Below are 115,343 nucleotides of genomic sequence, written 5' to 3' on the forward strand. Positions count from 1 at the left end.
CAAACGATCCAAACAAACCTCCGCGGGGTGGAGCAGCCCGGTAGCTCGTCAGGCTCATAACCTGAAGGTCGTAGGTTCAAATCCTACCCCCGCAACCAGCTTAATTTGCATGAGGTCGTCCGGCGAAAGCCCGGCGGCCTTTTTGCTTGTCTGGCAGAGGCTTAGAATACCTGCCAGATCACCCTCGATATCGGTCCTGTGTCAAGTGGGCTCGACATGAGGCGGAAACCAAAACTCAACGCCCCGGTTCCGCGAAAGGCGCCGGCGCATGGAACCTGGAGGTCACGCGTCTGGAGCACGCAGAGCCAGGGGTTCACCAAGCCCGAAAGGTTATGGCTACCTTGAACCCGAAACGGTTCAGGGTTCTTCCACGTCCAGAACGAAGGTTCCAGGGTCCAGGCTGTTCTCGATAAGCGAGAGTATCTCGGATCGTATCAACCCGTCCTTCGGATCGTAGAGGCCGGTGCGTTTCAGTGCCTCGCGCACATTGATGTCGCGACCAAGGTATTCCAGTGCAACCTTCGAGGCGCCGGGCTTGCGGCCGCGTCGTGTCGGGCCGCCCGTTTGAATGCCAAGTAGAACCCCGATCCTGCTACGATGGCTGGGGTACAGCGTCGCTTGCGTGATGGTGTTCACTTCGATCGTTTCGTATTCGATGACGTGGAGACGGTCGGCAAGATAGAACAGCACGCCTTCGTACTTGTTCAACCCGCTGGTGCGCCCGGTCATGGGATCGCGCAGGATTTCGATGTTCTTCCAATAGTACTTGTCATCTTCCTTGTAGACGACCGCGAGCGAACGGATGACCTTTCCCCGGTTTCCAAACGAATAGAAGTATCGAAAATAGTAACCAACGTATTTCTCAAGCTCCTGACTGCGTTGATACAGCTTTTCGAGATGACGCAAGGGTTTGCTGAGGGCTTGTTGTTGCGGGGGTTTGCGCTTGAGTGCGACGATTTCTTCGAACTGTTGCGGCTCCATCAAAAGCTCGGATTCGGAGACGCCGAAAAAATCGCAGATACGGCGCATGTTGTGCCGCGATGGATGCGCATTGCCCGCAAGATACTTGTTGAATTGCTGCCTGTTGATGTCGAGCTTGCGACAAACCTCGGCAATGGACGGAAAGTAGCTGCATAGCAGCGTGAGGTTTTGGCGCAGTTCTTCAGACATGTTCTTACGTACAATGAAGCGAAAATCGCATCAATTAGCGAAGCTGCGCGAAGTTGCGCGCCGCGCTGAGTGACGTAGGCTTTCGGGACAGCAAATACCCGCGATTACAAGCAGCCCGGAGGCAAGCGTATGAAGCACGTGGACGAATTCCCACATGAGATAATGGAAATTCACCACGCCGAAATTCCAATGCCCGACGGTTGCACGCTCGCCGCCCGTATCTGGATGCCGAAAGATGCAAGGGGCGCGCCGGTTCCCGCGATTCTCGAATACCTGCCCTATAGGAAGAATGATTTCACCACGGGGCGCGATGCCTCTATGCAGCCTTACCTTGCCGGTCATGGGTATGCGGTCATCCGGCTTGACCTGCGCGGTGCCGGGGATTCCGAAGGTTTGATGGTAGATGAGTACCTGCCGCAGGAATTGCAGGACGGGTGCGACGCCATTGCCTGGATCGCTGAACAGCCATGGTGCGATGGTAATGTCGGGATGATCGGCATTTCCTGGGGCGGGTTCAACGGGTTGCAAATTGCGGCGATGCAGCCGCCCGCACTCAAGGCGGTTGTGACGCTGTGTTCCACCGATGATCGCTATGCCGATGATATTCATTACATGGGCGGCTGCCTGCTGGGCGAACAGCTTAGCTGGGCCTCCATCATGTTTGGCCGCAACACCTTGCCGCCAGACCCGGCGAACGTGGGGGACAAATGGCGTGACATGTGGCTGGAGCGGCTGGAGGGCAGTGGTTTGTGGTTGAAGAACTGGCTGCAACATCAACGGCGCGACGCGTTCTGGCAACATGGTTCCATCTGCGAAGATTGGTCGAGTGTTAAGGTGCCCGTTTACGCGGTTTCCGGCTGGGCTGATGGATATTGCCGAAGCGTCTTTCGCCTGATGGAGAACCTTGAAGGGCCCAGGAAAGGCCTGGTGGGCCCCTGGGCCCATCGCTATCCCCACATGGGTGAACCCGGTCCGGCAATTGGGTTTCTCCAGGACGAGCTACGCTGGTGGGACCACTGGCTCAAAGGACGCGATACAGGCATCATGGATGAGCCGATGTTGCGCCTTTACATGCAGGACAGCGTTGCGCCCAAGGGCCACTACCAGAACCGCCCCGGTCACTGGATCGCCGAGCCGGGCTGGCCGTCGCCGCAGGTGACGCGAACGCTGTTTCACCTGACGTCCGAGGGGGAATTGAGCCGGGAGAAACCCGGTTCAGGCGCCGAACTTGTCCATCAAAGCCCGGCCGATGTTGGCATGGCTTCGGGCAAGTGGTGCGGATACAGCAAACCGGGCGATGCCCCGGTTGATCAACGTCGCGATGATGCCGGCAGCCTGTGTTTCGAGATCGCCATACCAGAGGGTGGCCTGGCTTTTGCTGGTGACGCCAATGTGCATCTGCGCCTGAGCGTGGATCGGCCAGTGGCACAGATTGCCGCGCGGCTGGTAGACGTGCACCCCGATGGCCGCGCAACGCGTGTTTCTTTCGGCGTATTCAACCTGAACCACCGCAAGGGCCATGACAAACCCGAGATGTTGCAACCGGGTGAGCTGTATGACGTGACCATCCCGATGAAACATGTCGCGCAATCCTTGCCCGCCGGACATCGGCTGCGACTGGCCCTGTCGAGCAGCTATTTTCCCATGATCTGGCCAACGCCCGAGCCTGTTACCCTGACCGTCCATACCGAGGGCAGCGCGCTGGAATTGCCGTTGCGCCCGCCTTCGCCGCTGGACGATACTCTGGCCGCGTTCGGTCCTCCGACGGCAGGCCCGCCACCGCCAACCGAGCAGATCGCCGGGCCGGATACATGGTTCCGCATCACCGAGCATGCCGCGACTGATGAGATCGAGATGCAGATTGCCGATGGCATCGGTGTCATGCGGTTGCTCACCAATGACATCACGCTGCACAAGCAGGGATACGAGACATACGGCGTCAAACTGGACGACGTGACATCGGCCTGGGGGCGCGCAGAATGGCATTACGCGCTCAGCCGTGGCGATTGGGCCGTACGGTCCGAAACCTGGACCGAGCTGCGCACCGATGACCGCGATTTCATCATCACGGCTGAATTGCGCGCCTGGGAAGATAACGCGTTGGTTGCTGAAAAACGGTGGGAGGAGCGCATTCCGCGCGACCACATGTAACCCGAAAAAGGTGGTCTGCGCGTCACGTCGCAAGGGAAATCAAGTTTGACCGATGCCATCGCCAAGCAATGCCGCGGTCAGGAAACATCCACAGAGGAGAGAATCATGAAACAGACAGGACTAAGCCGCCGAGGCTTTCTCGGCACGACCGCCGCACTGGGTGCCCTGGGGCTGACCCCGGGTTGGACAACTGCGGCTTTCGCCCAGACGGGTGGCACGCTGCGCCTTCGGATCGACGGCGACAACGACGTGCTTGACCCGGGGTTCATGACCGGCGGCACCGAGATCGAGGCGCAGAAGCAATGCCTTCCATTTCTAGCGCAATACGCGCGGGATGGTGAGACCTTCACCTGGGAGCCGAGCTATTTCGTGACCAAGCTGGAACAGCGCGACGCAACCCATATCGATTTCGAACTGGCCGAGGGGCTGGTGTGGTCGAACGGCTATGGCCCGGTTTTGGCCTCGGATGTCAAGTTTTCCTATGAACGGATGAAAGACAGCGACTGGTCGGGGTATTTCGAGGCGCTGGACCATGTCGAGGTGACGGGCGATCGCACCGGGACGATTGTTCTTGGCAAGCCGTTTGCGCCCTTCATCATGATCACTCTTTGCCACGGTCCGGGCGCGGTGTTGAGCGAAAAGGCCATGGCCGATGTGGGTGATCGGTTCACCACGCAGTTTCCGGCGGTCTGCGGCCCCTACACCTACGAGGCGACGCCAGGCCAGCGCGCGGTTTTCACCGCCAACCCCGAATGGACAGGGCCGAAACCGGCGTTCGACCGGGTGGAATGCAATGTCATCACCGAGGTGAAGGCGGCCGAACTTGCCTTTGAAGCCGGCGAACTGGATTGCACCGAGGTTGGCGCCGACACGCTAGCCCGGTACACCAAGAACATGCCCGATGGCACGGCAATCGCCGTGGCGGGTGAACTGCAGTACATGTGGATGGGCATGAATACCGAACATCCCAAGCTGCAGGACATCCGTGTGCGCAAGGCGATCCAGCATGCCGTGGATGTTGATACGATCCTGCAAGGCGCCTATTCCGGCACCACGGCGAAATCTCACGGCATCATCTGCCCGGGCCTGACCGGACAGCGCGACAGCGCGGGCTACGGCTATGACCCGGCCAAGGCCCGCGACCTGCTGGCCGAGGCGGGGGTGTCGGGGCTGCAATTGACCCTGCGCACGCTGAACAACCAAGAGCGCATGCTGGCCGCACAGATCATCCAGGCCAACCTGATGCAGGTGGGGATCACCGTGAAGGTGCTGCCGCTGGACAGCGGGCCCTTCTGGGAAATGGGACAGGAAAGCAAGGGCGACACATGGCAGGACCTGGAGCTTTGGCTTATGCGGTTCGGCACCACGCCCGACCCTTATGAAGCGACCCAGTGGTTCACGTCAGACCAGGTCGGCGTCTGGAACTGGGAGCGCTGGACGGACGAGGAGTACGACCGCCTGTATGAAGAGGGCATCAATGAAACCGATCCCCAGAAGCGCCACGACATCTACGTGCGCATGCAGGAAATCATGGAAAACACCGGCGCTTATGTCTGGATCAACCATGAACCGGAAGCCTTTGTTCACAGCACCGAAATCGGCGTGAATGCCGCGCCGTCCGGCGAACTGAACTACCGGCGCTTTACCAAGGCATAAAACCGCCTGTGCGCAAACCGGCCGGACCGTTTCGCTTGATATGCAAACGGTCCGGTCCTCGATGCGGCGCTGCAAAGGAGGAAGGCACCCTTGCTATACTATCTCACGAAACGGCTCGGCCTCTCTGCGGTGGTGGTCTGCCTCGTCGTACTTGTCCTGTTTTCGTTGCTGCATCTCATTCCCGGTGACCCGGCGACGATCGCACTTGGGCCGCGCGCCACGCCCGAGGCCATCGCACGCTATGCCGAGAAAATGCACCTGGATGAACCGGTCTGGCGGCAATTCATGATCTATGTCGCCAACGCGGCGACAGGCGACCTTGGGCTTGACGTGTTCTCTGATCGGCCGGTCACCGCGATCATCATGGAGCGGATCGGCTTTACCCTTGCGCTTGTCGGTACGGGTATGGGCTGGGCCATGTTGCTGGGTATTCCGCTGGGCTGCCTTGCGGCGGTCAAACCCAACAGCTGGCTCGACCGCATCACCGGGGTGTTTTCAGTGGGCACCATTGCGGTTCCGTCGTTCCTCGTGTCGATCTGGGCGCTGTTGATATTCGCCGTGCATCTGCGCTGGCTTCCAGCCATTGGCGCGGGCGAGCCTGGCGATCTTGGCGACCAGGTCAGCCACCTGATCCTTCCGGCTTTTGCCATCGGGTTGAGCTGGGTTGGATATCTTGCGCGCATGGTGCGGGCTTCGATGCTCGAAGTGATGGGCGAGAACTATATCCGGTCCGCCCGGGCCTTCGGCCTTCGGCCAAGGCGGGTGATATTCGGTTACGCGCTGCGCGTTGCCATCCTTCCGACCATCACGCTGATCGGCATGGGGTTTGGGGGCATGATCTCGTCGACCGTATTTGCCGAGATCATCTTTGCCCGCCCCGGTATCGGCAAACTGATTTTCGACGCCGTAACGGCGCGCAACTTCCCGATCGTACAGGGCGCGGTTCTGGTGGCCACTGGCCTCTATATCCTTGTCGTCCTGATATCTGACATCCTCATAGCCTGGTTTGATCCCCGTGTCCGAGAATCCCTCTGAATCCGAAACCGGTGAACCGGCAGTCGATGCATCGGGACTTCCCGACCATGTCACAGATGCCGATATCCGTGAATCCGCCGCGCGCGAGCGCCGCGAAAAGCTGCGCATGTTCCTGACCAATTGGCAGGGAGTGACCGGGCTGATCCTTGTTACCCTGTTCTTTGCCAGCGCCATATTTGCGCCTTGGCTTGCGCCCTATGACCCGAACGCGCTGGACGTGCCGGCGCGCCTGTCTGGCCCGACATGGGATCATTTGGCAGGCACTGACCAATTGGGCCGCGATACGCTGTCGCGCATCTTGTATGGGGGGCGCGTGGCCCTGAAAATCGCGGCGATCGGCGTATCCGTTGCGCTGGTCGTGGGGCTGATCCTGGGCATGATTGCCGGGTTCGGGCCGCGCTGGCTGGACAATCTGCTGCTTTTGGCCTTTGACACTGTCCGCTCGTTTCCGACCATCGTCCTGGCGCTGGCCATGGTGGCGCTGACCGGGCCGAGCCTTGGCATGGTGCTGGCCATCGTTATCATCACGTCCATTCCCCAATATGCGCGCGTGGCACGCACCGCCACGCTGACGCTGAAAAACACCGATTTCATTCTCGCTGAGCGGTCGTTGGGCGCCAGCATGGCACGCATCTTGCTGCACCATGTCATGCCCAATGTTGTTGGCCCGCTGCTGATCCTGGCGGCGATGGACGTGCCGGTTGTCGTTACGGTCGAAGCCGGGCTTAGCTTCCTGGGGCTTGGCGTTTTGCCGCCCACCGCAAGCTGGGGAACGATCCTGAACGAGGGCTACCTGGTGATCCGCGATGCGCCCTGGATGGTCATCGCCGGGGGAATTCCGCTGATCCTGACCACGCTGGGCTTTACCTTTCTCGGCGAGGCGCTGCGCGATATTTTCGATCCACGCATGGGGAAAGGACGCTGACATGCCGAAGGATGCAACACATGCCCCCGACACGCTGTTGGACGTTCGAAACCTGTCGGTCGACTTCCGCACGCCCCGCGGCCGGGTGAAGGCGCTGCGCGATATTTCCTTTCCGATCCGCAAGAACCGGATCATCGGTATCGTGGGTGAAAGCGGATCGGGAAAATCAACGGTTCTTTGGGCGCTACTCGGTCTTCTGGCCAAGAACGCCGAGGTGACGAGCGGTGAAGTTCGCTTTGGCGACCGTGACCTGCTGCACGCAAGCGAGGCGCAGCTGCGCGCCACGCGCGGCGAAGAAATATCGGTGGTGTTCCAGGATCCGATGACCAGCCAAATTCCGGTGCTGACCTATGGCCGGCAGATGCGCGACATTCTCTATCGGCGGCCCAATGTGACGACCGTCGAGAAACGTCGTATGGCTGTTGAAATGCTGGGCAAGGTCGGCATCCCCGACCCCGACAAGCGGATCGACCAGTATCCGCACCACTTTTCGGGCGGGATGCGCCAGCGTGCCGGTATTGCCATGGCGCTGCTAACCGGGCCGCAGCTTTTGCTGGCGGATGAGCCGACCACCGCGCTGGACGTGACGATGGAGGCGCAGATCATCCACCTGTTGCAGGACCTTCAGAAAGAGCTTGATGCCACGGTGGTCGTGGTTTCGCACAATCTCGGGCTCATCGCCGAGCTGTGCGACGATGTCGTTGTCATGTACGCGGGCGAGGTTATCGAGGCGGGCGAGGTGCACGAGATTTTCCACAACGCGCAGCACCCCTATACCCGGGCCCTGCTGGAATGCGATCCGGCCCGGATCGACGATGTTTCGCGCAAGCTGCCCGTCATACCCGGTGATATCCCCGACCTCACGAAACCGCTTTCGGGCTGTATCTATGCATCGCGCTGCCAGCGGGCCATGCCGATCTGTCGCCAACAGACGCCCCCCACCATAACCCGCGGCGAGATGAGCCTGGCGCGCTGTCACCTGCTGGATGGGCCGCACCACGATCCTGACTGGCCGCCGCCACTGGATGTCATGACCGTGGGAAAGGGAGAGGCCGGTGCCCGCAAACCCGCGCGCGTCAAGCGCGACGATCCGCTGCTGGAGGTATCCGACCTGAACGTGCAGTTCGAAACCGTCGGCCCCCTGCGCGCGCGGCTGAAAGGCATCACCCAACGGCATGTGGACGCGGTGCTGGATGTCAGCCTGTCGGTTGCTCCTGGCGAAACCGTGGGGCTGGTTGGTGAAAGCGGCTCGGGCAAGACGACGCTGGGCCGCACGGTGCTGAACCTCGTCCCCGCACGGAGCGGCAGCGTGAAATTCGAGGGGCGGGAAATTCGCAACATGCCGGAAGGCCGGTTCAAACCGTTGCGCCGTGACATGGCAATGATGTTCCAGGATCCGGTCGGGTCGCTTTCCCCGCGCAAGTCGGTGCGTGCCCTGATTACCGAACCGTTCCAGATTCATGGCATTTCCGGGGTAAACTTGGATGACGAGGCAGAGCGGCTGGCCGACATGGTGCGGTTGCCCAAACCCTTCCTGTCGCGCTATCCGCACGAACTGTCTGGCGGTCAGGCCCGGCGTGTCGGCGTGGCCCGCGCGCTGGCGCTGAACCCCAAGCTGATCATCGCGGACGAACCTACTGCTGGGCTCGATGTGTCGGTGCAGGGAGAGATTCTGAACCTGATGACCGACCTGCAAGCCGAACACGGGTTGGGCTATCTGGTGATCACGCACAACCTGCCCGTGGTGCGCCATATCGCCGATCGGCTGGCGATCATGTATCTTGGCCGTATCGTCGAGGAGGGCAGAACAGCCGAGGTGTTCAACCGCCCGGTGCATCCCTACACGCAGGCCCTGGTCGAAGGGGTGCCGCAACCCGACCCTGACCGCCGCCGGGTGCATGTATCGATTTCCGGCGAGGTTCCCAGCCTTCTCAATCGTCCGAAAGGCTGTGATTTCGCAACGCGCTGCCCTTATGCGCAAGATCGCTGCCGGGCCGAAAAACCACCTCATGTGACCATGGCGGATGGCCGGCGCCACGCCTGTCATTTCCCGCTCGGTCAATAACTGCGGACATCACGTAAAGAGAAAAAGAATGAGCTACGGTATATATATTGGGCGTAACCTGACTGCGGACGGGGTCGCCTACATGGCCGGCTATGGCGATGAGCCCAGCAGCCACTGGCTTGAAATCAACCCGCGCGCAATCCATCGCGACGGATCGACCGTCACCGTTGGCGTGACCCCGCAGGCGGATATGCCCGGCCATCTCAGCGAGATTCCGCAGGCGCCGCAAACGTTGCGCAACATGCGCGTGAACTACAGCTACTACCTTGGTGTGCCTGCACCGCTGACCAATGGCGGGTTGAATGAATGTGGGGTTGCGGTGCGCGACATCTGGTCCACCTCGCGGGACGATGTGATCGCGATGACACCGAAAGACCAGAGTGGTCCGAACTATTCCGACCTGGCACGTCTCGTCGTGGAGCGGGCCCACAGTGCCCGCGAAGGCGTAGAATTGATCGGTCGTCTGATCGCGGAACATGGCTATTCCACATATGGTGGCAATTCCCACATGATCGCCGACCCCGACGAGGCATGGGTGGTAATCGAATTTGCCGGCGGTCGCGGGCTGTGGTGCGCCGAACGGCTGGGCCCGGATGATATTCGCGCTTCGCGCCCCGGATATATCGGCGAGATCCCGGAGGCGCCGAACGAGGATTTCCTTTTTCCAGCACATTTTTTTGACACCGCCCGCGAAATGGGCTGGTGGTCGCCGGAAGACGGGCCGTTTCACGTCAACCATATCTATGGCGATGGAAAGCACCGCTGGGATGGCGTGGCGTGGATCGAGGATGAGATGCGCAAACGCGCCCAGCGACCCGGCAAGATCGCGCTTGAAGATGTGTTCTGGTCAATCAGCACCGACCGTCTGACGGGTGATACCGCCGGATACGGGCAGGTCGTGCCCCTGACCCACCCCGCGCATGACGCGCTGCGCATGATGTGGCACGCGGCCGTCGGCCCGGTCACGGCGCCACTGATGCCGGTCTTTCTGGGCCAGTCTTCGGTGCCGCCCGCATGGCAGCAGCATCGCTATCTGACAACTGGCGAAAGCCACCGCTTTCTTGATTGCCGCAAGAAGGACAAGGACCCGGATACGGTATCCCTAGTTCCCCAGGGAATCGAGAGCGGCATTTCTGCCTTTCACGAATTCAAGCGCCTGATGCACCTGGCCTTTCAGAAACCCGACCCGATCCTGGCCGAAGTCTGGACGCATTGGCGGGCCATCGAGGCGCGTACAAATGCCGAAGTGCCCGATGTGTTACGTGCGGCATCGCTGTTGTTGGATGCGAATGAACAGGCGCTTGCGTCGCAGGTGCTAACCGAGTTCAGCCATGCCCGTTTCGCCGGCGCGTTGGCCGAGTGCAGGGCGCTGGCGGATGCGGCCCATGCCAGGCTCAGCGCATTGAATGCCTTGAACATGACAGCAACGCCACTGTCACCGGATCAGATCTGGTAATGTCGCACGGCCGGTCAGGCCAATGATCTGCTTGACTCAATAACGCGGCGGACACCCGTATTTCACGATGTTCGCCGCCGACGTAATGCCCGTACCTGTGCGTTGAACGATGTGTCCAATGGTCCCCCAAGGGGCCGGTCATGCGTTCTGGGGGCGATAAACGCAGTCGGCAAGCGTGCTGGTGTTCAGGTCGTCGATAAAGGCCGCTTGGGCATGGGCCAACCGGGCTTTCAGGCGGCAACGGGGCGCCAAGGTACACGAGTGCCCGCCAGCCGCAAAACATTCGACCAGCGCTTGGCCCTCCTCAAGCGCGGCCACCACGTCGCCCAGGCGCACATCTTCGGGCGCGCGGGCCAACATCGAACCACCGCCACCACCGCGCCGGGTGACCAAAAGCTCGGCCGCTGCGAGCGCGGATATCACCTTGGCCAAGTGATTGCGCGAAACCGTGAATTCCGAGGCAAGCTCTGCCGTGGTGAAGGGCCGCTCAGGCTCTCCAGCCATGCGCATCAATACGCGCATGCCGTAGTCGGTGAAATAGGTGAGACGCATGGTTGCGCTCCTGATTTGGAATTTGCACTGAATGTCGGTGAAATTTATTTGGCAATTGAAATGCCAATTTGCTTGCCGGAAGGCAATGTGATCGACAGGACATACTTGAAAGATGACAACGCGCTGGATGTTGTTCAAGACGCCACGCCGGGGGATCGTTAATGAAACAAGCCGCGACCGATACGCCGACATCTGCTTGGATCGAACACATCCGGGCGCGGGTTCTTGCCGCAAATTGCCTGGCGGCACCCGAATTGGACGCACTTGCCTATAAGATCGGGCTTGCGCTGGGCAAGCCGGGTGCATGTTTGCCCTTTCTGCTCGGGATGCGCCGATGAAGGGCCGGCGCACATACGCCTCGCCGCCCTGCCTGGCGGCCGAGATCGATCCGGCCTATTTCGACCCGCTGGCCAGGGACCCGGAACAGGCGCGCGATGTTGCCCGCTGGCGCCGGGCCGAAAGAGCACGTTTGGCCGACCTGCGAAAGGCGCTTGGCCAGGAAGGGCGCGCACGCGCCAGCCGCGCCATTGCCGACCACCTGGAGCAAGCCCTGTCGGCGTGCAATACGGGGCACGGCACAATCCTGGCTGGCTATTGGCCGATCAAGGGAGAGCCTGACCTGCGCCCGTTGCTGGAAAAGCTGCACGAGGCAGGCGTGACAATCGCCCTGCCGGTGGTCGAAACCCGCGCCGCCCCGCTGGTGTTTCGCCGCTGGGCGCCGGGTACGAAAATGGTGCGCGGCGACTGGAATATTCCGGTGCCGCCACACGATGCACAGGAGTTGACACCCGATGTGACGCTGGCCCCTTGTCTGGGCTGGGATGGCGATTGTTATCGGCTCGGCTGGGGCGGCGGGTATTTCGACCGGACGCTGGCAGCGCTGAGAGCACGGCCCCTTGCCATCGGCATCGCGCTGGCCGACGCACGGCTGAAAACGATCTATCCGCAGCCCCATGACATACCGCTCGACCTTATCGTGACCGAGGCCGGGGTGCTTGCAAGGCGCAGCGGCTGAGCGGAAGCGGCCGGTCTGTTTTGCGCGTGGGTTGCTCGAACCCCGGGAGCGATGGCGGCAATGCCCTTTTCCACGCGGTCTGGTGCGACGGTTGGCCGTGTGATCACCAATACCCGCCCTTGCACGATACCGACTGCCGAAACAGACATCGCCCCACCCGCATGTGGGCGAGGGGCGATGCGCAAACCAATGGACGTTTGAGGTTTCTTGCCTATCGCATGATCAGAACGGGAACGCGGCAGGACCGGATCATTTCTGTCGTGGTCGACCCGATAAGCAGCGATCTGATGCGGCTGTGCCCATAGGCGCCCATTACCAGCAGTTCGTGACCGTCCTTGGCTGTCAGTTGCGACAGAACTTTTTCGGGCTCGCCGCTTTGCACCATCGTTTCCGCCTCGATCCCGCCGGCCTTTAGGGTCGATACGGCGTTTTCCAGCGATTTCGTGATCTCGGCTGTTTCCTTGCCCGCAAAGACCAGCGCAACCTTCAGCCCTGCGAAAAGGGGGCTGCGTGCGATGAAGTCAACCGCCTTGAGCGATGAAGCCGCGCCGTCAAAGGCAACCAGCACCTTTTGAATCGGCTTGAAAGCCCGATTGGCGATGAAAACCGGCTTGTGGCTGGCACGCACGATCCGTTCGAGGTTTGACCCCAGGTGTTCCGAGGCAAGGCCCGCGGCCTCGCCCCGTTTGCCGATGACGATCATGTCGCCGTTTTCCTCTTTGGCGGTCACCGTTTCGACAAGGTCGCCCTGCCGCAGGCGGGTTTCCACCTCGATATCGCCGTCACCCCTGATCAGCGCCTTTGCGTCGTCAAGAATCGCGCGCCCATGCGCATGGGCCAGTTTCGAACGCTCGGCATCCAGCTCGGACAGTTGTTCAAGCAGTTCGCTGCGCGCGCCCAGCCGGATCGCCCCGGACAGATCCTGTGCCTCTCCGGCATCGCGGCGCCCCATGACGTGGTAAAGCTTGACCTTCCACTTGTTTTTTTGCGCGATCCAGGCCGCGTGGTGGCACACGCTTTCCGAATAGCCAGAGCCATCGACAAGGGCGATAAGTGTGTCAGTTGTCATGTCCGGTCCTCCCTCAGTGGCCCATCAATTGATCCATCGCGCCGGGCTTGTCATGGATGGCAAGCCTGTCAACGATGGTTTCCGAGGCTTCATTGAGCCCGATAATCTCGACCTCGGCGCCTTCACGACGGAATTTGAGCACGGCCATATCAAGGGCCGCAACAGACGAAATATCCCAGATATGGGCGCGGCTGACATCGATCGTGACCTTTTCCGGCGCTTCCTTGAAGTCGAATGCCTTCATGAAATCCTCGGAGGAGGCAAAGAACAACTGCCCCTCGATGATATAGGTGCGGTGGCTGCCCGATGGCGTGATCTCCGAGCGGACGCGGAAAAGCTGCGCAATCTTCCAGGCAAAGAAGATGCCCGACAGCAGAACGCCGACCAGAACGCCGATGGCGAGGTTGTGGGTGTAGACCACGAAAAACACCGTTGCCAGCATCACGATTGACGAGGATTTCGGGTGCTCGCGCAGGTTCTTGATGGACGACCAGGAGAACGTGCCGATGGAAACCATGATCATGATGGCAACCAGCGCAGCCATCGGGATCATTGCCACGATATCGCCCAGTGCCACAACCATGATCAGAAGGTAGACGCCCGCGGCAAGCGAAGACAGGCGTCCACGGCCACCGGATTTCACGTTGATGATGGACTGGCCGATCATCGCGCAGCCCGCCATGCCACCGATAAAGCCGGTCGCGGTATTCGCGATGCCTTGGCCGACGCATTCCTGGTTTCTGTCCGAGGTTGTATCGGTCAGGTCGTCAACGATCTGCTGGGTCATCAGGCTTTCCAGCAGGCCCACCACGGCGACCGCCACGGAGTAGGGAAAAATGATCGCCAGCGTTTCGAAATTCAACGGGATGTCGGGGATCAGGAATACCGGGAGCGTATCGGGCAACTGGCCCATATCGCCCACTGTACGCACGTCCCACCCCATGAAAACGGTCAGCACCGTCAGCACGACGATCGTGACCAGCGGAGATGGCACCGCCTTGGTAAGGCGTGGGAAAAGATAGATGATCGCCAGGCCGCCCGCGACCAGCGCGTAGGTCAGCATGGGCACCTTCGACGGATCAAGCTCGGGTAGCTGCGCCATGAAGATCAGGATGGCCAGGGCGTTTACAAAGCCGGTCATCACCGATTTTGAAACGAACCGCATGACATAGCCCAGCCCAAGCAGGCCCGCGCCGATTTGCAGCAGGCCGGCCAGCACCGTTGCCGCCAGCAGATATTCCAGCCCGTGATCGCGCACCAGCGTAACCATCAAGACGGCTGTCGCCGCCGTGGCCGCCGAAATCATGCCCGGCCGTCCACCCGTGATCGCGACGATCACCGCGATAGAGAAAGAGGCATAAAGCCCTACCTTGGGGTCCACCCCCGCAATGATGGAAAAGGCAATCGCCTCGGGAATGAGGGCAAGAGCCACCACCAACCCCGCGAGCAGGTCGCCACGAATGTTGTGCGTCCATTGACGCCGATATTGAGAAAGAGAGATCATGAACAGTTCGGTATCCATAGGCCGCCAGCGAAAGCGTGCGGTCTTGTTGATGTCATCTGCTGATGGGTTATCCGGCGGATAGGCGGCCGGAGGAGCCAGCCGGGAATTTCACCCGACTCCATGTTCGCTGACCGTGCCTTTAGCCGGTGTTGCCGAGAATGCCAACATTGTTGACGCAAATAATGATGCTTGGAGGTGAAAGGGTTAATAAACAGGCACACCACAGGGGGTCCAGGGCAAGGTAGGGTCAGAAATGCCCTTACGCAAAACAGGCTTGAACCTGGATCTGATCATACATATCGTCAAACGACGATATTCGATATGGCGAGAGGCTCCGAATGAAAGACACCGAAGAGGATCAGGCGGACAAGAAGATGGCAGCCGTGGCCAAGGCCTTGGGGCACCCGGCGCGGTTGCGGATCCTACGGCTGGTGGCGCGCACGCCGGGCTGCATCGGTGGCGACATAGTCGATGTGATCGGATTGGCGCAATCCACGGTGTCCGAGCATCTGCGCATCCTCAAGGACGCGGGCGTGATCGAAGGGCAGATTGATCCACCCCGGGTCTGTTATTCGCTCAGCCCCGGTGCCCTTTTGCCCCTGTCGTCATTGATCGACGAACTGGACGTGGCCCACCGCGAAAACATGTGCTGTGTGCCCCCGTCCGCAGCTGAAAGATGATCCATGTCACTTTTCGAACGCTATCTTTCCATCTGGGTTCTCCTGTGCATCGTCGCGGGGATCGTGCTGGCAACCCTGCTGCCGGGGTTGTTCGGGGCTCTTGCCGCGCTTGAATACGCGTCGGTGAACCTGGTCGTGGCCGTGCTGATCTGGGCCATGGTCTATCCGATGATGGTCGCGGTGGACCTTGGCGCATTGAAAGGGGTGGGGCAGCGGCCAAGGGGCCTTGTCATCACCGTTATCGTGAATTGGCTGATCAAGCCCTTCACCATGGCGGCCCTTGGCGTTTTGTTCTTCGAACATGTCTTTGCCGGGTTGATCGACCCGGATGACGCGGGCCAATACATCGCGGGGTTGATCCTGCTGGGCGCCGCACCCTGCACGGCGATGGTGTTCGTCTGGTCGCAACTGACGAAGGGTGACCCGAATTACACGCTGGTGCAGGTGTCGTTGAACGATGTGATCATGGTCTTTGCCTTTGCGCCCATCGTCGCATTGCTGCTGGGCGTGACTGACATCACCGTTCCGTGGGAAACGCTGGTGCTTTCCGTGGGTCTTTATGTCGTGCTGCCACTGGCGGCAGGCGTCATAACCCGTGCGCGGCTGATCCGGCAGGGGGGCGAGGCGGCCGTGACGGCCTTCACCGCGCGGGTCAAGCCTGCTTCGGTTCTGGGGTTGCTGTTGACCGTGGTGCTGCTGTTCGGATTCCAGGGCGGTGTCATCCTGGAAAACCCGTTCCTGATCGTTCTGCTGGCCACACCGATCCTGATCCAGTCTTACGGGATCTTTGCCATTGCATATGCCTGGGCGTGGGCGTGGCGCGTTCCGCACAAGGTTGCGGCCCCCTGTGCCCTTATCGGCACGTCGAATTTCTTTGAACTCGCGGTGGCAGTGGCAATCGGCCTGTTCGGCCTGAACTCCGGTGCGGCCTTGGCAACGGTCGTCGGCGTTCTGGTGGAGGTGCCGGTGATGCTTTCGCTTGTGTGGTTCGCCAACCGCACCCGGGCGCGCTTTCCGGCATGAATGTTGGCGCCTGTCCAGTGGCTGACCCTGTCCCGGTTCGCCAGCCATGAACAAACAAGGAAACTGAATTGACTGATACACTGACCAACCTGTCCACCCCGCAAATTGACGAGGCGCGCTTTGCCGAGATCGACCGGGACCGCCTGTTGTCGCCCGCTATTGCCCCGCATCCACCCCGGATCCTTATCCTTTACGGGTCGCTCAGGCCCCGGTCATTCAGCCGGCTGTCGGCCGAAGAGGCCGGGCGCATCCTGGCAAGGTTCGGGGCCGATGTCCGGTTTTTCAAACCGTCCGGGCTGCCGCTGGTCGATGACGGGGTGGATGCCACGCATCCGAAGGTGCGCGAGCTGCGCGACCTGGTGGCGTGGTGCGAGGGCATGGTCTGGTCAAGCCCCGAAAGGCACGGTGCCATGACCGGGTTGATGAAGACGCAGGTTGACTGGATACCGCTGACCGAGGGTGCCGTGCGCCCGACGCAGGGCAAGACCCTGGCGGTAATGCAGGTTTCGGGTGGCTCTCAAAGCTTCAATGCCGTCAACCAGATGCGCATCCTCGGGCGCTGGATGCGGATGCTGACCATCCCAAACCAATCGTCTGTCGCACGGGCATACCAGGAATTTGACGAGGCCGGCCGCATGAAGCCGTCGGCCTATTACGACCGCATCGTCGATGTGATGGAGGAACTGGTGAAATTCACGCTGCTGACCCGTGACCGAGCCGAGTACCTTGTCGATCGCTACTCCGAACGCAAGCAAGGCAGTGCCCAATTGACCGCGCGGGGCAATCAATCAGCCATTTGATTTTCGCGGACGGTCTGGATCGTGGCCAGGGGAGGGCCAGGGATCATGGAACATCTCATCAAGCGGCGCACTCTGGTCCAGGCAGGGATTGCCGCGTTGGTCATGGGGCAGGCACGGGCGCAGCCGGTGTTTCGTCTTGGGCTGACGCCGGTGTTTCTGGACAACGACGCCGTCGTGATCGACGGTTTGCGCCGCGTGTTATCGCGCGGGATGGGGCGCGAGATCGAGCTGGTGCAACGGCGCACCTACCAGGAAATCACCGGACTGCTGCTGGAGCGCGGCGTCGATGCGGCCTGGCTTTGCGGATATCCCTTTCTGCAACATGCCGACCTTCTGGATCTTGTCGCCGTGCCGGTTTGGCGGGGCGGCCCGCGATACCAATCCTACCTGATTGTTGCGGCCGAAGACCCGGCTGCGGGTTTGGCCGACCTGCGCGGTGGAACGCATGCCTTTTCCGACCCGGATTCGAACTCGGGCTATCTTGTCACCGCAACCGACCTGCGGCGCATGGGCGAACGGGCCGAAACCTTTTTCAGCAGGTCGATCTTTACCTTTGGGCATCGCAACGTGGTGCGCGCCGTGGCGGATGGCCTTGTTCGGTCGGGCAGCGTCGACGGGTACGTGTGGGAGGCGCTTGCCGAGATCGAGCCAGACCTGACCGCGCGGACGCAGGTGATTGCCCGGTCGGAATGGCTGGGTTTCCCGCCGGTCTGTGCGCGGCGTGACAGTGTCGGGGCCGAGCCGGTTCAGGGCCTGCAACGGGCCTTGATGGGGCTGGAAGCGACCGAGGAAGGCCGGCGTGCGCTTGCGTCGCTGCAACTTGACGGGTTTCAGCGCGCGACGCCCGACCTGTTCGACGGGATCGCAGACCGTATGCGCGATCTGGAGGAATAGCGCATGAAGCCGTTCGCCCCGATGCCTTTGTCGATCAAACTGCCGCTTCTCGCTGCGGCAATGATGATCCTTGTGGGCGCGGTGGCATCTCATCAGGTATTGCGGTCGTTGGCCCGGGTTCAGGACGCGCGGATTCAGGAATTGGCGCAGATGCATGTCGAGGGGTTGTCGGTTGCCCTCGGGCCGCTCGTGCTGCGGCATGACGTGTGGGAAGTATACGACACGCTCGACCGGGCGGCGCAGGGTGGCGAGGGGCGGCGGATGATATTGACCGCCGTGGCGGATGACCGCGGCCGGGTGCTGGCCGCGACCGACCCCCGACGGGTACCCATGGACAGCGATATCGCCGAACTTGCAGGTGATGCCGTGGCGCTTGAGAACCTGTCGGTGGACGGGTCGCGCCCCGTTCTCAGCCTACTGGCGCCCTTGATCTACCAGGGGCGCATGGTGGGGCAGATCGCAACCGAACTGGATGTATCCGACCTGCTGACCGAGCGACGCCGGGCCGTTCTTATCCTTATCTTTGGCAATGCGGTTGCCATCGGTCTGCTGTCGCTGGCGGGATTTGTGGCCATGAGAACCATGCTTCGCCCCGTCACGACGCTGGCACGACAGATGACCGAGACACAGGGCGAGCCGCATCAGATACCGATCGCGGAAATCCCGCGGGGCGATGGTGAACTGGCCAGACTGGCGCATACCTATAATTCGATGGTCGATGCCGTGGCCGCCAAGGCCGAGGCCGAGCGGCGCCTGGCCGAGCGCGAGCGGTTCGTGGCCCTGGGTCGATTGTCTTCGTCGCTGGCGCACGAGATCAACAACCCGTTGGGCGGGCTGTTGAACGCAACGGACACCATCCGCGCTTTCGCGGATCGGCCAGATGTGGTGCGGCGGTCTGCCGACCTTGTGGAACGGGGCCTGCGCCATCTGCGCGATGTGACGCGCGTGACACTCGACCAGAACCGGATCGACACTACAGACCGTGACCTGGGGCCGGATGATTTCGAGGATCTGAAGCTTTTGATCCAGCCCGAGGTGTCACGCCATGGGCTTGATCTTGAGTGGTCCGTTGACCTGACAGGGGGGGCTGAGTGCAAGATGCCCGCCGGGCCGGTGCGACAGATCGTGCTGAACCTCTTGCTGAACGCCTGCGCCGCCTCCGGTCAATCCGGGCGCGTCGGGTTGCGCGCCCGTTCAGGTGTTGAGCAGCTGACCCTGCAAGTCACGAATACCGGGCCGGACATGCCGCAATCCGCGCTGGACCGATTGCTTGATGATGGCCCTCTGTTGCCAGGTGGGGGCGTCGGGCTGCGCCTGGTGCGCGAGCTTGTAAAAGGCCTTGGCGGCTGGATCGCGCATGCCCATGAGAATGGCGTGACCCGTATCACCGTCGGCTTGCCGATAGTGCGAGAGGCTGCAAATGCTCAGGAATAGGCACATCGTACTTGTCGAAGATGACGAGATCATGGGTGGGTCGCTGCTGCAGCGGCTGGAGCTGGAAGGCGCGCAGGTTCTTTGGCTGAAGCAGATGGTACGGGCGCTTGGTGCGATCCGAACACCGCAAAAACCCATCGACGCCGTGATCTGTGATATCGGTCTGCCCGATGGATCAGGCGAAGAGCTGTTTTCAACCCTGGTCCGCACCGGAACGCCGCCGCCCTTCCTGTTCATCACGGGGCAGGGCGGGATCGGTCAAGCGGTGCGGTTGATCAAATCGGGCGCGGCGGATTACGTCACCAAGCCCTTTGACATGTCCGTTTTTCTTGAAAGGCTCAGCCTTTTGGTGAGCGATCGGGACAAACCGTTTGCCGATGATGACTTTCCCCCGTTGCTGGGTGTCTCGCCCGCGGCCCGAAAGATCGAGGGGCTGATTGCCAAAGCAGCGGGTGAAAGTCATGCGGCACTCATCCGTGGAGGGCCGGGGACCGGCAAGGATCTTGTCGCCCGTCGCATCCACGATTTGTCCGACCGCTCTGCGGCGCCATTCGTTGCCGTGAATCTCGCGCGGGAAGCCGACGCTGAAATGGCGTTGTTCGGTTCCGATGGCGCGTTCGAGGTGGTGAGCGAAGGCACGCTTTTCATCAACGCGGTCAGCAAGATGGGCGCAAAAGCGCAATCACGTCTATTGGAGCGGCTGGATGGCCGGTTCGAAGGGCGGCTGATCGCGGCCTGTGGCAATGATCTGGAAGATCTGATCGCGCAGGGGCGGATCACGTCTGAACTGTTTTACCGTTTGGCACAAACCGAGATTCCCATTCCCCCGCTGAACACGCGGCCGGATGATGCGATCTGGCTCATGCAACAATTGTTTCGCAAATTGGCAGCGCGGCACGGACCGGGCATCGAAGGGATCAGCGTGCTTTGCGAAGATGCGGTTCGGGCCCATGACTGGCCGGGTGGCGGGCGCGAGCTTCGCGCACGGTTGCTGCGTGGCCTGACCATGGCGACAGGGCCGCTGTTGCAGCCATCCGACCTGTTTCCCGAACGCCTTGCCGATCCGGATGAAATCATGTCTCTCGTCGAGGCGCGCGAAGCAGCCGAAAAAGCGCAGATCATCGCGGCCTTGGACCGGACAGGTGGCCAGATTGGCGAAGCTGCAAGGTTGCTGCGCATCGCCCGCACGACGCTGTGGGAAAAGATGCAAAAACTCGGTCTGTCCGGCCCTTGATAGATCGGCCCGCATGTTCGGATTTCCGAACATCAAGATTTTATATTCAAAAACAAGGCGTAGCTGCGGCGCGGCACACGCGTTGAGCCCATCGCACGCGCCCGCCTGCGATGGCTAAGCTGTTGGCGATTTTCCATCACTTGATGAGCCAGGGAGGAGTTCAGCCAATGAAGTGCAACCGATTGGTCGACGCGGGGCGTCGGCAGTTTCTGAGGGGCGGCATGATGGCCACGGCGGGTGCCGTTGCATCGACGGTCATGACGCCGGAGCAAGCCAAGGCGCAGGCTCAAGGGCTGGCCAGGGTCGACTACCCGGCGAACCGCCTTGCCAATGTCGCCGATCTGGAGGTGAACGAACCGCTCGACGTTTCCTACCCCGACCCGGACAGCCCCGGTGTCCTGCTCAAGCTTGGGCAGGCGGTCGAAGGGGGTGTCGGGCCGGATGGTGACATCGTGGCGTTCTCGGTGCTCTGCCCGCACAAGGGGTGGATGATGAGCTATTCGGCCGACGACAAGACGCTCAACTGCCCCGGCCACCATTCCCGCTTCGATTGCGAAAGCGGCGGCCAGCAGATCTGGGGTCATGCCACCAGCAATCTGGCCCAGTTCCAGCTGAGCGTGGACGATGACGGCGAAATCTTTGCGAACGGGGTCGATGAGTTGATCTACGGCCGCCTGTCCAACGTGCTGTAAGGGGAAAAGACACATGGCTTACAAAAGACAAATCGACCGTCTTCCGATCATCCCTGCCGATGCGGACGAGTTCAACGTTTCCTGCCACTATTGCATCGTCGGGTGCGGCTACAAGGCTTACACTTGGCCGATGAACAAGCAGGGCGGCACGGCGCCGAGCGAAAACAAGTTCGGCGTGGACCTGAGCGAACAGCAGTTCATGGAAAGCGAGGCGTGGTACGCGCCTTCGATGTACAACATCGTCAAACAGAACGGCCGGGATGTGCACCTGGTGGTCAAGCCTGACGCGAATTGCGTGGTCAACTCGGGCCTCGGCTCGATCCGCGGCGCGCGGATGGCCGAAAACCGGCCCTCTCGTGTGACTGGCACACAGCAACAGCGCCTGTCCGATCCGATGGTCTGGCGCAACGGTGTCTGGCAGCCCACCTCGTGGGACGATGCGCTGGATCTGGTGGCACGGGTGACAGCCAAGGTCGTGATGCAGGGCTCGGAAGATGACATCGTGGTGTCGATGTTCGACCACGGCGGTTCCGCAGGCGGCTACGAGAATACCTGGGGCACCGGCAAGCTGTACTTCGACAGCATGAAGATCAAGAATTGCCGAATCCATAACCGCCCCGCCTATAACTCGGAGGTTCATTCGTCGCGCGACATGGGTGTGGATGAATTGAACTATGCCTACGAAGATTACACGCTGACCGATACGATTTTCATGGTCGGCGCAAACTCGATGGAGACGCAGACAAACCTCTATCTCAATCATATGGTTCCCGGCCTTCAGAACGGTGCGAAGATGATCGTGGTCGATCCCCGGCGCACGCTGACCATTGCATCGTCCGAGCAATATGCCGGGCCGGAAAACGTGCTGCACCTGGCGATCAAGGAAGGCACCGATATGGCGCTTTTCAACGCCCTTATGACCCACATCGTCGATCAGGGCTGGGTCGATTCAGACTTCATCACCAAGTCGACCTTTCAAGGTGGCGAGGCCGTGGAACAGGATGCCGCGCACCCGGCGGGCCTGGGCAGCCTGGACTACGCGATGCAGACCTGCCGCACATCGTTGGACGAGGCCGCAGAGATATGCGGCGTGCCGGCCGCCGACATCCGACAGGCTGCTGAATGGATCGCCCAGCCTCATGATGATGGCAGTCGCCGCAAATGCGTGACCTGTTATGAGAAGGGCATCATCTGGGGCAACGACAACTACCGCACCATCGGCGCCTTGGTGAACATCGCGCTGGCGACGGGCAATGTGGGCCGCGAAGGCGGCGGCGTTTGCCGTCTGGGCGGCCACCAGGAAGGGTATTTCCGTCCCTCCGAAGCCCATGTGGGCCGACCGGCGGAATATATCGACCAGTTTCTCATCCGTGGTCTGGGCGGCGTTCACCACATCTGGGCCTGCGACCATTACAAGACCACGCTGAATGCCTCCGAGTTCAAGCGGGTGCACAAGCGGCGTTCGGACATGGTGAAAGACGCGATCGACATGGCCGCGGGTGGCACACGTGAACAGGTGGTCGATGCCATCGTATCGGCGATCAACGCGGGTGGTCTGTTCGTGGTCGACGTGGATATCATCCACAGCCAGATCGGGCAGAACGCCCATGTCATCCTGCCCGCCTGTGAGTCGAACGAAATGAACCTTACCTCGATGAACGGTGAGCGCCGGTTGCGGCTGTCCGAGAAATACATGGACCCGTTTGGAAACTCGAAACCCGACGCCCTGATCGCGGCGGGCATCGCCCAGCACATGGAGCGTGTTCTGCGCGAGATGGGCGAGGATGCCTATGCCGATCAGTTCAAGGGCTATGATTGGGAAACCGAGGAAGATGCTTTCATGGACGGCTATGGCTCTGCCCATACGGACGTGACGTACGAGCGTTTGCGCGCCGCTGGCAACAACGGGGTGCAAGAGCCTGTCTTGGGCTACGAGGACGGCCAGCTTGTCGGCACGCCGCGGCTTTATACCGATGGCGTCTTCACCCGCCACGGGCGCGAGGACGGCAAGGCGCTGTTCTGTGCCGCGGGCTGGCGCGGCTGGCAGGCCCCCGGAAAGGCCCGGGAACAGGCCGCACACCGGTTCTGGATCAACAACGTCCGGGCCAATATCTTCTGGCAGAACCAGTTCCTGGACCAGGACAACGATTTCGTCCAGGACCGCTATCCGCATCCCTTCGTCGAGATGCATCCCGATGACATGGTCGACCTGGGCCTGAACCCCGGCGATCTGCTTGAGATCATCAACGACAACGGTGTCACACAGGGCATGGCCTATCCGATGCCCACGCTCAAGCAGAACACCGTGGCAATGGTCTTTGGTTCGCCTGCGGGCAGCCAGGGCAATGTCGTGAACCCGGGCGTGAACGAGTTGGTCCTGCCGGACTACAAGCACTGCTGGGGCGATATCCGCAAGATATCGGACGCGACAGAGCAGACGCGTAACATCTCGTTCAAATCGCACGAGATCATGCTTTGATCCAACAAGGTCGACCCGCCCCCAGTACCGGGGCGGGTCTTTTCAAAGGGGGCAACATGGCCGGTCTTGCAGCCTGTTCCACGGGCAAACCCGGGCCGATCCTGTCGGTCGACGCCGCGCGGTTGCGCGCGGTCACTGCCGCGTGCCCTGTAACGGGGCTCGAAACGCTTTCGCTTGATGCTGCGGTTGGCCGCGTGACAGCAGGTTCGACTACGGCGGCATCTGCATTGCCGCCTTTCGACAATTCCGCCATGGATGGTTATGCCCTGTGCATGTCCGACCTTGCCGGCGATGGCCCGTGGCGCCTGCCAGTGTCGGCACGTATCACGGCTGGGGATGGGCGAGCCTTGACTCTTTCAGCAGGGTCGGTCGCGCGTATCTTTACCGGCGCGCCGGTGCCCCTTGGGGCAGATGCCGTCGTGATGCAGGAGCATGTCACGCGCTCGGGCAACATGATTACGGTGTCGCGGCCCCCACGATGCGGGCAAAACATACGCCGCCGGGGCGAAGACGTGGCGCAGGGTGCGCTTGCCCTGGGCGCTGGCCGCGCGCTCACCCCACAGCGTCTTGCCTTGTTGGCGGGGTGTGGTGTGGCATCGGTTGCCGTGCGTGCCCGTGTGCGCGTGGCCATCCTCTCGACCGGAAATGAACTGGCCGAACCGGGCCAGCCACGCGGGCCGGGACAGATCTACAATTCAAACCGCGTATTGTTGCGCGCGACGTTGTCACGCCTTCCCTGGGTTGATCTTGCCGATCTTGGTATTCTGCCGGATGACCCCGGCAGCATCCGTGGCGCGATCCGCTTGGCCGCGAAATCGAATGACGTGATAATTTCCTCGGGTGGGGTATCGGCGGGTGAAGAAGATCACATTCTTGATGCGCTGCGCGCCGAGGCGGCCGAGCTTGACGTGCTCAAGGTTGCGATCCGCCCGGGCAAGCCCCTGACGGTGGGCCGGCTTGGGCAGGCGCTCTATTTCGGACTGCCCGGCAATCCCTATGCCGCCGCCATCACCCTTTCCCAGATCGCGCGGCCTGCCCTGAACCGTGTGGCCGGGCTGACGGAAGGAACCGACGCGTGGCTACCGGCCGTGGCTGGCTTTACCTACAGTCGCAGAACGGGGCGGCGAGAATATGTGCCGGTCACCTGGTCCGGCCGTGATCCGCTGGGGCGGCCGATCATCGCGCGCCTGGGACAGGGTGCCTCGGCCTCGCTGTCGCCCATTGCCCAGGCCATGGGAATTGCCGTGATACCCCAGGACATGGATGTGGTCAGACCGGGGCAGCCCTTGTCGGTCGAGCCGCTTTCCGAGTCTGCGTTGTTCTGACAGTCGCCGGCGTCTGTTGCGCGGCGCGATTGCGAAAGAAAAGCGAGACTTTGTCACGTGGGCGTCTTGCGATTCTTGCACCATTGGGTCATCGCCGCCCGCATCCGCGCAAGCCGTGCCTTCGACATGCGGGTGAATGTAACGGTCAGACTGCGCCTTGTCGGATGAGCGTGGTCTGTTGTCGCGTTCCGCCCAGGTCAGGGCGCGCGACCGGCAAGGCGCGGTCAAGAAGATCCGCAGAGGCCCGAAGGCGGCGGTTGTTACATAAGTGTCATATAATTTTTGCATAAGCATCACAGAATCTCTTTAGCGACGCGTCTGAGGCCGACTGCTCTGGCCCGAATTGAAACAGGAGATACCATGTCTTTCACCAAGCTTTCCGTGTCGGCACTGGCGCTCGCCGCCGTGTCCGCCACCGCCGCCGCCGCACGTGACGAAATCCGTATCGTCGGTTCGTCGACCGTGTTCCCCTACACGCAAGCTGTCGCCGAGCAGTTCGCCAACAACACCGGCGCGCCTTCGCCGATCGTCGAATCCACCGGCACCGGCGGTGGCATGAAGATTTTCTGCGGTGGCATCGGTGAGCAGCACCCCGACATCACCGGCGCGTCGCGCGCGATGAAGGCATCTGAATATCAGCTGTGCCAGGAAAATGGCGTCACCGAGGTATCCGAAGCCCTGATCGGCTTTGACGGTCTGTCGCTGGCCATTTCGCGCAGCAACGATTTCGCATGGGACTTGACCCTGACGGAAATCTACCTCGCGCTGGGCGCGCAGGTTCCCGTCGATGGCGAATGGGCCGACAACCCTTACACGACCTGGGACCAGATCAACCCCGATCTGCCGGCCGTTGAAATCCTGGCCTATGGCCCGCCGCCGACTTCGGGCACCCGTGATGCCTTTGTCGAACTGGCGATGCACGCCGGTTGTGAAGAGCTTGACTATGTCAAGGATGGCGGTTTCGACGGTGACTGGGTCAAGGAAAACTGCTCGCGCATGCGCACCGACGGGCCTTTCGTCGAAGCCGGTGAGAATGACAACCTGATCGTTCAGCGCCTTGAAGCAGACTCCAACGCCATGGGCATCTTTGGCTACTCGTTCCTTTACGAGAACCTGGACAACCTTAAGGGCGTGATGATCAACGGCGTCGAGCCGTCGACCGACACGATCGCCGACAAATCCTACCCGGTGTCGCGTCCGTTGTATTTCTACGTCAAGAACGCGCACCGCGGCGTTATCCCCAACCTCAACGAGTTCATCGAAGAGTACATGTCGGACGACGCGCTGGAAGCCGGCGGCTACCTGTCAGAGCGTGGCCTGGTTGCGCTGGCCGATGATCGTCGCGCAGCCCTTCAGGACGCTGTCCTGAACGGTGAGCCGATGAGCGCCCCGGAATAAGATCTGCACCTGGATCAATTGCCCGGGGCGCTTGACTGCGCCCCGGGTGTTTCTTTGGAAAGAACAGGCCGATGACAGCACTCCCCTTTCTCTTGCTCATTCTTGCGGTCGTCGCTGGATACGTGGTCAACCGTCGCGCGGCGCGCCTGATCCGTGACGGAGGCAACAGGCTGCACTCGATGACATCCTATCACGGGATATTTTCTGCTTTGCTGATCCTTGTTCCGGTTCTGACCTTCACGTTGCTGTGGCTGGTTTTCCAAGGTCCGATCATAGACCGGATCACCATGGCCAGCTTGCCCGAAGGTGTTCTGGATGGGCTTGATTCCGGGGGCGTTCAGCTTGTGCTGGCTGAAATCAAATCGGTTTCCCGCGGGCAGGTATTCGGAACGCCGGAAGATTGGAAGATAGCCGCAGCCGACCGTTTTGTCATGCTGCACGACCGCGCGGACTGGTGGCTGGTAGTTGCGGTTTGCATCTTGTCGCTTGGCTTGCTTGCTTTCGCGCGATCCCGGGTCGCCGCCGATTTCCGGGCCCGTCAGGGTGTTGAGGGTATCGTGTCGGGGCTGATGATCTTTTGCTCGACCGTTGCGATCTTTACCACGGTCGGGATCATCGTGTCCCTTTCTTACGAGACCATGCGCTTTTTCGATCGCGTGCCGGTGGCCGATTTCCTGTTTGGCCTGAACTGGGAGCCGCAAATTCCGCTGCGCGAGGACCAGATCGCCGCCGAAGGCGCTTTTGGTTGGCTTCCTGTCATCCTCGGGACGATTGTCATCACCGTCGTTGCTTTGATCGTGGCAGTCCCGGTCGGGCTGTTCTCGGCAATCTACCTGAACGAGTTCGCGCCCAAACGGTTGCGCTCTGTCGTGAAGCCGGTGCTTGAGATCCTGGCCGGCGTGCCGACCGTCGTATATGGCTTCTTCGCCATTCTTGTTGTCGCACCGGCCATTCGCAATTTCGGACAATCCCTGGGTCTTGATGTCGCCCCGAACACCGCGCTGGCCGCCGGTGGGGTCATGGGCATCATGTTGATCCCGTTCATTTCATCTTTCGCAGATGACGCCCTGTCTGCCGTTCCGCAAGCAATGCGCGATGGTGCGCTTGGCCTTGGATCGACGCGTGGTGAAATGATGACGACGGTTCTGTTTCCCGCGGCACTTCCCGGTATTGTCGGCGGTGTTCTTCTGGCGGTCAGCCGGGCGATCGGTGAAACCATGATCGTGGTCATGGCGGCCGGTCTTATGGCCAAGATGACGATCAACCCGCTGGACAGCGTGACAACGGTTACGGTCCAGATCGTGACCTTGCTGATTGGCGACACTTCTTTCGACAACCCCAAGACACTGGCAGCCTTCGCCTTGGGCATGATGCTGTTCCTTGTCACCCTTATCATCAACATTTTCGCGCTGCGCATCGTGCGCAAGTACCGCGAAGCCTACGATTGAGGCCGAGGACATGACAGATATCACGAACGCGCCTGCCGGCCCCCGCAAGGCCACGTCAACAGAATTGGTGGCGGCATCGCTCAAGCGCCGCCGCCGCAAGCAGATGCGCCTGCAATGGATCGGCCTTGGGGCAATTTCGATTGCCTTCCTGATGCTCTTCATTCTCGTTGCCTCGCTCGTGTCGACAGGTTGGCAGGCCTTTACCCAGACGCATTTGACGCTTGAGGTTTATGTCGATCCCGAGGAAATCCCGGAGGAGCGCTTGCCGCGCGGTGGTTTCGACGATGCGTTGGCGGCATCGCTTGGTCAGATGCTGCCCGGTGTCGATATGAGCGACCGGGCAACAGCCCGCGCTGTCGAGGGCATTTTGTCTAATGGCGCGCAGTTCGAACTGCGTGATCGCGTGGTGTCGGATCCTTCGCTGATTGGCCAGTCGGTCACCATGACGGTTCCCGTGTCCGACCCTTACGACCAGCTGAACAAGGGCCTGATCGAGCGTGCGACACCGGAAGTGAACCGCCGCGTGAAAGACAATGAAATCGCTTGGTTCGACACCTTGGCGGAAAACGGTGCGATCTCGAAGCCGTTCAACTTTGGGCTTTTCGCCAATGCCGATTCGCGTTTTCCGGAGTTGGCGGGGCTCAAGGGGGCCCTCGTCGGGTCGTTCTGGGCCCTGTTGACCTGTTTCGTCATTTCGTTCCCACTTGGGATCGGCGCTGCGATCTATCTTGAAGAGTTCGCCCCGAAGAACAAGCTGAGCGACTTTATCGAGGTGAACATCAACAACCTTGCTGCCGTTCCCTCGGTGGTGTTCGGCCTGTTGGCCTTGGCGGTTTTCATAGGTTGGTTCGGCCTGCCACGATCGGCCCCGTTCGTTGGCGGCCTGACATTGGCATTGATGACGATGCCGACGATCATCATCGCGACGCGGGCCGCGTTGAAGGCCGTGCCACCTTCGATCCGCGAAGCGGCGCTAGGGCTTGGCGCATCGAAGCAGCAGGTCGTGTTTCAGCACGTGCTTCCGCTGGCGATGCCCGGGATTCTTACCGGCACGATCATCGGGCTGGCGCAGGCGCTGGGCGAAACCGCGCCGTTGCTTCTGATTGGGATGAACGCGTTCATCACCTCGGCCGCGAGCAGCCCTTTCGACAGCTCGACCGCCTTGCCCACCCAGATCTTCATCTGGGCCGACAGCCCCGAGCGTGGCTTTGTTTCGCGGACTTCGGCTGCGATCCTCGTCCTGCTCGGGTTCCTCGTCATGATGAATGCCGTCGCGATCTACCTTCGGCAGAAGTTTGAACGCAAATGGTAAATGTCCCGACAAAAGGAACCGAGAAATGAACGACATGCGAAAGATCGAGCGGGACGCAAACATGACCGACACCAAGATCACGGCACGCGGCGTCAATGTTTATTACGGCGATACTCATGCGATCAAGGACGTGAATATCGAGATCACGGACAAGACCGTAACCGCGTTCATCGGGCCGTCGGGATGTGGCAAATCGACATTCCTGCGCTGCCTGAATCGCATGAACGACACCATCGACATTTGCCGTGTCACGGGCGAGATCAGGATCGACGACCAGGACATCAACCACAAATCGGTTGATCCCGTCCAGTTGCGCGCGCAGGTGGGCATGGTGTTCCAGAAGCCCAACCCGTTTCCCAAGTCGATCTACGACAACATCGCTTATGGTCCGCGCATTCACGGTTTGGCAAAGTCCAAGGTGGAGTTGGACGAGATCGTAGAGAAATCCCTGCGCCGCGGTGCCATCTGGGACGAGGTCAAGGACCGGCTTGACGAGCCTGGCACCGGGCTTTCGGGTGGGCAGCAGCAACGCCTGTGCATCGCTCGGGCCATCGCAACAGAGCCCGAAGTGCTGTTGATGGATGAGCCGTGTTCGGCGCTCGACCCAATCGCCACCGCGCAGGTCGAAGAATTGATCGACGAGCTGCACCGGGATTACTCGGTGGTTATCGTGACCCACTCGATGCAGCAGGCGGCGCGTGTCAGTCAGAAAACCGCCTTCTTCCACTTGGGTAATCTTGTCGAGTTCAACGACACCAGTGAGATTTTCACCAACCCCACCGATACCCGCACCGAAAGCTATATCACCGGCCGGATCGGATAAGGACAAGACCATGAACGACAAACACATCGTGTCCTCGTTTGACCGCGATCTGGAAAGCATCCAGGCGACGGTCATGAAAATGGGCGGGCTTGTTGAAACGGCGCTTTTCGACGCGGCCAAGGCGTTGAAAACCAGGGATGTCGAGTTGGCCGAGGCGGTCCGCAAGGGCGACAAGATCGTTGATGACCTCGACCTGACGATAAAGACAGATGCCGCCAGGCTTCTGGCTCTCCGCTCGCCCACCGCCGGCGATCTGCGTACGGTCTTGTCCGTGATGGAAATATCGTCGCATCTCGAACGCTGCGGGGACTATGCCAAGAACATTGCCAAACGCACCATCGCCATGGCCGGAAGCGGCGAAATCAACGGGTCCCTGACTGCGTTGGGCCGCATGTCGAAATTTGTCGAGTCGATGGTGCGGGACTCGCTGGATGCCTACATCCATCGCGACACTGAAAAGGCCGGCGAAATCATCGAGCGGGATCTGGAGGCAGACCAGATCTACAACACGCTGTTCCGGTCGCTTCTGACCCACATGATGGAAGATCACCGCAATATCGCGGTCGGCATGCATTTGCATTTCGTCGCCAAGAACATCGAGCGCGTCGGCGACCATGCCACGGGCATTGCCGAGCAGACCATCTACCTGGTGACTGGTGAGTTGCCCGACGATGACCGCCCGAAGAAGGATAGAACGTCACTGGATTTTCAAGAAAGTGAAGATTGATGTCCGAGATGCAGCCATCCGTTCTGGTGGTCGAGGATGAACCTGCACAAAGGGAAATCCTGACCTATAACCTCGAACACGAAGGTTTTCGTGTGATCAAGGCTGAAGACGGCAACGAAGCGTTGCTGTTGATCGAGGAGGAAGAACCCGACCTGATCCTGCTGGACTGGATGCTGCCGGGCATATCGGGCATCGAGATTTGTCGCCGGATAAAGCTGAGGCCCTCGTTGCGTTCCATACCGTTGATCATGATTTCGGCGCGCTCAGAAGAAGTTGACAGGGTGCGCGGCCTTGAGACGGGGGCGGACGATTATATTTGCAAGCCTTACTCGGTCGTCGAAATGATTGCCCGCGTGAAGGCGCATTTGCGGCGGTCCAGGCCGGCGTCTGTCGGCGTAAGACTGACCTTCGATGACATCTTGCTGGATGCCGAAACGTACAAGGTGTTCCGGGGCGACCACGAAGTGAAGCTGGGGCCAACCGAATTTCGCCTTCTGACGACATTCATGGAAAAACCCGGACGTGTATGGAGCCGTGAACAATTGCTGGACCGGGTTTGGGGGCGCGAGATCTACGTCGACACGAGAACGGTGGATGTGCATATCGGTCGTCTGCGAAAGGCGTTGAGCCGCCATGGCGGCGATGACCCGATCCGAACGGTTCGCGGTGCAGGATATGCTTTGGGATAAGGCAGGTCTTGAACCGGTTGAGCAGGTACCAGGCAACCGCGGACTGGCTTTGGCGCTGACATCCTGTGGCGTGCTGATAGGCAGGCTGAACCGCGCCATGGAGCTAGCCGGTCTGACCCTTGTCACGATCGAGGATGTCGAAAGATGCATCCGGGCGGTGGCATCGCAAAAGCCTGACGTCGTGTTTCTGGATGAGCGCATCACGGCAGGGTCGCCCGAATTTCGACGCAAGCTGAGGCAAGCGCGCGTTACCGAGACTTTACCGATCCTTCCAATTCTCCTTAAAGAAACCTTATCGGTGTCGATCGGTTCGAAAAGTCCCGAGAGCGAGATATTCATGAAAACGCGCGCATTACTGCGGCGAGAGCGGCCTTTCGCCTTGCGCGGCAAAAGGCACAGCGGCGCGTTTGTCCTGGATGAATCACGGTTCAAACTGTATTTCGCTGACCGGGTTGCAGATCTCAACAAGACCGAGCTGTGCCTGCTTGGCCCGTTTTTCGACATGGTCGATGTCGTGCTGGGGCGGCAAACCCTGGAACAGCTTGCCTTGCCCGAGGGTGGCAGGAAGGTTGGCAGCCGTACGGTGGATTTTCAAGTCAGCCGAATGCGGCGACGCGTAAAGGCCCAGCTTGGCGTTGATCCGTTTCGCGCGGTGCGTGGAATTGGGTACGCCCTCGCCAGGGTCTGAAACAGGCTTGTCACCCCATCTTTTCCAAAGCGGCAGATGCCGATGTTCTTTCTCAGCATGTCCTGAACAGGCACCGCTTATCGGGCGGCGTGGTTCATGGTGTGCTTTTGCTTGCGCATCGGTGACGTGGGCGTGTTACGCCTCAACTCCGTTTTAGCATCATCAGCGCACCCAGCGAGGCCAGCCCGATACCGGCCGTCAGCCAGATAGCCGACAGCCCCCAGGCCGTAAGCGCCGCGCCGAATATAAGGGGCGCCGCCGCCTGAAGGATACGTGCCGGCGCATTGAGCCACCCTATGCGCCGACCGTACCCTGCGGCGCCGAATAGCGCCAGGGGCAGGGTGCCCTTGGCGATGGTCAGAATGCCGTTTCCGGCCCCGTGCAAGAGGGCGAATGCATAAGCCGCCGGCCCCCCGAACGTCACCAGCGCCACGGCGGCCATGGGATGCGCTGCCGCGGCCGCGCGTGTTGAAATCAACGGGTGAAACCGGCGCAGCAGCCCAAACTCCAACACCCGAGCGGCGACCTGTGCCGGGCCGATCAGGGCGCCGGCGGCGATGGCGACGGCGGTGCTGGCGCCAGCAGCCTGCAGCAGCCCCGGCAGATGGGCTGCCATGGCCGTCGAGTTGAACCAGGTTGCCGCGAAAACGAAGGCCAGCAGCCCAAGCGCCATGCGCGATGGTGGCGGGCCATCTTCAACCGGCGCGCTTTGCCTGACCTGTGTTTCGGTCCCTTTTGGCAGCCACGCGTTCAGCGGCAGTGCCACGAACAGGTGGATCAGCGCCCAGCCGATACACGCCTCGCGCCAGCCCCAGGTGGCCAGCATCAGGCCCGAAAGCGGCCAGCCCACGGTGCTGGCAAATCCTGCGATCAGGGTGATGCCGGTGATCGGGCCGCGCGCGTCTTTGCCATAAATCCCCGCCAGCGTGGCGAACCCCGCCTCGTAAAGCCCGATTCCCATACCCAGGCCGATGATTGCCCATCCCGCGAACAGGGCCAGCGGTGACTGGGCCATTGCAAGCAGCGCAAGACCCGACGCGAAAATGAGGTTTGAGAGCATCAGCACGCCGCGCCCACCTGCGCCATCGATCCTTGCCCCGGCCCATGGCCCGACCATTGCCGAGACCACCATCGCCATGGAAAAAGCGCCGAAAACCCAGACCGGCGACAGGCCGAGATCTTCGGCCATGGGTACGGCCAGAACCGCAGGAATATAGTAGCTGGAGGCCCAACTGACCGTCAGGGAAGAGCCAAGGGCGGTCACGATCAGCCCGCGCCGCGCCGGGGATAGTCTTGGAAGCATGATGATGTTTCGACCCGAAAAGAATGCGGCGAGGCGACAAAGCCCCGCCGCGATGGCTCATAAAACCGAAGACCAGAGCTGGAACAACAGCCCCGATGCGAAAGCGCCTGTCAATGATAGCCCGATATAGAGTGCGAAAACCTGGGGCCTGGCCAGCGCCCAGACAGCCATCGCCGCCGGGATGGACGTGACACCGCCCGCCACCAGAAAGGCCAAGCCCGCCCCCGGCGCCATGCCTTGTTCGATCAGCCCGCCCACCAGCGGCAGCGCTGCATAGCCGTTCAGATAGGCAGGCACGCCGACCAGCGTTGCGGTCACGATGGGCATCAGCCCTTCGCCCCCCAGCGCCGCGGTCACGGTTTCCGCCGGGATCCAGGCCAGCATCAGGCTTTCGAGGATAAAGGCCAGCGTTAGCCATTTGGCCAGGAACAGAGTCGTGCTCAGGGCCGTTTTTCCGAATTTCGCGCGGCGTTCGGCCTCGGCCCAAAAGCGCCAGGCAACGGGCTTGGGCGCGCGGACCTTGGCACCCCCGCAGCCGCCATTGCCAATACCTTCGCGCAGCGGGTCGGCGAAGGCGCCGCCCTTCATCATCAGGTGCACCACCATCCCGCCGAACGCGCCCAGCCCGATGGCGGCCAACGTCTTGGCGATTGCGAATTCCAGGTCAAGAACACCCGCCGTCAGCACGAACATCGACGGGTCCATGATTGGCGAGGCCAGCCAGAAGGCCATGACGGCGGACAGCGGCACACCCATCGCCAGAAGCGCCGCGATTAGCGGGATCACCCCGCAAGAGCAGAACGGAGAGATGCCGCCCGCCAGCGCACCCAGCCCGATCATCAGGAGAGGCGCACCGGTGAACGCACGGGCGATCAGGTTGTCGGCCCCTGTCGCCCCGGCCCAGGCGGCAATCGCGATGGAAAGGATCAAGAACGGGGCCGTTTGCAGCAGCGCATTGGCTGAAAAAACGGCACTGTCGATAGCCTGGGGCATGTCGAACACCGCAAGCGTGACAAGGATCACCGCAGAGGTCAGCCAAACGCGCTGATCCCGCCAGATGTGGCGCAAGCTGGACCGAAGGCCCGTCGTTGGAAGCGTTGTTTCAGTCATGACCAAACCTCTGGAAATGTGGTTGTTTTTGGGAAATGAAAAGTGCACGTGGGCATCATGCAGCATCCTCTGGCGACTGGATCGAAACACCAGCGCAACATTCTGATGTCAGAAAGCTGACCAGGCGATGCATTTCGGGAAAATCGACCCGGTTGAATACCTCGCGGCCCTGTTTCTCTTGCAGCACCAGCCCGGCGTCTACCAGCGCAGACAAGTGATGTGCCAGCGTAGAGGGGGCAAGCCCCAAATGCCCGCCGATATCGCTGACCCGAAGTCCATCATCCCCGGCCCTTACCAGCAGGCGAAATATCGACAGGCGGGCATCGTGGCCGAGAGCGGCAAGGGCGCGGGCGTTGGGGCTGGTCGTAGTCATGGGGTAAAAATAACTAAAAAACTAGTTTTGTAAATGATTCATTTATGCAGCCAAGGAAAGAAAGTGTTCCGGGTCTGCCGTGTGACATCGAGGCGCTGAGCGGGATGCCCGGAACCTGCCTGGACCCTTGGACGAAATAGTGCAACACCGCGCGGCCATCTTGCGCCCCAAGGCCGTGGCGGTGCGGTGTCGCTGCAATCCGGCGTTACTCCCATTCCATTTCTTCGAAAGTGGCTTGCGCGTTTCGGCCCGCAAGACTGTCGAACTGTTCCAGATAGTCCCAGGCCGACTGGTCTATGCTTGGCGCGTCGATGATGCCGCCGCCCTCGTCGATCAGCGCGCCGATCTGGGTGCGCAGGTTCGCGAGATAGTCGTAGGTGTCACGCCGTGCCGTAGCCAGATCGGTCGCGCGGCCGTGGCCGGGCACGATGTGGGCGGGATCAAACGCCGCCATCTCGTCGAATACCGCGATCCAGCTATCGGTATCACGCGCCGGCCCGTTGCCCAGCAGGCGGTCGACATACACGATGTCGCCGGTGAACATCACGTCGCGCTCATCCAGCCAGACAAAACTGTCGCCCTGGGTGTGCGCCGGGCCACGATGCATGATTTCGAAACTGAACCCTCCGAAATCTAGGGTGTAATCGGACGTGAAGGTGATATCGGCATAGGCAGGTTCCGTTCCGTCCAGCCCGTCACCCAGAAACTGCGAAAGCGCGATCATGTGATCCTCGGCGCGGGCATGATGATCGTCGTTCGCGGCCTCGGACGCGATCACTGTTGCATCCTGCGCCTGCCAGTACCCGTTGCCAAGCCAGCGGTGATCCTGCCCGCCGGTATTGATGACGTATTTAACGGGCTCATCCGTGACGGTGCGAATGGCACCGTGCAGTATTTCAGCGCCCTTGAAAGAACCGCCTGGATCAATCAGCAGGGCACCATCTTCGGTCACGACCAGTCCGAAGGTCGCGTTATTGGCAAGGTTCTCGGGGCTGCGCTGCTCGGTCTGGCCCACGATGGCCCAGACATCTTCGGCGACGGGTTGAATTTCAAGCACGTCGGCAAGGGCGGCGGTCGGGGCAGCAAGGGCGGCTGCGGTGATGAGGGTACGGATCATGCGCTGAGCCACCCCTCCAGCTTGGCCGCATCGGGCAGGCCGCCCGTATGCACCAGTTTCCCGTCGACCGCTATGCCCGGCGTCGACATGACTCCTGCCATGGCGATGGATTTCTGATCGGTGATTTTTTCGACCTCTACTTGCAAGCCCAGCTTCTGGGCCGCGTCCTTGACCATTTGTTCGGCCGTTTCGCAGCGTTTGCAGCCGGGGCCGTAGACCTTGACGGTTTTCATGGATTTTCCCTTTCAGTGGTTTGTTTGGATTGGCAGATGATCGCGTGCTGTTCACATGATGACGTTGAACAGGAACCCGGTGGCGAGAATCCCCGCCGAAACGACCGCGATGAAAATTGCGATCAGGCGATAGGTCAGAACCTGCTTTAATATGATCATCTCGGGCAGGCTGAGCGCGATGACGCTCATCATGAAGGCCAGGGTGGTGCCCAGTGCCGCGCCCTTGCCCAGCAGCGCCTCGACGATGGGGATGACACCCGCCGCGTTCGTGTACATCGGCACGCCCACCACGACGGCGGCCGGGACCGACCACCATGCCTCGCCGCCCATGATGCGCAGCATCATTTCTTCGGGAACATAGCCGTGGATCGCCGCACCGATACCGATGCCGACCAGCACCCAGATCCAGACCTTGCCGACGATTTCGCGCACCTGAAGGGCGCCGATCTTCAGCCGATCTGCCAGTGTCAGCCGCTCCTCGGGCAGATCGCCCACGGGGCCGGTGTTCAGCTCGCGCACCCAGTCTTGCAAGTATCGCTCCAAACCCATCCGGCCCAGCACAAGGCCGGCCACGGTGGCGATGGTGAAGCCGAAAACCAGGTAGATCGTGGCGATCTTCCACCCGACAAGCCCATAGAGCAGCCCAAGCCCCACAGGCCCCACCATTGGTCCCGCGATCAGGAAGGAAAAGGTAACGCCCAAGGGAATGCCGGCGGATACGAACCCGATGAATAGCGGTACCGAAGAGCAGGAGCAGAACGGTGTGAACACGCCCAACATTGCGCCCAGCGGGTAGCCCCAGATCTGGCGCTTGCCTGCAAGGATCACGCGGGTCTTTTCCGGGCTGAACCAACTGCGCAGCACGCCGGTGACAAAAACGATGCCCGTCAACAACAACAGCACCTTCGGCACATCGTACACGAAAAAGGCGATCGCTTCGCCGGTATGGCTGTTGCGGTCAACCGGAAACAGGGCAGTGACCCATTCCGAAAACGGGATCAGTTGGCTGTAAAGCGCCCACCAGATGATGGCGGCCAGCGGCAGGCCCGCATACCACACCCAGTCCGGCAAGCCGCGTGGCGTGGCATTTTCATGTGTTTCGGCGGTCATGCGATTTCCTTTTCTAAACTGTGTTCCGCCATCAGAACGGCGTCGATCACCGCGGCAAGTTCGGGCGCGAGTTCGATGTTGCGCTTGTAGCGCACCCATTGCGCATCGCGCCGGCCAGTGACGAGTCCGGCTTGCGCGAGGATTTTCATGTGCCGTGACATTCGGCTCTGGCTGGCATCGAGCCGGGCCATCAATTCACAAACGCAGTGCTCGCCCCCATCCCATAGAATGGCGAGCGCAGCGCGGCGGGTGGGGTCGCATATGGCGGTCAAGATCTCTTGCATGCGTCTTTTCATATGCGGCCAAACGCATATGCGCTTTGATTTATATCAAAGGAGCCTTGTTGATTGAGGCAGCATCTTGAAATTGGCCGTCAGAACGGTTCGGCCTTGTACAGTCATTTCATGGCCAGATCACCAAGTGCCTCAGCCATGTTACGACCCGGCGAAGGCCCGCGTTGTGTGCAACATCAAGTCGGCATCTCCGGTCACATTGACGGTGAAGCGAAAGTTGTAGTTCAGCGTCATTGTCCGCGACCGGGCTCCAGCGCCGGGTGAGACATCGACGTTCAACAAGGAAGGGTCGCCCCTGGTCATGATGGAGCGCGCATAATGGGTCATCTGTGCTTCTAGGCTGGCTTCGTCCGTGGTCGGATCGAACTCGGATATGTAGATCTGGCGGATGGTCCGATCGGCCAGGTCGTCAAGCGTGGCACGAAAGTGAAGGGCGCGCCCGACCTCGAAGGTTCCAAGCAAGATCAGGAAGAACGGAAGTGCGACAAGGGCAAACTCGACGGCCGTTACCCCTTGGTCCTTTTTCAGGAACCGCCAGATCCTGACAATTGCCCGGGTGCTGCGCGCCATGATCATTTCACCTGAATCGTAAGGGAGCTTGTGAGCGTGAACAGTTGCACGCCGGGCGTTGCAAACCCGCTATAGGGAAGCTGCGCCGACAAGGCATAGGCCACACCGAGCGTGGAACCGTCCGGACAGGTCGTGTTGCAATCTTGCCCGGCGTTGGGCGCCACCGCGGGCGCCGCGGCGCACAGGCAATAGCGCTGCGGCGTGGCGATTTCGATGTCTTGCAGAGAGTCATCGGCCAAAGCGAGTTCTTCCATGACGGCAAGTATCTCGGCAGAACCGGGGTCGTCCTTGGCCGCCTCGCTCGCCGCGCGCAGGATATGGTCAAGCTTGAACTTTTTCTGCAGGGCAAACGAGCCATCTAGCATGGACAGAAGGATCATGAGAAGGATCGGCGCAATCAACGCGAATTCGACTGCGGCTGCACCGCTTTCCCTGCGGATAAAGCGTCGCCGCACAGGTGTGGTCAGGCGGCAAGCGCGCCGGATGTTATGCCTTACCACCATTTTTTGAGAGTCCGCCACAAACGAGCTCCAAGCGGCTCTGGCATCGCGACCCCGCCGCCAAGCTGCTGAGCGATCCCATTGAAAACGCGCCGATACACGGCTTTCTTGCTGGTCTCGAATAGCGGGCTGCCCTTTGTGATGGCGTCGCTGAAGCCGCGGGGGTCGAACGGAAGAGAAAAGAAACGGGTTTCGCCGACCGCTTTGACAAACTCGGAAACGGGCACCTCGGCACGCCCCTTCATGCCTTTTTCGTTGAGGATGAGCAGTGGTGGGTGATTTTTCCCCCGGATGTCCGAAAGGTGTTCAAGCGCCAGCCGAAAATTCCGCAGGCCCACAAGGTCAGGCGGTACGGTCAGGACAACGTCATCGGCCAGTCGCAGGATATTTCTGATCTGCGGAGAAAGATGGCGCGGCAGATCCAGAACAAGGTGATAGTGAGAATGCATGGCTAGCCCCAACAGATGATCAACCACCGCTTCGGGCAGATCGCGGTCAAACTCTAGGTGCGGCTCACAGGTCAGAAGATGCAAGGTATCGCTGCGGCGGAAGGCAAGCCGCTCAATCAGGGTCGCATCGACATGATCCGCCCGATCCGCCCGCCGGATCAGTTCGTTGATTCCGGCGGTGCCTTGATGATCGAAATTCAGCTTTACGGTTCCACCTTGTAGATCACAATCCGCGAGCATCACGGTTTTTGTGCTCTTCTCGCCAAGCGCGACGGCGACATTCTGGGCCATGCTAGAGGAGCCGCAACCGCCCGAGAGGCCGATGAACGCGCTGATCCGCGCCTTACGCTGGTGCTCCAGGTCGCTGAAATTCGCCCGGATCGCATCAGCTACCAGGCCCGCATCCAGCGGACGCGTCAGGTAATCGCTGACTCCGGATTGCTGAAGCATTCGGAAAAGCCCGACGTCGTTCTCCCGGCCGATCACGATGGCCCGGGTCTGGTTGTCACTGACCTGCGCCAGGGCCGCGACATGCTGCTGCAAATTCTCGCGGTCGTCATCGCTTTGGAAAATGATCAGGTCGGGTGAGGGATGGGACTTGTAGCGGTTCACTGCCTCTGGCAGCCCGCCCTTCACGAAAGTCCATTTTTGCCGTGCGGCCACCCGATCGCGCCGCAGGGTTTCAAGCGTGTCGATCGTTCCTGAATCGCTGGCGATCACATCGATCCTGATCGACGGAAGCTGCGTCTCGGCAAGGGCCTTTGTTTCTTGAGAAGTCAATTGCCGGGCTCCACCAGTTCAATTCCATCTTGACGGATGACCCGGATTGTTCGGGAACGATCCTCGACGACGGCGGGCGACGCAGCATCGCCGCGCGCGCGCAAAGCTACGGCCACCCGTCCCGTGGCCGAGGCCTGGCCGACCGATATCACGTCGTCGCGGCCCAGCTCCAAGGTCAGAATCCTGATGTTGGCGGGATTCTGGTTGCCGATCTTTGTCGTACTCTGGTCAACGGCCAGAACTTTCACGCCCTTGGCCAGAAATCGGGGAGCTTCTGTTACGCCGTCGACGCCGGACGCACCCAAAAAGATGACATCCACCCGGTCGCCCGGGCGGATCAGGCCGCCGGCCGCGGTTTCGGCGTTCACGGCGATGGCCATGGCGCTGTTTCCCTCAGACAGGGCAAGGGAAAGATCGGTCTCAGGTGCGGGGTCACGCAGGGCGGACCATGTCAGCGGATCTCCGGCGGCGATAGGGACCGCCGAAACAAACCCGGCGCTATCTGTGATCGCATCGGGTTGAATATCCTCGCGGATCATGCCCGGTGCGAGCGCATCCTCCGTGATTTCTGTCCACTCGAAATCATCAGGCTGAAGCGGTGTATCGGCAGCAATGTCGCGCGCGGCAGTCAATATGCGCACCCTTGCGACCTCGGGTTCAGGCTCGGGTTGGGGCGTTGGCTCAGGCTCCGGTTCAAGCTCTGGTTCCGGCGGCACGACAAGGCCTGGCGCCTCTTCTTCGGGGAGTACGGGCGAAACCTCTTCATCCATTTGCCAAATGGACAAGCCCACCCATATGGCGGTCGTCAGGCCGATCACGATAAGCAGAAACCTAATCATCCAAAATTGCCCCGTGAATCGCCCCGTGTGTCGTCAGGAAAGGGACTTGATGTTTGAATGACCCTATGGGCATCATCGCGATACAGTGCGAAAGCCCCTTACGCCATGCCGATACCGTGGTCTGTCCCTTGAGTTCGTTGCCCCTACGAACCGATTGTAAGTCATTCAAATGAATATGGTAAGTAGATTCATCAAGGACCAGGACGGCGTTGTCGCGGTTATCTTTGCCTTGCTTCTGCCGGTCATAATCGGCGCCATCGTGCTTGGTGTCGAAACCGGGTTGTGGTTGATGCACCGGGCCAAGCTTCAGCACATCGCGGACACTGCCGCCTATTCGGCCGCAATTCGGTATTCCAGTGGCGCGACAGAGGCGCAGGCTCTGGCAACCGCCAATGCGGTCGCCGATCAGGCCGGCTTTGACGCAGTCCTTGGCGATGTTGTCATGACGCTGCCCGATACCGACCGGCTGTCGGTGACGGTGACGCGCAACCAGGGGCGAATGTTCTCGGCGATCTTTCTTGACGAGGATGTTGTCATCAGGGCGCAGGCCACCGCGCAGTTCGGCGAGGCCGGCCCGCCTCTTCGGGCGACCTGCATGCAAAGCCTCAACAACGGCTGGTTCTCTTCCGAGGCCTTCGAACTGGGGGCGCAGTCCAGCCTGACGTTGCCCGATTTTTGCGATGTTCGCGTCAACTCTACAGACCGTCGTGCCTTTTCGATGGTCGGTGGCACCACGTTGACGGCCGGTTGCCTGCAAGTGGCAGGCGGGGCCCGGATCAACGGTACGCTCAACCTTGCGCAATGCGCCGCGGAAGAGACTGAAACCGGCGTCGACTACCCCGACCCTTTCGTTTCGTTGCCCGAGCCGGCCGCCGTTGGCACCTGCCAACCCCGCGACGTGGGAACCCGGAATGGCGTGACCCGGCTTACCCCGACGGAGCCGCACCCCAGTGGCGAGCGGGTCATGCGGTTCTGCAACGGACTTGAATTGTCTGGAACCGTTATCTTTGACCCTGGGCTCTACATCATCGAAGGCGGCGTGATGGAGGCCTCGCGCTTCGGGGCCCAGGTCAGCACGCCCGGTGGGGCCACCTTCTTTTTCCGCGACTTCGGTGCGCCCGATTTCCGCGATGATTTCGACGGCACGTTGACACCATCGCAAAGTGGGCCGTGGGCCGATGTCCTGATTTTCGGAACGGGTCGGCTTTTCGGGCTCATCAACCAGAATTTCTACTTCGAAGACGATGACCTGACCGGGGTCGTCTACGCCCCTGATGCCACCGTGAATTTCGAGCGCCGTAGTGATAATCGCGGCTGCTTCCAGGTCGTATCTGACCGGCTGCTTCTTGAAAACGGGGCCAGCGTGACGATGGATTGCGAAGGGTCGTCCTTTACCCCTGGTGGTGGAACACCCGGCGGGGGCGGCGGCGCCGGAGACGTAATGCTGGTTGAGTGACATGGATCACTCTCCACCAAATACCGAGATCAGGCTGGGCGCGAGGATGATCGCGAACAGGCTTGGCATCAGGAACACCACCATAGGAACCGTAAGAAGCGGCGGCAGTGCGGCGGCGCGCTGTTCGGCGGCAGAAATCCGAAGTTGCCGCGTCTCGCGCGCCTGAACCCGCAACGTTGAAGAAATCTCGCCGCCATATTCTTCGACCTGGATCAGCGCATCAATGACCCTGCGGATCATGACAAGGTCAGTACGGCTTGCAAAGTTCTCATACGCTTCGCGCCGAACTGGCAAGATAAGCATCTCGGCAATCGTGATCTTCAGTTCATGTGCAAGAATAGGCGCCGCCTTTCCGATTTCAGAGGCCACGCGCGATAGCGCGGCGTCCAGCGGCAGACCGGCCTCGACGGTCAGCACAAGCAGGTCCAGCGCGTCTGGCCACGCGCGTTGTATGGCCTTGCGGCGCTTTTCGATCCGGTTCTTGAGATAAAGGAAAGGCAGCAGGTACCCGGCGATTCCCGCGATAGAGGCCACCAGCAGGATGATGGCCCCGTTGCCGTCACCAATTATCAAGCGGCCATAAAGCCAGACCACCACGAAAAGAATTATTGGCAACAGCAACCGGCTGACCACGAATATCTCCACGGCCGCATTGGTATCGAAACCGGCCATGCGCATACGCAGTTTGAGATCCGGGTCAGCAACCGATGCGCGGAGCCCCAAGGTTGGCACCAGCGAACTGGCCAACCGCATGAAGCGGTCGCGCAGGGGTTCTCGCCGTGCTGAAAGCTCTTGGCGTTGGGCAAGCCGGTTTATTCGTTGCTGTATCGGACTTTCCCGGAGCGTCAGCGCCGCAACGAATGCAAGGGCCGATACCGCGATGCCAGCCCATATCGTTGGGGGAAACGATGCGATCAGATTTAACCAGTCAGACATCGAAGTTCACCATACGCCACATGATAAAGATGCCCAACAGCATCCACAGGCCGGACACGACAAGAACGGTCAGGCCCACGCCCGTTTCGACAAGAGGACGCAGATAGCCCGGGTTTACGAGATAAAGGCCACCGGCAACAACGAACGGCATTGCGCCCACGATCATCCCCGATGCACGCGCTTCCTGGCTGCTTGTCCGGACCTTTTGCGACAGCTCCCAGCGTCCGCGCAGGGTGATTGCCAGATTGGAAAGAGATTCCACAAGGCTGCCACCTGTCTGTTGCTGTATCGTGATGATAAGGGCGAAAAGCCGAACTTCGGTCAGCGGGACGCGCTCGGCAAGTTGTTCAACCGCCATCGGCAAGGGGGTGCCCAACACGTTGGCCTCCACCAGCCTGCGAAATTCCGATTGCGTCGGTTCCGATGCACTGGCGGCAACAGCGTCAAAGCATCGCTGCAAGGGCAGGCCCGATCTCAGGCCCCTTATCACGATGTCGAGAACACTGGCGAATTCAGCCTCGAAAGCGGCAAGGCGTTTCGCCTGTTTGCGCTTGGCGTAAAGAAACAACAGCACGGTGGCGAGGACAAACCCTACCAACAAGGCCAGGCCGAACGACATGCCCCAAAGCACCGATAAAACTGTCGCAACTACCGTGAGGGGAACAAGCCGAAGCAAGATACCCGCCCGCGTCCAATGCAGGCCGCTGTCTTCCATCAGGTTGCGAATTGCGAATAGGCGCGGCGCGGCGCGCAGCGCCTTCCTGGTTCGCTCGGCAGACCCAAAGCTGCCGCCAAATGCGCCATCTTGGTTGCCAAGGGCACCAAGGTCGGGGTGGGTGATCTGTTTTGGAAGGGTGCCGATCCTGCGATGCATCGCTCTTTTGACGGCGAGCCGCGGGAACAGCCACCAAAGTATCGCACTCAGGATGACCGCAACAATGAACGGAACGATCAGGGGGTGGGAAGAGACTGACTCGAGGATAACATCCAACATCAATGTCCCTTTGCTGGTGTTCCCGACCAAACTGGACGTGGCTTTAAACCCCCGGCGCAGTCTGTGGCGCGTCGGGGGCTTTTGGTGATGTCGAGTTAGATGACTGTTTCATCATCAAGACGGCTTCGAGGTCTCGGCAATACGTTGAGCGCCTTACGCCGTCAGAGTGAGTTATTCAGGTGTTGCACTCTCAAGTTCCGTGCTGATGCCGCCGAACAGTTCAGTAAGGTCGGTGCCAAGAGCTGTAAGTGCGGCAATGATCGCAACAGCGACAAGTGCCGCGATCAGGCCATATTCGATGGCGGTTGCGCCGGACGTGTCCCGGATGAATTTGTCGAACTGTGTTTTCAAAATCTTAAGCATGTCTTTCTCCGATACTGATATGCGTTTCAGTGGGTGATGTAAGATTTATAAAGATTTTAACAACCATCTGCCTTGATTTGAATCAATCTCTGCGGCATTACTTTCCGCGCCAAAAAATTTGACTGTCAGCGCATGGGTTTAGCTTTGCTTTCCCCTTTGCAATGTCCTGATTTTTCTGCACTCCCCGGTTTCGCGGGCCGGGTCAGGCCACATGCCCTTAGGTTTGGGCTTCCTTCAGGGCGGCCAGGAAATTATCCTGCTCTTCGAAAAAGATGAGTTTTTGCCAGAACTCGGGCTTGCGCTGCGTGGCGGCCTTGGCGCTTTTGAAAGTTCCGACGACTTCGCCGGTTTCGGCGCCTTTTTCCACCTCGAAGCGGAACAGGTCGATCAATTCGATTTCTTCGCCCGTTTGGTATACCAACTCGGAAATCGCCATTATCTTGCGCGACCCGTCGCGAAGGCGTGAAACGTGCACGACCACATCGACGGCCGTGCCGATCATCTCGCGAATGGTCCGGCGGTTCAGCCCCTCATAGCCCATCGTGATCATGGCTTCGAGGCGCGACAGGGCCTCTTGGGCCGAATTGGCATGCAGCGTCCCCATCGAGCCGTCATGGCCGGTGTTCATCGCCTGAAGCAGGTCGAACGCTTCAGGTCCACGCACCTCGCCTACGATGATCCTGTCTGGCCGCATCCGCAGGCAGTTCTTAACCAGGTCGCGCATCTTGACCTCGCCTTCGCCTTCGATGTTCGGCGGGCGCGTTTCAAGGCGAACGAGGTTGCTGTGACCCAATTGCAGCTCGGCGGTATCCTCGCAGGACACGATGCGTTCGTCATCCTCGATCTGGTTGGCGATCACGTTCAGCAAGGTCGTTTTGCCAGACCCCGTCCCCCCCACAACAAGCAAATTGCATCGGCTGCGTGAGAGTATCCGAAGAACTTCAGCCCCCGCAGGCGAGATCGTGCCGATGCGGGAAAAGTCATCAAGCGTAAATTTCTGCTTCCGAAAGCGCCGAATGGTCAACGAAGGCGCATCCACCGCAAGCGGCGGTATGATCACGTTCACGCGCGAACCATCCTTCAGGCGTGCATCGCAAATCGGGCTGCTTTGATCCACGCGGCGCCCGACCAGGCTGACTATGCGCTGGCAGACGTTCAAAAGCTGTTCGTTGTCGCGGAAGGTGATGTCAGAACGCTCGATGCGGCCATCAACCTCGATAAAGATGTCTTCGGCCCCGTTCACCATGATGTCCGAAATATCGTCACGGACCAGGAACCGCTCTAGCGGGCCAAAGCCCAGTATCTGGTCATTGATCTCTTCGATCATGCGGGCTTCTTCGCTGCCGGAAATGTGCATGCGTTCGTCCGCAAGGATCTGCCGGACCTGCTTGGACAATTCTGCGGCGCTGTCCTTTAGGCTCATCCGTAACAGCGCCGGGGCATCAATCGTGGCGATCACCTTGCGCAGGGTCCGGTCCTTCGCCTTTTCAAAGACACTGTCCGTGTCTTGCGAGAAAGGATCTTCCACAAGCGTTCCCGGCTCGTTTTCGCCAAGTTGTGGTTGTGTATCCTTTCGCCCGAACATGACTTGTTCCCCTCCAACCATTTTCCAGGCCCGGACCACCATGGACGGGGGCATCTGGGCTGCCAGGCTGTTTAGCGCCGATCAAGCAAGGCATCAACGGCTGCTTGCGTGTGGCATATAGCACAATAACCGGTATGGTGCTTGCACCAACTTGTAAGTAAACACGCTGTCCCATAAGGTTTCGAAAAGGCCAGATGAATGGATATGGATTGCGACCCTTGCCCGGATTTCTGACGAAGTTGATGGTCCTGGTTGGCGTCGTGCTTTCGCTATCGGGCTGTGTCACCGATATATCCCGTCAGGCAACGCAGCAGACCCAGGCAGAGGTTGTCAGCCAAAGCATCACCCTACTGTCACAGATGCGTTTTTCCGAGGCACTTTCAACCATCAAGAAAGTCCGCCCTCTCTCCGGCACGGATGCGCGGGCAATCATGACATTTGCAATCGCCTCGGACATGACGGGCCAGTTCGGCGCTGCATCGAAGGCCTATGACAAACTTGCCGATAGCCATGCAAAGCGCGCTGATTTTCTGAATAATATGGGCTACTCCATGATGTTGCAGGGCAAGCTGGATAAGGCGCTGGTCTATTTGCGCGAAGCGAAACGGCTGGACCCTGACAATGCGACGGTCGCCAATAACCTGAAGATGCTGACAAGCGTGGTGCCAACACGATGAAACGGGTTGCATCGGTCATACGCCTACAGCTTTTCGTGGTCCTGTGTACCGCTCTTGCCGCGCTTGCCCTTGTGGTCACATCCTCTGCGGCTACCGCGCAGGAAAGGCGGGAATTGAACTTGTCGCTCGGAGACACGCAGGTCATCGACGTGGATTTCGATATTGGCGATGTTATCGTCGGGGCCGAGGCTATCGCCAATGCCGTGCCACTGTCCAACCGCAGCATCACCTTGCAAACGCGGGCCGCAGGTTCAACACAGATCATCCTGCGCGAGAAAGACGGGACGCGCGCCACCATGCTTTCAGTTCTCGTTACCGAGAATTTCGGCCAGCTCGAGGCAGTATTTGACGAACTTTTCTCGGGGAATGCGGTGTCGGTGCGTAATGTGAACGGTCGCGTTCTGGTATCCGGCACGGTGCCCGACGAGGCGCAAAGAACCCGGATGATCGAAATTGCCTCGGCCTACAGCTCGGGCGAGGTGGTTGATGCGCTTAAAGTCTCTCAACCCCGGCAGATCATGCTGAAAGTCAATATCCTTGAGCTGAGCCGAAGCGGTGGCAAGGATCTGAACATCAACCTGTTCCGCGACCCGCCGTCGGCTGACAGCCCGAACGGTGCGCCCTTTGGCATTATCCAGGGGAATACCACCATATCGGGCCAAAGCATCGACTACTTGATCCAGGCGCTCGAATCCAAGGGGCTTGCGCGGCGGCTCGCAAATCCGACACTCGTTTCGGTGAACGGCGCAACCGCGAGCTTCGTGGTAGGTGGCGAGGTGCCGATTACCGTTTTCAGCACGGATGCCGAAACCGGCGCTTCGACCGGGGTGGCCACTGCCGAGTTCCGCGAATTCGGCGTAAAGCTCGACTTCACCCCTCAAATTCTCGAGGATAACAGGCTACGTCTGGAAATATCGCCCGAAGTGAGCGAGGTGGATTGGAACCGCAGGGTAGACAGCAACCCGGCGTTCCTGACCCGGAAGGTCACGACAACCGTCGAACTTCAAAGCGGGAACAGTTTCGCGATCGCAGGCCTCTTGCAGTCCGACAGTGTGCGATCTGTTCGCCAATTCCCCGGCCTTGGAAATATTCCGATCCTGGGCGCCCTGTTCCGGTCGGCATCCTACCAGAACAATCAGACAGAGTTGGTGGTTGTCGTGACGCCCTATCTGGTCAACAAGCATTCCCCCCAAGCAATCAAGGGCGACCCGACAGCACAATCCGGCCAAACGAACGAGGCTGACCTTTTCCTGCTCGGGACGGTCGAAGCCTCGGATGACATGATTCAGAGATTCCGCATGGGCTTCGGGGTCGATGGCCCCTTTGGACACATCCTGCCCCAGCGGTGATCTTATTTGGTCATATCGCGGCAATCCGTACCGAGGCTATCGCCTGAGATATCGTTTCGAACAAGGCTACAATCTCATCCCCGGCGGCGCCATAGGCAGCGGCCGCGGCAGCCGACATAAGGCCCACAACTACCAAATTATCCATGGTTTCAATCTCCGGCCCTGCGATTCATCTATAGATTGTTTTATTGGAATGTGTCGCTTCCTCGAAACTCTGGCGGCCACGGGTATCTTGGTCCCGGTTTTCCGAACCAGCTGGCGAGTGGATGCAAAATGCTTCAAGACGCTCTCCAACAGAAGGTCGAGGGACGGATACTTATCCAACTATCTGGGAACTCGTTAAAACTTCGTGAGCACATGATGTCGCTTTTCGCGTCGACTTGTGCCTTTCCGCTTGAAGCGGAGAGCTGCAACAGTGCTCAAAGTTCAATGCGTAAAGCCTTTATGAAGGAAGGCTCGCGTGGCGTTGAGTACAACTCACAGTGTGCATGGGGCTTTGTTGCGTCAACATTTTTGTACCGACACTATCCTTTTGAGGTGTGCCGGGTGTCGATTCCTGCAACAGCTTTTTCATCCGTCAAAGCAAGACGTCGCAAAGGAATCTATCAAGGCTCCCAGGTGTCGATCGCGCAATTTGCTAAGCCGGCCCCTGCTGCCTTTGGAAGTACGAAAGAGCGTTGCGACGCTTCGGGCCGGCGCGGTATGGCAATGTGTTTAATATTGCTTGCCGGTTGCAGATGTAAGGCCACATGTAAAGCTGGCTGCGGCGCTTGCGGCCAAGGGAAATGCGGTCGTGCTCAAGGCACACGAAGGTGACACTGGCCAGATGCCTGACTTTGCGGGCTTTGCCATCGCGTTGGGGGATGCTATCGCGGATCCGTTCGCATGGCTGCCTGGTCGGGTGCGCCGTTTGTGAAAACCTTACAGTGCCGCGCGGGCGTCGCGTATGGTGCGGGCCGTGGCCGAGCCCCTGATCGACAAGATGTGCCGCTATTTGAACTGGGATGGCAGACGACATGAAAACGGAATTTCTGCAAGGCATGGCAAAGGCGGCGCAATCGGTTTGCGTGGTCACGACCGATGGGATTGGTGGCAAGGGGGGTGTGACCGTATCGGCGATGGCGTCGGTTTCGGTGGACACGCCCGCGCCATCGCTTCTGGTGTGCATCCATGGCGACTCCAACACTTGTGACCGCATCCGCACCAACCGGGCCTTTTGCGCCAATTTGCTGGCCGAGGGGCAGACGGACATCTCGGACGCCTTCGCCGGGCGCAAGGGCCTGTCGGGCGAAGAAAAGTTCAGCGTCGGCCAATGGCATTCGGGGGAAACCGGCTGCCCTATGCTGGTCGATCCGATCGCGGCTTTCGACTGCAAGCTGGTGCATGACATCCTGGTGGGGTCGCACCGTGTCTTCGTGGGCGAGGTCGAGGCCGTGCGGCTGGTGCGCGACGAAAAGCCGTTGATCTATTTCGACAGGGGGTACGCTCGGGCCGTGCGCGCCTGATGCATTCGGCAGGGCTGCGATCGTCATAAACAGGCGCCATGCCACGTCCAACGGCAGTGGCGCCAGCGGCGGCGGAATTTGATCAGATTTTTCTAGCGTCAGGTTCGGTCAGGCCGTAAGGATTGGGGTAAATCGCCCAAACCGTTACGGAGATGCGCCATGACCACACCCTTGTCGAACTCGCTGCATATAGCCGATATCAGCACCACGCTGCACCCCTACACCGATGCCCGCAAGCATGAAGAGCAGGGTCCGTTGGTGATCGAAAGGGGCGAGGGCATCCATGTTTATGACTCGACCGGCAAAAAGTATATCGAGGCCCTGTCGGGCCTGTGGTCGGTGGCCGTAGGGTTCAACGAGCAGCGCCTTTGCGACGCCGCCACGGCGCAAATGCAGAAACTGCCTTACTACCACACCTTCGCGCACAAATCGCACGAACCGTCGATCCGACTGGCGGAAAAGCTGGTGGAAATGACGCCCGAGCATTTGACGCGGGTATTCTACACCTCCTCGGGTTCCGAGGCGAACGATACCGTTGTCAAGATGGTCTGGTTCTACAACAACGCGCTGGGCCGGCCCGAGAAGAAGAAATTCCTCGCCCGTGAAAAGGCCTATCACGGGATCACCGTTGCCTCGGGAAGCCTGACCGGCCTGCCTTACAATCACAAGCATTTCGACCTGCCGGCCATTCCCGTGGTGCACCTGACCTGCCCGCATCACTACCGCTTTGGCAAGGATGGCGAAACCGAGGCCGAGTTCACGCAGCGCTTGCTGGCCGAGGCCGAGGAGACGATCCTGCGGGAAGGCCCCGAAACCATCGCCGCCTTCATTGGCGAACCGGTGATGGGTGCAGGTGGTGTGATGGTCCCGCCCGAAGGCTATTGGCCGGGGATCGAGGCGCTGTGCCGCAAGTACGACATCCTGCTGGTCTCGGACGAGGTGATCAACGGGTTCGGTCGCTTGGGAACGACATTCGGCTGCGAAAAGATGGGCTTTAGCCCCGACATTCTCGTGACGTCGAAACAGTTGACGTCGTCCTACATGCCCCTGGCTGCGGTGGTGTTTTCCGAAGAGGTTTATGACGTCATCGCCGACAACACCCACGCCATCGGCACGTTTGGCCATGGCTACACCGCCACGGGCCACCCCGTGGCGACCGCCGTGGGGCTTGAGAATCTGAAGATCATCGAAGAGCGTGACCTGATAGGCAACGCCGCGCGGTTGTCGGGCCCGTTCCAGGAGGGGCTGCGGAAATATGCCGATCACCCGCTGGTGGGCGAGGTGCGCGGCAGCGGCCTGATCGCGGCGCTGGAAATGGTTGCCGACAAGGATACCAAGCGACAATTCGACCCCGTGGGCAAGTTGGGCGGAAAGGCGTTCGAGATCGGCCATGAAGAGGGGCTGATCTGCCGCAACCTGGGCGACACGCTGGCCCTGTGCCCGCCACTGATCATGACCGAGGACGACGTGAACGAGATCGTGCGCATCATGGGCGTGATACTGGATCGCACGCTGGACTGGGCCAAGGCAGAAGGCATGGTTTGACGCTGGCCGGCAGGTTTGGTGAAAAGGTGGCCCGGTGCATTTGCGCCGGGCCGTTTTTCGCAAAAGCGTCCCGATAAACCCCTGAAGCGGTGCCGTTCAGGCCGCGACAGTTCTTCGTGTGCGTTTCAGCCCTGCCAGCATCCGCTCTGCCGCGCCGCCCGAAAGAAAGGCCATTCGCCCGTTCACGATGGTGCATTCGACCGACCGTGTTGCGGCATCTATGATCGTAAGGTCGGCGCGTTTGCCATAGTCGATCACGCCCCGGTCTGGCAGGCGCAGGATCTCGGCTGGCGTCCGCGAGATCATGTTCCAGGCGCGCGCCAGGTCCATCACCCGTTCCTCGACCAGCTTGAATGCGGCCAGATGAAGCGCCGGATAATAGCTGTCGCTGGCCAGGGCGTGGCACAGGCCACGTTGTATCATCGCTGACGCGTTGTAACTTCGTGCCTTTGATGCGGCGCACACAAGATCTGTTGCCCTGGTCACGACGACATCACCCACCGCGATCGCGGCCGCCGCAGCGGCGGTGCCGGTTGGGAACTGGCAGATCTTGGCGCCAATCATCGAGTAATATTCGCGTGTAGCGGCGTCGGGGTCGTGATGGCTACCATAAAGCACGCCTTGCTCGTCGAACAGGCTGGCAAGACGGCACAGATTGCGGGGCACCTGTGGGCCATCCTCGAACGCGCGCTGCACAAGCTGGCTGTAATCTTGGGGGTGACAGCCTGCACCTTCGGCCCATCGTACTATGTCTGACGACGTGCGATTGGCGAAATCGCGCGCATCGGGTAGCCGGTTGCTGAACATGACAAACGTAACCGCGTGCCGTTTCACGGCGGAAATCAGGTCATCGACGCTGTCTGCTATGTGCGTTTCAACACGCAATTGCATGTGCAGATCGACCAGTTGATGCGGGCGGTAACGATCCAGCGCCACCAGCCGGGCCTTGGCCTGTTCCGGGCTGCGGGCGCCGCCCTCCCAACTCCAGCCTTGTGCAAGAAGGGCGGTCGTTACACCGTTCGACGCGGCCTCGCGGTCGATTGCGGCCAGTGCCCCGGTCAACGCCGCGCCGTGTAGGTGCGGCGCGCCATGGCGATACAGGGCCTCGCTTTGCAGGTCGATGATGCCGGGCAAAACGTAATAGCCGGTCAGGTCGACCTCGGGCAAAGGGCCTTTGGAGATAACCCCATCCTCGATCACGACCGAACGCGCCTGCATTTGGCCATCGCGCAGAGTCTGGGCGCCGGTTAGGCGCAGGTTGAGAGGCGATCCGAACATTCTGATTACTGCTTGATCCAGGTTTTTCGCAACGCTGGCAGTCAATAATGACGTGGGCATGACAGCGCGCACGTTGCGACAAAAAAACCGTGCATGTGCGCATTTAGCGTGGTGACAGGCGGTGAGCTTGCGCCCGGCTGAGCGGCCGCAACCCCAAGACCGTCGGCCCCGATATCGAATGCAGCAGGCCCTAGAACAATACCGCGGGCAGCCAGGTGGCCAGGTTCGGCCAGGCCCAGACAAGCAGCACGCCAAGTGCCTGCAAGCCGATGAAAGGGACGACACCCTTGTAGATCTGTTCGGTTCTTATTTCGGCGGGTGCGGCGGCGCGCAGGTAGAACAGCGAAAAGCCGAAAGGCGGCGTCAGAAAGCTGGTTTGCAGGTTGATGGCCAGCAGGATGCCCAACCAGATCGGATCGTGGCCCATCATGATCATCGTTGGCGCGACCAGCGGGAGAACGATCACCGAGATCTCCACGAAATCGAGGAAAAAACCGAGGACGAAGACAAAGATCATCACGAACATCAGCGCACCTGTTGCCCCGCCTGGCAGGTTTTCCAACAAGTGCGCCACGCGCTCTTCCCCGCCAAGACCGACGAAAACCAGGGAAAAGAACCCGGCGGCCAGGATGGTTGCAAAGATCATGGCCGTCATGGTCAGGGTCGAGTTCAGCGCGTCGTGGATAATTCGTTCACGAATGGCGGCGCGCAGCGCAAGGCCGACTGCCACGAGGCCAACGATCGCCAGCAGGATGTAAAATCCGCCGATCGCCCATTCCGTCGCCCCGATGTCGCTGCGTTGCAGCCGTACCGGCCAGGTGCCGGCCAGCAAGCCCAGAACGATCAGGGCCACCGCGCCCCCAAGGATCAGGCGCGGGTTTATGCCGATCTTGCGCCCGGCCATCAGCAGCGCGCCAATGGCGCCAACCGATGCCGCCTCGGTCGGGGTGGCGATGCCGCCAAGAATGGCGCCCAGCACGGCGATGATAAGTAGAACGGGTGGCACGATCGCGGCCATGATCTCGTGCCGGTCGGGTTTGGCAAGGTCGATATCGGCCGGGGGCATGTCTTGTGGCCGCAACGCGCCACGGATCAGGATATAGAGCAGGTATAGCGTGACCAATAGCAGCCCGGGAATGATCGCCGCGGCAAAGAACTGGCCAACCGACAGCGCCTCGACCGAGAACTTGCCTTGTTCGTATTGCGCCTGCTGATAGGCGTTCGACATCACGTCGGCCAGAATGATCAGAAGCGTCGAGGGCGGAATGATCTGCCCGAGCGTGCCGGCGGTGCAGACGATGCCCGACGCCACCGAGGGGCTGTACCCGGCGCGCAGCATCGAGGGCAGGGCGATCATGCCCATGGCCACCACCGTTGCCCCGACGATACCGGTCGAGGCCGCCAGTAGCGCCCCGACCAGAACCACCGATATGCCCAGCCCGCCGCGCAACTGGCCGAAACTGCGCCCCATGGTATCCAGCAATTCTTCGGCGATCTTGCTCTTTTCCAGAATGGCGCCCATCAGCACGAAAACGGGTATGGCGATCAGCACGGTGTTGCCGATCAACCCGAAGGCCCGCTGCCCCAGGGCCCCCAGCAGCGATACGTCCATCACCCCAAGCATCCAGCCCAGGTAGGCAAAGAACACCGCGACGCCCGCGATACTGAAGGAGACGGGAAAGCCCGACAGAACCGCCACCATCAGGGCGGCGAACATGATCAGGTCAAGATATTCGGTCACGTGTCGCCCCCTTCATGGACTTCATGGAACAGGCGCACCAGCAGCGATAGCGACTGAAGCAGGATGAGGATGCAAAATGCGGGGATCAGTGATTTGAGCAGGAAAACCGCCTCGATCCCGCCGACGGAAATCGGCCCCTCAAGAATCTTCCAGGAACTGCGCACCGACGGCCATGACCAGTAAAGCAGCGCGCTCATCGACGGGATCAGCAGGAACAGGTGGCCGAAAATGTCGATACGGCGGCGGGCGCTTGCGCTGACCTTGGCATAGAACACGTCGACGCGGACATGCTTGTCCACCAGCAGGGTAAAGCCCGCACCCAGCATGAAAAGCGTTGCATGCATGTAAAGCACGCTTTCCTGAGCCGCGATGGAGTTGAAACCAAAGACGTATCGCCCGATGACGATACAGAATTGAACCAGAACCATGACAAGGGCCAGCCAGCGGATCAGATCGGCGACCGCGCGGTTCATCTGGTCGATTGCATTTGCGATGCCAAGCATCATCGGCCCCCTCGTTCGAAAACGATGCGCGGCCCGTGGCCGCGCATCGCGTCAATGTCAGTAGCCGAAGACGCCGGCGCGGGCGTTCATCTGGCCATTGTCTGCATAGGTCATGTATCCGCCGACGAGGTCGCGATAGGCGATGAAGCTTTCGGTGATGCGGCGCACCAGCTCATCGTCGTCAGCGCGGAATTCCTCCATGATCTCCTGTGCGGCCTGGCCCATCGCCGTGATCACGTCATCGGGCAGCTTGCGGACCTGCACGTCGTGCTCTTCGACCAGTGTCTTGAGCGATTGTGCATGCTTGGTCATGTACTCGGTCCAGACCGGGTTGTAGAGACCGTGGCACGCCTGTGTCACGACTTCTTTCAGGTCGTCGGGCAGTTCGGCAAAGACCTCGGCATTGACGCCACATTCCTCGGCTGAGGACGGCTCGCCCACACCGGGCCAGTAGTAATACGGTGCAACCTGGTAATACCCCAGCGCGCTGTCGGTCCACGGCCCGATGAATTCGCCCGCATCCAGTGCGCCGGTTTGCAAGGCCTGGAACATCGCGGGGCCCGACATCGCTTCGGCCGCCATGCCCAGCTTGGCCGCCATTTGCGAGGCGATGCCCGTGGTACGGAATTTCAGGCCCTTGAGGTCTTCGGCCGAATTGATCTCGTTCTTGAACCAGCCGGCCCATTGCGGGCCAGAGTTGCCGCACAGGAACGGTTTGATGCCGAAACGGGCATACATCTCGTCGTAAAGCGCCTGGCCGCCGCCGTGGTACAACCAGCCGAACTGCTCGTCTGCGCGCAGGCCAAAGGGCTGCGAGCCGAATAGCAAAATGCCCTTAGATTTCGAGCCCCAGTAGGCGGGAACCGCGTGATACAGCTCTGCCGTGCCTTCCGCGACCGCGTCGAAAACGCCGTTGCTCGGCACGATTTCACCGGCGGCATAAAGCGTTACGTTGATGCGCCCGCCCGAAAGGGTGGTGATCCGGTCAGCCAGCGTTTGCGCGGCGACACCCGGCCCAGGCAGGTTCTTGGGCCATGCCGATACCAGTTTCCAGTTGCGTACATCCTGCGCGATGGCGGGGGCGGCAAGCGTGCTGGCCGCTGCGCCCACGGCGCCGGTTGTCAGAAATTTCCGTCTATCCATTTCAGGTCTCCTTGTTGGTGGTTGGTGTGGTTGGTTTGCCTTCCAGCCCGTCTTCCGTGGCACTGGATGCACTTGGAATCCGCATCTCGAACGTCTCGGTGATCCGAGCGTAATCGTAATACCCCATGCGCGCGAGGGGCTGGATTCTGGGTATATCGATCTTGCCCGAGGGCAAAATCACGTCGTCGGCCACATGGATGCGCATGACCTGGCCATATACTACGTCGATGGTGCCCGCGGGGCTGTTGCCGGGCAGGCGATGTGTCGACAGGTACTTGCATTCGAAATGGCACGGGCTTTGTGCCACCCGTGCGCCTGGCGCGTCGATGCATGGGGCCCTTTCCACGCCTGCGCGTTCGAACTCGTCTTCCTCCGGGGCCAATTCCATGGCCGAGATATTGACCGCGTCGCGCAGGGCATAGGTGGCCATGTTCCAAACAAACCAGCCCGTTTCCTCGGCGTTGATCACCGTGTCCTTACGCCGACCGTCGGGGTGCTGGTTGGCTGCGAACATGACCATCGGCGGATCGAAGGTCAGGTTCTGCCACTGGCTGTAGGGCGCGAGGTTGTGAACCCCGTCACGGCTGACCGTGGACAGCCAGCCGATGGGGCGCGGCACCGTGCAGCTTTTGAACGGCGAAAACGGCAATGGGCAGTCTTCGGTATCCGGTGCGTAGTGCATGTTCAGTTCCCGAGGATACGCGGCAGGCGCAGCCCGTTTTCGCGGGCACAGGCGATGGCATCCTCGTATCCGGCATCTGCGTGCCGCCAGACACCGCTGGCCGGATCGTTCCACAGAACGCGCTCCAGTCGCTTTGCGGCCTCGGGCGTGCCGTCGGCGCAGATCACGACGCCGGAATGCTGGCTGAAGCCCATGCCGACGCCACCGCCATGATGCAGGCTGACCCAGGTCGCGCCCGAGGCGGTGTTCACCAGCGCGTTCAGCAACGGCCAATCCGACACGGCATCCGAGCCGTCTTTCATTGCCTCGGTTTCGCGGTTGGGCGAGGCGACCGAGCCGCTGTCCAGGTGGTCGCGCCCGATCACGACCGGGGCCTTCAATTCGCCATTGGCGACCATCTCGTTGAAGGCAAGCCCCGCGCGATGGCGATCACCGAGCCCGATCCAGCAGATGCGCGCGGGCAAGCCCTGGAAGGAGATCCGTTCCCGGGCCATGTCCAGCCAGTTGTGCAGGTGGGTGTTGTCGGGGAACAACTCCTTCATCTTCTGGTCGGTCTTGTAGATATCCTCGGGGTCGCCCGACAGCGCGGCCCACCGGAACGGGCCGATCCCGCGGCAAAAGAGCGGGCGGATATACGCCGGCACGAAGCCGGGGAAGGCAAAGGCGTTTTCCAGGCCTTCCTCAAGCGCGACCTGTCGGATGTTGTTGCCGTAATCCAGCGTGGGCACACCGGCATTCCAGAAATCGACCATCGCGGCCACATGCGCCTTCATGCTGGCGCGGGCGGCCTTTTCCACGGCCTTCGGGTCTGTCTCGCGCTTGGCCCGCCATTCGGCCATGTTCCAACCTTGTGGAAGGTAGCCATTGATCGGGTCATGCGCACTGGTCTGGTCGGTGACGATGTCGGGGCGCACGCCGCGTTTGAACAGTTCAGGAAACACATCGGCCGCATTGCCCAGAAGCGCCACGGATTTGGCCTCGCCGGCCTTGGTCCAGCGGTCGATCATTTCCAGCGCCTCGTCGAGGCTTTCTGTCTTTTCGTCCACGTAGCCAGTGCGCAGGCGGAAATCGATGCTGTCGGGGTTGCATTCGACGGCCAGGCAGCATGCTCCGGCCATTACTGCGGCAAGCGGCTGTGCACCGCCCATGCCGCCAAGCCCGCCGGTCAAGATCCACTTGCCCGTCAGGTCGCCGTCGTAATGCTGGCGGCCCGCTTCGGCAAAGGTTTCATATGTGCCCTGAACGATACCCTGAGAGCCGATATAGATCCACGATCCGGCGGTCATCTGGCCGTACATGGCCAGGCCCTTCTTATCCAGTTCGTTGAAATGGTCCCATGTCGCCCAGTGTGGCACGAGGTTCGAGTTGGCAATCAGAACGCGCGGCGCGTCGCTATGCGTCTTGACGATGGCGATGGGCTTGCCCGACTGGACGACAAGCGTTTCGTCCTCTTCAAGGTCTTTCAGGCTGGCCACGATCGTGTCGAAATCTTCCCAGGTCCGCGCGGCGCGACCTATGCCGCCATAAACCACCAACTCATGCGGGTTTTCGGCCACGTCGGGATGCAGGTTGTTCATCAGCATCCGCAGCGGCGCCTCGGTCATCCAGCTTTTGGCATTCAGCTCGGACCCGGTCGGGGGGTAGATATCACGGGTGTTCTTGCGGGGGTCGCTCATTTGGGCCTCCATGCGGACAAGGTTTCTAGAATGTTTGCCAGGTGAACGCGCAGCCGGTCGGCGCGGGTGTCATCATACGTCCAGGGCGGGGTTTCGGCGCTTAGATAGGTGGATTGCGCCAATTCCATCTGGATCGCGTGCAGCCCCTCGCCGGGGCGCCCGTAGTGACGCGTGGTCCAGCCGCCCTTGAACCGCCCGTTCACGATCGAGCTGTACCCGTCGGCGGCTTCGCAGATGCGCTGCACCGATGCTTCGATCTGAGGGTCGCAGGTTGCGCCAAGGTTGGTGCCGATGTTGAAGTCGGGCAGGGGGCCATCGAATAGAAACGGAATTCTGGACCGGATCGAGTGGCAATCATAAAGCACGGCAAAACCGTGGATCGCCCTGATACGGTCAAGTTCTGCCGCAAGCGCGTCATGGTAGGGCGCGTGGTAGGCCAGGCGGCGGCGCTCAACCTCCTCGGCATCCGGCTCCTGGCCATCGGCATAGATCGGTTGCCCGTCGAAATCGGTCAGTGGGCAAAGCCCGGTGGTGTTCTGACCGGGGTAAAGGCTTTGGCCCGAGGGGTCGCGGTTGACGTCGATCACGTAGCGATGAACTGTCGTTCGGACGGCACTCGCCCCTTCCAGCAGCCCGGAATACAGCCGGTCGATATGCCAATCGGTATCGGCGATTGCCCGGCCGGTTTCGTTCAGCGGTGCAAGGCAGTCGTCGGGAATATCGGTGCCGGTATGGGGCAGGCCCAAGACCAGCGGGCTGTCGCCCCAGGTAATGTCGATCAGGCTCATAGCGACAACTCCAGCCCCGATGCAGCGGCCAGGCTGTCGTTCGACACGCAGGTGGCAGCGCGCCTAAGATCAGGCGCAAGATACCGGTCCTGTTGCAGGCTTGGCACCGCGCTGCGCAGGCTTTCCATCACCGCCTGCAAGGGCCGCGAGGTCACCAACGGCGCCCGCTGTTCGATGCCCTGCGCCGCGCACATCGCCTCGACGCCCAGGATCACCGACAGGTTGGCCGTCATCCGGGCGAGTCGCCGTGCGCCGTGGGCGGCCATGCTGACATGATCTTCCTGGTTGGCCGAGGTCGGTGTGCTGTCGGTGGAACAAGGGTTCGCCAGGTGCTTGTTCTCGCTCATGAGCGCGGCAGTGGTCACTTCGGCGATCATCAGGCCCGAGTTCAGCCCCGGTTCGGGTGTCAGGAAAGGTGGCAGGTCGAAAGACAGCGTGGGGTCGACCATAAGGGCGACGCGGCGCTGTGCGATGGCGCCGATCTCGGCCACAGCCATCGCGACCTGGTCGGCCGCAAAGGCAACGGGTTCGGCATGGAAATTCCCGCCTGACAGGATCTCGCCCGTTTCGGTGATCACCAGCGGGTTGTCGGTGACGGCGTTCGCCTCGATCTCCAGCGTGCGCCCTGCAAAGCGCAACAGGTCGATTGCCGCACCCGTGACCTGCGGCTGGCAGCGGATGCAATACGGGTCTTGCACCCGGCTGTCGCCATCGCGGTGGCTTTCGCGGATCTCGCTGCCCTTCAGCATCCGGGCCATGGCGGTTGCCACGTCGATCTGGCCCTGGTGTCCGCGCAGGGCGTGAATGGCCGGGTTCAAGGGCGCGGTCGAACCCATGATGGCATCGGTGGACAGGGCCGAGGTGACAACTGACGCACGCGCCGCACGCCACGCCTCGAACAGGCCGGCCAGCGCACAGGCGGTGGAAAACTGTGTGCCGTTGATCAGCGCCAGCCCTTCCTTGGGGCCCAGCACAACGGGCGCAAGACCCGCGGCTTTCAGTGCCGCGCCGCCATCCATCGTCTTGCCGTCAAACGTGGCTTCGCCCTCGCCGATCATCACCGCGGCCATATGGGCCAGCGGTGCCAGGTCGCCGGAGGCGCCAACCGAACCCTGTGTGGGGATAACCGGCAATACGCCGCACGTCAGCATCGTCTCGATCAGCGCGCAAATCTCCCATCGCACGCCTGAGGCGCCGCGCCCCAGCGACAGCAGCTTGAGCGCCATCATCAGCCGCACCGTGGCAGGCTCCAACGCGTCGCCGACGCCGCAACAATGCGACAATATCAGGTTGCGTTGCAGGGTCGTGGTATCCTCGGGCGCGATACGAACCGAGGCCAGTTTGCCAAAGCCGGTATTGACGCCATAGACCGGCGCATTGCCATTCGCCGCTTGCGCAATGAGCCCGGCCGAATTGTCGATGCCCTCGCGCGCCGACGGGTCAAGCGCAACAGGTCCATCACCGCGCCAGACCGCTTCGAGGGTGGGCAGGGTCGTGCTGCCGGGGGTCAGGGTATGGGTCAAGCGACACCTCCGAAAATACGGCTATGAAGGGGGTTGATGCCGATACCGTAAGACAGTTCCGCCGGGTCCGAGATATCCCAGATCGCAAGGTCTGCCCGCATTCCCGGTGCGATGGAGCCACAATCGGCCAGCCCAAGGGCGCGCGCCGCGTTGCGGGTGGTGCCGGCCAAAGCCTCGGCCGGTGTCATGCGAAACAGCGTGCAGGCCATGTTCATTGCAAGCAACAGCGAACCCAGGGGCGACGAGCCGGGGTTCCAATCCGTGCCAACGGCCATCGGCACGCCATGCTCGCGGAATGCCTGAACAGGCGGGGCCTGTGTTTCGTGGATGGTATAGAACGCGCCGGGCAGCAGAACGGCCACGGTGCCCGCGGCGGCAAGGGCGGCCGCGTCGCTTTCGGTTGCGTATTCGACATGATCGGCCGACAGCGCGGCATATTTCGCGGCCAGTTCGGTGCCGCCGATATGGCTGAGTTGTTCAGCGTGCAGCTTGACGGGCAGGCCAAGCGCGCGCGCCTTGTCGAAAACGCGTGCAATCTGGGCCGTGTCAAAGGCGATTCCCTCGCAGAACCCGTCAACCGCGTCGACCAGCCCCTCGGCGTGGGCGGCCTCCAGTGTCGGCAGGCACACCGTGTCTATATATGTATCGGCGTCGGCCCCGGCGGGCACTGCATGTGCGCCCAGAAAGCTGGTGACCACGCGAACGGGCCGGTGTTGGCCAAGGGCACGCGCAACACGCAGCATCTTCAACTCGGTGTCGCGATCCAGCCCATAGCCCGATTTGACCTCGATCACCGATACGCCTTGCGCGATCAACGCATCGGCCCGGGGCAGGGCGCTTGCCAACAAATCGGTCTCGCTTGCGCCGCGTGTTGCTGAAACGGTCGAGACGATTCCCCCCCCGGCGCGGGCCACCTCTTCATAGCTGGCCCCGTTAAGGCGCATCTCGAATTCCCGCGCACGGTTGCCACCATGCACGATATGCGTGTGGCAATCGATCAGGCCGGGGGTGACCACGCGCCCTGCAAGGTCTTTCCGCTCAAGACTGGTGAATTCGGGGGGCAGATCCGCCGCCGCGCCCACCCATGATATCTTGTCGTCTTCGATGACGATGGCCGCGTTTTCGACGAGCCCATAATTACCAACGGTTTCTTCCATGGTGGCGGCCGTTGCCCCGGAAATCACGTAGCGCTGTGCCATCACATACCCTTGAATTATTTCGTGCTTAAATTTAATATGTAGTTACATATAGTTGTCAATGGAGTTGTTGACGTGCAGGTTATTCAAGCGAAGCAAGCTCTTACTCCTGGTGGCTGGCAATCGGACGTGGAGGTGGTGATCGGGGAAAATGGTCGAATCGAGTCGGTCGGCTCTGCCTCGCAAACCCCGACCCATCGCGCCGCGTTGCTGCTGCCCGCACCGCTGAACTTGCACAGCCATGCCTTTCAGCGCGCGATGGCGGGCCTGACAGAGGCGCGCGGCCCCGACCCGAGCGACAGCTTCTGGAGTTGGCGTCGCCTGATGTACACGTTTCTCGACCAGCTGACGCCGGATGATGTCGAAGCGATCGCCGGGCTGGTCTTCATGGAGATGCTCGAAGCCGGCTATGGCGCGGTCGCCGAGTTCCATTACCTGCACCATGACGTGGGCGGCGTGCCCTATGCCAATCTTGCCGAGATGTCCGAGCGTATCGTGGCGGCCTCGGAAAATGCCGGGATCGGCCTGACCCTGTTGCCGGTGCACTACCAGTTCGGCGGTTGCGACCTGCGCCCGCTGAACGGGGGGCAGCAACGGTTCGGCAATGGGCCCGACCAGTTCCTGCGTCTTCACGCCGACGCAGCCGCCGCCGTGGCCCGCGGGCCTGCGGATTTTGTAATCGGCGTTGCGCCCCATTCCCTTCGGGCGGTGGATTCAGAGGGCCTGCGCCATGTGCTTGAGCAAGCGCGCACCGGCCCGATCCACATGCACCTTGCCGAACAGGTGGCCGAGGTAGACGAAGTGCTGGCCCACATGGGCGCGCGGCCGACGGAATGGTTGTTGGCCAACCACGCGGTCGACGAAAGGTGGTGCCTGATTCACTGTACCCAGATGACTGATGCCGAGACGAAAGACCTCGCCCGTTCCGGTGCCGTTGCGGGGCTGTGCCCGATCACGGAATCAAGCCTTGGCGACGGGATATTCAACGGTACGACCTATCTGGGTGCGGGGGGCACGATCGGGTTCGGATCTGATTCCAATATCCACATCGCGCTTTTCGACGAGCTGAAGACGCTGGAATATTCCCAGCGTTTACGTGACAGGTCGCGGGCGGCGCTGGCGACGCCTGACCGTTCAACCGGGCGGGTTCTGTTCGAGGCGGCTGCGAACGGCGGCGCGCAAGCCGGTGGTCGCGATACCGGCCGGATCGAGATTGGCGCGCTGGCGGACCTGATCGGACTGGATGATGACAACGAGTGGCTGTGCAACCGGCAGGGTGATGCGTTGCTTGACAGCCTGATCTTTGGCGGCGGCGGCGGGGCCTGTATCCGTGATGTCTGGAGCGCGGGGCGGCATGTCGTCAGGCAAGGTCGCCATTTCCGGCGTGACGCTATAATTTCCAGCTACAAGGCGACAATGCAGCGACTGGAGACCGATATTTGAACCTGGACACGCGCCATTCATGGACCGACGTTCGTGACAAGATCCGCGCCCGCATCCTGGACAGGACTTATGCGCCGGGCGACAAGCTGCCGCGAGACGAGGATATCGCCCGCGAATTTGGCTGCGCCCGCACAACGGTGCATCGTGCGATGCAGGACCTGTCTCTTGCCGGATTGGTCGAGCGCAAGCGCAAGGGCGGTACCCATGTCCGGGCCGATCCGGTCACCCGCGCCACTTTCGACATTCCGATCACACGGCGCGAAGTGGAACAAAAGGGGGCCAAGTACAATTACCAGCTTATCAGCCGTGAGATCGAGCAAAGCCCGATCGCCATCATGGCGCGTTTCGGGATTCAAAGCGCGGTTGAGATGCTTCACGTAAAGGCGCTGCACCTTGCCGATAACTGCCCCTATATTTTCGAGGATCGCTGGATCGACATACAGTCGATGCCCGAGGTGCTCGATGTTGACCTGACCGGCCAAAGCGCGAATGAGTGGCTGGTCCACAACAAGCCCTACAGCCGCGTCGAGGTCAGCTTCTCGGCCATGAATGCCGAGGGCGAAAATGCCCAGCACCTGTCGGCACCCGTGGGCAGTGCCCTGTTCGTGATCGAACGTACGACATGGATCGGCACGGCGCCGATCACAACGGTGCAGGCGGCGGCCGCACCGGGCTATCGGTTGACAGCCCGGAACTGAAAGCGGCGTGCCGGCACGGCACAAATGATGCACGCGGCAATCCGGCGCGGGCCCTGCGCCGGCGCTTATCGCGCGGGCGGCACGAAATGCGCCAGGTTCGCGCCCATCGCGCCCTTGGTCTTTTTCAGCTCTTCCCGGGCAATGACCTTCAGATGCACCTCGTCTGGCCCGTCGAGGAATCGCATCGCTCGGCCCCAGGTCCACAGGTAACTCAGCGGGGTGTCGGGCGTGATGCCCGCAGCGCCAAAAACCTGCATCGCGCGGTCAACGACCGTGGTTTGCAGCCGCGCGGCCATGACCTTGATCGCCGAGACATCGACCCGCGCGGCGCGTGCCCCCTCTTGATCCATGCGCCAGGCTGTTTGCAACATCAACAGTCGTGCGGCGTCAATCTCGATCCGCGACTGGGCGATCCAGTCCTGGATATTGGCATTGTCGGCCAGTGCCTTGCCGAAGGTGCTGCGCTCAAGCGCGCGTTCGCACATCAGTTCCAGCGCCAGTTCGCATTGGCCGATGGTGCGCATGCAATGATGGATGCGGCCCGGCCCCAGCCGTGCCTGTGCCAGCATGAAGCCGTCGCCCTCGTTGCCAAGCATGGCATCGACGGGCACGCGCACGTCGCGCATCAGGATTTCGCAATGCCCCTCGGGGGCATGGTGGTGCATGATCGGCACGTCGCGCACCACCTCGAATCCGGGCGTGTCCATCGGTACCAGGATGAACGAGTGCTTGCGGTGGCGGTCGGCCTCGGGCGAGGGGTCGGAGACGCCGAAAACGATGCAGAGGTTGGCATTGGGGTGCTTGGCGCCGGTCGAAAACCACTTGCGCCCGTTGATCACGTATTCATCGCCTTCGCGCTTTATGGTTGTAGCCAGATTCGTCAGGTCGGATGAGGCCGCGTCGGGCTCGGTCAGGCCCACGACCGAGCGCAGTTCGCCGCGCAACAATGGGTCAAGGTACTTTTCCTTCTGCTCGGGCGTGCCGAACTGCATCAGGATTTCCATGTTGCCGGTGTCGGGTGCGTTGCAGTTGAATACCTCGGGGCTCCACGGCACGCGGCCCATTTCCTCGGCCAGCGGCGCGTATTCCAGGTTGGTCAGCCGCGTGCCGGGGTGGTCGTCTTCCAGTTCTGGGGTGAACATGTTCCATAGGCCGGCCTCGAATGCCTTGGCCTTCAGCGGCTCGATCACCTCGGTCGGGTAGGCGCCGGTATGAGCGATCTCGTGAAAGCGGCGGTTCGCGGGCAGCACGTTATCGGCCATGAACGTCTTGAGAGAGGCCAGCATCTGTTTGCTTTTGTCGGAATAGGCGAAATCCATTTGCTCGTTCCTTGTCAGGCTGTGTTGAGTGTGTCGGTTGAAAGCCGTGCCTCGGCAAGGCGGGCGAAATCGGGGGCCAGTGCGCCCACGGCGCGGGCATCGGCACTGGTGGCCTGGCCAGTCGCGGCGCGTGCGGCGATCCCTTCGCAAATGATCGCCATTCGAAACAGCGCGAAGGCGCGATGAAACGGGCGCAACGGCGCATCGCAACCGCCCGCCGCGCGGTAGGTTTCAAGGAAAGCGCCGTTGTCGGGAAGGCCCAGCCGCGACAGGTCAAGCCCGGCCAGCCCCCCCATCTGGTTAGGTCGCAGGTCGTAGAACATGCCCCAATGCGCCAAGTCGGCCAGCGGGTCGCCAAGGGTCGACAATTCCCAATCCAGCACGCCGGTTATGCGGGCCGGATCATCGGCAACGATCAGGTTGCCGATGCGATAATCGCCATGCACCAGGGTGGTCGGGCTTTCAGGAGGAATATTGCCGGCGAACCAGTCGGCCAGCGTGTCGATGCGGGCATCTGTGCGATGCTCCAGCGCCTGCCACTGGCTGCGCCAGCGCGCCACTTGCCGCGCGTAATAGCCCGAGTTGCGCCCGTAATCGGCAAGCCCGACGGCCGTCACGTCGACCCGGTGCAGCCGGGCCAATACGCTCGCGGCCTGCAGGTGCACGTCGCGGCGGGCATCGGGCAACAGGTGAGGCAGGGCGGTGTCATCCGATACCCGGCCCGGCAAGCGCTCCATCAGGTAAAAGGGCGTGCCTATCAGCGAGGGGTCAGGCTCGTAATGCACGGGGCGTGGCAAGGGCAGGCCGCTGTCCTGTAACGCCACCAACACGCGGTATTCGCGGTCGATCGCATGTGCGCTGGACAAGGTCGCGCCCCGGGGCTTTTTCCGCAGGACCAACCGCTCGCCTTGCGTGGTGACGAACCAGGTAGGATTCGACTGCCCGTTTCCCACGGGGTCGATCTGAACCGGTCCTCCCAGAATCGGTTCCAGCGCCGCTGGGTCAAAATCGGGGCGTTGTTGTGATGGCCGTTTATCGGGTGTCATGCGGTTGCGCCATTTGCGCCCCTTGAATGTCATATTGTCCGACACTAAGGGGTAAGCCTCGGCTTGGGTGTGGTCAATCCCCTTATCAGTGACGTGCCGCGTGAACAGGTGCAGAAACCCGTATATATCAGGCGAAAATATGCTGCAATGCAGCGTCCATTGGGCTGGCAGACAGGTGTTGACAGGTCAGGTGAATCACGATCAACCTGCGTTAATGTCGGACGTTAGCAGAGGAACGGATGCTCATGCGCCTTATTGGCACCACCTATTGGCAGGCGCTTGCGGGGGCTGGGAAAGGCGCATGAGCCTGACGCCCCGACCCATCAACGTGACCTTTGCCTATCAGCAGGTCGCCGAAGAGATCGAGTCGCAAATACTGCGTGGCGAGTTGAAGCCGGGTGACCAGTTGCCGGGCGAGACCGAACTGGCGCAGTTGTTCGGTGTGACCCGGTCCACGGTGCGCGAAGGGTTGCGGCATCTGGAAAGCGACGGGCTGGTACATCGCCCCTCGCCCCGCCGGCTCGAGGTGACCGTGCCGCAGGCCGATCAGCTTACAACCCGTGCCGGCCGTGCCATGGCACTGATGAAGGTCACTTTTCGTGAGCTGTGGGAGGTCACGATGGTGACCGAGCCGCTGGCCGCCCGCATCGCCGCAGAGCGCGCCAGCGCGGACGAGATCGAGATGCTGCAGGGTCTTCATTCCGACCTGGTTGGCGCCGAGGGGCAGATGGCCCGCACGATCGAGTTGGACGAGGCGTTTCATACCCGTATCGGCGAGATGGGGCGCAACCGGGTGCTGGGGCTTGCGCGCGAGCCGATATCGCTTTTGCTGTTTCGCGGCTTCGCGCAGATCGCCCCCTATGCCACGCAGTTCTACAAGCGCCAGATCGAAGCGCATTCAAACATCATCGCCGCCATGCGCGACCGAGATTGTGACCGGGCCGAGAAATGGGCGCGGATGCATATCGAGGACTTTTGGCGCGGCGCGCAGATTGCCGGGCTCGAGGATGCCGTGGCATTGAATCCGCGCGCATTGTCATAAGGGATGTACATGCAATACCACCACATCACCACCGATCTGGCGGATGGCGTCATGACCCTGACGCTGAACCGACCCGAGCGTCTGAACGCCTTTACCCAGGCGATGCTGGACGAAATGATCGCCACCTTTGACGCGGCCGACGCCGATGACGACGTGCGCGCCATTATCCTCACCGGTGCCGGGCGCGGTTTCTGTGCGGGCGTCGACCTGGACGACCCCAACGCATTTACCGCGGCAAAGGTCGACCCGAAGACGCGGGATGCGGCTACCTGGAACGATCCGGCCAATCGCGACATGGGCGGGGTTCTGGCATTGCGCATCTTCAACTGCCTGAAGCCGGTTATCGCGGCGGTGAATGGCCCCGCCGTGGGCATCGGGGCCACGATGCAATTGCCGATGGATATTCGCATTGCGTCTGAAACCGCGCGGTTCGGGTTCGTTTTCGCGCGGCGCGGTATCGTGCCCGAGGCGGCTTCAAGCTGGTTCCTGCCGCGTCTGGTTGGTATGAGCCAGGCGTTGGAATGGTGTTATTCGGGCCGTGTCTTCGGTGCTGACGAGGCCCATGCCGGCGGGTTGGTCCGCTCGGTTCATGCGCCGGATGACCTTTTGCCAGCGGCCCGCGCCATCGCGCAAGAGATCGCCGACAATACCGCGCCGGTATCCATCGCGCTGACGCGGCAGATGATGTGGCGCATGGCCGGGGCCGATCACCCGATGCAGGCGCACCGTATAGACAGTCGCGCCATCGCCGCGCGCAGTTCCATGGCGGACGCCGACGAAGGCGTGGCAAGTTTCCTGGAAAAACGCGCACCGGCCTTTCCCGACAGGGTGTCGCGCGACATGCCCGGTTTCTACCCCTGGTGGACCGAGCCCGGCTGGCTGGACGAGGAGGAAAAATGAGCGACACGATCCTGATCGAACGCGCGGGTGCGGTGACCACCCTGCGCCTGAACGACCCGGCAACGATGAATGCGATGACGCCACAGATGGCGCACGATCTGCACGATGCGTTGAAAGACGCCGTTGCGGCCGGTGCGCGCGCCATCATTCTGGCCGGCAGCGAACGCGCCTTTTCCACAGGCGCCAACCTGAAGGCCGCGATGCCGAAGGATATCACTGGTTTCGACGTCGGTGAGACGCTGGAAAACGACTATAACCCGCTGATGCGCACGATCCGCGATTTGCCGGTGCCGCTGATCTCGGCGGTGCGCGGGGCTGCGGCGGGCGTGGGCGCGTCGCTGGCGTTGGTCTGCGACGTGATCGTGGCTGGCAAAAGCGCCTATTTCCTCGAAGCGTTCGCGCGTATCGGCCTTGTGCCCGATGGCGGCGCGACATGGCTTTTGACGCGCGCGGTGGGGCGCGTGCGGGCAATGGAAATGATGCTGCTTGCTGAAAAGATCCCCGCGCCACAGGCGCATGACTGGGGGCTGATCACCCGCCTGGCCGAAGATGACGCGGTGGAAGATACCGCGCAGGCGCTTGCCGAAAAGCTGGCGGATGGCCCGGCGCGGGCGCATGCGCTGATTCGGCAGGCGGCCTGGGCCGCGGTAGATGCAGATTTCGATACGGCCCTGCAAACCGAACGGCATTTGCAGAAACAGGCGGGCGAGACGCTGGATTTCGCCGAAGGGCTGGCCGCGTTCCACGAAAAGCGCGCGCCCCGGTTCAACGGATGAAGACCCGTCCGCCGGAAGGGCGGGCGGTTTTGCGACGCCTCGTCACACTTGGCGAGGTCACAAATAAATAACATGGTCCAAACGGGAGGAACCAAAACCATGAAAAACACGATGAAAGCCCTTTTTGCGGGCGTATCCATGCTGGCCGTCACTGGTGGCGCGCAGGCGGCTGATCTCAGCTTCGCGGGCGGCTGGCCGCCCAACTCGGCGCCGACCGCCAAGATCGAGGACTACGCCAAAGCCGTCGAGGAATACAGCAACGGCGAAGTCAGCGTGCGGGTGTTTCCGCTGTCGCTGCTGAGCTTTGGCGAAATCAACGCCGGCCTGCGGGATGGTATCGCCGACGTGGCGGGCAACCTGCTGGCATATTTCCCGGCGGAATACCCGACGCTGAACATGCTGGCCGAATTCTCGGAACTGGTCGAGCTGGAAGAGTTTTCCGGAGAACTGAGCAGCCTGGCCTTTACCGGCGCCATCATGGATTACGTGATGAACGACTGCCCCGCCTGCATTGACGAGATGTCGGCGCAGAACCAGGTGTACCTGGGCGCGTCTTCGACCACGTCCTATGCGTTGCAATGCGCGGTGCCGCTGAGCTCGGTCGGCGACCTGGAAGGCAAGCGTTTGCGCGCCGCGGGTGCCTACTGGGCGCGCTGGGCGGAATCGGTTGGCGCCGTGCCGGTCTCGATGTCGGTCAACGAAACGCTCGAAGGCCTGAGCCAGGGCGTGGTCGACTGCACCATGTCGAACACCGCCGACTTCGTGAACTTCGGCTTCATCGACGTGGTCGATTATGTCTACATCGGCGCGCCGGGTGCCCAGTTCAACGTGCCCTTCACGATGAACAAGGACAGCTGGAACGGCCTGTCGGACGACAACAAGCAGGCGATGCTGCGTGCCCACGCCAAGTTGGCTGCCGATATTGCCTGGGTCTATATTGAGGAAGGCCGCGCCGGTCGTGAGCGCGCCCCGGGCGAGGGTATCGAATACGGCGCCGCGCCCGATGATATCGTGGCGATGAACCGTGAATTCATCCAGGAAGACAAGGATGCCATCGCCGAGATCTACAACGAGCGTTTCGGCATCGAAAGCGGTGCCGAGGCTGCAGCCGCCCTGACCGAAAGCCTGGGCAAGTGGACCGAGCTGACAAAGGATGTCAGCAGCGGCGAGGAACTGGCCGAAATCTACTGGAACGAGATCTTTTCGAAGATCGACGTTGCCAGCTACGGCCAGTAAGCGACGGTTGACCTGACCCAAGGCCGGGTGCCGCCTGAGCGCGGTGCCCGGCTCTCACGACGAACGGAGGCTTTCCCATGTTCATGATCGGCAGGGCGCTATCGTTTCTATGCAGGTCCGCATCGTTCATCGGGGCGATTTGTGTTGTATTGATGATGTTGCATGTCACCGCCGACGTGCTGGGCCGCTACCTGTTCAATGCGCCATTGCCCGGCACGATCGTTGTGGTGGCCAATTATTACATGATCATTCTGGTCTTCATCGCCCTTGGCGTGGCCGAGGAAAAACGCGCCCATATCTCGGTCGAGTTCCTGACCGACCTGATGTCGGAACGGCCGCGTGCGGCGTTTTCCGTTCTTGCCAGCGCGTTGACGATCGCTGTGACCGTAATTCTTATGATCGCTGGCTGGAGCGAAGCGATGAAGAAAACCCGTGGCGGTGCCACGATGGAACAGGGCAGCCAGATGATCGAGATCTGGCAAAGCTACTGGTTGATCCCGTTGGGTGCGGCGCTGATGGCGCTGATCGCGGCCTACCGCGTGATCGCCACAATCACCGGCGCGAAAAGCGGCCTTAGCGAAACCGATGCAGATGTGAAGTTCATAAATGACTGATGTCGGAGTTGGCCTGACCGGCCTTGCCACCCTCATTGCCCTGATCGCGGTGCGCGTGCCCATTGGCATCGCCCTGATAGCGGTGTCTTTCACCGGGCTTTACGTGCTGATGGGGCCACGCGTGGCCTGGGGCTCGATGAGCATTATCCCTTACAAGTTCACCTCGAGCTGGATCCTCAGTTCGATCCCGATGTTCCTGTTCCTGGGCTTTATCAGCTATCACACCCAGCTGACCCGGGGCATGTTCAACGCGGCGCGCATCTGGCTGGCCAGCCTTCCGGGTGGTCTGGCCATCGCGTCCATTTTCGGCTCGGCGGGGTTCGCCGCCGTATCGGGGTCGTCCATCGCGTGCTCGGCGGCGATGGGGCGTATCGCCATCCCCGAGATGATGAAACACAGATATCACCCGGAACTGGCCACCGGTACGGTGGCCGTGGCGGGCACGATCGGCGCGCTTATCCCGCCCTCGATCATCCTGATCCTTTACGGGGTGATCGCGCAGATTTCGATTTCAGCACTGTTCCTGGGCGGTATCGTCGCCGGCCTGATGACGGCGGTTGGCTATACGCTGGTGGTGCTTCTGCGGGTGTGGCTCAATCCTGACCTGGCGCCCGAGCGCGACGCCAGCGTGACGATGCGCGAAAAGCTGTTGGCGTTGCGCGAGACCTGGCCGATCCTGTTGATCATGATTGGAATCTTCGGCGGGTTGTTCGGCGGCGTGTTCACACCCACCGAGGCGGGCGCGGTTGGCGCGTCGCTGGCCTGCCTGGTGGCCATCATCAGCGGGCAGATGACGCTTGACCGTTTTCTGACCGCCGCACGCGAAACCCTGATGACCACTGCCGCGCTGTTGATCATCGCCATCGGTGCCAGCCTGCTGACGCGATTCCTGGCGCTGTCGGGGGCCGGCGATTACCTGTCGGGGGGAATCCTTTCGATTGCTTCCAGCCCCGTGCTTCTGATGATCGGTATCGTCTGCGTCTACCTGTTGATGGGCATGTTCCTTGAGCCCATCGGTGCCATGCTGCTGACGTTGCCCATCATCCTGCCGGTGGTCGACGCATCGGGGTGGAGCCTGTTGTGGTTCGGTATCGTCCTGACCAAGCTGCTGGAGATCGGGATGATCACACCCCCCATCGGCATGAACGTTTTTGTCATCAAAAGCGTTGTGGGCGACCTCGTTAAAACCTCGGCCATTTTCCGTGGCGTGGCCTGGTTCATCGTGATGGACCTGGTTCTCGTCGCGATCCTGTGTGCCTTTCCGGGGCTGGTGCTTTGGTTGCCGAACCTCGCAGGTTGATCCGAAAGGCCCGGCGCCGGGATGCGCCGGGCATCCAAAAGCAAGACAAGGGGCATGAACCATGCAAACCGACCAACTGATCCGTCGCGCCCGTGGACAACAACTGGCCGACATGCTGCGCCGCTCGGCAGGGCGTTTTCCCGACAAGGTGGCGCTGGTTTTCCGCGACCGGACCGATACATTCGTGCAGCTTGATGCGGCGGTGAACCGTGCCGCCAACGCGCTGTCGGCGCGCGGCGTCGTCAAGGGCGACCGCGTCGCGGTTTTCACGCATAACAACCGCACCTTCGTTGTGTTGCGCTATGCGCTGGCGCGGCTGGGCGCGGTGACGACTCCGGTGAACTTCATGCTGACGGCGCCCGACGTGGCTTACATCATGGACCATTCCGGCGCGAAGATGATGATAGCCGAGGATGCGTTGTGCGAAACCGCCGATGCCGCGCTTTCCGAGATCGGACAGCCGGACATGCCGCGTTTCGCGATCCCCCATGCGGGTGTCACCCCGCCCGAGGGCTGGCTGCCCGTCTCGGACATCCTGGACCATGATGACGCGAGCGAAGTCTGGCATGACGTCCATGCCGACGACCCGATCCAGATGATGTATACCAGTGGCACGGAGAGCCGGCCCAAGGGGGCATTGCTGACCTCGGGCGCGCTTTACGCGCAGTATTCAAGCTGCATCATCGACGGCGAGATGGGTGAGGATGCGGTGTCGCTGCACTGCCTGCCGCTGTTTCATTGCGCGCAGCTGGATTGTTTCCTGAGCCCCGATCTGTATCTGGGCGTCACCTCGATCCTGCATGACAAGGCCGACCCGGCCGAAATGCTGGAAGCGATCGAGAGACACGGCGTGACCAAGCTTTTCTGTCCGCCGACGATCTGGATCGCGTTGCTGCGCCACCCCGATTTCGACAAGCGCGACCTGAGCAGCCTGTCGCAAGGCTATTACGGCGCGTCGATCATGCCCACCGCGGTGATCGAAGAGTTGTCGGAACGACTGCCAAACATGCGGCTGTTCAATTTCTATGGCCAGACGGAAATGGCGCCGCTCGCGACGATCCTGAAACCGCATGACCAGTTGCGCAAGCTGGGTTCCGCCGGGCGCCCGTCGCTGAACGTGGAAACGCGTGTGGTGGATGACGATGACAACCCTGTGCCCGTGGGCGAAGTGGGCGAGATCGTGCATCGCAGCCCGCACCTGATCACCGAGTATTACAACGACCCCGACAAGACGGCCGAGGCGTTTCGCAACGGCTGGTTCCACAGTGGCGACTTGGGCCGCTTCGACGAGGATGGATACCTGTACGTGGTCGACCGCAAGAAAGACATGATCAAGACCGGCGGTGAAAACGTAGCCAGCCGAGAGGTGGAAGAGGCGATCTTTCGTCATCCCGACGTGGCCGAGGTGGCCGTGTTCGGCGTGCCGCACCCGAAATGGATCGAGGCGGTGACCGCCGTCGTGGTGCCCAAGGCCGGCAAGGATGTCACGCCTGAGGTTCTGATGGAATATTGCCGCGAAGCGCTGGCCCACTTCAAGGCACCCAAGCATGTCGAGGTAACCGACGCGCTGCCCAAGAATGCCAGCGGCAAGATCCTGAAACGCGATCTGCGCATTACATATGCGCAAATCTACGCCGACGAGTAAGAAAAGAGCCCGGCCCGGAACCTTGTATGCGGGCCGGGCGATGCGCGCGCTTAGCGCGGCATCGGGGTCTGCGCCTTGTTATAGGCCGTCCAATCGGTGATTTCCGGGTAATACATCTGGCGCCAGCGCCGCACGCGCGGGTTCATGTAGCGCCGCCAGACAGGCGGCACCATCGCCGCCATTGTCATTATCGGATAGCCATAGGGCAACTGCGGCGCGTCGGCCTCGGTGTAGTTTTGCAGCAGGGGAAAGCGGCGGTCGGGCTTGTAGTGGTGGTCGGAATGCCGTTGCAGGTTGATCAACAACCAGTTTGACGCCTTGTGCGCCGCGTTCCAGCTGTGATGCGGTTTGACATGTTCATACTTGCCCTCGCCCAGGTGTTTGCGTGTCAGGCCGTAATGCTCGACATAATTCACCAGTTCCAGCTGCCAGATGGCGACGCCAGCCTGCCAAACGAACAGGGCCAGCCCCTCCCATCCGCCGATAACCAGTGCCAGCACCAGCATCGCTGCCTGAAGGGCCCAGTAGCGCCAGAACGGGTTCTTCACGCTCGTCCAGCTTTCGCCGCGTCGCGCAAGCATGTCTTTCTCCGCCTTGAAGGCCGACACCAGCGACTGGCGCGCCACGCGGGGGAAAAAACGGTGGAACCCTTCGTTGTAGCGGGCGGTCACGGGATCGCGCGGGGTGCCGACATAGATGTGATGCACCCGCAGGTGTTCCGACCGGAAATGCGAATACAGAACCATCGACAACAGGATGTCACCCAACCAGCGCTCGGTCTTGTTTTTCTGGTGCATCAGCTCGTGGCTGTAATTGATGCCGACGGTGCCGGTGATCACGCCCACGCCGAAAAACAGTACGATGGTTTCCAGCGCGTTCAGATCGGCGTCACCGGGGCCGGTGACATACCAGATCAGTCCGAACAGCGTCGCGAACTGTGCAAAGGGCCAGATCAGCGTGATGGCGCGATACCAGGTCAGGCGGTCCTCATCCGTGCCCGGATCGGCATTGGCCGTGTTCAACCCCAGGATCGCGTCGAGCAACGAAAAGAAATACCAAGTCATGACGGGCAGAAGAACGACGGTCCAGCCCCCCTTGATCGCCCCCAGCCAGGCCACCGGGATCAGTAGCAGCGTCAACCAGAACGGCAGGGCATCGCGCAATTGCGCGGCGCGGCTTTCGGGGATTTGCATAAAGCGCTCGGCCATCTTATCGGTCCTCGGCAGGGCCCGTGCTGACTGCTGTAAAGGCGCTGTGGGCAAGGTCGAACACCTTGCGCATCGCGGTGGGCAGGTCCGACGGGCGAAACTCGTCGCGGGGTATGAAGTGCCCGTGATCGGCGGCTGCGTCAACGGGCAGATCGGCTATCAGGACCTTAAGCCGCAAGTGGAAATGCGTGAAGGTATGCCGGGCCTCTTCCGTCAGCATGTGCCAATCGGCGGGCAGGGGTGGTGCGGGCGCGGGCGGGATTTCGGCCCAGTCGCTGCCGGGCCAGCCCAGCATACCGCCCAGAAGGCCGCTGTCGGGCCGTCGCTCCATCAACCAGGCGCCGTCGGCACGCCGCCCGACATAGGCATAACCCACGCGCACCGGCTTGGGCTTTTTGGGCAGTTTCAGCGGCAGGTCGGGTGCGGTGCCTGCCGCGCGTGCACGGCAGGGCGCGCGCCAGGGGCAGATGCCGCATGCGGGGTTGCGCGGCGTGCAGATGGTTGCGCCCAGGTCCATCACCGCCTGGGCGTAGTCGCCGGGGCGCTGGTCTGGCGTTATCCCATCGGCCAGTTGCGTAAGCTCTTTCTTGGCCGTCGGCAGCGGCGTGGCCACGTCGTAGAGCCGGGCCATCACCCGCTCGACATTGCCATCCACCACCGTTTCAGGCCGGCCGAACGCGATGGCGGCAATCGCGCTGGCGGTGTAGGGGCCGATGCCAGGAAGCGCCTGCAATCCTTCGCGGGTGTCGGGAAATTCTCCGCCGTGCTCGGCCACCACAGTTCGAGCGCATTTCATCAGGTTCCGGGCGCGTGCATAGTAGCCCAGGCCCGCCCATTCTGCCATGACCTGTGTATCTTGGGCCGCGGCCAGGTCGGACACGGTGGGCCAGCGCAGCGTGAAACGATGAAAATAGCCGCGCACAGCCGCCACCGTGGTTTGTTGCAACATTACCTCGGACAACCATACGGCATATGGATCGGGCCGCTGGCCTGCCTTTCGCGCACCGGGGGGCACCCGCCACGGCATGTCGCGGGCGTGACGGTCATACCAGGCCAACAACTCGGATGCCCGAGGCTTCTCACGCAATCTTTATTCCTCCGTGTCGCCGGTTTCTGTGGCAGCCAGCGTAGCAATCTCTAGAATAGCGTGGAACGCAAGGATACAAGCAATGTCTCGCCAGTCGGGCACAACATACGGGTTTTCACGCACGTCCAGCCTTTTGCAACCACGCATCCGGCGGGCCAGCGAAGGGCGCGGATTTGCCGTCACGCGTCTACTGACCCACTGGGAAGAGGTCGTTGGCGCGGAACTGGCGCAAGTGGCCCGCCCGGTCGAGGTGAAATATGGCCGTCAGGGTTTCGGTGCAACCCTGACGGTTCTGACCACGGGTGCGCAAGCGCCCATGCTTGAAATGCAAAAGGAAAAGCTGAGAGAAAAGGTGAACGCAGTCTATGGCTACAACGCCATTTCCCGCGTCCGCATCGCCCAGACGGCGCCGACGGGCTTTGCCGAAGGCCAGGCGCAATTTCAGCACCGCCCGAAAACTGCCAAGGTGGCGCCGGATCCAGAAATCACGCAAGCGGCGGCCCAAGTCGCCAGCGATGTTCAGGATGGGGCGTTGCGGGATGCGCTTGAACATCTGGCACGCAACGTTCTATCCAAGGCCAAGCAAAGGAAAGGGGACCAGTAATGGACCGCAGAACCATGATGATCGGCGCCGGGGCGCTTATACTGGCGACAGGGGCTGGCGTTTTCTCGTTCGGCGGGCGTGATGACCTGCCCGAGCTGGGCGCAGCCAACGCGCAAGAAGCAGCGAATGTCGATACCTCGTCGATTGTCGAAATGTCCATTGGCGCCGATGACGCGCCGGTGACGGTGATCGAATACGCATCATTCACATGCCCGCACTGCGCGACCTTCCATAATGGTCCGGCGCAACAGTTGAAGTCGGAATACGTCGATACGGGCAAGGTGCGCTTTGTCTATCGTGATGTCTATTTCGACCGCCCGGGCCTTTGGGCGTCGATGGTGGCGCGCTGCGACTCGAACCGGTTTTTCGGCATCACCGACATCCTTTACAAACAGCAACGTGACTGGATCGGTGATGGCCAGCCCGCACAGATCGCAGAAAACCTGCGCCGGATCGGCAAGGTTGCCGGGCTGAGCGATGAACAACTGGATAGCTGCCTTGCCGATGCCGACAAGGCCCAGACGCTGGTGGCCTGGTTCCAGCAGAACGCCGAGGCCGACGATATCAACAGCACCCCGTCGCTGATCATCAACGGCGAAAAGCACGGCAACATGTCATGGGCCGATCTGAAGGCGCTTATCGACGAAAACCTGGCGAACTGATGACGGCACCGCTTGCAGGTTTGAAGGTCGTCGAACTGGCGCGTATTCTGGCTGGCCCCTGGGCCGGCCAGACCCTGTCGGATCTGGGCGCCGAGGTCATCAAGGTCGAGGCCCTGACCGGCGATGACACGCGCCAATGGGGCCCCCCCTTTATCGAGCGCGGTGACGACAAGACCGCCGCCTATTTCCATAGCTGCAACCGCGGCAAGAAATCGGTTGCCATTGATTTTCGCACCCCGGAAGGGCAGGAACAGGTGCGCGACCTGGTGCGCGATGCAGATATCCTGATCGAGAATTTCAAGGTAGGCGGGTTGGCCAAGTACGGGCTGGATTATGACAGCCTGTCGGCGCTGAACCCGGGGTTGATCTATTGTTCGATCACCGGCTTCGGGCAAACCGGGCCTTATGCCCACCGTGCCGGGTATGATTACATTATCCAGGGCATGTCCGGTTTCATGTCGATCACCGGCGACCCGGACGGGCAGCCGCAACGTGCGGGCGTGGCGATCACCGACCTGTTTACCGGGCTGTACTCGGTCAGCGGTATTCTGGCCGCGTTGCACCAGCGCCATGCGACGGGCAAGGGGCAACATCTCGATATGGCGCTGCTGGACTGCGCGGTTTCGGCAATGGCCAACCAGGCGATGAATTACCTGGCCACCGGCACGCCGCCGGGCCGCACGGGCAACTATCACCCCAACCTGACACCCTACCAGGTGTTCGATTGTGCGGACGGGTTTATCATCATCGCCACCGGAAATGACGGCCAGTATCAACGCCTGTGCCACCTTCTGGGGCTGGGTTGGATGGCCGAGGATCCGAAATTTCTGAAAAATTCAGACCGTGTGCAGAACCGTCCCGAGATGATCGACCTGCTGATGGCCGAGACACTCAAATGGGCCAAGGCCGACCTGTTGCAGGGCTGCGAGGATCAGGGCATTCCGGCAGGCCCCATCAACGATATGGCGGATGTGTTCGCCGACCCGCATGTGCAAGCGCGTGGTATGCGGATCGAGCTGGACGGTGTGCCGGGCGTGCGCAGCCCGTTCCGGTTCTCGGATGCCGACCTGGCGCTTGAGCGTCCGTCGCCCAAGCTGAACGAAAACGGCTGATCACCCCTGCGGCAGCAGGGGTTCGAGCCGGTTGATCACTTTGGCTGATGTCGGGCGCACGGGCGACCCCCAAGTTTCCAGCACCGTTCCATCCGGGCCAAGAAGGATCTTGTTGAAGTTCCAGCCCGGGCGGAACCCGGCCGTATCGGCCACCCATTTGTAGAATGGGTGCGCTTCTTCGCCCTTGACCTTGGTGATGGTCGTCATCGGCAGGGTCAGGCCGAAATTCACGTCGCAGAACTCCTTGACCTCGTCGTCGCTGGCCAGTTCCTGCCGAAAATCGTTCGAGGGAACGGCAAGCACCAAAAGCCCCTTGTCACCAAACCGTTCGTGCAGGTCTTGGAGGGCGTCGTATTGCGGTGTGAACCCGCAGCGCGATGCCGTGTTGACCACCAGAACGGGACTGCCCCGCCAATCTGCAAGATTGATCTGCCCGCCATCTATCGACTCGAACTTGAACTCGTCGGCGCGAACCATGGGCGCCAGGACGATCAGTGCCGCAAGCGCCAGCCAGACCAGCATCAACGGCGCATAAGACTTTCGAATAATGGTCAACATTCGGCCCCCAGGATGAACTGGCTGTTCTTGTTCGGATGAAATAGGCGCACAAATCACCAAGTCCACCTGCCTGCGACACCTTGCCAATGGTCGCGCGCCGGGCGACGATACGCGCGCAATACTGGAGGAGCGGCGATGCTGGACAAGCTGAGCGCCATCGTGGGCGCGACCAACGTGATGACGGGCGATGCGCGTGCGCGCTGGATGACCGAGTGGACGGGCTATTTCCCGTCTGATCCGTTGGCGGTTGTGCGCCCGGGCAGCACCGAGGAAGTGGCACAGGTCATCCGGCTGGCCAATGAAACCGGAACCCCTGTCGTGCCTGTCAGCGGCAACACGGGCTTGGCCGGCGGAACGCAAGCGGTCGGTGCCATTACCTTGTCATTGGATCGCATGAACAAGATTCACGAAATCCGGCCCGATGCGCGCATCGCCATTGTCGATGCCGGTGTGATCCTGTCGGACATGCACCAGGCGGCCGAGGCTGAGAGCTTGATATTTCCGCTGACGTTCGGGGCTAAGGGCTCGGCCATGATAGGGGGGGTGCTGTCGACCAATGCAGGTGGATCGAACGTATTGCGCTATGGCAATACGCGCGACCTGGTGCTTGGAATCGAGGCCGTTCTTCCCAACGGCGAGGTCGTCAACCTGATGAGCGAGCTACACAAGGACAACTCGGGCTACAACCTGCGCCACCTTTTGGTCGGGGCCGAGGGCACGCTGGGCGTGATCACGCGCGCGGTGCTGAAACTGATGCCGAAACCGCGCGCCTATGCCACCGCGATGGTGGCGGTTCCGACGCTGGAACAGGCGCTGCTGTTGCTCAATCGTTTGCAAGAAGCCACCGGCGGCGCCGTCGAGGCCTTCGAATACATGCCCCGCAATTATATCGAGGCGCATAAGCGGCTGAACCCCGCTAACCGCGCCCCCTTTGACGAAATGCACGACATCAACCTGATGGTCGAGGTCGGCGCCACCGCCCCGCGCGATGTAACGCCGGGGCCCGATGGCGTCGTGCCCATCGCCGCGCATCTGGAGCAGACATTGGCCGACATGTTCGAACAGGGGCTGCTGCTCGATGCTGTGGTGGCCCAGAACGACTCACAGCGGCAGGCCATGTGGGAACGGCGCGAGGCCGCCGCCGAGATCGTCATGGGGTCGGGGCGGCCGGTGTCGAACAACGATATCGCGGTGCCCGTCGACAAGGTGGCCGAGTTCTTTGCGCGTATGACCCCAAGGCTCGATGCGCTCGATCCTGGGGCCGAGCCAATCGTGGTGGCGCATCTGGGGGATGGCAACGTGCACTATGCCGTTTGGATGAGTGTCGAGGACGCGCGCACGAAGGATGCCGTGACCGAGGCGGTCGAGGACGAGGTTCTGCGGCTTGGCGGGTCGTTCTCGGCCGAACATGGGATCGGCCAGGGCAAGCTGTCGTCAATGGCCCGGCGCAAGGACAGGGTGGCGCTGGCCGCGATGCGCGCAATCAAGCAGGCGCTTGACCCGAATGGCATCATGAACCCCGGCAAGGTGCTGCCGCCGGTGAACGATTGACCGGCTGCGCGAGATGACCACACCGCGCGCCCGTGACCTTGGCCTCCCGTTTCCTGGCACGCCGGGTCCGCTGAACGCGATAACCGACGTGGCAGGCATCCACGTGGGGTGCACCACGTTGACCGATCCGGCCCGCGCCATGCGCACCGGCGTAACCGCGATCGTGCCACATGCAGACGCGGCGCAGCCCGTGCCCGTTCGTGCCGGGCAATTCAGCCTGAATGGCAATGGCGAGATGACCGGCACACACTGGATACAGGATGGCGGCTATTTCGTCGGGCCGGTCTGTATCACCAATACCCACGGGGTGGGCGCGGTGCATGACGGCGTGACGCGCTGGATGCTGCGCCGCCATGCCGGGTTCTACCGCGACAATCACGCCTGGTTCATGCCGGTGGTGGCCGAGACCTATGATGGCGTGCTGAACGATATCACCGCCATGCATGTGCGCCCCGATCACGCGATCGACGCGTTGAACGCCGCTGCCCCCGGGCCGGTGGCCGAGGGTGCGGTGGGTGGCGGTAACGGCATGATCGCCTACGAGTTCAAGGGCGGCACCGGAACGTCATCGCGCGTGCTGCAGGTTGGCGGGCGCGATGTGACATTGGGTGCGCTGGTGCAGGCCAATCACGGTATCCGGCCATGGCTGAACGTGTTGGGCCAGCCTGTCGGGCGGCTGATGCCCGAGGGCGCGCTACATGGCGCCGAGATGGGCTCGATCATCGTGGTTCTGGCCACGGATGCGCCCCTGTCGGCACTGTCGCTGCGCCACCTGGCGCGGCGGGCAGCCCTTGGTATCGGGCGTGGCGGAACGCCGGGCGGAAACAATTCCGGGGATATCTTCCTTGCCTTCTCGGTTGCCGATCCGCAACCGATGCCGCAGCTGACCGGGCCCGAGATTACGCGCACCGAGATCAACCCCGAATACCTTGATCTGCTATACTTGGCGGCAGTCGAGGCGGTGGAAGAAGCGGTGGTGAATGCCCTTGTCGCGGCCGAGGACGTGCCCACTGTCAAGCCGGCTGGAAAGGTCTGCCGGGCAATCGACAAGGACGCGTTGGCGGCGCTTTTCAGATAAGGGGCAAGCCGTCGTCCGCCTTCAGGCCGCCAGCCCCTTTGACCCGATATCAAGGTATTTCCGGCGCCGGTCAGACAGCAGTTTTTTCGCGCTCAGTCCTGACATCTCGGCCAGCATCGCGCCGATGGCCTCACCCACTGCCGTGATTGTCGCGGTGGTGTCGCGATGCGCCCCACCCAAGGGTTCGGGGATTACACGGTCGGCCACGCCCAGCTTGTGCAGGTCTTGGGCAGTCAAACGAAGGGCTTCGGCAGCCTCGCGCATTTTTTCGGCGTCTTTCCACAGGATGCTGGCGCAGCCTTCGGGGCTGATCACCGAGTAGACGGAATGTTCCAGCATTGCCACGCGGTTCGCCGTGGCAAAGGCCACCGCACCGCCCGAGCCACCTTCGCCGATAATCACGCTGACAAGCGGCACTCGCAGGGCCAGGCATTTTTCGGTTGCGCGCGCGATCGCCTCGGACTGGCCACGCTCTTCGGCCCCTTTGCCGGGATAAGCACCGGGCGTATCCACCAGCGTTACGACCGGCAGGCCGAAACGGTCGGCCATGTCCATCAGGCGCACGGCCTTGCGGTATCCTTCGGGTCGGGCCATGCCGAAATTACGCTCGATCCGGCTTTTGGTGTCGTTGCCTTTTTCATGGCCGATCACCATTACGGGTTGGTCGTCGAAGCGCGCCAGGCCACCCATAACGGCGTGGTCGTCTGCAAAATTCCGGTCGCCCGCCAAGGGCGTGTATTCGGAAAACAGAGCCTCGATATAATCGCGGCAATGCGGGCGCTCGGGGTGGCGGGCCACCTGGCATTTGCGCCAGGGCGTCAGCGATTTGTAAAGATCTTGCAGCAGCGCATGGGCCTTGCGGTCAAGGGCCCTTGCCTCGTCCTCGATATCCATTTCCTCGTTCTGGCGCGCCATGGCGCGCAGCTCTTCGGCCTTGCCTTCAATCTCGGCCAGGGGTTTTTCGAAGTCGAGGTAATTGGTCATGCCGACGGCTCCAACGCTGTTTCAGGCTATATGGCTGCCTGCGCGTTGAATTGCAATCATGCGCGGGGGCGTCGGCAAAGACGCCCCGCGCCGGATGGCATCACTTGGCCCGGTAAAGCGCCACCATCTGGGCGAATTGATCTTCGGTCAGGACGCCGCGCCAATGGTCGGTGCATGCCGAGCGCATCAGCACCAGCCTGGTTTCCACCTCACCCACCTTTTGGGCCAGCGCCTCGCGCTCGGCCTGGGGGGCGCCTTCGATGATCGCCTGGCGAAGGGCCGCCCGTGCGTCGCGAGCCTCGGTTTCGGTGGCCTTGCGCTTTGCCGGCATGGTCGAGGTCCATTGCTTGAGATCGGCGCGTTGTACCTCGGTCAGGTTCAAGACGTCGGCGTTTTTCACGATGACAGGCGTGAATGCGACGATCGGGGCCGACAATTCGCGGGGGCCCTCGGCCAGTGCGGGGGCGGCGGCGAGGGTTGCGGCGATTGCGGTAAGGGCAAATTTTCTCATTGAGAACTCCAACTTGGTGAATAGGCAAGTTGCTCAAATATATGCAGAGAGCGGAATGTGACTTTGATGCAAATCAATATCACTGAGTCACATTTTCCCGGGCCACAGCACCGGAATCAGCGAGGCCAGCAAAAGCGCCGCCATTGTCCAGTTGAACGCCCGCAACCGGCGGCGGCTGGACAGCACCCGCTGCAACTGCTGACCCAGAACCGTCCAAGTGCTGACCGACGGCAGGTTGATGGCGCCGAAGATCACCGCGACCAGCCCGATCGCCTGCCACGTCCTGTCGGGCGCGTACAGCGTGATCGCCGTCAGCCCCATCTGCCAAGCCTTGGGGTTGACCCATTGGAACAGTGCCGCTTGCATGAATGTCATCGGCCGACCGACGACGCCATCGGTGCGCGGCATGTCGGCGTTGGCGATCTTCCACGCCAGCCAAGCCAGGTAGATGATTCCGACAATCGTCAGCAGGTCATGCAACACGGGTATCGCATCGAAAACCTGCATTAACCCCAGCCCAACCAACACGATCATCACCGTGAACCCGATGCCGATACCCAACATATGCGGAATCGTGCGGCGAAATCCGAAATTCGCGCCCGAGGCCATCAGCATCATGTTGTTCGGCCCCGGCGTTATCGATGAGACGAAGGCGAAGAGTGCAAGGCCGGAAAGAAGTGTCTGCTCCATGCCCACAACTTTATGCCGTGATTGTGGAGATGGAATCGCAAACTGACGGCAAAAGCCGATGAATTTGCAATCCATGACGATCCTGCATGATCAAGGCCGCAGCATATTGCACGCCTTGTCGAGCGGTGGGTGCATCAGCACGCTTTCGCCTGCCAGTCGCACAGGCCCATTGGCAGGCGCGTGCTGCCTTTGGCGGCCTCACGGGCAAGATGAAGGATCAGGTGGCAAGGGCCATCAACCCGCACCGGGTTGCGGTTGCGATGTCGGTTCGCGCAACTGGCGCGCCTTGCGTCATCAAGGCGTCGGCAAAGGCGTCGGCCAACGCCCCGTCGCCCACGAGGCGCAATTGATGACCCAGCCACCAGCGCCGCGCGGCCGCCAGGTCGGCCCCGACGAGGTGCGAAAGCGCATGGTCCGGATCGGCCGCAAGCGCGCTTGTCAGCCGTTCCGGGCGGGACATGATCTCTTCCATCGCGGGTTGATCCAGAAGACCATCGGCGCCAAGGGCCTGGACAAGTGTTGGGGTGACGGTGGCAAGGGCGCTGATTGCCTCGCCGGCGCTGACATGGGTCCAGTGGGCATGGGGTGACAGGATCACCAGAACAATGCCGTCCCAGTTGGGGTTTTCGGCGACGGCACCCAGCGTCAGCAGGCGGGCAAGCGCGGGCAGATACCCGGCATCGCCCCGCAGCGGACCAAGGCCGGCCAAGCGGGCGGGAAAGCTTTGCGCGGGGGCGCTGTCGGACACGGTCAGGTCTGGCTGGCCCGCATCCGTTGGAGTGGCGTCATCCGATGTGACGCGCCACAGGGCCGTCCGGTTCGGGGTATCAAGGGCGATGATCCGTGCCATGGGCGCGGGCTTAGCTGCCTGGCTCCGTGCTGTCCAGCGCTTGCGGCCCGGTCAACACGCGCCACGCGTCATATTGCGACAGGTAGACCTGGCCGGTCAGTTCATCCAGGAAATGGCTGCGTTTCAGGCGGTCCATCACGGGGCCCTTGACCTCGGACATGTGCAGGGAAATGCCCAGGTCGCGCAGACGCTGGTTGATCGCCTCCAGGCTTTCCAGCGCGCTCATGTCGATTTCGTTCACGGCCGAGCACATCAGCACGACATGGCGGATCGGTTCGTCGCAGGAGATGCGGTTGTACACGTAATCCTCGAGAAAGCGGGCATTGGCGAAATAAAGGCTTTCGTCAATGCGCAGCGTGACCATTTCGGGGCGGGTTTCGACCTTGTGCCGATTGATGTTGCGGAAATGCTGGGTGCCGGGCACCAGACCGACCTCGGCCACGTGTGGGCGCGATGTCTTGTAAAGAAACAGCCCGATCGACAGGATCACGCCTGCCGACACGCCCATTTCCACGCCGAAACCCAGCGTCAGGAATATGGTCGCGGCCACGGCGGCGAAATCGACGCGTGAATACCCCCAGGCCTTGGTCAGGATCGAGAAATCCACGAGGCTGAGCACGGCAACGATGATGGTGGCGGCCAGCGTGGCCTTGGGCAGGAAGAACAGCAACGGTGTCAGCAGCAGCGCGGCCAGAAGAATTCCGACGGCGGTAAACGCGCCTGCTGCAGGCGTTTCGGCACCGGCGTCGAAATTGACGACCGAACGGGCGAAACCGCCGGTGACGGGGTAACCGCCGGTCACGGCCGCAGCGATGTTCGACGCGCCAAGGCCGACAAGCTCTTGGTCCGGCACGATCCGCTGGCGTTTCTTGGCGGCCAGCGTTTGCGCGACGGAAACGGATTCTACGAAACCGATGATCGAGATCAGAAGCGCCGATATGAAAAGCTGCCCCCAGAGATCAGCGCTGAAGGACGGCGCGGTAAGGGGCGGCAGGCCCATCGGCACGTCGCCGACGATGGCCACCCCCTTGTTTTCAAGGTCGAAGATCCAGACCGCCAGCGTTGTCACCACGACGGCCCCCACTGGCCCGGCCTTGGCCAGGATGTCGGCCAGCCGGGGTTTCATGCCCGTTGCCAGCAACAAGGGTTTCAACCCCTTGCGCACCCAGAACAGGAAAGCGGTTGTCGTTACCCCGATGGCCAGCGTGATCGGGTTTACCATGTGCTGATGGGCGAACAGGTCGCCCCAGATTGTGATCAGTGTATGGCCATGCGCCTCGACCCCCATGATGTGCTTCAACTGCGACGAGGCGATCAACACACCGGATGCGGTAATAAAGCCCGCGATCACCGGGTGTGACAGGAAATTGGCAAGGAATCCAAGGCGAAAGATGCCCATCACCATCAGGATCACCCCCGAGATGAAGGCAAGCGTTATGGCCGCCAGCGCGTATTGCGCCGGGTCCGACAGACCGAGATTGCCAATAGCCGCCGCTGTCATCAGGGACACAACCGCCACCGGCCCCACGGCCAGCGCACGAGAGGTGCCGAAAATGGCATAGGCCACCAGTGGCAGGATCGAGGCGTAAAGCCCCATTTCGGGTGGCAGACCGGCCAGCAGCGCGTAGGCCAGCGATTGCGGGATCAGCATGATTGTCACGATCACCGCTGCGACCATGTCCGATGTCAGCGTGTCACGGTCATAGGTTCGCGACCATTCGAAAATGGGCAGATTCCGTTCAAGCGTGGCACGGGTGATCTTGGGCAGGGTCATGGCGCGTCCTGTTTGCTGCTGCGGCGTAGATATATTCAGGATATGGAATAAATAAAAGGGGGCAAACGCCAAGAAACCCGAAACGAAAGGGCACGCCGATGGCGCGCCCTTTTCAGGGGATAATCATCCGCCTTACTTGGCAGAAACTTTCTCAGGCTTGGCAAGCCATTCCTTCCCGCGCAGCATCGCCTTCCAGTAGACGGGGGGCAGGATCTGCTCTTTCAGGAACCAGGCGGCGCGTGTGGGCTTGGTGCCGTTGATCAGCCATTTGGGAAAGCTGGGTAGCAGCGTGCCTCCATAACCAAACTCGGCAAGAACGATCTTGCCCTTTTCGACCGTCAACGGGCAAGAACCATACCCGTTATACATCGCCTTCGGGTTGCTGCCGCGAATATCGGCCACCACGTTTTCGGCGACTATGGGGGCTTGCATCCGCGCGGCGGCAGCGGTCTTGGCGTTGGGGGCGTTCATCACGTCACCCAGGCTCCAGACATTGTCATAGCTCTTGTGGCGCAGGGTGTTCTGGTCGACATCGACCCAGCCCGCCGCATCGGCCAGGGGCGAGACCCGGATGAAATCTGGCGCGACCTGCGGCGGGGTAACATGCATCATGTCGAACTCTACGGTCACCTCGCGCGGTTCCTGCTCGGGTTCGGATACGCGGAAGGTGGCGGTTTTGGCCGGTCCATCGACGGCGATCAAGTTATGCCAGAAATTCAAGGTGGCGTCGTATTTCTTGACGTACTCCATCAGCGCCGGCACGTAATCCTTGACCCCGAACAGCACGCCGCCCGCGTTCATGAATTCCACGTCGATGTTTTTCAGGCGGTTCAACCGGTGCCAGTGATCCGCCGACAGGTACATCGCCTTTTGCGGGGCGCCCGCGCATTTGATGGGCATGGGCGGTTGGGTGAAAAGGGCACGGCCCTCGCGCAGGCCCTTGACCAGTTCAAAGGTGTAAGGTGCCAGGTCATAGCGATAGTTCGAGGTGATGCCGTTCTTGCCGAGCGTGTCCACCAGCCCGTCGACGGCATGCCAGTCGAGTTTCAGCCCCGGGCACACGATCAGCCGGTCGTATTTCACCACGCGGCAGCCATCCAGAATCACGGCATTGTCGTCGGGTTCGAAGGCGGCGACCGCGGATTTGATCCAGCGAACGCCCTTCGGGATCAGGCTGCCCATGGTCTTGGCGGTGGTGGCAGCATCAAAGACGCCCGCGCCGACCATAGTCCAGCCGGGCTGGTAATAATGGATATCGGCGGGGTCGAGGATGGCGATGGACAGGCCCGGTTTGCGTTCCTTCAGGCTGGCGGCGACGGCAATGCCGGCGGCGCCCGCGCCCACGATCACCACGTCGAATTTCGCATCGCCTGTATTGGTGGGTGTCTTGCCGCCATTGACGATGCGGCGCACGACGCCCGCCATGTCATAGCCAGCCGCCTGCGTTGCGGCGAGAATGGCGGATGGCTCCTTCTCGCTGGCCTGGCTCAGTGACCACAGCGTTGCCGAACGTGTGCCGGTGCGGCAATAGGCCATAACCGGACCCGGCAGTTCAACCAACGCGCGGCCGAAATCCTCGGCATCCTGATCGCTGACCTTTCCCGAAACGATGGGCAGGTAACGGGTTTCAAGCCCGGCGTCTTTGGCTGCGGCCGCGACCTCGTCAAAGGTGGGTTGGTCGGATGCCTCGCCATCGGGGCGGTTGCAGATGACCGAGCGGAAGCCCTGTTTTGCCAATTCCGCCATGTCTGCGGGCTGCAACTGGGGCGCCACGCTGAGCTGGTCGGTAATATTCCTTATGTCCATTGCGTCCTCCAGCGGTTGGAATCGATTTGCGCAAGCTTATACATTCAGAAATCTGCATCATTTACGCGCCACGGTGTCACAGTCGAGATGTCAATCATAGGAAAGCGCCGTCGCCTTGCCGCGAAACACCGTGTAAGCCAGCACGGTATAGCCTAGGATCATCGGCAGCACGAAACAGGTGCCGACCAGGATGATGAACAGGCTTTCGGGGGCGCTGGCGGCCTCGTAGATCGTGAGTTTCTCGGGCACGACATAGGGATAAAAACTGTAGGCCATTCCGAAAAAGCCTAGCACGAACAACGAAACAGCCGCCACGAAAGGCACCCAGGCAAAGCTGTCGTCGCGCGTGGGAAGGCGGCGCAGCACCGCCCAGAGAACCGCCACCAACGCCACCGAGAAAAGCGGCAGCGGCGCGAGCAGGAAAACCTCGGGCACGGAAAACCACTTTTCGAAGATGCGCGCGCTGACCAGGGGCGAGGCGAGCGAGACCGCCCCCAGCCCCAGCACCACGCCGAAGATGCCGCCACGCGCCCATTGGACGGCCTTGGCCTGCAACGCGCCCTCGGTTTTCAGGATCAGCCAGGCCGCGCCGATGAAGCTGTAGGCGATGGTCAGGAATAGTGCCGTCAAAATGGCGAAACCCACGGTCAGCAGCGTGATTTCCAGCCCCATGATATAGATGCCCAACATGTAGCCCTGCGAAAGCGCGGTCATCAGCGACCCGGCCAGGAACGCCCGGTTCCACGTCTGTTTCCAGTGCGCGGGGGCCTTGGCACGAAACTCGAACGCGACGCCGCGCAGGATCAACCCGATCAGCATCACCGCGACGGGCAGGTATAGCGCCGTCAGGATTTCGCCATGCGCCGTGGGAAAGGCCACCAGCAGGATGCCGATGGCCAGCACCAGCCATGTTTCGTTGGCATCCCAGAAAGGGCCGATACTGGCGATCATGCGGTCCTTTTCCTCGGCCTCGGCGAAGGGGAATAGAACCCCCACACCAAGGTCGAACCCGTCAAGCACGACATAGATCAGGATCGAAAGGCCCATGAGGGTTGCAAAGGCCACGGGCAGCCAGGTTGCCGGATCTCCGAAAAGGTACATGGGTTCACTCCGCTGGTGTCTGGATTGCGATCGCCTCGGCCGATCGGGGCCTTGGGCGTTTCAGGTCTTCGCCCCGCGCGGCCTTGCGCGCGAGGTAGAAGAGTACGCCGATATAGGCGGCCAGCAGCACGGCATAGATCGCCAGGTAGGCAGCCAGCGACGTGCCGACCATGGGTGCGGGCACATCGGCGACGGCTTTCTTGGTTGTCAGCACCCCCTGTACCAGCCAGGGCTGTCGGCCGATCTCGGTTGTGTACCAGCCCGCCAGCGTAGCAACCCAGCCCGAAAAGGCCATGGGCACCAGCGCCAGCAACAGCGGCCTGGGCAGCCCTTCGACCCCGCCGCGCCGCCACATCACCGCGATGGCTGCCCAGCTAAGCAGCAACATCGCCATGCCGGTGCCCACCATGATGCGGAAGCTGTAGAACACGGGCGCAACGGGCGGGTGTTCGGGCGTGCCATCGGCCGCCACGAAATCATTGAGCCCCGGCACGACACCATCGGCATGGTGTTTCAGGATCAGCGAGGCGCCATTGGGGATGCCGATCTCGAACCGGTTTTCGCGGGCTTCTTCATCCGGCACGGCGAACAGCAGCAGAGGCACGTTGCCGCGCGTTTCCCAGTTGCCCTCCATCGCGGCTACTTTCTGCGGCTGGTGTTCCAGCGTGTTCAGCCCGTGCATGTCGCCTGCCGCGATCTGGACGGGGATCAGCACCGCGCCCATGACAAGACCGGTTTTCAGCGTGCGACGCAATCCGGCCGAACGATCGCCGATAAGCCAGCGAAACGCGCTGATCCCCGCGATCAGGAAAGCCACGGTCAGGCCCGATGCCAGCAACATGTGCGCCAGGCGATAGGGCATGGACGGGTTGAAGATGATCGCCATCCAGTCGGTTGCGTGGGCCACGCCGTCGCGCATCTCGAAACCCGCCGGGGTATGCATCCAACTGTTCAGCGCCAGGATCCAGAAGGCAGACATGGTGGTGCCGAACGCCACCAGAAAGGTTGAAAGAGTATGCAGCCAGCCGGGCACGCGGCTTAGGCCGAACAACATGATGCCCAGGAACACGGCCTCGAGGAAAAAGGCGGTCATCACCTCGTAGGCCAGCAGTGGCCCGGCGATATTGCCCACGGTTTCCATGAAGCCGGGCCAGTTGGTGCCGAACTGGAACGACATCGTGATGCCCGAAACCACGCCCATGGCGAAAGACAGGGCAAAGATCTTGACCCAGAACCGATAGGCCTGCAGCCACCCGTCGTCGCCGGTGCGGTTGTAACGCAGCCGGAAGAACAGCAGCACCCACCCCAGCGCGATGGTGATCGTGGGAAACAGGATATGAAACGAGATGTTCGCGCCGAACTGAATGCGCGACAGGATAAGAGCGTCCATTTAAACCTCCATTCTTGACAGATTAAGTAGGTTGAAAATGCAGGTTTAAACAGGGATGCGACGGCAGGGCGCAGTTGCTCTTTTCACCGGCGCCGGCGCGCGCTATTCGGGGGCAATGACGCGTATTCAGGACAGATATGCCCAACTTGTGCAGGCCGGCGATTTGCACGCCGACCCGGCGCAAGAGGCCGCTCTGCCCGAGTTCGAGCGCATTCACCGGGCATTGGAAGCGCCGGTGAAGCGCGGCTGGTTCGCCAAGAAACCCGACCCCATCAAGGGGCTGTACCTGTGGGGCGGCGTGGGGCGCGGAAAATCGATGCTGATGGATCTGTTCGTGGATACGGTGGACGTACCCAGACGCCGTGTGCATTTCCACGCCTTCATGCAGGAAATCCAGGCCGCCTTGCACGAGGCGCGCAAGACCGGGGTCGAGGATGCGATCGCGCCGGTCGCCAAAGCCGTATCGGACGAGGTGCGGTTGCTGGCCTTTGACGAGATGCAGATCACCGACATTGCAGATGCGATGATCGTGGGGCGCCTGTTCGAACGGTTGTTCGAGGCCGGCGTGGTTGTTGTCACCACCTCGAACCGGGTGCCGGACGATCTGTATAAAGACGGGCTGAACCGCCAGATTTTCCTGCCCTTCATAGACCTGCTGAAAGAGCGGATGGAGGTCCATGAGCTGACCAGCCCGCGCGACTACCGGCAAGATCGCTTGCAAGGCGCAGAGGTGTATTTCACCCCCGCCAATGCCGTCGCACGCGAAAAGATCGACACCATTTGGAATGATTTGACCGATGGGGCGGGTGATGCGCTGGTACTGACCGTCAAGGGACGCAAGGTGGAAATCCCGCAGTATCACAACGGGGTGGCAAGGGCGTCGTTCCACGATCTTTGCGGGCGGATGCTGGGCGCGGCGGATTACCTGGCGCTGGCCGAGGTGACGCGGGTTCTGATCCTTGAGAACATCCCGACGCTGGGCCGTTCGAATTTCAACGAAGCCAAGCGGTTCGTTACGCTGATAGACGCGCTTTACGAAGCGAAGGTGCGGCTGATCTGTTCAGCCGCGGACCAGCCCGAAATGCTTTATCTTGAGGGCGAGGGCGTGTTCGAATTCGAGCGCACGGCCAGCCGGCTGCGCGAGATGCAGGCCGAAGACTGGGGACAGGCGTGACCTGATGGAGTGCGCGTCCCGCGCACACGTTGCGCCTGCGGTTCTCGCCTTCGGCTGCGATCCTCGGGTTTGCGCTCCGCGCGGGGGTATTTGGGGCAAGAGGAGGGGGAGAATCGGCGCGAAACCGCGCGCGATTTTCTCTGGTGCTGCCGTGACGTCCGTGTACGTGGTATGACGGAGCCCATGAACAGGCGATACATGATACTGTCTGCATTGGCGCTGGCGGGTTGCGGTGGGCGAAGCGATGCCCCGAAGGCGGCCCGGGACGTGCCGCTTTACCCCAACGAAACGCCCGAATTGCGGGCGCTGATCGGGAAATACGCGGATCTTTACGACGTACCGGTGGACCTAGTGCAGCGGGTGATCGTGCGTGAAAGCACCCATAGGCCGGGCGCGCGGAACGGGCCTTATTTCGGCTTGATGCAGATTTTGCCACAGACCGCCCGCACGATGGGGTTTCGTGGTGACCCGTTCGAGCTTCTGGATGCCGAAACCAACCTGCGATACGCGGTGAAATACCTGCGCGGCGCCTGGCTGGTTTCGGGGCGTGACCGGGATGACGCGGTGATGTGGTATGCGCGCGGCTATTACTACGAAGCCAAGCGGCTGGGGCTGCTGAAAGAAACGGGGCTACGTAGCTGAGGCGCCCTGCAAAAGAAAAGGGGGCCGTTGGATCGGCCCCTCTTTTCCACCTGCCGCCGTGACTGCTCAGACGTTGGGAATGATCGGGTTGTGCCAAGCCTTGGCTGGCCGCGGCTTGCGCAAGCGTGCAGACTTGGTGAGGTCAGTTCCGAAAAGGTGTAGCATCTGCGGCACTTCCAGTTCCGGTTTCCGCCCCGGTTGGCGGAATGGACGGGTGATTTTCCACATTTAGGCAAATTATTGCGAATCGGTCAATATTTTGTGATTCGAATTCTATGCGCTGGGCGCGAATCGCTTGAAAAGACGTCAAAGTTTCTTTGCGCCGGGGGCGATACATCATGTTAGCAGCATCGCACCGCTTGGGGCAGGCCCGCCCAACCGGGGTCTTGCGTGGCAGGTTGGCTTGCGACATGGCGCGAAAGCCGCACGGTGTTTGCAAGCTTTATTGCGGCTGTTGCATGCGCAGTACGGCCCCGGCCAGGTAAAGCGACCCGCAAATGAGGATCCGCGCTTTTGGTGTATGGGCCGCGATCTGCGCCAATGCCGCCGGCACATCTGCAGCCGTCTCGGCGGGCAGTTTCAGCGCGGCGGCGGCGCGGGCGGTTTCCTCGGCGGGCAGGGTGTTCGCCTCGCCGGGAATGGACACGGCTGTCAGACCCTGCGCCACCTGGGCCAGGGGCCGCAGGTAACCTGCAATGTCTTTCGTGTTCAGCATGCCGCAAACCAGAAAGGTGGGGCGCGGCGGCAGGTTGGCCAAATGGTTGGCAAGGGCGGCGCCCGCGGCAGGGTTATGTCCGCCATCCAGCCAAAGCTCGGCCATGGGGGCGGATCGCGCCAGCGGCCCGCCCGAGAGTTTTTGCATGCGCGCGGGCCATTGGGCGCGCGTGACGGCGGCTTCGGTAGCGGTATCGTCAAACCCGAGATGACGCAGCGCGGCCAGCGCGCAGCCTGCATTTTGCACCTGGTGGGCACCGGGCAAGTTCGGCAAAGGCAGGTCAAGCAGGCCGGATTCATCCTGATAAACCATGCGCCCATGTTCCGAGCCCGCGTGCCAATGCTGACCATGTGCCAGTATCGGCGCACCCAGGCGATCGGCGCGTGCCTCGATCACCTCCAGGGCGGTTTCGTCTTGCGGGCCGATGATGACGGGCACGCCGCGCTTTATTATCCCCGCCTTTTCGCCCGCGATCTTGGCCAGCGTGTCGCCCAGAAAACTTTCGTGATCCATCGACACGGGTGTGATGATTGTCAGCGCGGGGCGGTCCACCACATTGGTGGCATCCAGCCGCCCGCCCAGCCCGACCTCAAGCAATGTGTAATCGGCGGGGGTGCGGGCCATGGCAAGGATCGCGGCGCAGGTCGTTATTTCGAAATAGGTGATCGGCGCGCCTTTGTTGGCGGCGTAGCATTCGTCCAGCACCCCCGTCAGCGCATCTTCCGAGATCAGGTCTCCGGCCAGCCGGACCCGTTCGTGAAACCGTGCCAGGTGCGGCGAGGTATAGGCGTGAACGCGCTTGCCCGCAGCTTCCAGCCCCGCGCGGATCATCGCCTGGGTGCTGCCCTTGCCGTTGGTTCCCGCGATATGGATTACCGGCGGCAGGGCGGTTTGCGGGTTTCCCAACGCGTCCAGCAAAGACCAGACCCGGTCCAGTGTCAGGTCAATGATCTTGGGGTGCAGTGCCATCATCCGCTCAAGGATGGCATCGGATCTTTGTGTCATGATGGCCCCTGGCGCCTGTGATCTATGCCTGCTTCTAGCTTGTGCCGGGCGTGGCGCAAGGCGGGTTTGCGACGGCTTAGCCCCTTGAGGCGTCGCCGCTGTTGCCCGGGGCGTCACTGGTTGGGGTTTGCGCCTCGTCCGCTGTGTCGCCGGACAATTCGCCCGGTGCGGGCAGATCGCCCTTTATCGCAGGGGTCAGGCCCATCAGCATCCGGGTAATCGTGATCAGTTCTTCACGCATCTGGGTGCGTGGTGTCACACGATCCAGCATCCCGTGATCCAGCAGGTATTCGGCGCGCTGGAAGCCTTCGGGCAGCTTTTCACGGATAGTCTGTTCGATCACGCGCGGCCCCGCGAAACAGATCAGTGCATTGGGCTCGGCAATCTGCACATCGCCCAGCATGGCATAGCTAGCGGTGACGCCCCCGGTGGTGGGGTGGGTCAGAACGACGATATAGGGCAGCCCTGCCTCTTTCAGCATCTGCACAGCCACGGTGGTGCGCGGCATTTGCATCAAGCTCAGGATGCCTTCTTGCATGCGGGCGCCGCCAGCGGCGGAAAACAGGATGAGAGGGAGCTTCAGTTTCACCGCTTCTTCGGCTGCGGCGATGATTGCGTTGCCGACATACATGCCCATCGATCCGCCCATGAAGCTGAAATCTTGCGCGGCGGCCACGATGGGCGTGCGCCCGATTTCGCCACTGGCAACCAGCATCGCTTCTTTCTCGCCCGTCTGTTTCTGGGCGGCTTTCATGCGGTCGGGGTATTTTTTCTGATCGCGAAATTGCAACGGGTCGGCCAGCGGTTCGGGCACCGATACCTCGGAAAACAGACCACCATCGAACAGCGCGCGAAACCGATCGCGCGGGGTAATGGCCATGTGGTGCCCGCAACTGGTGCAAACGTTCAGATTGTTGCTAAGCTCGCGGTGGAACAGCATCGTGCCGCACTCGTCGCACTTGCTCCACAGGTTTTCGGGCACTTCGCGGCGCGAGAAGATCGAGTTGATGCGTGGGCGGACGTAGTTCGTGATCCAGTTCATGCAGGCGGTCCCCGTTGCGACTATGGCCCCAGATAAGCCCAGGGGGCTGGAATTGCAATCAGCGCCTGATTGCCGCGCGCGCAACCAGCCACATCAGGGCGATGCCGACAAGCTCGGCCAGGTAGGGTGCCGAAAAGAACGGCCCGCTTGCGGAAAGCGCTGCCGCCAGGCTGCCTTGTGGAAACAGGACGAGCGCCAACCCGCTATCGGGGCCCGCGACTTCGCCGAACAGCAGGAATGCATAGGCGTTGTTGGCAAGGTGAAACCCCATCGCTGCGCCAAGGGTTCCGGTGCGCGCGGTCAGGTCGCTGGCGGCAAGGCCGAACAGGAAGGCCCAAAGCACGTATTGAAAGCCTTGCACCGAAAAATCGCCCGGTTGCCAATGGGCCAGCGCGAACATGATGTTCGGCGTCAGCATCCAGATCAGCGTTTGCCGGTAGCGCGCGGCGATCTGTTGCTGGATGTAGCCGCGGTAGAACAATTCTTCCGCGCTGGTCTGAATGGCCACCGCCGCCAGCGCCAGTGGTAATGTCAAAAGCCAGAGCGGCAGATTGCGCAGCTGTGCTCCCGCCGTATCACCCCAGAACGGTGGCAAAAGGTCGATGACGATGAACAGCGCAAAGATCGCGACCAGTGTCAGGCGCATGTCGCGCAGCGCGTGCAGCGGAGGGCCCAGAAGGCTGGCAAACCCGCGCCCATGCAGCCGTTTGGCCACGACCAGCACGGCCAGCCCAAGAAAGGCAAAACTGAGCAGCTGGATCAACAGACCTGCCCGCGTGCTTCCATACCAGACCGCCTGGGCGCTGATGAAAGGCAGGGCTTGCAAACCGGCGTCGAGAAGCCAGCGCAACCCGCTGTTGGCCCCTTCGATCAGTATCACACCCAGCACCAGCCGATGCATCTGCGCCGAAGGCCGTGCAGGCGCGGCGAAGTCGCGGTGAGGCGAATAGGTCATGTCGGGTTCCGGCAAGCTCTGTGACCGGCTGACGTTATCCCAAGCAACTGCGCGTGGCCACTGCGACAGAAAAACCCCGCCCCGAAACAACGGGGCGGGGCGTGGCCACGGTCAACGGCGGCTACTTTTTAGCGGGCGCCGAACTCGGTGGCTTTGATGCCGCCGCTAAAGACCGAAACCTGGCGGGTGGGGCCATCTGCCTTGCCCATGTCGCGGGGGTCGTAAAAGCGGCTGGCGTTGACCTGTTCATCCATGCCGGTGGTGGTCGACACGACGCCATTGTCGCCGATGCCGCGCTCGGCCTGGTGCAAGGTGACGAACGTCTCGTTGCCCATGGTCGAGATCACGGTGCCGTCCAGCGTGGTGTCGGCAAAGGCCGGTGCAGTTGCGGCGATGGTCAGGGAAAGTGCGGTGATGATGGTTTTCATTTCAAGCTCCTTTCAGCGAGCGTTTCGCTGGTTTTTGTGGGCCGCCTTGCTGTTTGCGTTGCGGCGATGAGACAAATCTGCGCCTTTCTGTGCATTTTTTCAAAACACCACGGATCACCCTGCGGTGAACATTTGGGAGCGAGCGTGCGCAAAATTTTTGCATCATCGCGAATTTTGTAAAAATATAATTAAAACAGTAGTTTGCATTGGTATTTTTGAGGGTCACCGTGAAATGTTGCTCATATATCACAGCCGTGTTTCTGAAATTCGTGCTTTTTGTGAACCATCTTTCATCGCTTTTCTAACCGGCGAAATGAGCTTTTGCGCGCTTTGGTTATAGAGATCGTGCGCAAACGCACAAAAGCGAGTCGAGACCGGTCACCGACGAAGCGCCACACGTGCGGCCAGCCAGCTGCAGAGCATCACTCCGGTGTCGATAAGCAGCACATTTCGCAGTTGGGCTGGGTCGCCCAGATCCACCGTCAACCGGAACAGCGCCAGCCCCGACAGGTCGTCTTGCGCTGTGACCAGAAGAAAGGCGCTGGCGTTGTTCACGAAATGCAGTGCGATGGCAGGGCCAAGGCTGCCGCTACGGGCGGTCAGGTCGCAGGCCGCGATGCCGAACAGCATGGCCGATGATATGACCCAGATCGAATTGCCCCCAAGCGACGGATCGAAGTGCAATGCGCCGAATACCGCCGAGGGCAGCACCATCCAGGCGGCAGGGTGCGCAAAACGCGCCGCCAATTGTTGCAGCAGGTAGCCGCGAAACAACACCTCTTCGGTTGTCACCTGTATGAAGACCGCGACCAACGATAGCGGCAAAAGCGCAACCCACGTGACCAGCGGCAGCCCTGGGCGCAGGTCTGTGTTGTCCCAAGGGGGAAGCAGCCAAAGCGCCACGTTCAACGCGATCAGCGCCACCAACACCCGCCACCCGTGCCGCAACGCCAGCGCGGGACGCCCCAGCAAGGTCAGTGGTGACCGGCCATGCCACAGGTCGATGCAGACCGATACCGAGACAAGGAAAAACGAAAACCCCAGCAGGAGGTAAAGAACTTCGCCCGGGCCGCTTCCTTTTGCTTCGGCATAGGCGATATAGATGGCCTGCGGCAGAAGCCCCAAAAGCGCACCGAAGGCAGTGCCGAGCGCCAGCGCCAAGGCGATGATCAGCGTCACGCCGACGGCAAGGCGCCACAGCTCGGATCTGGGGGCGGCAGGGCCGACGAAACCCGCCAGCGGGGCATAGGCGCGGGGCAGGCTCACCGGGCTCAGGCCGGGCGCGATGCGGCGCGGCGCAGCACCTGCCAGTAATTCTGGCCGATTTCCATTTCCGGGCCCAGGCCGCGATCCAACAGGCGCTGGTGCAGATGGGGCAGATTGTGGGCTGGCACATGCATTACAAGGTGATGCTCAAGATGATAGTTGACCCAGTAGGGCGCCACGAAAAGGCGCATCAGCGGGCCGGCGCGTGTGGTGCGCACGTTTCGCAGTGGATTGTCGGAAAACTCGACCGCGCCATGTTCGGCGATGTTTCGGATACGCAGCACCAGTTGGAACCATGTCAGCAGCGGCAAGGCCCAGAAAGCCAGCCACCACCACCAGGCGCCCACCGCCCACATGATGGCGAAGATGACCAGGTTGGCCAGTGCCGCGCGGCCCAGCTCCGGCCCGTTGAACGCCTGCGACAATTCCTGCGAACTGGGCTGCCCCTCGACCTCACCAGCCATCTTGAAGGCAAACATGATCTGCTGTGCGCGCAGTTTCAGGCCCGTTTGCCCGGTGATGTCGCGCAACAGCTTGCGTCGCAACGAGGCTGGCGTGGTGGGAAACGGTTTTGACAGGCGCAGATCGGGGTCGTTCTCGGTCTGGGTGTGACGGTGATGTTTCAAATGATAGCGGCGGTACTCGAACAGGTCTGCCAGAATGGGCCGCCCACACAGCCACTCGCCCGCGAATTCGTTCAACCGGCGTGATTTGAACAATGCCATATGCGCGGCCTCGTGCATCAGGATTGCCAGCCCAAGCTGTCGTGACCCGATTAACATCACGGCCAGCAGGAATGTCAGCGGGTTGGGCCAGGCGGCAAACAGCGCCAGCCCCGCCGCGATCACCGCCCAGGCGTGAAGCACCAGCCAAGCCCCCCACAGATCGGACCGATGCGCCAATGGGCGAATTTCATCCGAAGTAGAAAAGTCTTTGCCGCGAGGTCCGGTATATCCATCTGCCATGTGTCGTTCTCCTCCTGCGTGACAGAGTTCCGTCCCCCGATGAAGCTGTCAACGAAAACGCGGCGCGCGTTTCGTCTTGTGCCTTGCGGCGCTGGTCATTATTCCCTGAACGCAACATTCTTTCCCGGGAGGACGCCATGACGAAATTCGACAAGTCCAAGCTGCCCAGCCGCTATGTGACCGAAGGCCCCGAGCGCGCGCCGCATCGCTCTTATTATTACGCGATGGGCATGACCGAGGCCGAGATTCACCAGCCGTTGGTCGGCGTGGCCACCTGTTGGAACGAGGCGGCCCCGTGCAACATCTCGCTGAGCCGTCAGGCGCAGGCGGTCAAGGGTGGCGTGAAAGAGGCGCATGGATCGCCCCGTGAATTTACCACCATCACCGTGACCGATGGCATCGCCATGGGCCATGAAGGGATGCGCAGCAGCCTGGCATCGCGCGAGGCGATCGCCGACACGGTCGAACTGACCATGCGCGGCCACTGCTATGATGCGCTGGTGGGCCTGGCCGGTTGCGACAAGTCGCTGCCGGGCATGATGATGGCGATGGTGCGGCTGAACGTGCCGTCGGTCTTCATCTACGGTGGCTCGATCCTGCCGGGCAAGGCGCCGCAGATCGACGATATCCCCGAGGACTTTCGCACGCGCGACCTGACCGTGCAGGACATGTTCGAAGCGGTCGGCTGGCATCAGAACAAGCAGATGTCGGACAAGGCGCTCGACGCGCTGGAGCGTGTGGCCTGCCCCTCGGCGGGGGCTTGTGGCGGGCAGTTCACCGCAAACACCATGGCCTGCGTATCCGAGGCGATCGGCCTGGCGTTGATGAACAGTTCGGGCATGCCCGCTCCTTATGAATCGCGCGACCAATACGCCGAGGCGTCGGGTCAGGCGGTGATGAACCTGTTGGAAAAGAACATCCGCGCCCGCGATGTCGTTACGCGCCAGTCCCTTGAAAACGCGGCGCGCGTCGTGGCTTGCACCGGCGGCAGCACCAATGCAGGTTTGCACCTGCCCGCCATTGCGCACGAAGCGGGCATCGAGTTCTACCTTGAAGACGTGTGCGAGATCTTCCGCGACACGCCCTATTTCGTCGACCTGAAGCCGGGCGGTCAGTTCGTCGCCAAGGATCTGTATGACGCGGGTGGCATCCCCGTGGTGATGAAAGAGTTGCGCAAGGCTGGCCTGATCCACGAGGATTGCATGACCGCCACGGGTCGTTCCATCGGCGAAGAGCTGGACATGATCGAGCGCGAGGCTGATGGCCGCGTGATCTATCCCATCGACCAGCCGATCACCAAGACGGGCGGCGTGGTGGGCCTAATGGGCAACCTGGCCCCGCAGGGCGCCATCGTGAAGGTGGCCGGTATCGCATCTGAAAACCAGGTCTTTAGCGGCCCCGCTCGTGTGTTCGAATGTGAGGAAGATGCTTTTGCCGCCGTCAAGGCACGTGAATACCAAGAGGGCGAAGTGATCGTCATCCGCAACGAAGGCCCCGCTGGCGGCCCCGGCATGCGCGAGATGCTGGCCACCACCGCTGCCCTGTCCGGTCAAGGCATGGGCAAGAAGGTGGCTTTGATCACCGATGGTCGTTTCTCGGGCGCGACGCGCGGGTTCTGCGTGGGGCACGTGGGCCCCGAGGCGGCGCATGGTGGCCCCATCGCCATGATCCGCAACGGCGACATGATCACCATCGACGCGATCAGGGGTGAGCTGTCGGTCGACCTGAGCGATGACGATCTGGAAAAGCGCAAAGCCGAGTGGCAAGGCCCGCGCAAGACGATTTATACCTCTGGTGCGTTGTGGAAATACGCGCAGTTGGTGGGCGAAACGTATAAGGGTGCCGTCACCCATCCGGGGGCCGAGGCCGAGGCGCATGTCTATATGGACCTGTAAGGTCTTGAAGACGGGCACGGCGATCGGGCCGCGCCTTGCCGCGGCAGGCTTGGCGCTTGTGACCCTGGCCGGCTGCCTGGAGGGGTTGCCCGTTGCCGGGGCCGGCAGCCAGACCGCCGGCGAAGCCGGGCGGGCCGTCCCCGTCACCCGCAGGACCGAGCTGGGCGGGGGTAGCGTGGTTATCGTGCCGCCGGCCGGGTATTGCCTGGATAAATCCAGCATTTCCGACCGTGTCGGCGGCGCATTTGCCCTGATTGCCAGTTGCGAGTCGCTGACGGGGCGTATGGGCGGTGTTCTGGTCGAACCTGCGGTCATTACCGTTTCGGTGTCAGGCAAGCGCGAGGACCGCGATCAACCCGAGGCCGCGGTACTCGCGCAGGCGCTGCCAGATGCAGCGGCTCTGCGAGAAACCAACGGCGATGGCCTTACCGTCGTGCAGGTCGCCGATGACACCGGGCCCTTGCAGGGCGCAAGCAGCGACACGCGGCACTGGCGCGGTGCGATGGTTGTTAATGACAGGCTTGTCGGACTGGCCGTCTACGGTGCGCCTGACAGCGCAATCGCCGGCGACAGCGGCGAGCGGCTGCTGGTCGCCCTGGCCGAGTCGATCCGCGAGAACAGCCCCTTCCTGGCGAGCGATGCCCCAGTGGCGCCAAGTTCGGATGAGACCGCCGATAGCCCGGAGGTGCCCCGTGAAACCCCAGCGGCTTCTGCCTCTGGCGAGTAGGGTTTGGCAGGGGGTTTCCCGAAAGGCTTTATATTTATCTTTTCGACTCACAAAATTTCGCAGATTGAAGTAACGAGGCAGGCATGGTTGGACGGCTTTTCAGAACGATGATGTTCCGCGCGTCGCTGCGGCGTTGGGCGGCTGCGGCCCGCGATGCGGATACAGCCAGCCTTGCGCTGTTGCGCCAGCAGCGCAGCCGGGCGCGGCGGCTGCGGCATCACCTGGATCACTTGATTTTCAAGGCCGACAACCGGCTGGCCCTGCCGATGATCGGGTCGTCCGCGTTTCGCAAGCCGGTTAATGCCGACTGGTCCTGGCGCCCCGAGCTTTGGCGTGGCCCTTTGCCCGATAGGGGCATCGCGGCGGCGCGCAACCAATCGGCCTTGGGGGAAGAGGTAACGCTGTTTCATGATTGCGATTTCTCCGAACTGACCCTGCGCCAGGTCCGCAATCGGCGCGAGTCCGACCTTGCCCCCTACGGCCTGCGCATGGACGTTTTTCGTTTCGACGGCTCTTATCTTTCGCTGGTTATCGCACTCCCGCCCGGTGCGACCGATGGGCTGAAGCGGCGGCACCTGATCCGGCTCGATACGCTCGTGGAAATGGAAAAGCCCCTGGAAATCTTTGCCCGGCTCAACATCAAGCACGGCCCCAATACCGAACAGATCGTACGGGAATTGCCACTGCACGAAGAAGAAGTGATGGTCGAGTTCGATCTGGCCTATACCAAGCTGAACGAAAAACGGATCGAGCGGGCATGGCTGGACCTGATTTTCGAAGGGCCAGAAATGAACATGGTCACGATCCGCGACGTGACCTTCAGCCGTCGGCCGCGCGCCGAATTGTGACGGAGCATGTGATGAGTACCATGAAGTTGACCAAGACCCGTGTTTTCGAAGGCGTCTGGGAGGGCCTGCTGACCATGGCAGATGGCGGCAAGAGCCAGCCCGAGATCGAGGTCACCCACCTTGGGCAGACCATCGAACCTGTCGAGGTGATCGAGAATCGCGAACAGGGTCATTGGGTGGTGCGCGTTCCGATCCCCGCCGAAGCGGTGTCGGATGGCGTGCAGACCTTTTTGATCACCGACGCGGACACGGGTGAAACACTTGAAAGTTTCGCCGTCCTCGCGGGCGATGCCCTGGGCGATGATATCCGTGCCGAAGTCCAGTTGCTGCGCGAGGAGTTGGACATGCTCAAGCGGGCATTTCGTCGGCATTGCGTCGAAACCATGTAAAACCGGCATGCGCGGGTGCCCCGTGCTGCCAATCGGTGCCGGGGAGGGCTGCCATGATCACGGAAATCGTGCGTTTCAAAATCGACCCGGGCCTGGGGCGCGAAGAGGTCGTGCGCCGGTTCGAATCGACCATGCTGGCGTGGTCGGAGAATCCGAAGCTGGTGCGGAAATACTATCTCTACGATGAAGAAAGCGGAATCGGTGGTGGTGTCTACCTCTGGACCGACAAGGCAAGTGCCCAAGCGGCGCATGACGCCGCATGGTGCGACCGGGCCGAACAGCTTTACGGCAGCCGGCCGACATTCGAATATTTCGAAACGCCCTGTATCGTAGATAATTCTGAACAACACTGAGCGGCCCAATTTCTATTCCCAGGAAATTGCCCACAAATCCGTTGTGGATTTGTCTTGGTTCGAGTGCCGTGGTGGTGGTCGCGGCTGACGCCGCGTTGCGCGTGACAAGCGCCACCCGGCTGCGCCACGCTGGCACCTATCCAGAGAGGACCAGCCAATGACGCAATACCCGCACCTTATGTCGCCGCTCGATCTGGGTTTCACGACGCTGAAAAACCGCGTGCTGATGGGCTCGATGCACACGGGCCTTGAGGAAACGAAGAACTGGAACCGCGTGGCGGAGTTCTATGCCGAGCGCGCGCGGGGTGATGTGGCGTTGATGGTCACGGGCGGCATGGCGCCCAACCGCGAAGGTGGGGTATTTCCCGGCGCTGCCGGGCTGTTCACGCCCGAGGATATCGCCAACCACCGTATCGTCACCGACCGTGTCCATGACGCCGGCGGCAAGATCGCGATGCAAATACTGCACGCGGGGCGGTATGCCTATTCGCCCGACTGCGTGTCGGCCAGCGCGGTCAAATCACCCATCTCGCCCTTTCCGCCCAAAGAACTGGACGAAGACGGAATCCAGAAGCAGTTGAATGACATCGCCACTGCCGCGGCCCGTGCCCGCGAGGCGGGCTACGACGGGGTCGAGGTGATGGGCTCCGAGGGGTATTTCATCAACCAGTTTCTTGTGACCCACACCAACAAGCGGACGGATGCTTGGGGAGGTTCCTACGAAAACCGGATGCGTGTTGCCATCGAGGCGGTTAAACGTGCCCGCGAAAAGGTGGGTGATGATTTCATCATCATCTACCGGCTCTCCATGATCGACCTCGTTCCCAACGGGTCGACCTTTGACGAGGTTGTGCAGCTTGCGCAGGAGATCGAGGCAGCAGGGGCCACGATCCTCAATACCGGCATCGGCTGGCACGAAGCGCGCGTGCCCACGATCGCCACCAGCGTGCCGCGTGCGGCTTTTGCATGGGTGACGAAAAAGCTGATGGGCAAGGTGAGTATTCCGGTCATCACTTCGAACCGCATCAACACGCCCGAAGTCGCCGAAGAGGTGTTGGCGACGGGGTGCGCCGACATGGTCAGCATGGCGCGGCCGATGTTGGCGGATGCGTATTTCGTGAAAAAGGCCGCGCGCGGCCAGTCGGATCGGATTGCGCCCTGCATTGCCTGCAACCAAGCCTGCCTTGATCACACGTTCAGCGGAAAGATCAGTTCCTGCCTTGTCAATCCACGGGCCTGTTTCGAAACCGAGATCGTTATTGAAAAGGCTGCGGTATCCAAAAGCGTGGCAGTTGTGGGCGCGGGGCCGGCCGGCCTGTCGGCGGCGCTGACTGCGGCCGAGCGCGGGCACAACGTGACTGTTTTTGACAAGTCCGACCGGATCGGCGGCCAGTTGAACATGGCGCGTGTCATCCCGGGCAAGGAAGAGTTCCACGGGCTGGTCGACTGGTTCGAGACCATGATCAAGGCGGCGGGTATCACCCGGCGTCTTGGCGTCGCGGCTCACGTGGACGACCTGACAGGGTTCGACGAGGTGATAATCGCCACTGGCGTTGCCCCGCGGAACCCCGAAATCCCGGGGCAGGAGCGTGACAATGTGCTGTATTACACCGATGTTCTTGCGGGTAAGGCGCCGGTGGGGCAGCGCGTGGCCATCGTGGGTGCCGGTGGCATCGGCTTTGACGTGGCCGAATACCTGGCCACCGATCATTCGCCCACCACTGACCTGCCGGAATGGATGCGCGAATGGGGCGTGACCGACCCTGACTTGGCGCGCAGCGGACTGGCGCCCGAGGGCCCGCAACCGGCCCTGCCCACCCGTCAAGTAACCTTGATGCAGCGCAAGGCCAGGGCGCTTGGCAAGGGGCTGGGCAAGACAACCGGCTGGATTCACCGCGCGAGCCTGAAGATGAAGAATGTCGAGATGCTGGGCGGCGTGAACTACGAACGGATAAATGACGCGGGCCTGCATGTCAGTTTTGGCGAGGCGCGGGAAAACCCCCGTGTGATCGCGGCGGATACGATCGTTCTGTGCGCAGGGCAATTGTCCGAACGCGGTCTGGCCGACGCGCTGGAGGCGCGCGGTATCGCCTGTCACGTGATCGGAGGTGCCGATGTGGCCGCCGAACTGGACGCCAAGCGCGCCATTGACCAGGGCACCCGGCTGGCCGCGGATCTTTGAAGGTGCAATGCCCGTCACCTGTGGCGACTCTCCTTTTTCGGGTGTCCGTGCAGCCAGGGCGGGTATTGGCGGAATCCGTCGGTGACAACACGCCAAGCGCGCTGTAGACTGCCATCAACCGCCGAAAGAGCGGGCAACGAGGCAGAGCAATGGCATATCCCGACGGTTTCACGGCGCGGTGGACGCGTCTTTTGCATCGCGTATATGCGCGGTTGTCGGCGCGCGCCCGCCCCGCAGGCGGTTTCGTCAGCCAGCCAGAACCACGGACCGTGGGCAGCTTCGCGCGCGGCCGACAGTTGGTTGCCGGCAATTATCTTTTCGCAGGCTACCTGATCGAGGCGGAAGACGCCGGCATCTGGGATGTCGCGCCGCCCGCGCCTACCTTCGAAGACGAACTGCACGGTTTTGCCTGGCTCGATGACCTGGCGGCCGTGGGCGATGCGGCAGCGCGGGCCTGCGCGCAAGAGTGGCTTTGGACATGGATCGACAGGTTCGGCAAGGGGCGCGGGCCCGGTTGGACGCCGGATTTGACCGGCCGGCGAATGATTCGCTGGATTCATCACGCAGTATTCTTGCTGCGTGGGCAGGATCAGGCCGCATCCCGCGCGTTTTTCCGCAGCCTTGCCCACCAGACCATTTTTCTGTCCCGACGTTGGGGGGCGACCGCGCCGGGCCTGCCCCGGTTCGAAGCTTTGACCGGATTGATCTATGCAGGGTTGTCGCTGCAGGGGATGGAGCGTCACGTGGCCCCAGCCACCCGCGCGCTCGAGCGAGAGTGCCGCCGCCAGGTTGATGCGCATGGCGGGATTCCCACCCGCAATCCCGAAGAGTTGCTGGAGGTCTTTACCCTTCTGACATGGGCGGCTGCCGCGTTGGACGAGGTCGGTCAGCCAGTGCAACCCGAATTGCGCGCGGCGATCGACCGGATCGCGCCGACCCTGCGAACGCTGCGCCACGCCGATGGCGGGTTGGCCCGGTTTCATGGCGGGGGCCGTGGTCTCGACGGCCGTCTGGATTCGGCGCTGGCGTCAAGCATGGTCAAATCGCGCGCGCAGGACGGGCTTTCGATGGGCTTTGCCCGGCTGAGCGCGGGCCGTACCAGCATCATCGTCGATGCCGCCCAGCCGCCCACCGGAACGGCCTCGCGCGATGCACATGCCTCGACGCTCGCGTTCGAACTGACGTCGGGCCGCCGCCCGGTGATCGTGAATTGCGGCTCGGGGGCCAGTTTCGGGCAGGAATGGCGGCGAGCGGGTCGGGCCACGGCCAGCCATTCGACACTGTCGCTTGCAGGGTATTCCAGCGCGCGCCTGGGCACCGGGGGAAAGCGTGGCGACTGGTTGAGCGACGCACCGCGCGACGTGCCGGTCGAAATCTCGCACGCTGCGGATGGGCTGCGCCTTCAGGCCGGGCATGACGGCTACGTGCGGACCCATGGATTGATCCATGCGCGCACGCTTGATTTGACATTCGACGGGCGTGGCGTGGCGGGCGAGGATATGCTGCTGGCGCTTGATGACAAGGCGCACGCAACCTTTGACCGCGCGATGGAAGACGCGCGGTTGCAGGGTATTCCCTTCGATATCCGTTTTCACCTGCATCCCGAGGTCGACGCGACAATCGACATGGGCGGCGCGGCGATCAGCCTGGCGCTGAAATCTGGCGAACTTTGGGTGTTCCGCCATGATGCAAGCGCCGAAATGCATCTCGAGGCCAGCGTTTACCTTGAAAAAGGGCGCTTGCGCCCGCGTGCGACCAAACAAATCGTTTTATCCGCCCGCGCAATGGACTATGCGACGCGCATCCGGTGGTCGCTGGCCAAGGCGCAGGACACGCCCATAAGCATTCGCGACGTGCACCGGGACGAGCTGGATTTGACCGATTGAACCGGAGCCTGACCCCATGACCGCCGACCTGCACCCTATCCGCCGCGCATTGCTTTCCGTATCCGACAAGACCGGGCTGATCGAACTGGCGCAGGCACTGGCGGCGCGCGGGGTCGAACTTTTGTCGACAGGTGGCACGGCCCGCGCGATGCGCGAGGCGGGGCTGACGGTCAAGGATGTGGCTGACGTGACCGGCTTTCCCGAAATGATGGATGGTCGGGTCAAAACGCTGCATCCCGCCGTACATGGCGGCCTGCTGGCCCTGCGCGATAACGAGGCCCATATGGGCGCGGCCACGGCCCACGGCATCCCAGAGATAGACCTGCTGGTGGTAAACCTTTATCCGTTCGAGGATGCGCTGGCCCGTGGCGCAGCCTATGACGAGATGATCGAGAATATCGACATCGGCGGCCCGGCAATGATCCGCGCGGCGGCCAAGAACCATCGGTTCGTAAACGTGGTTGTGGATGTCGAGGATTACGCCCCGCTGCTGGCCGAGCTTGAAGCTCATGACGGCCAGACCTCTTACACGTTCCGGCAGCGGCTGGCGCAGGTGGCCTATGCCCGCACGGGCGCCTACGACGCTGCTGTCAGCGGTTGGATGGCCGACGCAATCGGTGAAACCGCGCCGCGCCGCCGCGTGGTGGCGGGCAAGCTTGCGCAAACGCTGCGCTACGGTGAAAATCCGCACCAGCAGGCCGCATTCTATACCGACGGCACCGACCGTCCGGGCATTTCCACCGCCCAGCAGTTGCAGGGCAAGGAGCTGTCTTACAACAACATCAACGACACCGATGCCGCGTTCGAGCTGGTCAGTGAATTTCTGCCAATCGATGGCCCGGCCTGCGCGATAATCAAGCACGCCAACCCCTGCGGCGTGGCCCGCGCCAGCACGTTGAAAGAGGCCTATACCCGTGCTTTCGACTGCGACCGGACCAGCGCGTTCGGCGGTATCGTGGCGCTGAACACCATTCTCGATGCCGAAACGGCGGCCGAGATCGCAAAGATATTTACCGAGGTGGTGATCGCGCCCGGGGCCGACCAGGGCGCACGCGACATCTTTGCCGCAAAGAAGAACCTGCGCCTGCTGGTCGCGCCCGGGCTGGCCAACCCGGCCGCGGGTGGCTTGGCGTTCAAACAGGTTTCGGGCGGCCTGCTGGTACAAGACAAGGACAATGGCCGCGTTGCGGCGGATGATCTGAAAGTCGTGACGAAACGCACGCCCAGCGATGCCGAAATGGCTGATCTGGTGTTTGCCTGGAAAGTGGCCAAGCACGTCAAGTCGAACGCCATCGTCTATGTCAAGGATGGCGCCACCGTTGGCGTGGGCGCGGGCCAGATGAGCCGCGTCGACAGCTCGACCATCGCGGCGCTCAAGGCCGGGCGCATGGCTCGCGAAATGGGGCTGGACGAGACGCCGGCAAAGGGTTCGGTCGTGGCGTCGGATGCGTTTTTCCCCTTTGCCGACGGTCTTCTGGCGGCGGCCGAGGCAGGCGCTACGGCGGTGATCCAACCGGGGGGCTCGATGCGCGATGACGAGGTGATCGCCGCCGCCGACGAGGCCGGGCTGGCCATGGTGTTCACCGGAATGCGGCACTTTCGGCACTGATGCCGGTGCTGCTGGAACAAGGATAATCCCCATGCGGTTGGTGTTCTGGGTGGGTTTCTGGACCTTCCTTCTGGATCAGGCGACCAAATGGTTGGTCGTGCATTGGCTTGACTTGCGCACGTTGCATGAAATCGACGTGCTGCCGCCGCTGCTGAACCTGCGGATGGCGTGGAATTACGGCATCAATTTCGGCTTGCTGGGCGATCCTTCCGGGCTGACCCGTTGGGTGCTGATCAGCGTGGCACTGGTGGTGTCGGCCGCCGTTATCTGGTGGGTTCGGCGCGATCCGCCCGGGCGCTGGGGGTATGTCGCGGCCGGGCTGATGGTGGGTGGTGCACTGGGAAACGTGGTTGACCGCATGCTTTACGGCGCGGTTGCCGATTTCCTGAACATGTCGTGTTGCGGTTTTGAAAATCCCTATGCCTTCAACGTGGCCGATATTGCCGTTTTCATGGGGGCCGCGGGCTTGATCCTGTTCACCGGGCAAGACGACAAGAGGCAAAAGGCCCCGTGACGCCGCTGGTGTTATCGGGTAAGGCTGGGGCAGGATAACGGAGTTCGACAATGCGCATTACGCAGGCAAGCATCGGATTGGTCTTGATCTTGGCCGTGGCCGGCTGTGCCCGTGGCGACCGAGAGGTTGACCTGCGACAATTGACGTCGGCGGACGGAACCCCCGATGAATTCTCGGTTCTGCCCTCCAAGCCACTTCAGTCGCCTGACAATTTCAACAACCTGCCCACCCCCAACCCGGGTGGCCGCAACCTGGTGGATCAGAACCCACGCGCCGACGCGGTGGCAAGCCTGGGCGGCAGACCCTCGGCGCTTGAAGGCGACGGTGTGCCCGGCGGCGACGCGGCACTGGTGCGCCACGCAGCCCGTGGCGGCGTGCCCGGCAATATTCGCGAAACCGTGGCGCAAGAAGACGAGGAATTCCGCCAGCGCAGGGGCCGCTTCCAGAAGCTGCGGATTTTCGTGAAGAACAAGTATAACTCGGTCTATGAACGCCAAACGCTCGACTCGTCGCGCACCAACCAGGCTTACCGCCGGGTCGGGGTGCCCACGCCATCGTCGCCGCCGACGAACTCGCGGCGCTGAACCCGCTCACATCCCTGTCAGGGATGCTTGTTGCGGCGCGATTTCGGTGTATCTCTTTCTCTAAAGCTCACCGGAGGTAAGCCGATGCTGCGTCTAACCGCGTTTGTTCTTGCATTATACGCCTTGGCGTTTCCCGCCTTGGCGCGCGATAACGTTACCAGTTTTTCGCTTGATAATGGCATGGACGTGGTGGTGATCGAAGACCACCGTGCCTCAGTTGTTGTGCACATGGTCTGGTATCGCGCCGGATCGGCAGATGAACCGCCCGGGAGCTCGGGCGTTGCCCATTTCCTGGAACATCTACTGTTTCGCGGCACCGAGAACCTGGCCCCCGGCGAGTTTTCATCCACTGTCGCGCGCAACGGCGGGTCTGACAACGCGTTCACCAGTTATGATTACACCGCCTACTACCAGCGGGTCGCGGCTGACCGACTGGGCCTGATGATGCAGATGGAAGCCGACCGCATGGTGAACCTGAAGCTGACAGAAAGCGATGTGTCCACCGAGCGCGAGGTGATTATCGAAGAGCGGAACCAACGCGTCGAAAATGACCCGTCCGCCCTGTTCCGCGAGCAAAAGAACGCCGCGCAGTACCTCAACCATCGTTACGGCGTGCCCATCATCGGCTGGCGCCACGAGATGGAGGCACTGGACCAGGCGAAAGCTCGCGCTTTCTACGACCGATACTATTCTCCCAACAATGCCATCCTGATCGTCGCCGGCGATGTCCAGCCCGACGAGGTGCGTGCACTGGCCGAAAAACATTACGGTCCGATCCCCGCAAATCCCGATCTGCCCGAACGCGCCCGCCCGCAAGAGCCCCCGCAGATGGCCGAACGCCGCATGGTGTTTCGCGATGCCCGCGTGGCGCAACCCTACGTGTCGCGTTCGTACCTGGCGCCCGAGCGTGACAGCGGCGCGCAAGAGCGGGCCGCCGCGCTGGAAACCCTGTCCGAGATCCTCGGCGGCGGCGCAACCAGCGTTTTGAACGAAACCTTGCAGTTCGACCAGAAAGTTGCCGTTTTCACGGGCGCTTACTATGGTGGAACCTCGCTCGACGACACGGATTTCAGTTTTATCGTCGTGCCCGCGCCCGGCGTGACGCTGGAACAGGCCGAGGCCGCGCTTGACGAAACCCTGGCCACGTTCCTGGAAACGGGCGTCGATTCCGAACAGCTGGAACGTATCAAGATGCAAATGCGCGCAAGTCAGGTCTACGGGCGCGACAGCGTCGAATCGCTGGCCAACCGCTATGGACGGGCGCTGACCCAGGGGCTGACGATCGAGGATGTGCATGACTGGCCCGACATTCTGCAATCCGTCACCGCCAAAGACGTCATGGCGGCCGCGCGCGATCTTCTTGACCGCAGAAGGTCGGTCACCGGTTACCTGATGGGCGAAGAGGTGACACAATGATGCGCTTCGTCTGGGCCACCTTGTTGCTCGTGCTGGCGCTTCCCGCCCGCGCCGATGTTGAAATTCAGGAAATCACCACCCCGGGCGGCATCAACGCCTGGCTGGTCGAAGAACGTTCGATCCCCTTCACCGCGCTTGAAATCCGGTTTCGTGGAGGCGCATCGCTGGACTCTGCCGACAAACAGGGCGCAACGGGTCTCATGGTCTCGTTGCTCGAAGAGGGCGCAGGCGATCTCGATGCCCGTGCCTTTGCCCGCGAAACCGAGTCACTGGCGGCCTCGTTCAACTACAGGCTGGCCAGCGACGCGGTGCGCATTTCTGCCAGGTTCCTGAGCGAGAACCGCGACCAGGCCGTGCAGCTGTTGCGCGACAGCCTCATCCGACCACGATTTGACGATGACGCGATCGAAAGGGTGCGCGCGCAATTGCTGTCTTCGCTGCGCTCCGACCTGAAAGATCCGCGTGCCATCGCGGCCAAGCGCTTTGCCGCCATGGTGCATGGCAATCACCCCTATGCCCGCCCGCAGGACGGAACGATTGAAACGGTGACTGCGCTGACCCGTGATGACATCGTCGCGGCCCACCAGGGTGCGCTGGCGCGCGACCGTGTCTATGTCGGCGCCGTGGGCGATATTGGCCCCGATGAGCTGTCCGCCCTGCTTGACGATCTTCTGGGCGAATTGCCTGAAACCGGCGCGCCGCTTCCGGGCCCCGCCCCCGTCTCCCTCGATGGCGGCACCCATGTCGTCACTTTCGATACGCCGCAATCGGTCGCGGTTTTCGGGCAGCCCGGCATAAACCGCGACGACCCGGATTTCTTCGCGCTCTTCGTGCTTGACCACATCCTCGGGGGTGGGTCTTTCGAAAGTCGTCTCATGCAGGAGGTGCGTGAAAAACGGGGGCTGACCTATGGCGTCTATTCCTACCTTGTCGACAAGGACCAGGCGCAGTTGTGGCAGGGGTCTGTCGCCTCGGCCAATGATCGCGTGGCCCAGGCCGTGCAGGTCATCCGCGACGAATGGAAAAAGCTGCGCGACGGCGGCGTGACCGCCGAAGAATTGCAAGACGCCAAGACTTACCTCACGGGCGCCTACCCGCTGCGTTTCGATGGCAACGGCCCGATTGCCAACATCATCGTCGCCATGCAGATGGAGGGTCTGCCGGTCGATTATATCGCCACCCGGAACGACAAGGTGAATGACGTGACACTTGAGCAGGTCAACCGTGTCGCGGCCGAGCGGCTCGACCCCGACAGGCTGACCTTTGTCGTGGTTGGCCAGCCCGAGGGCCTGGATCAGACGGCCGATTGATCTTCCTCTTGCCCCAAATACCCCGGGGAGCGTGAGGGGCAGCGCCCCTCACCCTCGAAGGCCCGCAAGGGCCTGAGGTATCGGGCGTGCGCCGCAGGCGCACTCATTCGCCGTAAGGCACCCAAATGGTTTTCACCTCGGTTGCGGCATCGAGAAACGCGTGCCCTTCGCCCACCGCGCCTGACCAGTCGCGCGCCTGGGCGTGGTTGACCCATGTTCGTTTCAGGGTTCCGGCGCTGTCTGTTTCGATCTGCGCGGAAAGGTCGGTCGAACTGAAGGACCAGACCGCATCGACGCTCGCGTGCTGCGCCAACGTCGGGGCGAGGTCGGCATGCGCGCCGGACAGGATATTCACCACGCCGCCCGGCACGTCCGATGTTTCCAGCACCTGCGTGAAATCCATGGCCGCCAGCGGGAAGGGGTCGGAGGCGATCAAAACGCTGGCATTGCCCATGGCCATTGCCGGGGCCATGACCGATACTAGGCCCAGTAAAGGCGCTTCATCCGGGCATAGCGCGCCGATCACGCCCACTGGGGCGCGCATCGCCATGGCCACGCCGCGCAGTGGCACACCCTTTACCCGGCCGTCGAACTTGTCGGCCCAGGCCGCATAGGTGAACAGCCGCCGGATGCTGGCCACGACTTCCTCCGCGCCCTTGCGCCCGCCTGTCATGGCATCGATCCGCCCGGCAAATTCCGCTGCCCGTGCCTCCAGGTTCTCGGCCATGTAATACAAGATCTGCGCGCGCGCATGGCCCGTGGTCCTGGCCCAGCCTCCGGCGGCGCCCGTCGCGGCTTCGACCGCGTTGCGGATGTCCTTGCGATTGGTGATCGGCACTTCGCCCAAAGCCGTGCCGGACTTGCTGAAAACGGTGCGTGTGTAGCCGCCATCCGGCCGGGCCTGCTTGCCCCCTATATAGAGCTTGGCTGTGCGGTCGATCCCGCCTTGCGTTTTGCTGTCATCGCCGTGAGACGGTACGATACGGTGCAGCGGCTTTGTCTTGCCCGCCGGGCGCAGATAGGCCCGCAGCCCTTCCCAGCCTCCTTCGCGGCCGAACCCGCTTTCGCGCATCCCGCCAAAGGGGGCGGCGGCGTCGAACAGGTTGGTGGCATTCACCCAGACCACGCCTGCCGCCAGTTTCGGGGCCACGTCCAGCGCCAGGTTCAGGTTTTCCGACCAGACACTTGCCGCCAAGCCGTAGCGCGTATCATTGGCCAGCGCCACGGCCTCGGCCGGTGTGCGAAATGTGGTCGAGACCAGCACGGGACCAAAGATTTCCTCTTGCATGAGCGGGTCGCTGGGCGCCAGCCCGGTGATCAGCGTCGGCGGGTAGTAGCAGCCCCGCGCTGGCAAGCCGGCGCCCGGCTGGTACACGGTGCCCGTGGTGCAGCCCGCCACCATGCTTGCGACACGCTCGCGCTGCGCCGAGTCCACGATGGCGCCCACGTCGATGCATTTGTCCATCGGGTCGCCGATGCGCAGCTTGTCCATGCGGGCCCTCAGGCGGGTGTGAAACGTTTCGGCGATGCCTTCCTGCACCAGCAGGCGCGACCCCGCGCAGCAGACTTGCCCGCCATTGAACCAGATCGCATCGGCCAGCCCCTCGACCGCGCTGTCGATATCGGCATCGTCGAAAACAACATAGGCCGATTTCCCGCCCAGTTCCAATGTCAATGCCTTGCCATGCCCCGCGGTGGCGCGGCGGATCGCGCGGCCCACATCGGTCGAGCCGGTAAAGGCCACCTTGTCCACGCCGTCATGCGCCACCAGCAATTCGCCCACCGCGCCGTCGCCGGTGACTATGTTCATCACGCCCTTCGGCAGGCCCGCGCGGCGGCAGATATCGGCGAAAAGAAGGGCCGTGAGCGATGTGTACTCGGCAGGTTTCAGCACCACGGTATTGCCAGCCGCCAGGGCCGGGGCCACCTTCCATGCCAGCATCAGCAGCGGAAAGTTCCACGGGATCACCTGTCCGCAAACACCGTGCGGCACCATGCCCGGCAACTCGCTTTCGATCAGCTGCGCCAGGCCGGCATGGTGGTAGAAATGGCGGTGGACGAGGGGAATGTCGATATCGCGCGCTTCGCGGATAGGTTTGCCATTATCCAGCGTTTCGAGCACGGCAAACAACCGCGCATGTTTCTGGATCATCCGCGCCAGCGCGTAAAGGTGGCGCGCCCGGCCATGCCCGCCAAGACGTTCCCATTTCGGTTGTGCGCGGCGCGCGGCGGCCACGGCGGCGCTCACGTCCTCGGCGCGGGCCTGGGACAGCGTTGCCAACACCTCGCCCGTTGCGGGGTTGCGACTGTCGAAACCATCGCCCGGATCGGTGAACGCGCCATCTATGAAATGGCCGAACCGATCGCCCTGGTCGACAAGCCAGGCCAGCGCCTCGGCCGCGCTTTCTGGGGCGGGGCCATACTCCATGTTTTCGAAGATCTCCTTGACGGTCATGCGCCTTTCCCAATCCTGAATATCAGATGTCGCGGCATGGGGCGGGCATTTGCCCGCCGCTGCCTTACCCCATCGCGTGCCGCCAACTGGCCGAATAGGCGCCGGTCACGTGGTGGTCCAGTTGCCGTTCGATATCA

General features: G+C 61.6%; 107 protein-coding genes, 1 tRNA gene and 1 other annotated feature (1 of these 109 running past the window's edge). Of the genes, 58 read left to right on the forward strand and 50 right to left on the reverse strand.

Features of this window, described 5'->3' with window-relative positions:
- Positions 1-21: 21 nt before the first annotated feature.
- Positions 22-98, forward strand: a tRNA-Met gene (locus M8744_RS14275).
- A 259-nt stretch (positions 99-357) separates the two neighbouring features.
- On the opposite strand, the gene M8744_RS14280 is transcribed toward M8744_RS14275, so the two are convergent.
- The gene (locus tag M8744_RS14280) at positions 358-1,170 is read right to left on the reverse strand and encodes a helix-turn-helix domain-containing protein (RefSeq protein WP_251418950.1); all 813 of its coding nucleotides are present in this window, start codon (positions 1,168-1,170) and stop codon (positions 358-360) included.
- A 189-nt stretch (positions 1,171-1,359) separates the two neighbouring features.
- Here M8744_RS14280 and M8744_RS14285 point away from each other — a divergent pair, with 189 nt between their 5' ends.
- The 6 genes from M8744_RS14285 (at position 1,360) to M8744_RS14310 (ending at position 10,458) form a co-directional block, all read left to right on the forward strand.
- A complete protein-coding gene (locus M8744_RS14285) occupies positions 1,360-3,321 on the forward strand; it encodes a CocE/NonD family hydrolase (protein ID WP_251418952.1) in 1,962 nt (653 codons plus the stop codon).
- Positions 3,322-3,426: 105 nt separating this feature from the next.
- Positions 3,427-4,977 (forward strand): ABC transporter substrate-binding protein, encoded by a 1,551-nt coding sequence (locus M8744_RS14290; RefSeq protein WP_251418954.1) that lies wholly within the window; start codon positions 3,427-3,429, stop codon positions 4,975-4,977.
- Positions 4,978-5,067: 90 nt separating this feature from the next.
- Positions 5,068-6,012, forward strand: coding sequence for an ABC transporter permease (locus M8744_RS14295; protein WP_251418957.1), 945 nt, complete (start codon positions 5,068-5,070; stop codon positions 6,010-6,012).
- The gene (locus tag M8744_RS14300; RefSeq protein ID WP_251418959.1) at positions 5,993-6,937 is read left to right on the forward strand and encodes an ABC transporter permease; all 945 of its coding nucleotides are present in this window, start codon (positions 5,993-5,995) and stop codon (positions 6,935-6,937) included. Before M8744_RS14295 ends, M8744_RS14300 begins: the two co-directional genes overlap by 20 nt.
- Before the next feature lies 1 nt (position 6,938).
- Positions 6,939-9,002, forward strand: a complete 2,064-nt coding sequence (locus tag M8744_RS14305; RefSeq protein WP_251418961.1) for a dipeptide ABC transporter ATP-binding protein — start codon at positions 6,939-6,941, stop codon at positions 9,000-9,002.
- Positions 9,003-9,030: 28 nt separating this feature from the next.
- Positions 9,031-10,458 carry a C69 family dipeptidase gene (locus M8744_RS14310; protein WP_251418963.1) on the forward strand — a complete coding sequence of 476 codons (1,428 nt, stop codon included), beginning with the start codon at positions 9,031-9,033 and terminating at the stop codon, positions 10,456-10,458.
- A gap of 138 nt (positions 10,459-10,596) precedes the next feature.
- Here M8744_RS14310 and M8744_RS14315 read toward each other — a convergent pair whose 3' ends face one another.
- Positions 10,597-11,010 (reverse strand): RrF2 family transcriptional regulator, encoded by a 414-nt coding sequence (locus M8744_RS14315; protein WP_251418965.1) that lies wholly within the window; start codon positions 11,008-11,010, stop codon positions 10,597-10,599.
- Between the two features lie 15 nt (positions 11,011-11,025).
- Between M8744_RS14315 and M8744_RS14320 the strand changes: the two genes are divergently transcribed.
- Positions 11,026-11,172 carry a hypothetical protein gene (locus M8744_RS14320; RefSeq protein ID WP_251418967.1) on the forward strand — a complete coding sequence of 49 codons (147 nt, stop codon included), beginning with the start codon at positions 11,026-11,028 and terminating at the stop codon, positions 11,170-11,172.
- 142 nt (positions 11,173-11,314) lie between these two features.
- Positions 11,315-12,025 carry a 5-formyltetrahydrofolate cyclo-ligase gene (locus M8744_RS14325; protein WP_251418969.1) on the forward strand — a complete coding sequence of 237 codons (711 nt, stop codon included), beginning with the start codon at positions 11,315-11,317 and terminating at the stop codon, positions 12,023-12,025.
- 211 nt (positions 12,026-12,236) lie between these two features.
- Here M8744_RS14325 and M8744_RS14330 read toward each other — a convergent pair whose 3' ends face one another.
- Both M8744_RS14330 and M8744_RS14335 read right to left on the reverse strand, forming a co-directional pair.
- A complete protein-coding gene (locus tag M8744_RS14330; protein WP_251418971.1) occupies positions 12,237-13,094 on the reverse strand; it encodes a universal stress protein in 858 nt (285 codons plus the stop codon).
- Positions 13,095-13,107: 13 nt separating this feature from the next.
- Positions 13,108-14,598: a SulP family inorganic anion transporter gene (locus M8744_RS14335; protein WP_251419150.1), complete on the reverse strand. Its 1,491-nt coding sequence runs from the start codon at positions 14,596-14,598 to the stop codon at positions 13,108-13,110.
- Positions 14,599-14,663: 65 nt separating this feature from the next.
- Positions 14,664-14,721, reverse strand: a sequence feature (sul1 is cis-regulatory element that is thought to sense ions involved in sulfur or methionine metabolism; They are found in Alphaproteobacteria).
- Between the two features lie 215 nt (positions 14,722-14,936).
- Here M8744_RS14335 and M8744_RS14340 point away from each other — a divergent pair.
- The 16 genes from M8744_RS14340 to M8744_RS14415 all read left to right on the forward strand — a co-directional run bounded on the left by M8744_RS14340 (position 14,937) and on the right by M8744_RS14415 (position 32,244).
- Complete coding sequence (locus M8744_RS14340) at positions 14,937-15,278, forward strand: ArsR/SmtB family transcription factor (RefSeq protein ID WP_251418973.1); 342 nt, start codon at positions 14,937-14,939, stop codon at positions 15,276-15,278.
- Between the two features lie 3 nt (positions 15,279-15,281).
- The gene (arsB, locus tag M8744_RS14345; protein ID WP_251418975.1) at positions 15,282-16,301 is read left to right on the forward strand and encodes an ACR3 family arsenite efflux transporter; all 1,020 of its coding nucleotides are present in this window, start codon (positions 15,282-15,284) and stop codon (positions 16,299-16,301) included.
- 89 nt (positions 16,302-16,390) lie between these two features.
- Positions 16,391-17,101 carry an arsenical resistance protein ArsH gene (arsH, locus tag M8744_RS14350; RefSeq protein ID WP_434481375.1) on the forward strand — a complete coding sequence of 237 codons (711 nt, stop codon included), beginning with the start codon at positions 16,391-16,393 and terminating at the stop codon, positions 17,099-17,101.
- 45 nt (positions 17,102-17,146) lie between these two features.
- Complete coding sequence (locus tag M8744_RS14355; RefSeq protein ID WP_251418977.1) at positions 17,147-17,995, forward strand: substrate-binding domain-containing protein; 849 nt, start codon at positions 17,147-17,149, stop codon at positions 17,993-17,995.
- 3 nt (positions 17,996-17,998) lie between these two features.
- Entirely contained in the window at positions 17,999-19,429 is a 1,431-nt protein-coding gene (locus M8744_RS14360; RefSeq protein WP_251418979.1) for a sensor histidine kinase, read from the forward strand.
- Positions 19,416-20,663 (forward strand): sigma-54-dependent transcriptional regulator, encoded by a 1,248-nt coding sequence (locus tag M8744_RS14365; protein WP_251418980.1) that lies wholly within the window; start codon positions 19,416-19,418, stop codon positions 20,661-20,663. Before M8744_RS14360 ends, M8744_RS14365 begins: the two co-directional genes overlap by 14 nt.
- Positions 20,664-20,830: 167 nt before the next feature.
- A complete protein-coding gene (locus tag M8744_RS14370) occupies positions 20,831-21,355 on the forward strand; it encodes an arsenate reductase (azurin) small subunit (protein WP_251418982.1) in 525 nt (174 codons plus the stop codon).
- 13 nt (positions 21,356-21,368) lie between these two features.
- Positions 21,369-23,834 (forward strand): arsenate reductase (azurin) large subunit, encoded by a 2,466-nt coding sequence (locus tag M8744_RS14375; protein ID WP_251418984.1) that lies wholly within the window; start codon positions 21,369-21,371, stop codon positions 23,832-23,834.
- Between the two features lie 56 nt (positions 23,835-23,890).
- Positions 23,891-25,159, forward strand: a complete 1,269-nt coding sequence (locus M8744_RS14380) for a molybdopterin molybdotransferase MoeA (RefSeq protein WP_251418986.1) — start codon at positions 23,891-23,893, stop codon at positions 25,157-25,159.
- Positions 25,160-25,519: 360 nt separating this feature from the next.
- The gene (locus M8744_RS14385) at positions 25,520-26,557 is read left to right on the forward strand and encodes a substrate-binding domain-containing protein (protein WP_251418988.1); all 1,038 of its coding nucleotides are present in this window, start codon (positions 25,520-25,522) and stop codon (positions 26,555-26,557) included.
- Positions 26,558-26,628: 71 nt separating this feature from the next.
- Positions 26,629-28,005, forward strand: coding sequence for a phosphate ABC transporter permease subunit PstC (gene pstC / locus M8744_RS14390; protein WP_251418990.1), 1,377 nt, complete (start codon positions 26,629-26,631; stop codon positions 28,003-28,005).
- A gap of 10 nt (positions 28,006-28,015) precedes the next feature.
- Positions 28,016-29,317: a phosphate ABC transporter permease PstA gene (gene pstA / locus M8744_RS14395; protein ID WP_251418992.1), complete on the forward strand. Its 1,302-nt coding sequence runs from the start codon at positions 28,016-28,018 to the stop codon at positions 29,315-29,317.
- Positions 29,318-29,342: 25 nt separating this feature from the next.
- Positions 29,343-30,140, forward strand: a complete 798-nt coding sequence (gene pstB / locus M8744_RS14400; RefSeq protein WP_285813457.1) for a phosphate ABC transporter ATP-binding protein PstB — start codon at positions 29,343-29,345, stop codon at positions 30,138-30,140.
- 10 nt (positions 30,141-30,150) lie between these two features.
- Positions 30,151-30,867, forward strand: coding sequence for a phosphate signaling complex protein PhoU (gene phoU / locus M8744_RS14405; protein WP_251418994.1), 717 nt, complete (start codon positions 30,151-30,153; stop codon positions 30,865-30,867).
- Positions 30,867-31,556 carry a phosphate regulon transcriptional regulator PhoB gene (gene phoB / locus M8744_RS14410; RefSeq protein WP_251418996.1) on the forward strand — a complete coding sequence of 230 codons (690 nt, stop codon included), beginning with the start codon at positions 30,867-30,869 and terminating at the stop codon, positions 31,554-31,556. Before phoU ends, phoB begins: the two co-directional genes overlap by 1 nt.
- Entirely contained in the window at positions 31,501-32,244 is a 744-nt protein-coding gene (locus M8744_RS14415; RefSeq protein ID WP_251418998.1) for a response regulator transcription factor, read from the forward strand. Before phoB ends, M8744_RS14415 begins: the two co-directional genes overlap by 56 nt.
- Positions 32,245-32,386: 142 nt before the next feature.
- Here M8744_RS14415 and M8744_RS14420 read toward each other — a convergent pair whose 3' ends face one another.
- The 11 genes from M8744_RS14420 to cpaB form a co-directional block, all read right to left on the reverse strand.
- On the reverse strand, positions 32,387-33,547 hold the full coding sequence (locus tag M8744_RS14420) for an MFS transporter (protein WP_251419000.1): 1,161 nt from the start codon (positions 33,545-33,547) through the stop codon (positions 32,387-32,389).
- Positions 33,548-33,604: 57 nt separating this feature from the next.
- Positions 33,605-34,657, reverse strand: coding sequence for a permease (locus M8744_RS14425; RefSeq protein ID WP_251419002.1), 1,053 nt, complete (start codon positions 34,655-34,657; stop codon positions 33,605-33,607).
- Positions 34,658-34,712: 55 nt separating this feature from the next.
- A complete protein-coding gene (locus M8744_RS14430) occupies positions 34,713-35,030 on the reverse strand; it encodes an ArsR/SmtB family transcription factor (protein WP_251419004.1) in 318 nt (105 codons plus the stop codon).
- Positions 35,031-35,235: 205 nt separating this feature from the next.
- A complete protein-coding gene (locus tag M8744_RS14435; protein ID WP_251419006.1) occupies positions 35,236-36,147 on the reverse strand; it encodes an MBL fold metallo-hydrolase in 912 nt (303 codons plus the stop codon).
- Entirely contained in the window at positions 36,144-36,380 is a 237-nt protein-coding gene (locus M8744_RS14440) for a thioredoxin family protein (RefSeq protein ID WP_251419008.1), read from the reverse strand. Before M8744_RS14440 ends, M8744_RS14435 begins: the two co-directional genes overlap by 4 nt.
- 51 nt (positions 36,381-36,431) lie before the next feature.
- On the reverse strand, positions 36,432-37,490 hold the full coding sequence (locus M8744_RS14445; protein WP_251419009.1) for a permease: 1,059 nt from the start codon (positions 37,488-37,490) through the stop codon (positions 36,432-36,434).
- Complete coding sequence (locus M8744_RS14450) at positions 37,487-37,774, reverse strand: ArsR/SmtB family transcription factor (protein ID WP_251419011.1); 288 nt, start codon at positions 37,772-37,774, stop codon at positions 37,487-37,489. Before M8744_RS14450 ends, M8744_RS14445 begins: the two co-directional genes overlap by 4 nt.
- 150 nt (positions 37,775-37,924) lie before the next feature.
- The gene (locus M8744_RS14455; RefSeq protein WP_251419013.1) at positions 37,925-38,353 is read right to left on the reverse strand and encodes a TadE/TadG family type IV pilus assembly protein; all 429 of its coding nucleotides are present in this window, start codon (positions 38,351-38,353) and stop codon (positions 37,925-37,927) included.
- A 2-nt stretch (positions 38,354-38,355) separates the two neighbouring features.
- Entirely contained in the window at positions 38,356-38,856 is a 501-nt protein-coding gene (locus M8744_RS14460) for a TadE/TadG family type IV pilus assembly protein (protein WP_256474307.1), read from the reverse strand.
- Positions 38,847-40,022 (reverse strand): CpaE/TadZ family protein, encoded by a 1,176-nt coding sequence (locus tag M8744_RS14465; RefSeq protein WP_251419017.1) that lies wholly within the window; start codon positions 40,020-40,022, stop codon positions 38,847-38,849. The genes M8744_RS14460 and M8744_RS14465 overlap by 10 nt, the downstream gene beginning before the upstream one ends.
- Positions 40,023-40,078: 56 nt before the next feature.
- Positions 40,079-40,852 carry a Flp pilus assembly protein CpaB gene (cpaB, locus tag M8744_RS14470; RefSeq protein WP_251419019.1) on the reverse strand — a complete coding sequence of 258 codons (774 nt, stop codon included), beginning with the start codon at positions 40,850-40,852 and terminating at the stop codon, positions 40,079-40,081.
- A 244-nt stretch (positions 40,853-41,096) separates the two neighbouring features.
- Between cpaB and M8744_RS14475 the strand changes: the two genes are divergently transcribed.
- Complete coding sequence (locus M8744_RS14475; RefSeq protein ID WP_251419021.1) at positions 41,097-42,377, forward strand: TadE/TadG family type IV pilus assembly protein; 1,281 nt, start codon at positions 41,097-41,099, stop codon at positions 42,375-42,377.
- Positions 42,378-42,383: 6 nt separating this feature from the next.
- Here the strand turns inward: M8744_RS14475 and M8744_RS14480 are convergent, their stop codons facing one another.
- The 4 genes from M8744_RS14480 to M8744_RS14495 all read right to left on the reverse strand — a co-directional run bounded on the left by M8744_RS14480 (position 42,384) and on the right by M8744_RS14495 (position 46,255).
- Complete coding sequence (locus M8744_RS14480; RefSeq protein WP_251419023.1) at positions 42,384-43,130, reverse strand: type II secretion system F family protein; 747 nt, start codon at positions 43,128-43,130, stop codon at positions 42,384-42,386.
- A gap of 175 nt (positions 43,131-43,305) precedes the next feature.
- Positions 43,306-44,307, reverse strand: coding sequence for a type II secretion system F family protein (locus M8744_RS14485; protein ID WP_251419025.1), 1,002 nt, complete (start codon positions 44,305-44,307; stop codon positions 43,306-43,308).
- 171 nt (positions 44,308-44,478) lie between these two features.
- On the reverse strand, positions 44,479-44,670 hold the full coding sequence (locus tag M8744_RS14490; protein WP_251419027.1) for a Flp family type IVb pilin: 192 nt from the start codon (positions 44,668-44,670) through the stop codon (positions 44,479-44,481).
- Between the two features lie 217 nt (positions 44,671-44,887).
- On the reverse strand, positions 44,888-46,255 hold the full coding sequence (locus M8744_RS14495; RefSeq protein WP_251419029.1) for a TadA family conjugal transfer-associated ATPase: 1,368 nt from the start codon (positions 46,253-46,255) through the stop codon (positions 44,888-44,890).
- Positions 46,256-46,473: 218 nt separating this feature from the next.
- On the opposite strand from M8744_RS14495, the gene M8744_RS14500 reads away from it, so the two are divergent.
- The 4 genes from M8744_RS14500 to M8744_RS14515 all read left to right on the forward strand — a co-directional run bounded on the left by M8744_RS14500 (position 46,474) and on the right by M8744_RS14515 (position 51,331).
- Positions 46,474-46,932, forward strand: coding sequence for a tetratricopeptide repeat protein (locus M8744_RS14500; protein ID WP_251419031.1), 459 nt, complete (start codon positions 46,474-46,476; stop codon positions 46,930-46,932).
- A complete protein-coding gene (locus M8744_RS14505) occupies positions 46,929-48,281 on the forward strand; it encodes a type II and III secretion system protein family protein (RefSeq protein ID WP_251419033.1) in 1,353 nt (450 codons plus the stop codon). Before M8744_RS14500 ends, M8744_RS14505 begins: the two co-directional genes overlap by 4 nt.
- Positions 48,282-49,297: 1,016 nt before the next feature.
- Entirely contained in the window at positions 49,298-49,786 is a 489-nt protein-coding gene (locus M8744_RS14510; protein WP_251419035.1) for a flavin reductase family protein, read from the forward strand.
- A 159-nt stretch (positions 49,787-49,945) separates the two neighbouring features.
- Complete coding sequence (locus tag M8744_RS14515; protein WP_251419037.1) at positions 49,946-51,331, forward strand: aspartate aminotransferase family protein; 1,386 nt, start codon at positions 49,946-49,948, stop codon at positions 51,329-51,331.
- A 96-nt stretch (positions 51,332-51,427) separates the two neighbouring features.
- On the opposite strand, the gene M8744_RS14520 is transcribed toward M8744_RS14515, so the two are convergent.
- The 9 genes from M8744_RS14520 to hutI all read right to left on the reverse strand — a co-directional run bounded on the left by M8744_RS14520 (position 51,428) and on the right by hutI (position 61,822).
- Positions 51,428-52,609, reverse strand: coding sequence for an alpha-D-ribose 1-methylphosphonate 5-triphosphate diphosphatase (locus M8744_RS14520; RefSeq protein WP_251419039.1), 1,182 nt, complete (start codon positions 52,607-52,609; stop codon positions 51,428-51,430).
- A 190-nt stretch (positions 52,610-52,799) separates the two neighbouring features.
- Positions 52,800-54,350, reverse strand: a complete 1,551-nt coding sequence (locus tag M8744_RS14525; RefSeq protein WP_251419041.1) for a TRAP transporter large permease — start codon at positions 54,348-54,350, stop codon at positions 52,800-52,802.
- Positions 54,347-54,853 carry a TRAP transporter small permease subunit gene (locus M8744_RS14530; protein WP_251419156.1) on the reverse strand — a complete coding sequence of 169 codons (507 nt, stop codon included), beginning with the start codon at positions 54,851-54,853 and terminating at the stop codon, positions 54,347-54,349. Before M8744_RS14530 ends, M8744_RS14525 begins: the two co-directional genes overlap by 4 nt.
- Positions 54,854-54,910: 57 nt before the next feature.
- Positions 54,911-55,996: a TRAP transporter substrate-binding protein gene (locus M8744_RS14535; RefSeq protein ID WP_251419043.1), complete on the reverse strand. Its 1,086-nt coding sequence runs from the start codon at positions 55,994-55,996 to the stop codon at positions 54,911-54,913.
- A gap of 1 nt (position 55,997) precedes the next feature.
- Positions 55,998-56,678, reverse strand: a complete 681-nt coding sequence (locus M8744_RS14540) for a flavin reductase family protein (protein ID WP_251419045.1) — start codon at positions 56,676-56,678, stop codon at positions 55,998-56,000.
- 2 nt (positions 56,679-56,680) lie between these two features.
- A complete protein-coding gene (hutU, locus tag M8744_RS14545; protein WP_251419047.1) occupies positions 56,681-58,354 on the reverse strand; it encodes a urocanate hydratase in 1,674 nt (557 codons plus the stop codon).
- Positions 58,351-59,136, reverse strand: coding sequence for an N-formylglutamate deformylase (hutG, locus tag M8744_RS14550; RefSeq protein ID WP_251419158.1), 786 nt, complete (start codon positions 59,134-59,136; stop codon positions 58,351-58,353). Before hutG ends, hutU begins: the two co-directional genes overlap by 4 nt.
- 2 nt (positions 59,137-59,138) lie before the next feature.
- Positions 59,139-60,665 carry a histidine ammonia-lyase gene (gene hutH, locus M8744_RS14555; RefSeq protein WP_251419049.1) on the reverse strand — a complete coding sequence of 509 codons (1,527 nt, stop codon included), beginning with the start codon at positions 60,663-60,665 and terminating at the stop codon, positions 59,139-59,141.
- On the reverse strand, positions 60,662-61,822 hold the full coding sequence (gene hutI, locus M8744_RS14560; protein ID WP_434481376.1) for an imidazolonepropionase: 1,161 nt from the start codon (positions 61,820-61,822) through the stop codon (positions 60,662-60,664). Before hutI ends, hutH begins: the two co-directional genes overlap by 4 nt.
- A 114-nt stretch (positions 61,823-61,936) precedes the next feature.
- Here hutI and M8744_RS14565 point away from each other — a divergent pair, with 114 nt between their 5' ends.
- Both M8744_RS14565 and hutC read left to right on the forward strand, forming a co-directional pair.
- On the forward strand, positions 61,937-63,304 hold the full coding sequence (locus tag M8744_RS14565) for a formimidoylglutamate deiminase (protein WP_251419053.1): 1,368 nt from the start codon (positions 61,937-61,939) through the stop codon (positions 63,302-63,304).
- On the forward strand, positions 63,301-64,002 hold the full coding sequence (gene hutC, locus M8744_RS14570) for a histidine utilization transcriptional repressor HutC (RefSeq protein ID WP_251419055.1): 702 nt from the start codon (positions 63,301-63,303) through the stop codon (positions 64,000-64,002). Before M8744_RS14565 ends, hutC begins: the two co-directional genes overlap by 4 nt.
- Positions 64,003-64,067: 65 nt before the next feature.
- Here hutC and M8744_RS14575 read toward each other — a convergent pair whose 3' ends face one another.
- Both M8744_RS14575 and M8744_RS14580 read right to left on the reverse strand, forming a co-directional pair.
- Positions 64,068-65,321 carry an acyl-CoA dehydrogenase family protein gene (locus tag M8744_RS14575; RefSeq protein WP_251419057.1) on the reverse strand — a complete coding sequence of 418 codons (1,254 nt, stop codon included), beginning with the start codon at positions 65,319-65,321 and terminating at the stop codon, positions 64,068-64,070.
- A 14-nt stretch (positions 65,322-65,335) separates the two neighbouring features.
- The gene (locus tag M8744_RS14580) at positions 65,336-66,412 is read right to left on the reverse strand and encodes a phosphotransferase family protein (RefSeq protein WP_251419059.1); all 1,077 of its coding nucleotides are present in this window, start codon (positions 66,410-66,412) and stop codon (positions 65,336-65,338) included.
- A gap of 256 nt (positions 66,413-66,668) precedes the next feature.
- Here M8744_RS14580 and M8744_RS14585 point away from each other — a divergent pair, with 256 nt between their 5' ends.
- The 7 genes from M8744_RS14585 to M8744_RS14615 all read left to right on the forward strand — a co-directional run bounded on the left by M8744_RS14585 (position 66,669) and on the right by M8744_RS14615 (position 73,880).
- Positions 66,669-67,409, forward strand: a complete 741-nt coding sequence (locus tag M8744_RS14585) for a FadR/GntR family transcriptional regulator (RefSeq protein WP_251419061.1) — start codon at positions 66,669-66,671, stop codon at positions 67,407-67,409.
- Positions 67,410-67,418: 9 nt separating this feature from the next.
- Positions 67,419-68,309, forward strand: coding sequence for a crotonase/enoyl-CoA hydratase family protein (locus M8744_RS14590; protein ID WP_251419063.1), 891 nt, complete (start codon positions 67,419-67,421; stop codon positions 68,307-68,309).
- Positions 68,306-69,085, forward strand: a complete 780-nt coding sequence (locus tag M8744_RS14595) for an enoyl-CoA hydratase-related protein (protein WP_251419065.1) — start codon at positions 68,306-68,308, stop codon at positions 69,083-69,085. Before M8744_RS14590 ends, M8744_RS14595 begins: the two co-directional genes overlap by 4 nt.
- A gap of 99 nt (positions 69,086-69,184) precedes the next feature.
- A complete protein-coding gene (locus tag M8744_RS14600) occupies positions 69,185-70,321 on the forward strand; it encodes a C4-dicarboxylate TRAP transporter substrate-binding protein (protein ID WP_251419067.1) in 1,137 nt (378 codons plus the stop codon).
- Between the two features lie 152 nt (positions 70,322-70,473).
- Positions 70,474-70,935 (forward strand): TRAP transporter small permease, encoded by a 462-nt coding sequence (locus M8744_RS14605; RefSeq protein WP_251419069.1) that lies wholly within the window; start codon positions 70,474-70,476, stop codon positions 70,933-70,935.
- The gene (locus tag M8744_RS14610) at positions 70,928-72,235 is read left to right on the forward strand and encodes a TRAP transporter large permease (protein WP_251419071.1); all 1,308 of its coding nucleotides are present in this window, start codon (positions 70,928-70,930) and stop codon (positions 72,233-72,235) included. The genes M8744_RS14605 and M8744_RS14610 overlap by 8 nt, the downstream gene beginning before the upstream one ends.
- A gap of 61 nt (positions 72,236-72,296) precedes the next feature.
- Positions 72,297-73,880 (forward strand): acyl-CoA synthetase, encoded by a 1,584-nt coding sequence (locus M8744_RS14615; protein WP_251419073.1) that lies wholly within the window; start codon positions 72,297-72,299, stop codon positions 73,878-73,880.
- A gap of 50 nt (positions 73,881-73,930) precedes the next feature.
- Here the strand turns inward: M8744_RS14615 and M8744_RS14620 are convergent, their stop codons facing one another.
- Positions 73,931-75,088, reverse strand: coding sequence for an alkane 1-monooxygenase (locus tag M8744_RS14620; protein ID WP_251419075.1), 1,158 nt, complete (start codon positions 75,086-75,088; stop codon positions 73,931-73,933).
- Between the two features lies 1 nt (position 75,089).
- Positions 75,090-76,175, reverse strand: a complete 1,086-nt coding sequence (gene mutY, locus M8744_RS14625) for an A/G-specific adenine glycosylase (RefSeq protein ID WP_251419077.1) — start codon at positions 76,173-76,175, stop codon at positions 75,090-75,092.
- 82 nt (positions 76,176-76,257) lie between these two features.
- On the opposite strand from mutY, the gene M8744_RS14630 reads away from it, so the two are divergent.
- The 3 genes from M8744_RS14630 to M8744_RS14640 are packed head-to-tail and all read left to right on the forward strand — an operon-like array spanning position 76,258 to position 78,553.
- Positions 76,258-76,779 (forward strand): DUF721 domain-containing protein, encoded by a 522-nt coding sequence (locus M8744_RS14630; protein ID WP_251419078.1) that lies wholly within the window; start codon positions 76,258-76,260, stop codon positions 76,777-76,779.
- Entirely contained in the window at positions 76,779-77,441 is a 663-nt protein-coding gene (locus M8744_RS14635) for a DsbA family protein (RefSeq protein WP_251419080.1), read from the forward strand. The genes M8744_RS14630 and M8744_RS14635 overlap by 1 nt, the downstream gene beginning before the upstream one ends.
- Positions 77,441-78,553, forward strand: a complete 1,113-nt coding sequence (locus tag M8744_RS14640; RefSeq protein ID WP_251419082.1) for a CaiB/BaiF CoA transferase family protein — start codon at positions 77,441-77,443, stop codon at positions 78,551-78,553. Before M8744_RS14635 ends, M8744_RS14640 begins: the two co-directional genes overlap by 1 nt.
- On the opposite strand, the gene M8744_RS14645 is transcribed toward M8744_RS14640, so the two are convergent.
- Positions 78,554-79,111 (reverse strand): glutathione peroxidase, encoded by a 558-nt coding sequence (locus M8744_RS14645; RefSeq protein ID WP_251419084.1) that lies wholly within the window; start codon positions 79,109-79,111, stop codon positions 78,554-78,556.
- A gap of 135 nt (positions 79,112-79,246) precedes the next feature.
- On the opposite strand from M8744_RS14645, the gene M8744_RS14650 reads away from it, so the two are divergent.
- Positions 79,247-80,662 carry an FAD-binding oxidoreductase gene (locus M8744_RS14650; RefSeq protein ID WP_251419086.1) on the forward strand — a complete coding sequence of 472 codons (1,416 nt, stop codon included), beginning with the start codon at positions 79,247-79,249 and terminating at the stop codon, positions 80,660-80,662.
- Positions 80,663-80,675: 13 nt separating this feature from the next.
- On the forward strand, positions 80,676-81,740 hold the full coding sequence (locus M8744_RS14655) for a P1 family peptidase (RefSeq protein WP_251419088.1): 1,065 nt from the start codon (positions 80,676-80,678) through the stop codon (positions 81,738-81,740).
- A gap of 21 nt (positions 81,741-81,761) precedes the next feature.
- On the opposite strand, the gene M8744_RS14660 is transcribed toward M8744_RS14655, so the two are convergent.
- The 8 genes from M8744_RS14660 to M8744_RS14695 form a co-directional block, all read right to left on the reverse strand.
- Positions 81,762-82,724: an acetyl-CoA carboxylase carboxyltransferase subunit alpha gene (locus M8744_RS14660; RefSeq protein ID WP_251419090.1), complete on the reverse strand. Its 963-nt coding sequence runs from the start codon at positions 82,722-82,724 to the stop codon at positions 81,762-81,764.
- A gap of 100 nt (positions 82,725-82,824) precedes the next feature.
- Complete coding sequence (locus tag M8744_RS14665) at positions 82,825-83,235, reverse strand: Spy/CpxP family protein refolding chaperone (protein ID WP_251419092.1); 411 nt, start codon at positions 83,233-83,235, stop codon at positions 82,825-82,827.
- An 87-nt stretch (positions 83,236-83,322) separates the two neighbouring features.
- On the reverse strand, positions 83,323-83,925 hold the full coding sequence (locus tag M8744_RS14670; RefSeq protein WP_251419094.1) for a LysE family translocator: 603 nt from the start codon (positions 83,923-83,925) through the stop codon (positions 83,323-83,325).
- Positions 83,926-84,142: 217 nt separating this feature from the next.
- Complete coding sequence (locus M8744_RS14675) at positions 84,143-84,775, reverse strand: 2-dehydro-3-deoxygalactonokinase (RefSeq protein ID WP_251419096.1); 633 nt, start codon at positions 84,773-84,775, stop codon at positions 84,143-84,145.
- Between the two features lie 10 nt (positions 84,776-84,785).
- Positions 84,786-86,549: a SulP family inorganic anion transporter gene (locus M8744_RS14680; RefSeq protein ID WP_251419098.1), complete on the reverse strand. Its 1,764-nt coding sequence runs from the start codon at positions 86,547-86,549 to the stop codon at positions 84,786-84,788.
- 132 nt (positions 86,550-86,681) lie between these two features.
- Positions 86,682-88,355, reverse strand: a complete 1,674-nt coding sequence (locus M8744_RS14685; protein ID WP_251419100.1) for a bifunctional protein tyrosine phosphatase family protein/NAD(P)/FAD-dependent oxidoreductase — start codon at positions 88,353-88,355, stop codon at positions 86,682-86,684.
- A 90-nt stretch (positions 88,356-88,445) separates the two neighbouring features.
- Positions 88,446-89,456 (reverse strand): cytochrome d ubiquinol oxidase subunit II, encoded by a 1,011-nt coding sequence (locus M8744_RS14690; RefSeq protein WP_251419102.1) that lies wholly within the window; start codon positions 89,454-89,456, stop codon positions 88,446-88,448.
- Between the two features lie 4 nt (positions 89,457-89,460).
- The gene (locus tag M8744_RS14695; RefSeq protein WP_251419104.1) at positions 89,461-90,846 is read right to left on the reverse strand and encodes a cytochrome ubiquinol oxidase subunit I; all 1,386 of its coding nucleotides are present in this window, start codon (positions 90,844-90,846) and stop codon (positions 89,461-89,463) included.
- A gap of 115 nt (positions 90,847-90,961) precedes the next feature.
- Between M8744_RS14695 and zapE the strand changes: the two genes are divergently transcribed.
- Both zapE and M8744_RS14705 read left to right on the forward strand, forming a co-directional pair.
- A complete protein-coding gene (gene zapE, locus M8744_RS14700; RefSeq protein WP_251419106.1) occupies positions 90,962-92,020 on the forward strand; it encodes a cell division protein ZapE in 1,059 nt (352 codons plus the stop codon).
- A gap of 198 nt (positions 92,021-92,218) precedes the next feature.
- Positions 92,219-92,662: a lytic transglycosylase domain-containing protein gene (locus M8744_RS14705; protein ID WP_251419108.1), complete on the forward strand. Its 444-nt coding sequence runs from the start codon at positions 92,219-92,221 to the stop codon at positions 92,660-92,662.
- 442 nt (positions 92,663-93,104) lie between these two features.
- On the opposite strand, the gene M8744_RS14710 is transcribed toward M8744_RS14705, so the two are convergent.
- The 7 genes from M8744_RS14710 to M8744_RS14740 all read right to left on the reverse strand — a co-directional run bounded on the left by M8744_RS14710 (position 93,105) and on the right by M8744_RS14740 (position 99,038).
- Entirely contained in the window at positions 93,105-94,382 is a 1,278-nt protein-coding gene (locus tag M8744_RS14710; RefSeq protein ID WP_251419110.1) for a bifunctional folylpolyglutamate synthase/dihydrofolate synthase, read from the reverse strand.
- Between the two features lie 76 nt (positions 94,383-94,458).
- Complete coding sequence (gene accD / locus M8744_RS14715; protein WP_251419112.1) at positions 94,459-95,424, reverse strand: acetyl-CoA carboxylase, carboxyltransferase subunit beta; 966 nt, start codon at positions 95,422-95,424, stop codon at positions 94,459-94,461.
- Positions 95,425-95,482: 58 nt separating this feature from the next.
- Positions 95,483-96,379: a CPBP family intramembrane glutamic endopeptidase gene (locus tag M8744_RS14720; RefSeq protein ID WP_251419114.1), complete on the reverse strand. Its 897-nt coding sequence runs from the start codon at positions 96,377-96,379 to the stop codon at positions 95,483-95,485.
- 128 nt (positions 96,380-96,507) lie between these two features.
- Positions 96,508-96,807, reverse strand: a complete 300-nt coding sequence (locus M8744_RS14725) for a hypothetical protein (protein WP_251419116.1) — start codon at positions 96,805-96,807, stop codon at positions 96,508-96,510.
- Position 96,808: 1 nt separating this feature from the next.
- Entirely contained in the window at positions 96,809-97,033 is a 225-nt protein-coding gene (locus tag M8744_RS14730) for a hypothetical protein (protein ID WP_251419118.1), read from the reverse strand.
- Positions 97,034-97,185: 152 nt separating this feature from the next.
- Positions 97,186-98,073, reverse strand: coding sequence for a CPBP family intramembrane glutamic endopeptidase (locus tag M8744_RS14735; RefSeq protein WP_251419120.1), 888 nt, complete (start codon positions 98,071-98,073; stop codon positions 97,186-97,188).
- 5 nt (positions 98,074-98,078) lie between these two features.
- A complete protein-coding gene (locus M8744_RS14740) occupies positions 98,079-99,038 on the reverse strand; it encodes a fatty acid desaturase family protein (RefSeq protein WP_251419122.1) in 960 nt (319 codons plus the stop codon).
- Positions 99,039-99,175: 137 nt separating this feature from the next.
- On the opposite strand from M8744_RS14740, the gene ilvD reads away from it, so the two are divergent.
- From ilvD to M8744_RS14800, 12 genes are all read left to right on the forward strand, one after another.
- On the forward strand, positions 99,176-100,933 hold the full coding sequence (gene ilvD, locus M8744_RS14745) for a dihydroxy-acid dehydratase (protein ID WP_251419124.1): 1,758 nt from the start codon (positions 99,176-99,178) through the stop codon (positions 100,931-100,933).
- A 4-nt stretch (positions 100,934-100,937) separates the two neighbouring features.
- Positions 100,938-101,660: a hypothetical protein gene (locus tag M8744_RS14750; protein ID WP_251419126.1), complete on the forward strand. Its 723-nt coding sequence runs from the start codon at positions 100,938-100,940 to the stop codon at positions 101,658-101,660.
- 83 nt (positions 101,661-101,743) lie between these two features.
- Positions 101,744-102,508: a DUF6478 family protein gene (locus M8744_RS14755; protein WP_251419128.1), complete on the forward strand. Its 765-nt coding sequence runs from the start codon at positions 101,744-101,746 to the stop codon at positions 102,506-102,508.
- 11 nt (positions 102,509-102,519) lie between these two features.
- Complete coding sequence (locus M8744_RS14760) at positions 102,520-102,897, forward strand: hypothetical protein (protein WP_251419130.1); 378 nt, start codon at positions 102,520-102,522, stop codon at positions 102,895-102,897.
- A gap of 53 nt (positions 102,898-102,950) precedes the next feature.
- Complete coding sequence (locus tag M8744_RS14765; protein ID WP_251419132.1) at positions 102,951-103,250, forward strand: hypothetical protein; 300 nt, start codon at positions 102,951-102,953, stop codon at positions 103,248-103,250.
- Between the two features lie 157 nt (positions 103,251-103,407).
- Entirely contained in the window at positions 103,408-105,432 is a 2,025-nt protein-coding gene (locus M8744_RS14770; protein WP_251419134.1) for an NADPH-dependent 2,4-dienoyl-CoA reductase, read from the forward strand.
- A gap of 149 nt (positions 105,433-105,581) precedes the next feature.
- On the forward strand, positions 105,582-107,318 hold the full coding sequence (locus tag M8744_RS14775; RefSeq protein ID WP_251419136.1) for a heparinase II/III family protein: 1,737 nt from the start codon (positions 105,582-105,584) through the stop codon (positions 107,316-107,318).
- Positions 107,319-107,334: 16 nt separating this feature from the next.
- On the forward strand, positions 107,335-108,927 hold the full coding sequence (gene purH / locus M8744_RS14780) for a bifunctional phosphoribosylaminoimidazolecarboxamide formyltransferase/IMP cyclohydrolase (protein WP_251419138.1): 1,593 nt from the start codon (positions 107,335-107,337) through the stop codon (positions 108,925-108,927).
- Positions 108,928-108,958: 31 nt separating this feature from the next.
- On the forward strand, positions 108,959-109,441 hold the full coding sequence (gene lspA / locus M8744_RS14785) for a signal peptidase II (RefSeq protein WP_251419140.1): 483 nt from the start codon (positions 108,959-108,961) through the stop codon (positions 109,439-109,441).
- Positions 109,442-109,491: 50 nt separating this feature from the next.
- The gene (locus M8744_RS14790) at positions 109,492-110,025 is read left to right on the forward strand and encodes a DUF3035 domain-containing protein (RefSeq protein ID WP_251419142.1); all 534 of its coding nucleotides are present in this window, start codon (positions 109,492-109,494) and stop codon (positions 110,023-110,025) included.
- 84 nt (positions 110,026-110,109) lie between these two features.
- A complete protein-coding gene (locus M8744_RS14795) occupies positions 110,110-111,441 on the forward strand; it encodes a M16 family metallopeptidase (protein WP_251419144.1) in 1,332 nt (443 codons plus the stop codon).
- Positions 111,438-112,751 carry a M16 family metallopeptidase gene (locus M8744_RS14800; protein WP_434481374.1) on the forward strand — a complete coding sequence of 438 codons (1,314 nt, stop codon included), beginning with the start codon at positions 111,438-111,440 and terminating at the stop codon, positions 112,749-112,751. The genes M8744_RS14795 and M8744_RS14800 overlap by 4 nt, the downstream gene beginning before the upstream one ends.
- A gap of 103 nt (positions 112,752-112,854) precedes the next feature.
- Here the strand turns inward: M8744_RS14800 and M8744_RS14805 are convergent, their stop codons facing one another.
- The gene (locus M8744_RS14805) at positions 112,855-115,206 is read right to left on the reverse strand and encodes an aldehyde dehydrogenase family protein (protein ID WP_251419146.1); all 2,352 of its coding nucleotides are present in this window, start codon (positions 115,204-115,206) and stop codon (positions 112,855-112,857) included.
- A gap of 64 nt (positions 115,207-115,270) precedes the next feature.
- Positions 115,271-115,343 carry the 3' end of a deoxyribose-phosphate aldolase gene (deoC, locus tag M8744_RS14810; RefSeq protein ID WP_251419161.1) on the reverse strand. Its footprint extends 911 nt past the window's final position, so 73 of the gene's 984 nt are visible here — the last part of the coding sequence; its start codon lies off the right edge, out of view — the gene reads right to left on this strand; it ends in the stop codon at positions 115,271-115,273.

This window comes from Lutimaribacter degradans (assembly GCF_023703375.1).
In the GTDB taxonomy this organism is placed as follows: Bacteria; Pseudomonadota; Alphaproteobacteria; order Rhodobacterales; family Rhodobacteraceae; genus Lutimaribacter; species Lutimaribacter degradans.

Bases quoted from the DNA above. Each gene is read 5' to 3' on its own strand.
- M8744_RS14280 (WP_251418950.1), bottom strand. From the start codon at position 1,170: ATGTCTGAAGAACTGCGCCAAAACCTCACGCTGCTATGCAGCTACTTT.
- M8744_RS14285 (WP_251418952.1), top strand. From the start codon at position 1,360: ATGCCCGACGGTTGCACGCTCGCCGCCCGTATCTGGATGCCGAAAGAT.
- M8744_RS14290 (WP_251418954.1), top strand. From the start codon at position 3,427: ATGAAACAGACAGGACTAAGCCGCCGAGGCTTTCTCGGCACGACCGCC.
- M8744_RS14305 (WP_251418961.1), top strand. From the start codon at position 6,939: ATGCCGAAGGATGCAACACATGCCCCCGACACGCTGTTGGACGTTCGA.
- M8744_RS14310 (WP_251418963.1), top strand. From the start codon at position 9,031: ATGAGCTACGGTATATATATTGGGCGTAACCTGACTGCGGACGGGGTC.
- M8744_RS14315 (WP_251418965.1), bottom strand. From the start codon at position 11,010: ATGCGTCTCACCTATTTCACCGACTACGGCATGCGCGTATTGATGCGC.
- M8744_RS14325 (WP_251418969.1), top strand. From the start codon at position 11,315: ATGTTTGCCCTTTCTGCTCGGGATGCGCCGATGAAGGGCCGGCGCACA.
- M8744_RS14330 (WP_251418971.1), bottom strand. From the start codon at position 13,094: ATGACAACTGACACACTTATCGCCCTTGTCGATGGCTCTGGCTATTCG.
- M8744_RS14335 (WP_251419150.1), bottom strand. From the start codon at position 14,598: ATGATCTCTCTTTCTCAATATCGGCGTCAATGGACGCACAACATTCGT.
- M8744_RS14340 (WP_251418973.1), top strand. From the start codon at position 14,937: ATGAAAGACACCGAAGAGGATCAGGCGGACAAGAAGATGGCAGCCGTG.
- arsB (WP_251418975.1), top strand. From the start codon at position 15,282: ATGTCACTTTTCGAACGCTATCTTTCCATCTGGGTTCTCCTGTGCATC.
- M8744_RS14355 (WP_251418977.1), top strand. From the start codon at position 17,147: ATGGAACATCTCATCAAGCGGCGCACTCTGGTCCAGGCAGGGATTGCC.
- M8744_RS14360 (WP_251418979.1), top strand. From the start codon at position 17,999: ATGAAGCCGTTCGCCCCGATGCCTTTGTCGATCAAACTGCCGCTTCTC.
- M8744_RS14365 (WP_251418980.1), top strand. From the start codon at position 19,416: ATGCTCAGGAATAGGCACATCGTACTTGTCGAAGATGACGAGATCATG.
- M8744_RS14370 (WP_251418982.1), top strand. From the start codon at position 20,831: ATGAAGTGCAACCGATTGGTCGACGCGGGGCGTCGGCAGTTTCTGAGG.
- M8744_RS14375 (WP_251418984.1), top strand. From the start codon at position 21,369: ATGGCTTACAAAAGACAAATCGACCGTCTTCCGATCATCCCTGCCGAT.
- M8744_RS14380 (WP_251418986.1), top strand. From the start codon at position 23,891: ATGGCCGGTCTTGCAGCCTGTTCCACGGGCAAACCCGGGCCGATCCTG.
- M8744_RS14385 (WP_251418988.1), top strand. From the start codon at position 25,520: ATGTCTTTCACCAAGCTTTCCGTGTCGGCACTGGCGCTCGCCGCCGTG.
- pstC (WP_251418990.1), top strand. From the start codon at position 26,629: ATGACAGCACTCCCCTTTCTCTTGCTCATTCTTGCGGTCGTCGCTGGA.
- pstA (WP_251418992.1), top strand. From the start codon at position 28,016: ATGACAGATATCACGAACGCGCCTGCCGGCCCCCGCAAGGCCACGTCA.
- pstB (WP_285813457.1), top strand. From the start codon at position 29,343: ATGAACGACATGCGAAAGATCGAGCGGGACGCAAACATGACCGACACC.
- phoU (WP_251418994.1), top strand. From the start codon at position 30,151: ATGAACGACAAACACATCGTGTCCTCGTTTGACCGCGATCTGGAAAGC.
- phoB (WP_251418996.1), top strand. From the start codon at position 30,867: ATGTCCGAGATGCAGCCATCCGTTCTGGTGGTCGAGGATGAACCTGCA.
- M8744_RS14415 (WP_251418998.1), top strand. From the start codon at position 31,501: ATGGCGGCGATGACCCGATCCGAACGGTTCGCGGTGCAGGATATGCTT.
- M8744_RS14420 (WP_251419000.1), bottom strand. From the start codon at position 33,547: ATGCTTCCAAGACTATCCCCGGCGCGGCGCGGGCTGATCGTGACCGCC.
- M8744_RS14425 (WP_251419002.1), bottom strand. From the start codon at position 34,657: ATGACTGAAACAACGCTTCCAACGACGGGCCTTCGGTCCAGCTTGCGC.
- M8744_RS14430 (WP_251419004.1), bottom strand. From the start codon at position 35,030: ATGACTACGACCAGCCCCAACGCCCGCGCCCTTGCCGCTCTCGGCCAC.
- M8744_RS14435 (WP_251419006.1), bottom strand. From the start codon at position 36,147: ATGATCCGTACCCTCATCACCGCAGCCGCCCTTGCTGCCCCGACCGCC.
- M8744_RS14440 (WP_251419008.1), bottom strand. From the start codon at position 36,380: ATGAAAACCGTCAAGGTCTACGGCCCCGGCTGCAAACGCTGCGAAACG.
- M8744_RS14445 (WP_251419009.1), bottom strand. From the start codon at position 37,490: ATGACCGCCGAAACACATGAAAATGCCACGCCACGCGGCTTGCCGGAC.
- M8744_RS14450 (WP_251419011.1), bottom strand. From the start codon at position 37,774: ATGCAAGAGATCTTGACCGCCATATGCGACCCCACCCGCCGCGCTGCG.
- M8744_RS14455 (WP_251419013.1), bottom strand. From the start codon at position 38,353: ATGGCGCGCAGCACCCGGGCAATTGTCAGGATCTGGCGGTTCCTGAAA.
- M8744_RS14460 (WP_256474307.1), bottom strand. From the start codon at position 38,856: ATGGTGGTAAGGCATAACATCCGGCGCGCTTGCCGCCTGACCACACCT.
- cpaB (WP_251419019.1), bottom strand. From the start codon at position 40,852: ATGGATGAAGAGGTTTCGCCCGTACTCCCCGAAGAAGAGGCGCCAGGC.
- M8744_RS14475 (WP_251419021.1), top strand. From the start codon at position 41,097: ATGGTAAGTAGATTCATCAAGGACCAGGACGGCGTTGTCGCGGTTATC.
- M8744_RS14480 (WP_251419023.1), bottom strand. From the start codon at position 43,130: ATGCGGTTGGCCAGTTCGCTGGTGCCAACCTTGGGGCTCCGCGCATCG.
- M8744_RS14485 (WP_251419025.1), bottom strand. From the start codon at position 44,307: ATGTTGGATGTTATCCTCGAGTCAGTCTCTTCCCACCCCCTGATCGTT.
- M8744_RS14490 (WP_251419027.1), bottom strand. From the start codon at position 44,670: ATGCTTAAGATTTTGAAAACACAGTTCGACAAATTCATCCGGGACACG.
- M8744_RS14495 (WP_251419029.1), bottom strand. From the start codon at position 46,255: ATGTTCGGGCGAAAGGATACACAACCACAACTTGGCGAAAACGAGCCG.
- M8744_RS14505 (WP_251419033.1), top strand. From the start codon at position 46,929: ATGAAACGGGTTGCATCGGTCATACGCCTACAGCTTTTCGTGGTCCTG.
- M8744_RS14510 (WP_251419035.1), top strand. From the start codon at position 49,298: ATGAAAACGGAATTTCTGCAAGGCATGGCAAAGGCGGCGCAATCGGTT.
- M8744_RS14515 (WP_251419037.1), top strand. From the start codon at position 49,946: ATGACCACACCCTTGTCGAACTCGCTGCATATAGCCGATATCAGCACC.
- M8744_RS14520 (WP_251419039.1), bottom strand. From the start codon at position 52,609: ATGTTCGGATCGCCTCTCAACCTGCGCCTAACCGGCGCCCAGACTCTG.
- M8744_RS14530 (WP_251419156.1), bottom strand. From the start codon at position 54,853: ATGCTTGGCATCGCAAATGCAATCGACCAGATGAACCGCGCGGTCGCC.
- M8744_RS14535 (WP_251419043.1), bottom strand. From the start codon at position 55,996: ATGGATAGACGGAAATTTCTGACAACCGGCGCCGTGGGCGCAGCGGCC.
- M8744_RS14540 (WP_251419045.1), bottom strand. From the start codon at position 56,678: ATGCACTACGCACCGGATACCGAAGACTGCCCATTGCCGTTTTCGCCG.
- hutU (WP_251419047.1), bottom strand. From the start codon at position 58,354: ATGAGCGACCCCCGCAAGAACACCCGTGATATCTACCCCCCGACCGGG.
- hutI (WP_434481376.1), bottom strand. From the start codon at position 61,822: ATGGAAGAAACCGTTGGTAATTATGGGCTCGTCGAAAACGCGGCCATC.
- M8744_RS14575 (WP_251419057.1), bottom strand. From the start codon at position 65,321: ATGGATTTCGCCTATTCCGACAAAAGCAAACAGATGCTGGCCTCTCTC.
- M8744_RS14585 (WP_251419061.1), top strand. From the start codon at position 66,669: ATGAGCCTGACGCCCCGACCCATCAACGTGACCTTTGCCTATCAGCAG.
- M8744_RS14590 (WP_251419063.1), top strand. From the start codon at position 67,419: ATGCAATACCACCACATCACCACCGATCTGGCGGATGGCGTCATGACC.
- M8744_RS14595 (WP_251419065.1), top strand. From the start codon at position 68,306: ATGAGCGACACGATCCTGATCGAACGCGCGGGTGCGGTGACCACCCTG.
- M8744_RS14600 (WP_251419067.1), top strand. From the start codon at position 69,185: ATGAAAAACACGATGAAAGCCCTTTTTGCGGGCGTATCCATGCTGGCC.
- M8744_RS14605 (WP_251419069.1), top strand. From the start codon at position 70,474: ATGATGTTGCATGTCACCGCCGACGTGCTGGGCCGCTACCTGTTCAAT.
- M8744_RS14610 (WP_251419071.1), top strand. From the start codon at position 70,928: ATGACTGATGTCGGAGTTGGCCTGACCGGCCTTGCCACCCTCATTGCC.
- M8744_RS14615 (WP_251419073.1), top strand. From the start codon at position 72,297: ATGCAAACCGACCAACTGATCCGTCGCGCCCGTGGACAACAACTGGCC.
- M8744_RS14620 (WP_251419075.1), bottom strand. From the start codon at position 75,088: ATGGCCGAGCGCTTTATGCAAATCCCCGAAAGCCGCGCCGCGCAATTG.
- M8744_RS14630 (WP_251419078.1), top strand. From the start codon at position 76,258: ATGTCTCGCCAGTCGGGCACAACATACGGGTTTTCACGCACGTCCAGC.
- M8744_RS14635 (WP_251419080.1), top strand. From the start codon at position 76,779: ATGGACCGCAGAACCATGATGATCGGCGCCGGGGCGCTTATACTGGCG.
- M8744_RS14640 (WP_251419082.1), top strand. From the start codon at position 77,441: ATGACGGCACCGCTTGCAGGTTTGAAGGTCGTCGAACTGGCGCGTATT.
- M8744_RS14645 (WP_251419084.1), bottom strand. From the start codon at position 79,111: ATGTTGACCATTATTCGAAAGTCTTATGCGCCGTTGATGCTGGTCTGG.
- M8744_RS14650 (WP_251419086.1), top strand. From the start codon at position 79,247: ATGCTGGACAAGCTGAGCGCCATCGTGGGCGCGACCAACGTGATGACG.
- M8744_RS14655 (WP_251419088.1), top strand. From the start codon at position 80,676: ATGACCACACCGCGCGCCCGTGACCTTGGCCTCCCGTTTCCTGGCACG.
- M8744_RS14660 (WP_251419090.1), bottom strand. From the start codon at position 82,724: ATGACCAATTACCTCGACTTCGAAAAACCCCTGGCCGAGATTGAAGGC.
- M8744_RS14665 (WP_251419092.1), bottom strand. From the start codon at position 83,235: ATGAGAAAATTTGCCCTTACCGCAATCGCCGCAACCCTCGCCGCCGCC.
- M8744_RS14670 (WP_251419094.1), bottom strand. From the start codon at position 83,925: ATGGAGCAGACACTTCTTTCCGGCCTTGCACTCTTCGCCTTCGTCTCA.
- M8744_RS14675 (WP_251419096.1), bottom strand. From the start codon at position 84,775: ATGGCACGGATCATCGCCCTTGATACCCCGAACCGGACGGCCCTGTGG.
- M8744_RS14680 (WP_251419098.1), bottom strand. From the start codon at position 86,549: ATGACCCTGCCCAAGATCACCCGTGCCACGCTTGAACGGAATCTGCCC.
- M8744_RS14685 (WP_251419100.1), bottom strand. From the start codon at position 88,355: ATGGACATAAGGAATATTACCGACCAGCTCAGCGTGGCGCCCCAGTTG.
- M8744_RS14690 (WP_251419102.1), bottom strand. From the start codon at position 89,456: ATGTACCTTTTCGGAGATCCGGCAACCTGGCTGCCCGTGGCCTTTGCA.
- M8744_RS14695 (WP_251419104.1), bottom strand. From the start codon at position 90,846: ATGGACGCTCTTATCCTGTCGCGCATTCAGTTCGGCGCGAACATCTCG.
- zapE (WP_251419106.1), top strand. From the start codon at position 90,962: ATGACGCGTATTCAGGACAGATATGCCCAACTTGTGCAGGCCGGCGAT.
- M8744_RS14705 (WP_251419108.1), top strand. From the start codon at position 92,219: ATGATACTGTCTGCATTGGCGCTGGCGGGTTGCGGTGGGCGAAGCGAT.
- M8744_RS14710 (WP_251419110.1), bottom strand. From the start codon at position 94,382: ATGACACAAAGATCCGATGCCATCCTTGAGCGGATGATGGCACTGCAC.
- accD (WP_251419112.1), bottom strand. From the start codon at position 95,424: ATGAACTGGATCACGAACTACGTCCGCCCACGCATCAACTCGATCTTC.
- M8744_RS14720 (WP_251419114.1), bottom strand. From the start codon at position 96,379: ATGACCTATTCGCCTCACCGCGACTTCGCCGCGCCTGCACGGCCTTCG.
- M8744_RS14725 (WP_251419116.1), bottom strand. From the start codon at position 96,807: ATGAAAACCATCATCACCGCACTTTCCCTGACCATCGCCGCAACTGCA.
- M8744_RS14740 (WP_251419122.1), bottom strand. From the start codon at position 99,038: ATGGCAGATGGATATACCGGACCTCGCGGCAAAGACTTTTCTACTTCG.
- ilvD (WP_251419124.1), top strand. From the start codon at position 99,176: ATGACGAAATTCGACAAGTCCAAGCTGCCCAGCCGCTATGTGACCGAA.
- M8744_RS14755 (WP_251419128.1), top strand. From the start codon at position 101,744: ATGGTTGGACGGCTTTTCAGAACGATGATGTTCCGCGCGTCGCTGCGG.
- M8744_RS14760 (WP_251419130.1), top strand. From the start codon at position 102,520: ATGAGTACCATGAAGTTGACCAAGACCCGTGTTTTCGAAGGCGTCTGG.
- M8744_RS14765 (WP_251419132.1), top strand. From the start codon at position 102,951: ATGATCACGGAAATCGTGCGTTTCAAAATCGACCCGGGCCTGGGGCGC.
- M8744_RS14770 (WP_251419134.1), top strand. From the start codon at position 103,408: ATGACGCAATACCCGCACCTTATGTCGCCGCTCGATCTGGGTTTCACG.
- M8744_RS14775 (WP_251419136.1), top strand. From the start codon at position 105,582: ATGGCATATCCCGACGGTTTCACGGCGCGGTGGACGCGTCTTTTGCAT.
- purH (WP_251419138.1), top strand. From the start codon at position 107,335: ATGACCGCCGACCTGCACCCTATCCGCCGCGCATTGCTTTCCGTATCC.
- lspA (WP_251419140.1), top strand. From the start codon at position 108,959: ATGCGGTTGGTGTTCTGGGTGGGTTTCTGGACCTTCCTTCTGGATCAG.
- M8744_RS14790 (WP_251419142.1), top strand. From the start codon at position 109,492: ATGCGCATTACGCAGGCAAGCATCGGATTGGTCTTGATCTTGGCCGTG.
- M8744_RS14795 (WP_251419144.1), top strand. From the start codon at position 110,110: ATGCTGCGTCTAACCGCGTTTGTTCTTGCATTATACGCCTTGGCGTTT.
- M8744_RS14800 (WP_434481374.1), top strand. From the start codon at position 111,438: ATGATGCGCTTCGTCTGGGCCACCTTGTTGCTCGTGCTGGCGCTTCCC.
- M8744_RS14805 (WP_251419146.1), bottom strand. From the start codon at position 115,206: ATGACCGTCAAGGAGATCTTCGAAAACATGGAGTATGGCCCCGCCCCA.